Genomic DNA, 114,017 nt, shown 5'->3' with positions numbered 1-114,017 from the left:
TCATCGAGCTTGGCGAGCTTCTTGAACGTATCGATCTTCTCGAATTCGAGTTCTCTCAGGATCGTCAGCTTTGCTTCATTCTTGTCCATCCCTCGCCGAGGCTCATCAAAATCGATTTTCTTGATGCGCAACTCGATCTCGCTGTCTCGGTTTTGGCCGTTGTTAAAATCAGTGAAACCTAGCGAGATGACACAGTGGCCGTCCATGCCGGAAAGGCTGAACCTGAACCTGGCATCCAGGCGGTGGATGAGCAGGCAAGGGCGGTACTTGGGGTTGCTCAGAAACTCCGAGTCCTCAAGGCTAGTGCCTCGTAGATCCAGGCCGCGAATCCGCTCCTGCATCCATTCGAGCGCTTCAGGCAGCGTGTGCTCTTCGTCCGGCACAAGTCCAATATCGACCACTTCCTCGAAGGACACCGTGGCGTACTTGCTGTACCGGGTCAGCCCCAACAGGTAGTCAAATCGATTGACGTTGGTGAAGTCGCAGAAGCGAATCTGGCGCACCTTGGCCTTCTCTGTGATCTGTCCTTGAGCCTTGAAGTGTTTGATCAAGTGTTGCGTGACAGCCCGGTTCGTCTGCTTGGTTTCGGGGGCCGTGTGGGTGCTGATCACGATCAGCTCGTCCTTGGAGGTGTTTTTCTGAATTTCGATGGACGCCGTAAACCGCTTGCGCGAGTCTGCCCAGCTTTTCGAGCGGTCGAGGCGTTCGATCTCAAAATCCATGCGGATCGCGTCCAAGCTACCTGGCACTGGGTAGAAATTCGGTGCATTGAGCACTTTGAAGTTCTCGAAATCCAGATCGAGGATTCTGTTGATGTTGATGTCTTCAGGAATGCTGCTGATCAGCGTTTCGGTGCCGGCCCATTCAATGATCTGCGTCGTGGTCTTGGGGTTATCTTCCTTTGCCGTATACAGCTGCTGCAGCTCCACAAACTCTGTGGGTTTGATCAGTGACAAGGTCAGGGCAGGGATGGTTTGTTCCTTGTCCTGCTGCGAGGTGAAGACGCCGCGTAAGCGCAGCAGGTTCTTCAGGTCGCCTTTGGACACGAACGGCTGGACAAGATAGGCCCTGAGGCTCTCACCCTGAGGCAGGATCGCGTTTTCGCTTTCCATACGCATTACGAGATGCTCCTGAAGTCTGAGCGATAGCTAACCACTTCCACCAGATCGGCAAAGCGCTTATCGGCGATTGATGCCTTGGCCACAGCGGCCTGCCTACTGTGTTGGCTGAATGTGTAATCCGGGAATGCGATCAAGACTTGCTGGGGAAAATCCATAGCGACGGAGCTTAGGTAGCCGATCAGCCTGCGCAGGTTATGTTCGCTGAACTCGTCATCACTGCACACGGCGAGTTTCTTCTTCCCGTCGTGATCGATGAAGAAAGGAATGATCCCACTCGTGAGGTACTCGGCAGGCAGGACGTCTCCAGTCGCCACGCGTTGTGAAGGATCGACATTTTTGCCGGTGGAGGGGTACAGGAATTTCACATTCGCCGCACCGAAGGTGGTGCGCACATAGGAGATAGCTTCGAAAAGGAAACTGGCGCGTCGGTTGTCTACCACGTAAATCGTGCCGTAGTTGAATGCATCGATCCCTTTGCAGTTAGCGACCTCGGCCACCACGTCGTGGTCTTTTGCATCCTTGTCGTTGATCCAGAACAGCACGCCTGAGACCACCTCTGCGGTGATCCCTGTATGCCCAGCGTTGAGCTGCTTTTTCTGGGGCGAGCGCTTGAAGCATTCGACAGCCATGGCCAGGTCAGTGAAGTGACTCTTAAACGTGCTCGTTGGCGAGCTAGGGTAGGCGTGGGTCGAGAACTTCGAGGAAATGCACAGGTGCTTCAGCACGCCATCCTCCAGAGGAGAGCGGCCCGTGTAGACGTAGTCAATGCCGTGGGAAGAACGTTCGGAGCTGGATGTCTGGTGAGCAGCGGGTCGTATGCACCCCACATCAATCCCCCTGATCGCTGCTTTCCACCCGATCAATTTCAAGAACGAAAAGACGATGTCTTCCCCGTGCTCCCCAATACTCTTCGACCACTCTCCCACTAGCGGGCTCCTTAACTGATTTTCAAAAGTGCGCAGCGAGGCCTGCCTTCTGGCCAGCCAATGGATCTGTATCGTGTCGAGAATACTCTATCGAGAAAATGCTGTTGGGCAAGCAATTTATGCGAAAATCGCTGCAGGCCCCGTAACTAAAGGGCTGCGTTCTGTGTGTTAAGGTTTTTTACAAAGCGTTAAAAATACACTCAATGTGTAGAGTTCCACTTAAAGTGGATAAATTACACGTTTCGGGAACAGGAACTCTGTTTTTATCAGGGTTAACAAACAGTATTGCTGTTATTTTCACAATTCGTGTAAATGCCTAGGTGTTCAGTCCACTTAGTGTGGATGGAAACTTTCGGTCTGCTTTCGCATTCATTGCCAGCGCTGTGCAACCCTACGCTGGCAGGATACTGAGTGGGAGCCTGGGGGTGGTGCGCACATCACGCTATTTTCACATCTCAGGTCTTAATCTGACCTGGCTCATTTACGTATCTCCCGGCCCGCCTCCTTCGCGGGCTTTTTTTTTGCCTCTGATGTCGCTTCACATGGAATCGCCCGCAGGGTGTTTGTACCAGCTCAAGCACTGCGCTTTACCAGGACGCTTCACAGTTTCAGAGGCGCGACTGCGATCCTCTGTTTGATTGCGTTGGCGAGGCATCACACGTGTGCCGTTCTCAGATTGCACATCAATCCAGTGAAGGGAAAACTGGTGGCTAGGCCACCAGGTCAAGCGTGCTAGGCGGGGTCGATCTCTGCCACCTTGCTTTGCTGATACGCTGCCTCGTTGATATCCAAGATGCCGGAGATGAAGACCGAGTGCTCAGAGGTGGGGTGCGTGTACTTGTTGTAGGTAAAATGTCGCGCCAGGTTAGTGAGCTGCGGTGGTTGAGAGAGGTATTTTACGAACTCTGCAGCGGTAGGTCGTTCACCCTCCCAGAGCTGATGGAGGACTTTTTTCTCTATACGCTTCCCATCTTGATAAGCCGAGGCCGTGATGGCTTTATCTTTGAAGAATTTGCTGAATGCCGAGTAGTCAGTGTTGTACACACCGTTCAGAGCCGGGCTCGAATAGGTGAGCGAGTTCAGGATGACAGGGACAATGGTCAGATCAGCCAGTTTGCGTCCAAACAAGGACTGCACTACGTCAGGGCGAGCGTTAAGCCCCGCCTCCAATCGCTTAATCTGTTCTACAGTATCGCCTACGAAGTTGGCGTACCGGCGAGCCGAGACTGCATGGTTCCCTGACAACGTCCTGTTTTTGCATTCAATCAGGAATAGCGTGTCATCCAGCAGCAGCAGGGCGTCATATTCGTAAGGCGCACCTTCGTAGCTGAAATCGGTGGTTTTGCAGTTATGACCGCATCCCTTCAGGAATTCGACGACTTTCTTCTCGAAGCCCTTGCCTTTCTGGTCGAACTGCGTCTCCAGTGAGGACAAGCGAGAGAGGATTACAGTAGGCAGGTTCGAAGCTTTGAATGCCTCTGTCAGCACTACAAATTTGTCACCCTGGTAACGGATCAGTGGAGAGTCGTAGAGATCCCGGCTGTTTCGACCGAACGTGAGATGATCAATCAATGTCGGAATGCGGGATTCTGGGATGTCGTAATCGCGGAAATGCTGTTCCAGCTCAGCCAGTCCGTACGTAGCCAGAGGCGTTTCTTCTGCTTTCAAACCAATGATCAGGTGCAGGGAGGCGTATCCTCGTAACCACTCGCGCATGGTCAAGCCGTGGTACAACGTCTTGTCGGAGATGATGTCGAAAGACAGATACTCCAACAGCGCTGTCAAGGTGATGGCTTCCTCTATCGAGATGAAGCGGTAGTCCGACAAGCGTGGAATCTTCTCACCTTCACGCATGACTGCTTTGTGAAGATTAGTGCCGAGCATCAAGGTTGCGGTGCTGTTGTACAACCAAGCGTGCATCCTGCGGTTGGCCAGGAAGTCCAGCTTTTCCTCCAGCGACGGCTCACGGTGGAAGACTAATCGTTCCGTGAACTTGGTGTAAAAGCTGTCGGGGAAGGCGCCCTCAGGAACTCCTGCCTCCTCCATGGTTTTGATTTCGCCCCCAAACGATAACGTTCGATGTGCGATGTCCTCTAGAGAGCTCCACGATTGAGCGTACATCTCGACTGAGCCGGCCTTGAAGGTATGCTCGTCCGTGACGACGACGCGCTCAGGGCCAATCACTTTCTCGTTCACATACCAGCGGTGTTGATGCGCAAGCATTTTGAGCGTAAGCGTCAGGCTGGTGATGATTGTCGAAAGCGCAGCGTCAACATTGACGTCTTGACCCTCTGGCCCTTTGATGATCATCATCTCGGGGATCGAAGTGATGGGGTGTTTGAGCGTCTCCTCAAGCGCCAGTGTGGCAGACGCCTGGAGGTCTTTAAGTTGTGCAGAGGCTCGCTCAATGTGGCTCCAGAACTGTATTTCCTTCGAGTGTTCTGAAATTGCACATTGCGGTAGGGAATCACGAATTTGATCGAAGCATCGTTCGATCTTTGCGATTTCTTCGAGCACTTCGTTGGCGTAAGTCAACGCTTCTGCGTGCTCTGCCAGCTCCGGAGCCTGTAGCAGCGCGGTATAAAATTTGTCGCGTTTCGTACGGTTACCGTGGATCTGGAAGGAAGTGCTTTTATCTCCCGCAAAAGCGAGCTGTAGTGCGAAAGCCCAAGTCACATCATGAGTGTCAATGTGCTTCACCGCGCTTAGCGCTTCTGTCAGATCCAATTGTTGGAGGGCTTCCAGGAAGCGTTGGTTGTGATCCGTTGCGTCGTTGCTCATGCTACATCCTGTATGTAGTGGTGTTTAGAGCGAAACAGAGCTTCGCACTGATTAATGACCAATGTGATTCTCCGTCCACGCTGAAGGTATCGACTCGACGATCCAAAAATTGAAGGCCAATGGCCATCTAAAGGCTGCGACGCTGCGCATGGACTTAAGCTTGGCCACGCCCCAGGCGCATACGACGGGCAAGCGCTGGCGAGCAGCGGCGTAGAGAATCGCTGTCCCTTCAACTGAAGCCTCTAGGTGCAGGCAATCTGCTGCGTTGGTTCTGAAAAATCCCACCGTTGCGTTCACCTTTCCCAGAAGCCTTTTTGAATCAGCATCGAGCCCTCGCGATTCACTGGGCCTCCGTGAATGTAGGCACGGGAGAGGCCTTGGTTGAATGTCTCGCAACCGATTTCAATCTGAACGCACCCACTGCAGGAGTTGCCTGCATCCGTGCACACGGGATCGAATGCGCAGTTGAAGGTGAACATGCTGGCGTCGTCAAACCATGTCTGCAGGTAGTGCTGGAATAGTGTCAGGAGCCCACCAGCGGTGTAATTCTGAACAGAAGACACGTACAGGATTACCGACAGATCCATAGGGATCAGGTACTCCTGGATGCTTTTGGAGTCGTACCCAGTATGACGGCGCGCGGTCAGCATGAGCGCATGGCTGATGGTGTGTAGCAGATTGAAAGGGGCGCCTTCTTCAGGATTCCGAGCTGGAATTTCCCTAGCCGCCTTGCCAGGGAGCATGGACAAAACGTGGTAATGGCTGAGGAGGAGGGCATGGCTGCGTACTTTGTCAGCAAAGACCTCTTCGCCAGGTGACTCCAAATAAGCAGAGTCGACGCACCAACGTAGCACCTTGCGAGGATCCAACCGTACCCATAATGCTTCGGTCTTTGCAGACATTGCATAGATTGAGGTCTTGCCTTTCATGGCCTCGTCGACACGATCAGCAAATGCGTTGAGCATCACGGGTGGGGTACCGGGGTTTACCGATGGCGAGCTTTTCTCGCGTGTGTAGCCCAACGTGGCCAAGACCACACGCAAGTCTGGGATGTGGGTGACCGAGTCGATGCCGTATCGCTCCTGGACGCTCTGCCACTGTGTTGCCAGTAGATCCCTTTGCACGCTGTCGCTGGTCTCGGCGATCTCCTGAGTGATGGTTCGACCTTGTACATCATGAGGCAGGAATACGGCCTCCAGGGTGCGCCTGTTGGTGACAAGGTCAATGATCCTGCCGGGGTCTGAGATGAATGTGCGAGCGGCACTGAAGCATCCTGACGACGCCGCGAGCTGCGACTCGATGATGGCGGCCTGCTTGCGAGTCGAATTGAGCAGTTCAGCCAAGAAGTCATCATCTGCGGCCCGCTGTTCATATTTGGCGATGCTAAGCCGCTTTCTCTCTAGCTCAGCACGCAGTGCTGCCTGCTCTTCGGCATCACCCACATTCGCAGACAGGAGCAGCTCCAGTTTCTGCTGCAGCTCACGTCCCGACATCCTTTTCAGTAGCGCAAGCGTGATCCCTTCGGATACGTCTTGGGCAACCCCTTCAGGCCCTTCAGCGCCGCCTTGCAAGCTCTGCAAGAGACTTGCAATCAGCTTTCCAAGCTCCTCGCTCAGTGCAATGTATTGGGTGCTCTGTGCGTAAAAGGACTCTCCGCTCGTGAGCGGTGTACCACGTTTTTGAATTTCATCCTGGTACTGATCACTGCAGGCCGGGCACTTGTCTTGAGTTGACCCTGAAAGCTTGTTACCCGACTCCACGTCAAAGAACGAGGAGTGGAAGAACGAGCCACCGTCGCGGTAGCCGATATTGGGCGTGCGGCGCGCGGCAGGATGAATGTGAATGGGCTTGGCCAGGCCGCACCGATGAACAGACACGTACGGAACCTGGATCATTTCTCCTGAGCAACCTGGGCGCTTGCATGCAATAAAGCTTCTGCCGTTGCGCGCCTTGATCCGAGCCTGCATCTTCGCCAGTGTTCGGTCTTCGGGTTCTCGCGAATCGTAAAAGTCCAGCACTTTGCATTTTCTGCACGTCAGGATCAGAGGAGCAGGTGAGACCGAAATTTCAGATGGGGACTGAATCTCCAGACGTTTTTTTTCGGCAGCAGTCATAAATGTGGGGTCGATTGAGCCACCCGCCTGCTCCCAGTCGATGACGAAGTTCAAGACAGCCTCACGCAACTGTTCTTTGTCGACCCCGTCCAGGGCTGATCCGCTGTTGATGACCCCCATCACACGACCGTAAGCCTGATTTCGAAGCCGCGTGTAGGCACCCGGCAGGAAGGCTTCCCTGAAGAGCCGGCTTCGGCTGACGTACTCCTTATCCATTGCTATTCCCTCACCTGGCCAGAGCCATGAATACTTGGTCTGCCGCAGGGTCGACCGGCTTTATCAGAATCTGGTTTTCGATGTCTCGGAATGAGCGAAACGGAGCAAACCCGAAAATATCGCCCAGAGCATCGCTCAGCTTCTGATCATTCTTACTCCCGGGCCAGCGCGCCAGTTCATAGAGAGCGTTGTCTACGCGAGCGATCAGGGCGGCGTTGAAACCTGCAATGACCCGTGAATCGAATTTGCTGTTCAAGGCAGCCGGAATGCGCAGAGCGTTGACCACCACTGTCTTGATCTGCTCAGCTGCCGTCTTGCCAAGCTCACTGCGCAAGAGTGCAACCAGGTGGGTTACCTGATGGTTCACTTCAGCACCCCATGGCTGTTGAGGCGCCCAGTTCAGAATCACCGCAGACAGAATCCCGGGGAGCGTGCGATCGATGATGTTCGGGGCAAATCGGTTGATCGGCACCGAGTCCACGAGTCGATCAAGGAACGTGTGGTAGTCGCCGAAGTTCATGAAAACGCCGGACTCAAAGAGCTGATGTGACGACAGCACGCAAAGCACGATGCCTGGGTGAACTCGGCCACTTCGTGCAGACGCCTGAATGTATTCCGCTGTCGATTTCGGCCAACCGGCGACAATCATGAAATTCAATTCCGCGATGTCGACACCGTGAGATACAACGCTTGTGGCGATGATGTGCCGGCAGGTGTCGTCTGCGTCTTTGCTTTCGACATGGCGGATGGCGTCGAGGATCATGTCCAGGCGTGTCTCCCCATCCAGTAAACGGGCTTTACGCTCGGTATCAGTACGAGAATTGAGTTCCTCCATGTAGCGCTGGATTTCGCTGATGCTTCGTTTGCTGTTGGCGTACACCAAGTCAGTGTTCAAGTTTTTTTCGATGTAGTGCAGGGCGTCCAGCGCTTGGTCACTGCCAATGCCTATGGCTTGGAGAAGTTGTCCATCCGCGTTGGCTAGCTTGTTTCGCCAGTCATCTACCTGATCCAGAAAGCGGGAGCTTGCCTCCGCGACCGCCTTCATGGCGATTCTGCTGCGACCGATTGGGAGAATGCCCGTAAACCATCGGCGAATCAGCGCTGAACCTGTTTCGGCATCCTTCGCTTTGCGGGCGTAGAACGACTCTCCCTGGTTCACGCCAGGTGCTGGAAATCGAATTGCGTTGCGCAGGTACAGGTGATGAATGTGGTCTTCGAAGTCCTTGATCGTTGCGGTTGCCGAAAGCACTTTAGGCGCACGACCACCATGGCTGATCTGCAGCGCGTTCAGCAGTGTCTCGTAATGAGCATCGAAATTACCTAACGACTCCCGCAGCAAGTGGAGTTCGTCTTGCACCAGAAATGAGAAGCCTGGGTCTTTCATGAGGCCGAGCGGCACCACTCTGAGGGTGCTCGTACGGGTATTATTGCCGCACTCGACCGCTTCCCATTTGTCACTTTGCTTGCCGATGCGGCGGTGCTCGCATTTGGACTTTTGAGAGAACCCATGCTCTGTGCAGAAGTAGCGGGCTCCACCAAAGAAATTGACGAAGCGATGGTTGTGGCCGATCACGGCCAGCTTGTCGACGGTGCCAACCAGCACAGATGGGAGATAGCGATAGCATTCTTCGTCTGAGACGTAGATTCCGATTTCGCCCTTGATCCCCTCCCCATGCTCGCCAGGGTCGGCTTCGCAGTTAGACCAGCACTCAGTGTTGTTGCATACATGCTTTATGCGGGCACGAGCCATATCCGTGACGATGCCGATCGATCCGGCGGTGCCGCAATATGGGCAGTCGGAGATGAACTGATACGACTTGAGGCGCTCATCACTCAGCGACGGCAAAAAGCCTTTGTATACGTCTTCCCCATACGTGCTGCTGATGCGATTGGGTGTGCCTTCCCCTGTGTAATAGCCAACGGTGAGCGGCCAGCCACCGAGCCGTTCGCGATGACGGATCTTGTTGGTCTGGGCCAATACATAAGAGAGGCGTTGGAACTGCTGCACCGACAGCATACGCAAGGGGAAACGGAGCCAAGCCGTTGTCCCGTGGTCGCGTCCTTTCAGTCGACTGTAGAGCAGGGCCATGCTGATGATGCCCAAATACGCCTCAGTCTTGCCGCCGCCGGTGGCGAACCAGAGCACGTCTGCCGTTTCCATGCTCCCTCTAAGGTCATCCAGAGGCGCGTGGCGTTCGTAGACGGATCGAACCTGTGTCAGAATGAATCCCAGCTGGAACAGGTGCCAACCGGTAAACTTCTTGCCTTGGATCTTGATAGCAGCAGCCATCGCTTCGTTCATCCACTGGAAGCATTGGCGTAGGTCGTCATGTTGACGCAGAAGGTCAACGCCATCGCTTATCCGTGCTGTTTCCTGACGGAAAGCTTCACGGTCTGCCAATGCAACATCCCGGTCAGCCATCAGGCCAGCCGACTCCAGCGCACTGATACGCTGCGCCCACTCGCCCAGGTACCGCTCCTGAGCTTTTAGAAAACTGTCGCACAGCAGCAGGGGGTCTTTCGCAAGCAATTCATAGCTGGGGGCATATTCCATTTTCATGTCAGCAGGCGATGGCGCTTCAACGCGAGGCTGAGCAAACGTGGGCATCCCATCTGTCATGAATTGGTTCTTGTCGACTTCAAGCACTGCACAACTGATCCCATAGCCGGGAAGGCCATCATCATCCCGGTATCTGTACTCCTCGGGCTGCAGACGATGTGGAACCTTGTGACTTTGACCGGCGATGAGCTTCAGCACTAAGCGGGCATCCAGGAGGTAGGGGGAATCAACCCCAAATGCCTGGGCATGCTCGGTGGTCGTCTGATTCTCCAAGAAAACTTCCAGCAAGAAACTACCGGCGGCACTGGTTCCAAATGCTGAAGGGGTAGGGCGAAGGCGACCTCTGAGGTTGACCCCATAGTTCAGGATCGCGGTTCGGTCGCTGATGATTTGCTCATGAACCGTACGGTTCAGGCCCAACTGGTCAACCAGGGCTGTCTCGCTCCAGTCGAAATTGAAGCGCGCCTTGCCGTTGACGTTCGTGCGGCAACGGCGCATGACTCTTGGGTCGCTCAACCATCGCTGTTGTTCATCGGCAAGCGTGGCCGATAGGTCAGCTTTAGCTGAGACCCATTCGTTGGGTCTCGCCGGATCCAGTTCCAGGGTGATCGATGTGAAACTGACGGTGTAACGCTTGAACGCAACGGCCAGGCTCTGACCTTTCTTGGGTGAGCCTTCCTCCAGGACGAGGTTTTCCTCCATGCTTCGCAGGTCAGGAATGTAGCGATGGACGACGTCGAATTGGCCGCCCAGCTCACATTTGATAGCCCCTTCTGAATCCGGTGAGACCAGCAACACGATGCCAATCGAGTTAGGTGGCTGCGGCCCGGTATAGTTAGGGTCAGGCGCTGGGCCTAGGCAGCCCACCAGACTCAGGCGACTTGGCTCGATGCCGTCATACAGCTTGCCGTCAGGCGGTAATACGTCCACGTTTTTATCGCTAAGTCGCAGGCGCATCTCTTGCAGAAAAGCTGCCGTCAAGCCCATCTTCTGCCGATAAGTGAGATCCATCGCTCATCCTTAAGATTGAGTGGTTTCCAGGTGTTTACCGGCGTGATGAATCACGAGCAGCTTTTCATCAGCATCCCATTCAAAATGAATGCGCAGGGTGCGTACCGGGTCACGAGCATTGCCCAGGCAAAAATGCTTGTTCATGTCGGCGGGCTTTCCTTTGTACCTGCGATCGTCCGCATACATTCCCATCGTTACGGGGGACATCGTCGGTTTGAAATCGATGAGCTCCTGCTTGAAGTTTTTCAGCACATCGTTAAGCCGGATTGCTCTGTCGTTGTAGTGGTCGTAAAGCTGCGTAGCCATCAGCGACAAGCACTTTCTAAACCTTGTGTGATTCCGGTAGACCGAGTCGCGCATGGATTTGACTGCTGGCTTGGTCAAGCAGATGCGTCCCGGATGGGCTTTAACAATGTCGTTTGCAATGTAGATCAGCCCCTCATCTTTTGACGCGACAACCTGAGCGGTGGGCAGGCGTATGGACGACACCGTGGCAATTTCGATCATGTCGTCAAAGGCAGTGCCATCGACCTTCAACTGCCCGATTTCAACGGTGGTTGCGCCCTTGCCGCGCTCCAGAATTGCCTTGCGAAGCTCTTTGCCAATTTTTTGGTGAGCGACACGTAACTGCTCGATGCCATTGCTCACGTACACCGACGCCTTATCAGGTTGTTTGGTGCCGGAGAGTCGGGCAAAGACTGTGACCGCCGTACGATGACGTGGGCCGTAAACCTTGTGTCGGAACCAACTGGCTACGGTGGCATCGCCTACCGTAACGCCTTCCTTTCGTAGATGGACTTGAACCTGCGAGACCGACATGCGAGCGCATACGCTATCGACCATTGTCTTCCAACGGCCTGCGGCACGAAGAAACTGCTGCAAACCTTCCGATACAGCCACCATTTCGAAAAGCGTTTCCTGGGTGGCGATTCGCTCGTCCGTGTGTTTGAGCAGAATGATCTGATCCCCTTCGGCCAGATCATCTGGCTGAGTGGGGTGGATTTCCTCTTCCCGCAGCACAAGCACCGGGCGAGTCTTGTTCCAGGGGATTTCTGCATCTGCCCCCTCCACGGATATCCACACCAGGTCTGGAGCCAATGCCTCTCCACCCTGCACAGAGGCCTTGGGCTCTGCGGGTTGTTCTACCAACAAGTCGAACCAGTTCTCGTACTCCATCTCGAGTGGTATCGCCACGTGGCGTACGCGAGGCGGGTATTGACTGCAATCAGGGGAGTAGATTGGCTCAAGTGCCGGTGGCTGTGATTGGGTTTCGAGATCTTCGCATCGACGATCACTCCAGCCTAATTGCCACTGTGTGAGCTTGTCGCCGTGTCTGCAGCTCTCAGCCCCGTGCTTGATCCACCAAAGCTGAAGCATGCGCTGCAGGTAAGGTTTCTCGTATTCATAGGCGGGGATGATCAGCCGCTGACAGGGCGTGGCAAGCCAGTGCTGCCGACTAGGCCACAGCATCCCTGTGATGATTACGTCCGCAACGGGGCCTGCGTACTGCCGGTAAGCCCTAACGCCATCCATGGCACTGATCTGGATCGTCCCACTCCATCCCTCATCCAGCTCGATATCAAGCCAGTCCTGCAGGGCGCTTACCTCATGTGAGCTACCGCACAATACCAATGTGGCCCGCTGCTCAGCGTACGAAGCCTGCAGATGCTTCAGCAACCACGCCGCCTTGCCCGTGGTGGATTCCAGAAAGAGTTGATGCACGCCTGACATCTGGGTAATGAGGTTGCGTGAACTCACATCGGATTGGGCGAAGAGGGTGCTCCCTTGCCCGGCGATCTCCAGCCATCTTTCCAGGCAGCGAATGGGATAAAGGCCCGGGCGTGTTGACGCTTGCAAAGTGGTTTCCAGATAACGCAGGGGGACGGGCAACTCGTTGAAGCAGCGGAAGACTTTGCCGATCACAGCCAGGCGCTCTTTCAGCACAGAGTCTTGCCGTTCAAGTTCTCGCCTAACCCCAAAGAAACGATCAGCAATCTGTCCCAGCTCTGCGTTGGCTCTAGCGTCCTGAATCACCGTCAACGCAAAATGGCATCCAGGTTCGGCAATAGGGTAAAGCAAATGCTTGTCGCCTAACCTCATGAGCCACAAGTGGCTGCGCGAGCCATTCGCACGCATTTTTTCCAAGGACTCACTGTCCCCCAGGGACAGCAGGGTGATTCGGGGAATCTGCGGGAAGCTCTCCTCCAGCGCACTGTCCACAGCAGCAGCGTTGTCATTGCCTCCTCGGGTACCGTCAATGACGAAGACAAACGGTTTGCTGCCTTTGCCTATTACCTCGGTCAGATCCATCACCCCGGACGAGCCATCTACGACGAGGGTTTGAGACGTAGATGCCTTGGTGCGCTTGAGATCCGAGGATCTCAAAACGCGCGCACGCAACTCGGCAACCCGAGAAATGTCGTGGAAACCGGCACGAGGACGTGAGATGAACACGACGTCTGGCGATTGCTCCATATTCTCGGGATTGAGCCAGGGCGAGCGAATACCGCCTTGTAAGGCGTCCATACGGATGCGATGGAGGTACACCATCAGTCGGGTGAGCGCTTCACCGCCCAATACCGGGAGGGCGATTGCCATGGAGCGGCCATACTTGAGTGCTCTGCCAGCCATGGCGAAACTTGCGCATTCGGCGCGATCTGGTGCGCCGAGATGAATGACGCCCCAATAGTTGGAATCGGGGTTGAGCAGGTCACTGGCTGGGACAGAGCCCCAGGCATCTTTCATGGCGTGAACCCAGCCTTCTTGGCTTGCGATTGGTTCGGACATGATCAGGCCCTGGCTTCCTGCGGGGATTTGATGAGAAGCGCAGCTTTGATGCTCTCTGGAACACAATAGAGACTCTTTTTCGAGCTACTTTTGCAGGGCACGATCAAGCGCAGGCGCGATAGCCAGTGACGTGCTTGCTGCGGGTTGACGTGCTCGTAGGACTCCATGAGTTGAAGTTCAAGGTCGTCTTCGTCGAAACGCTCCTCTTCGCACAGACCGCTCAGGACAGGCTTGGCCCACTCGACTGCATAGACCCCCGCCTTGTGCAGAAACTCTTCCATGCTCTTGGGCTTGGCATTGAGCAAGGAGTTGTAGGCCTGTCCGAACGAGCTGATCCGCACTACGTCCGGTTTTTTTTGCTTGGCCGTCAACAATTTGTCCAGCGAGAAGTACCAGCCCTGGCTGTATTTTTCCAGGGTCGCCACGGAGGTGGAGGTGTTCTCAAGCTCTAGCTTGTTGAGCAGGTGCGCCAGGGCCGTTGTCTTCCACACGTCCAGCGCGATGAAAGGCTGTTGTGAGTCTCGTCCGGCGGTCAGCTCTGGTTGCGACTCCCATTGCCAGAGTGCGCGGGGTGTCATCAGAAACACGAGCCGTACTCGATTGCGCTTGGCATTGCTGTGCAGCCTTGCCTCATGTGCAACATCGAGCAAATCGAGCGTATTGGTCAGCGGGCGATCACCCGTCAGCTCCACAAACAGCATGATGTGCTTGTGAGCGGACTGGACGTTTAGCACGCCCTCATGCAAGAGCTTCTTGAAGTCGCTGGGCGACCCCAGCTCCGTGTCCTTTTTCTGGAAGGCATGATAACGACCATAGTTATTGTTGTTGATGGCGGGTTCTTCCTCGCCGATCGCCAGCAACGACTCTTCCATCCACTGCGGGTTCAAGCCCAGGGCCTCAGAGCCTGTGATGACGCCTACCGAGTAGTTCGAGGAGCGTGCCTCGATCGCTCCGGCCAGTGGCCTCTCTCGTGCATCCTCACTGATGAGCAGCTTCTCATCGCGCAGAGTGAGCGGAGAGGGACGGGTGGCGTTTTCTGGATACGCGTGGGCAGAAAGGGGGTCGTTTTCGTGAATCGCGTCGACGGCTGCGAAGAGCTTATCTGCAATCTTCTGAGGCCCACCCACGAGGTTCATGATGTTGGCGTTACGCAGGGCGTATTCCTTGCCACCTTCTGCGCGCCGCATGTGCTGCAGAACACCCAGGCCGCAAAGCTCATCCAGGAATGCCTCAAACTGTGCTTCGGTCATGGGCTCGAACAATTGAGGAGCCCACTCTTCCACGATCGATTTTGCCCGGCTCGGCGAGAAGCTGCTCGTGCTCTGTGCGATCAGGCTGTAGGCGATCAGCTTGTACCGAAGGTCAAGGTTAAGGGTGATGTCGAAGCGGTCGCAAATCAGCTGACGGATGAGCGGATCCTTGCGAATCTGCTCAATGTCGTCCGCAGTGATGGTGGTGGAGCCAACCCGTCGGTCGTGTCGAGCACTGAGCGTCTGGATCAGCTCATGACACATGATGTGAATCAACCCGGGGTGGCGGTTTGTTTCAACTAGGATCCGGTTCATCAACAAGGGGGAGTCAAACTCGTACCCCAGGTGGCCAAGGGGCTCGCGGATCAGTTGCAAGGCTTCAGCCGGGCTCATGATCGAGACCTGGATCGCACTGCCGAGTTGATGCAGCGGATAGTTCGGGGCATCCGCGAACCGGCGAACGTTCTCAAGGCCTGCGATCACAACTTTGAAGCGGCCATTGCTGTTGTTAACCAGGCCACTCAGTTCGCGGAAAATCCGGAATCCGTTGGCGGCATCAAGACCAAGGATGGGGTCGATTTCGTCAAGGCACACCATCAGAGAGTCGGGGTTATCCTTGCGGAAATAGTCCGACAGCGCAGTCACCATGCCCGCTGTGTCAAGCCCATACGAAGCCTTGATCAACCCGCTTGTAACGGCGTCGCCATAGATCTTGCCCCAGACATGCTTGCGATGCTTGTCCAGCTCATCGCCGGACAGGTTGGCGCGGTCGAGGTTGCCATCCATTTGGTGCAAGAATGCGTGGCGATGTTGCTCCGGGTTGTGGAAGCAACGTTGCGTCTCGTTCAGAAGGGTGGTCTTACCCAGTTGGCGGCCACCAAAGATCATGGCCGCCCCGTTGCGCATGGTGATGAGCGACTTGATATCGCTCTGCCGACCGTAACGCATTTCTGGTGGCGCAGGTTGCATCTGGTTTCCCGTGTACGGGTTACTGAATGTCCACGGCAAACTCAACTGCAAGAAGGTCTTCAGACGGAATTGATCCGGTACTCCAAGGCCGGCGAGCATGGCGAGGAGAACTGGGTCGACATGCAGCAAGGTATGCTTCTGCTGCTTGGAGAATTTTGCCAGCCCATTGCGCTCCTCGTTGGAAAGCTCGCGTCCGGAGAGGAGTATCGTGCGGTCATACAGGAAGTGGGTTTGCTCTGTGACCAGCGTTCGAAGCTCTTCAATCGTCCAGTCCGTGGTTGCAAGCAGGATGTTGACGGATTGCGCTTCTGACTTCTGGTTGAAGAACACGATTCCGCGTCCAGTGTCGCGGGGTTTGACGGTCATGGTCAGGTGGGAGATCCTGCCGTGAGACGTAAATCCAGTGCGTCGTGGTGTGTCGCTGGTAAATGCAGGATGAATAGCTTCCAAACCAATGGCGTAGAAGATCCTCACCAGCTCTTCATACGTCGACTTGTCCAGCGCTTTGACGCGACGGCGCAGGCCGACCAGATCCTCCAAGGCTGACTTGAAGTAGGAAGGCAGCGACTCCAAGGACAGCCCGTCAATGTGCTCGCTGGCGAGGTGGCGAACGACTTCTCGCTTGTTTCGGCTATCAGCGAGCACAGTGTGCAGCTTGGGTTCGAGTGTCAGGAAGCGCTTTAGCAGCTCAGTTCCACTTTCGGTATCGATCTCCAAGGCGGATCCCGATTCCAATGAATACTTGAGATGGCCAAGCATCTCTTCTGCCACGGTAGTGTCGTGTGTGCTCAATGCCGAGCGGATCTGAGCTAACCAAGCAGCAGGTACCCAATCGACGCCTCGGTCGACTATCGCTTGCTTGGTCAAAGTTTCCAGCGATCGCTCAAGCTCTTCCCTTTTGGAGCTGAACTTGGCAACGATGCTGGATTGCAGCTCATCAAGGCTGGCGTGGATCTCGCTCAGGTCGTCCAGCATCCGAAGATTCTTCAGCTGATCTTGGAGGTGTTCGAGTTCACCAGTGAGTTGGTAATGACGCTCATCATCAATCAGGGAGGCGATGTTGGCGTCATCCAGCAAGCCGCGCATTTCCACGCTGCGACTGTTGCACTGATAGACCTCTTCAGAGAACAAGCGCTTGATCGCCTTGATGTTGTCTGTCACTGGCCCTTTGTTTTCGTCCTGATGGTTCAGGGTCAGGAGCAGGGCGTGCCGGAAATTTTTGCGCTCCAATGCCTGCTCAGCGAGCGTCAGGCTGTCGATTCCGTTTTCGAGCAAGCTTGTTAAGGCGGCAAGTTGGTGCTGCTCGTCCTCATCCTTTGATATTGCCAGCCACTCTGTTGGCCATTGAAGCCAGCCATTGACTCGCGAAATATCCCACACGGTATCGTCGTGCCGCTCCGCCACTTTGGTGATGCGATCAAGTGTACTGATGGCGATTTTCAAGCCGGCGTGATGTTCCAGCTCTGCTGTGCGAGCAGCGCGCTCTGTCAGGTGGTTGGCGGCTGCACTGAGCATTGTGAGGAGGCGCGGGGCGAATTTGCTCACCTCACTGCTGCGTCGACCTTGTAGGCTGTGACCTTCTACCCAGAGGTCGGCAATCCCCACGATTTCATCCATGGATCGCAGGAACCAATTCCGAGCGTTACCTTCGATCTGCGGGACGGAATTGCTCTCGTTCATTACCTTGTGAATCTCAGATGACATGAGGCGATTTTGCTCTTCCTTCTCACGATAGAAGTCAGCAAACGCCCGCACTTCATCTACTCGACTGGCGTCGTCTCGGGTGATGCTTTGGTAGGTCAGCTCGAAGTCATCGCGTGCCAGGCACTCTTTCATTGCCTTGCGCGCAGGAGCCCAGCCAGTCTGCTTGTTCAGAATACGGTCATGCCATTCCACCAGACGCCCCGCCAGCTTGCTGCGCGCCTCTTTGTCATGGCTCGTAGGTTGCTCACGCAACGTGTCCAGGTCGAGACGTGTATTGTGGCTGGCGAAGTTCACCACTTCCTCGATCAGCTTCGCGGTCGCGCCGTCGAAGTAGTGGAGGACGGAAGACAGCAAGCGCGGTGCGTTGGTCATCGTGCCGCAGAACAATGTCGGCTGCAGCGTGGCGGCGAACACCAGGTAGGGCGCGACACGTCCACCCCGGCGTCGATCCATCCAGCTCTCGATAATTTCTGAGGAAAGCTGGTTCATGCTTTGCTGAACCCGGGTGACGGTTGCAGAATCGCCGCGCCACACGTGCATGCCCTGATAGGCTGCCTGAACCAGTGGAAGCGACAGCAAATCTCCTGCGTGACCTATTCGCCCGGCCACCTCTAGCGTCTTGCTCGCCAGCGGAAGTTGACCCTGCTTGATCCAGAGCAGAGCAATGTTTTCTACTGCGATAGCCGGCAGGACATCAATCGTCTGTTGGCATTGCTCCAGTCTTTCGCGGGCTTTCTCAGGGGAGTTCAAGAATTCAGAGACGTTGACCTCTTCATCTGCCGATTCAGCAGGGGGCGTGTCTGACTGCTCAACCTGGATTGAGTCGTCGTTCATGGTGCCGACTACTACGTCAGATTGCTGATCTTCAACCTCTGTAACAGCAGTGAGCTCAGGCTCAAGTGATGCGTCGATTTCAGGGGCGAGGTTGTAATCCGCAGCAGATTCTTCAATGGGTTCAGGTTCAGCGGGGCTGTCGAGCTCTACGTGGTTAGTCGGTTGCGATTCCTCAGGCAGGTAGGGTGGAGTGTCTGAATATTCACCCTCCATCACGTCAGCAACGGCTTCGACCTCACCGGTCGATACTTCATCCTGTTCAAGGCTCGCCTCAGTGCCATGACCTACGGGGTGTTGAACAATTCCTTCATGGGGGGAAGTCGGCCTTGACCACGCCTGGATCGCCGCCTTCGCGGAAGGATGATAGGTCGTGACAGTCAGGAGGGCTTCATGGCCGTCAGTGGCAAGGGTATCAATGTGGTAACCGGGTGGCAGCAGCAGCTGGCAGCCTTCATGTTCCACCTCTTGAAGCTCTTTGTTGCTCCTTACGCGTGATTCCTCAGTAGCGGTGATACTGTTGCGCAGCTCAGTCTTTTCACGGAAATTGGCAACGCTCAGCTTCTCGCCGAGGTCGACTAGCTTACTGTCGATTTGGCTGCGAAGCGCCACTGCTTCCACGAGCCGGCTCTTGACGCTCAGCGACTCGGCTTCCCGCTTCTCGGTCAAATCGCCAAGGAGCGTTTCAGGAACCTCTTCTTGCAAGCGCTCATTGAAGTATTCCAACCAGGCCGTTTTGAACGCTATGAGAAACTCTTCATCATCGAAAATCTGCAAGGACAGATCGCGCCCGATGCCTGTCAGGACGTCGACGCATTCGGTGAGAATTTTGCGAACCGCTTCCTCGCTGAGAAAGTACTCCTGCTTCAGCCGAGGTAGATTCGACGTGATCAGCATCTCAATCTGTTCGGCATACTGCAGGTTGCCGGCATCGTCTTTCGCTTGTTGAGCGAGCTGAAAAAGTTCGCTGTAGAGGTCGAAGAGACTAAGCGGCTTGGTAGGCGTTTCAGAAGAAGCCAGCGGCTCAGGGGTGGCCTCTGTGGCGGGCTCATCCACTTGATCAGACGTCCTCGCTATGCGCTCAATGTCCAGCATGACGGAGTAGTGCTTCATTAGGCCCGGCTGGCGTGTCACGAATACCCCTAGCAGCTCGTTGCCAAATGGCGTGGCGGCAGCATAGGCGGCCTCAGCTAGCTGCTGTTTCTCGCTATCGCCCAGGGACTCCCACTCCTCCAGCTGATCCAGCAGTACGCCTACCAATCCGGCCAAAGGTTTGAAGTATTCTCGGCGCTTGAGGTAATCACGTTTTTCGCTTTCCAGGCTTTTGGCCGATTCCACCCAATCGAGCCGCTTGGAGAGCATGGTCTCAAGCGCCTCTTGATCCTCTTGGGAAAGTGCGTTGAAACGTTGCGTCACCGCACCTGTGGGGTCAAGCCATGTTGGGTCAAACGTGCTGAATATGACGCTTTCCCAGCTGCGCACACCAGTCACCCTCTTCATTTTCTTGAGCGACATCAAATGAAGGTTGTGGAGGTCGTTCAGCAGCAGCTTGAAGCGACCTGAGGACGTCTTCTGAAAATCGCTCAAGCGAGAGCCAGGCTTTAATTTTGACTCCAGTCGGCGGATGGCACGGCTAATGCCTATCATTTTTTCGAGCACTGAGACGTCTGGTTTCCCCGTCTGAGGGTTCAGCATGGTCTGATCAGGAAACCCGGTGCCTTCAGCTGAGAACTGCTCAATCAGTGTGTTATTGACTTCAAAGGCTGCAATCAGATTCGGCATTTGATTTCCATATCAGAAAGGGAAGTGGTAGACAACTCTAACGCAGGCGCCAGGTCGATTACCGAGGCCACAGAGAGGCGGGCTGCCAGTGATTAGTGTGCAGAATAATGGCTCAAAGCTACTACACGTTGAACATCTCCGCTAGCCATCTTCCTGGCTACTCGTCGAGAAACTACTGGCATTTGCAAGATATTTGTAAGCTTGCATGACTAGAGCGATTCGTCGCCCTGCGTCTACCCAACTTTGGTCGAAAGCCATGCTTGAATCGCCCCTGGTTTCGTAGACACCTCCAAGCCTCATAATGAGGCCCAAATAGGAGGTGCCATGAGTCGTCAGCGTTACCCCGAAGAATTCAAGATCGAAGCGGTCAAGCAAGTGACCGAGAAAGGCAAGCCTGTCGCCGATGTTGCCCAGCGCCTGGGCATGTCCGTTCACAGCCTCTACGCCTGGATCAAGCTCTACAGCAAACCCCAGGAGCAGCGTCAGCAGGACGATGATCAGCAAGCCGAGCTGCGTCAGCTTCGCGCTGAACTCAAGCGCGTGACTGAAGAGCGAGACATCTTAAAAATGGCCGCCGCGTACTTTGCCAAGGAGTGCGGCTGAAGTACGCCTTCATCAAGAAGCACTCGACTGATTACCCGGTGCGGTGCCTTTGCCAAACCCTCAAGGTGCATCCCAGCGGCTACTACGCCTGGCTGGCCGAGCCTCAATCTGCCCGAGCAAAAGAAGATCACCGTCTGCTTGGCTTGATCAAACATGCTTGGCTGGAAAGCGGAGGTGTGTACGGCTACCTCTATCAGTTGGCAGATACTACCAGGCCGCCACCGCTGAACATCGCAGGAAAGAAAAGGCTGCGGATCCTGAAAGGTATTCGTGAGAGGGTCATACCATCTGCTCCCCTGGCTGCTGGCACTGGTCTACCAGTGCCGTGCGTCAGCTACGAAGCGTTCCAGACTTACGTCAACTGTCCGTTGCAGTACCACTACCGGCATGAGTTAACCCTGACTGCCGAGCAGGAGATTGATGTTTCAATCCGAGCGCGCTGGGCGGTTACAGACATGCTCTATGAGTTCGTGAAGAACGGTGCTGTAGCTCAATCTGCGTTCCAGTCGGCCTGGAAAACGCGACTGCTACCTCCGAAGGCCGACGACCCCCAGCTCTACCAGGACGCTGTCATTGCGGCAAAACGCGGCCTCGCACTGGTAAAGTCGATTAGAGGAGACTTGGTGGAAGGGTTTGTCGCTGAGGTCGGTGGGTTGCAGATCGAGCTGCCGTGGATGCTGTCGGCAGGAAGTGAGCTGCACTGGCTCCGGGCGCATGAGGGTCAGTCAGGAACAATGAAGCAACTCAAGCCCATGATGGTGAGCCTGAACCACCTGGGTATTCGCAGCGCCACGATCCATTCGCTGATCACCGACAGAAGCATCACTGATGGCGCCTCCCGGGGCTTGGATTGGACGACGGTCTACAAAATGGCCGCACGCTTCGTTGCAGGTGATCGATCCCATAACAGAGGAAAGGGTTGCAGCCGCTGTGCTTACCTAAGCGTCTGCGACAAAACGCCGTAGTCTCAGTATTTCCCTAATCGCTGCGCGTTTCGCATGATGATGTGAGGGTGTGTGAAGTCACTCACAGGCATGAAATTGACGATTCTACTTCAAGGTCTATCGGGGTGATTGAACATATTATATTGGTGACGTAGAGCGCATTTTTGAAAAAGTCTGCAAAGAAGTAAATCGTGAAGCCGCAGCGCGTAGCGATTTTGTCGTTGATATGAGTATCCCTAGGGATGGTGATAAGCCGGCGAAGTTTTATAGCGTCATGCAAGACCTGGAGCAACATCTTCTCAAGCGGTACAAGGGTTATTATGTTTCGGTGAAGCCGTCTCAGTGTGGTAATTCCACTGAAGTCTATGTTTCGCACTTAAAATAAATTTTTTGATCTGCGTCGCCTGGCCATGCGCGACTTCTGTGTAGGCGTCAAGTCAGTGCTGATGCTGATGCTGGCTGGTGAATAATATTTCTTAAATTAAGGAAGATAAGTGATGAGTTCCAGTGAGGTGGCCAATGAGACAATATTGCACACCCTTGTTAGGGTGTATTCAGCGCAGATCGAGGAGCTAAAGCGTGAGTCCAGTGGGATGACTTATTTTGCGCATTTTTTTAGCCCTGATCTGGAAGCGGTTGGGGCGAAGGGGGAGAAAATAAGTGATGCTCAAGCTGATGACTACTGTAAGGTTTATCTTTTGGGAGTTCTTGAGCGATGCCATATCACGAGTATTGCTTCCCTGGCAAGAACTAATGGCTGGTTGGCTTCTTCGGTTTCAGAGCTGGAAAACAGGAACTTACTCGGCTTCTCCGCATCCTTGCGAGGCTTGCTGGAGGCGACAGCTGATACCCATGACGCTGCAGCTGTCATGACCGAGCATCTTTATAATCTGTTCCCTTTCATCTATCTGAGACTGCAAGGGAATAACACTGCCCCAAGTGTAATTCTACAGCTGTTGGAAGATAAGCTGATACATTACAGCTATGCACACTGGCAAGCCAAACGTTCTGAAACTTTGCCGGAGCATACCAATAAGCTGAATTCTGAGTATATTGATGCTATCGAGAAAAGTGGTGCTGCCGGCGCAAAGGATCTCTATAGAGTGCTTTGTGACCTTACTCATCCAGCCGCGCCTTCCGTGAGCTGTTTCCTGAAAGAGACTGAGCGTGAAATTACTTTGGATTTCTCTCAGGTAAAACGAATTATCAATGAAATCATTTCCGATTATGAGGAAACGATTAAGTCGCTGGTAAGTAATACGGTGAACTCGGCACTTGTTTCGTTGGTAGTACTTAGGAAGCTTGGTTACGATGTGCCGGCGCCTAACCCGAGCAGTTTTGCAGGCGTGGGTGGAGTAGCTAAAATATTTAGCTGTATTGATGCGTTTCTGCTCAAGGCTAGCAATGAAGGATTCGTATTCTCCAATGATATGTGGCATCACAAGCTCTGAATGCCTTAGCACTGACCATCCTGACGGTAGTCAGTGCTGGCCAATGAGGGCAAGGGTGCACTGCTCAGCGAGAAGGAGTCAGCGGCGACGAGTTAGGCGGGTTTGCTATAGAGGCTGCCTCGACTGGTTGCTCAACCTGAGAGGGTTACTGATGTGGCGCAACAAGAAGCCCAACCTTGAGTGTCGTGTGGCGCATCTGAAGGGTCAGTTGCAGCTAACATTGGGGCTTGATAACCCCAACTGAAATCGACGAACGAAAGCCCGCCTAGTGCGGGCTTCGTCGTTTTTGGAGCAGGTGAAATCAAGGCCCGGAGCGTCCCTGCCCAATCGCCAGGATCTGGGCCAGTACTCTAATCCGCTCATGCTCATGCGATGCGCCGTGTTAAGTGGCTGCCGGGTCACTCAATTTTGGATGAGCTCAGCCGAAAAAGTGCTGAGTTGTCTGAGTCAATAAGGAAGCACATGAAGCGAGTCGAACGGGATTTCATCACGTTGTTTAATTGTCTCTGGTACCGAGACTTCCCGGTATCTGAGGCGCATGCTATAGCGGGACGTGCCGACTGGACGATCCATCTGGGCCTAGTCGTGCGGCAGTGTGCCACCCTGCTCGGCGCTCGAGCCCTGTTTGAGCAAGGGGGGCGTACAGATGCGGTAATTCGCTACAGCGACACTGACACGCTTTCGTTTGTGGAGTGGGAGTGGAAGCGAGCCCACACCGATATCAATGAGTTTTCCAAGCTGCTTCAAAAGAGCGATGGCGCCGTTTTCCAGACCTTCATTGGCTACAGCAGGGTTGCCGATCTCAAGATGACGACAGATCAGATCTGCGAGCACTGGCAGACTGCAAGCAAGCCGCTGATAGCATTCTTGATCACCTATGAGATGGTCGGGAAAAACCGGCGTTTCAAGGAGCTGCAGACCTACATGTTTGCCAAAGGCAAGTACAAAAAAATCCGCTCCCAGCCTGCCTTGCCTTGGGAAGTAAATCGAGTGAAGGCAAATAATGAGGCGGAGGTCGCCGCGTGATCGAACAGCGCGACTGATGCGGCGGTAAGGGGCACAGAAACCAAGCGACGCGTGTGCCCTATTTGGCTATTGGATTTTCCTTGTATCTCAAAGGTGACGGAGGAGTGGTAGGGATGGGAAGGGAAAGCAGTCTAAGCGGTGTCGAGCCGTCCCCGAGAGATCACCAAATGAGGGATTGCAAGCGAAGCGCGTCGGCGTGACGGATGGAAGCCCGAAGGGTCGAGACGTCGGCGTACGACGAGGGCTCGATTCACGACAGCCGGGTCTGGTAGGGCACGCCCTCATCGCTCTACAGGGCTTTCAACATCCGATCCAGGGTCTGATGTTCCCACGTTGCTAGCAGAGTAACCGGATCAGTACAATCACCTAGATCGAAATCCCAGCGCTTCCCCTCCGGGCTCACGCACCGCTAGCAGTAATCCAGTTCATCACAGTCGTTAGTAGATCGTGATCCGCCATCCCTCTACATCGACTTCGAAATGACAGGTGTACAGCTGCTCCCAGGACTGGGTGCCAATCTTGATCATAGTCCGGCGTCCGAGCACGACCTCTCGCAGCACCTGGCACACTTCGCGGGCCGTCAGCGCGCTTGGGAGAGTGTCACCGTAGTCGTCTAAATTCATACCAGCTCTCCTGGCACATCCGATCGTCTCGAAGGCCATGCGGCCAGCTTGGTCTTGCTCTGAGGGGGAACTACCGATCCGCCTAGATACTGTTGATATATACAGATACTGTTGATACATCCAGTTCTTCTCGCTAAGATCACCACCAGAACATTAGTACTACTCGGCGTAACGAGCGTTATGACGAAGCCAGACCAGACTGGCCGTGATCGTTGACGGATGAAGGTCTCCAATCTAGTCAATAACCCGAATGGGTTGAAGTGCCGGTACTGTTGGGTTCCTTCAGCGGAATATCTACTGCATTGCCAAAGGCTTAGGAGTTAGTTTGGATATACCAATCCCCTTTAATTTTGTTTCAAAAGTTGCTTCTTGGGTTTGGGAACGAGTGACCAGGGGGCTGCTATATGAGACGTATGCTAGATCCCACGAGCGATGGAGCTCAAACCACAGATTGGGCTCGCATTGGGACGCTTTAGGTGAACACTTAGAATACTCAGTCAATTTGGCACAGCCAACCTATCCTGAATCACGCGTGGGGAAGCTTGCGCTACGTGCAACGGGGGAGACTGTGGCAGGAGTGGAGCTCTTCTTCGAAGCTCGAGGCCTGGGGATTAAGTATCAGCAACGAATATCTCTTTGCAACGTTGACGACACACCGATGATTTGCAATCTTACAAACATTCCCATGATGCAATATGTAGACTCTCCAGGTGATTGCATTAGCTTCACAGTGGAAGACTTCAGGTTTCTCCAGTGCGAGGTGAAACTTAGTTCAGGTGAAAAGTTGAGGGCATTTGACTCAGTACGATCCTATCTCACACACAGCTGGTTATTGAGTGATGATTGGTCGTACCGCTGGGGATATTGGTGGAATTGTAATTCAATAAAGTTTGCGAAGCATGAGCTGAGCACCTACTGGCGTTGGGGGTTCGGCCTTCCGAGGGTTAGAGTATATACTCCACGCACGACCTCCCCATATCGCAAGTCACTAATGCAAGCACTGCTACAAGGATTTGGATGGTTGATGGGGTCAGCCCCCCTAGTAACCGTCCAGTTTTGGTTTGCCATCTGGTCTGGATTGTTTGTTATGGATAAGGATGATCGTTTGTGTTGGAGGTGGAGTACCAAGCAGAACGGTGATGCGGAAGGATAGTAGAAAGAAACTTTTAGTCTGATCATCGATCGCGCCCACCACACTTTAGGCAAGGCGCGGTCAAAAGGGTCGCGCTTTCCGCGAAGCGGGCTGGTTGCTGCTTCTCCGACCGGGCTTACCGCTCGGCAAAGATCCTCATACAACGTCTGGTGGGACTTGGTTGTCAGTAAGGTATCAGCCCATGGAATCTGCGCTATGCATCCAACAACACCAGACGGTCGCTACTTCGTAGTCCAAAGGTCAGCTCTGGCGCTGCAGCAACCCCGTGCTGCCTGATGAGGAGCGTCAGCACTAGGTGCACGACTTGATGCCACTCGAGCAGCGGTGGACTTGGCGAAAGTGGCACTAGGGGAGAGGGGCCCGGTCTGGTGGAGAGACGGTACTCCGGACTACAACCGCTACAAAGCAATCCATACCCCGTACGCTGCCTGGTATCACTCTCTGAAAGGTACGGGTTGAATCGACCCTGAGGGTATCAGGTAGAGAAGCCTTGTTGCGCTCAGAGGCTGCCTCATCGTGAGAGCAAAACTCAGGCTGCTGGAAAAACTAGGCCGAGTTCGGCCAATGCTTTCAGGCCGTGAGTGTCCACGACTCGAGCGAGATCCGCAGGTGTCCAGGTCGAAATCTCTTGCCTGAAAATCTCGCTCGAGCGAAAAGGCATCGTCGACATGGCATCGAGCATTCCAACTCTTGAGTTTTGATAGCGATCGACGTCGTCTAGCTGCAGAAAATAGCAGTCGGCGTACTCGGAGAAGACCAGCTTAGCTGAGGCACGGAGGCGCAGGTGCTCGCGCAGCAACTGGAGGGCAAAGCCCGACCCGCGTACTGCTTCAATAGCGGCAATCAGGCGATCTGGGCACAATGGCAGGTCATGCGGAGCTACTTGCTTAGGGAGTTCACTCATGGATGATACGCACCGCGATCAATTTCGTTCACCTGGCTCATGATTGCCCCTGTCCTTACTGTTTTCGCTGTCTAACGAGTGGAGCAATCTTGTGCTCTCTTGCGGCCTACAGGGTACACGGGATTCTGCTACATCGCCTATCCCCGGAGGGGCTAAGGGGCACGACAGGGTTGAGCATCATTGCGCTTTCAGTGCGAGCCTGACCTTTGGAGAAGTGGGGTGTACCGTAATAGGCTCTACTGACTAGCAAGCTAAAGGCCCGGGAATGAAGAGAACACTGCTGGGCATGGCGGAAGCAGGGGAGCCACTACTGAAGCAAGCGCTGGAGGCTATCAGAGCGTACAACGAGGCGGCGGCCCAGGGCCGATCCGAAGCTGAGATTGAGCGCCTTCGCATCGAGGCCGATCACTTGTTCCAGACCGTGGTCGACTACCAACTGCACAAAGCTGGTACCTTGGGTGAGTCGGTACATTAGATTGATGTGTGCCATCGCCAGGCCGCTCATCCGTAGGGAGGCTGATTTCGGGGCTGCCCTCAATGAGATCTCACCTACACGGTAGAGCCCGAAGCCGATACCGCAGGCGCTGATGTATTCGAGGCTATGATTCAGCTGATGATAAAGTCCCTTGGAAACTCCAATATGGTGAAGGATCTCAACAGCGTTTTGCCTCCTAATCATCAGATGTACAACGATGCCGTGGAGGCTATGGAACGGTATCACCAGGCACAAGCCGACGGTGTCGACGGGGCGGAGCTCGAGCGCCTGCGGCTTTTGGCTGAGCATAGGTTTCAGGCCGTTACTGACTATCAGCTGCAAGCATTTGGCGTCCCATCCGAGACCAGCCATTAGCTGATAAACGCCATACCACTTGACCCAGTGGCGCCGCTTGGAAGGGCAGACCGTTCTAGCGGTCTCGAGTGATTATGGAGCGGTCATCAAGATAGGGATCGCGGGCGGAGCGCTCCGGCGTGGCGGATGGAGGCCCGAGGGGCCGAGATGTCGCAAGGCGATGGCTCGGTTCACGACAGCCTGGCCCGGTAGGGCACGCCCTCAACGCTCTACAAGGCTTTCAACATCCGCTCTTGGGTCTGATGCTCCCATGTAGATAGAAGAGCAACCGGATCTGTCCGATTACCAGGATCGAACTCCCAGCAGTCCCCCTCCGGACTCACACACCGCTCGCAGTAGTCCACCCCATCACAGTCGTTGTAGATCGTGATTCGCCATCCCTCTACGTCGACTTCGAAATGACAGGCGTATGACTGTTCCCAAGACTGGCTACCGACCTTGGTCATTGTCCGTCGCTCGAACACCACCTCTCGCAACACCTGGCAGAGTTCCCGGGCCGTCAGCGCGCCTGGGGAAGTGCCACCGCAGTCGTCTAGAGTCATACGCATCTTCCTTCGCTCATCCGATCAAGGATATTACCTTTCTCATAGAGGAGCGACGTAACGGCTTCAATCGACGAAAGCTTGGATGAAGCCCGCATCATTGAACGGGCTCTCCTACGTATCAAAGCCATCGGCTTAGCCAAGGGTGTAGACGAAGTCACGTTCCGGTATGGCCTTGCTACTGGCTACATCGCAGCAGCCCTAGATTGTGGAACCTTGAGCAACGATCAGTGGGAGCGGCTTCTGATCCGTGCAGAAGAGACCCAGGAATCACACCCGCGCTCGAACGGTAGCTCGGGGAGGTTTGACTGATAGGCTGAATTTCCTGCGGAGTACAAATGTACTCTTTTGTTCTACAGCCAATTATTAGACAGACCCCTAGACAGAATGCTGAAGGCCGGGCGCCTTGGTTCGTGCGACTTGAGTGCGCTCTCACAGAAGGGAAAATCCTGCAGTCCCTAGCGTGTGTTGCTTGTCTGTGATGTATTAGCCGTGAGATTCGCAATATGCATCCAACCACACCAGACGGTCGCTATTTCGTAGTCAAAGGCCAGCTCTGGCGCTGTAGCAATCCCGCGCTGTCTGATGAAGAGCGTCAGCACCTCGTGCATTATCTGATGCAGGCACGGCGAGCCGTGAAAGAAGCGAAGGCTTCGAATGATGCGGAGCAGCTTCGCAATGCACGAGTAAAGGTCAACGCAGCTAAAGTGGCCTTAGGTGAGAGAGGCCCTGTCTGGTGGGACGACGGCAGCCCGGACTACAACCGCATGAAGGCAATCGACACGCCCTATGCTGACTGGTACGCCACTCTGCGCGACCCTGCGTGAAGCTCAATCGAACTCGTCCTTTCCCACAGGGGTTACGTGTCGCTGTAAAATCCTGCGACCCAATGTGCTGGTCAAAATTGTCTACGGTGCATGACGCATTTTAAGGAGCAACACCTAGTGTTCAGGACGTTGATGGAGTTGATCCATGTGGTGATCTTGGCTTTCACTGTGCTGGTGCTCGTTTTTGTAGCGTGCGCGATCCTGAGCCTCGCAATTCTGCTCGTACTCGGCATCGACGACAGGTTTGTAAACCCCGTTGTGACTTACATTACATTCCCAGAGGCTGTTGTCATCAGTGGCTATTTACTTCTCCGCTGCAGGAGGCAAATCACCGACATCATTCAGTCTATTTCACCGTGGTGACGTAGGAATGCGTGGGGTAAACGAGTGATTTGGTTTCTGGGCGACGTACATGGGCGCTTTGATCATGTCATCAGGTTGGTGAAGCTCCATCGCCCCGAGGCAGTGGTCTTCCTGGGTGACCTCGAATGCAGCTTACCCCTGGACATGATCCTGCGCCCGATCCTCGACATCACTGAGATCTCGTTCATTCACGGCAACCATGACAGCGATCGTCCAGCCTATTGGCACAATTTGCAAGGCAACAGCCTCGCTGATCGCAGCCTGCATGGCCGGGTAGTGGAGATTGCTGGCCATCGTATAGCGGGGCTGGGTGGCACCTTCGAGTCGCAAGTCTGGCTACCAGGTAGCTCTGATACCGGCATCCAGAACTATGGGGACTTCCTCGAACGCCTGGCGCTCAGACCTCAGCACGAAGACATCGTAGCGACGAAGAAGCAGCACGCGCTTTCTGCAATCTACCCGAACGACTACTTCTCGCTGGCTATGGAGAAGACGGACATCCTAGTCTGTCACGAGGCTCCCAGTTGCCACCCTCACGGCTATTCGGAGATCGATGAACTGGCCCAGGCAATGGGCGCAAAAATGGTCGTGCATGGACATCATCATGATTGCCTAGATTACAGGTCTGACTGGCCGAAGCTTGGTTTTGAGGCTCATGGCGTAGCGTTCAGATCCATCATGGCCATCGACGGCTCGGTCATCTGCTAAGGCTTGGTGTCTGCACGGTGCGGCAAGCTACTTGGTCATAGCCATCGGCGTTTCGGGCTCGAAGAGACCGGCTGCATCATCCCGAAGCCTTCTATCCTGAGCTTGTAGGGTAGGGGGTAACCAGTTGCGTCAGGTGATCGTCGCCGAGCGGGGTGAGTGCATGAAGGTCGGTGAGTTGATTCAGTTACTACAAGCGTTCGATCCTGAAATGAAAGTGCTGATGACACGCTCGGATACGGGCCTGGAGGACGTTGTCGCGTGCTATGACGACCTAGTTTGCCAAGGGCGGGTTGCCGGTTATGACCAGCTCGATGAGTACGTTTTCTTAAAGGGTGCTGACGCATCCACTGCTGAAAAAGTGATCGTGATCGACATGTGTGAGCCTCTGGAGGACTGTTCGAAAAAGCAATGAGTTCTGCAGTAGCGATCAATCTGAAGCTTGAAGCACGCCAGTGACCTCCCCCGCGGATCTCATCGGGCAGCCATTTAGCCGTTAGGATTGACGCCTGTCGTTCAATTCTCGCTCCCAGATATTGCCAAGTCATCGATCGTGGCTGTCATCGCTCGAATGACGCCGATACATCAGAGTGGCGTATTGACATCAATGATGAGGCTTTGGCCTACTCGCACCATCTACATGGTCTATATGGTGCCGAGGTAGAGTGAAAGCAAGCGCTTTCCATAGCTACCTCCTGCTCACTGGACGATCTCAAATGCTAGGAAGGGAGTCTTCGCATGTTCCTGAACGACTTGGAAGTGTTTTTGAGCACGCATCTTGGTGAGTACAGGGTCGCACGGCACATAATACTTGACGATGATTGAAGGAAGTAAGTGCCTGACACTGTGTTTCCGCCCTCCCGAAAATACGGGATGGGCGCTTTAATAAAAAACCTCGCTTGGAGATCAAAGCCCCCAAATCAAGGAGGTCAGCCGGGGAAGAAGATCGTACAACCGCCACTAGTGGACTAGGGGTTGTGCAGGAGCCATTTGGAATGCAACTCATCCCAGGCACTAGCTAACGGTGGCGATAGGCGTTCTGCATTTTCACAAAACAGCGCCTTTTCGTTTGCTGATAAAGCTTCCCACTCTCCCTCTTCGAAGGGTTCCTCTGGCTCATCTGGATATAAATGCCCTGCCGCCATTAGTAGCAACCAGCCACCGAGGTCATAGTAGTGCCCCCTTAGCTCAAGTCGATTAGCTGCTAGTCCCTCATAAAAACAGCTATAAATTTCCTCGTTAATAGTGCCCTCCAGAGGCCTTTCGAAATTTTCGCTCGAAATGACTCTCCTCAGTAACATGACATACACTGAACATATCGGTTCACTGATATTTATGGTGTAGTCATCTGAATTGAAACTCATAAAATTTTGCTTTCCATGGTAGTGGGTGCCATCAACTTTTTAATGTTTTAACTAGCAAAAAAATCTACCCCCGATCACGCATTCTCACCCTTTTAACAGATTTGCTCCGTTCTTGATCATGAGAGTGGTAATAAACGTTTTGAGTAGTGCTCAAATTGCTATGTCGTAGGTCGAGCTGAAGATCTTTTGCACTACGAAGCGGAGCATCGAACGTAGCAGAGGTGTGGCGAAGCCAGTGTGCAGATGCAGCTTTCAAGCTATGCATTTCATGAGGCTGACGCCCCTCGTCCCGCATACTGTTCACTGCGTTATCGAACACAGCTTGGAGGAGGGCGCGTACCTGTCGACCGGATAGACCAGAGCGCCCTCGCAACGTGGACAGCAGTGGCGTCTTCTCGTCCCATTGCGGGAGCAAAGGCAATCCTAGGAACCGGCGGTAGCGCTTCAAATATTGCTCGATGTACTCATCGCGCATCGCAATCTTGCCGACCTTGTTGCCCTTGCCAACGACGTGATACCACCAGTTGCCTTCAGCGTCTTGTCGAAAATTTCCCATGACAGGCGTCCAATTCGGGCGGCCCACAACATCTGACACTCGCAGGTACATGGCAAAAAGCGTCGCGAGAATGAAGAGCGTTCTTTCATGACGCTCTGGATCTGCAAGGGCCATCTTTTCAGCGGTTTCTATCACGTAGTCCCATTGAAGTGGAGTCAATGCTCTGTGTGCTCCCTCATCTTGAGGCGTACCAGCGTTCGCGCCCTTTTTCTTGATCAATCTGAAGGGATTGCCAGCCACTGCGCCTTCTTCTACGAGATATTCGAAAAAGCGAGTGCTGATGGAATACACCTGGTTGATGGTGCCCTGAGAGGCCGTGTACTGCAGATCAACCGGGTCGTCTGGTTCGCCATCAGCGTGCTTCATGGCCTTGGATTTCTTCATGCTGAAGGGTCGCCATTTGGCATTAGGCATCGTTGGCTCGCCCCAGGTAGATTCCGAATGGTCATCGCTGACGAAGCGTCCGCGCACGACCGGCCCAATCCAATCCACCGGCGGGTTTCGGCAAAACTGAAGGTAGTCCTCGGCGTCGCGGCGCTTAAGCTCACGTAGCGGTTTACCCTTGACTATCAACGCCCACAGGAGTAACCGCTCCACGTGCGTGCGATAGGATGTGAAGGTCAAGCTATTCCCAGAATAGGCGCGAAGGAAGTTCCGAGCTATCAGGTAGCCTTGGGGAGCTTCGACTGACGGCTCAAAACTCTCTATGTAAGCGTGTACGCAGGCCATTGTGGGTTCGCACAAGCTGAAGTCTTGATCGATGAAGCTCTCGTAAGATTCAAAGATCGGTTTTGGCAGGTTAGGCATTTGATGGCTTACCGATCGATTTAAGGCGGATCACAAACTTCCAGTTTTGGGAGTAACTGGAAGTTGCGGGGTCAAATTTCGCATCCTTTCTCTCCTATTGTGTTTTTGACATGAATGAAGTTCTGATGGTAGCGGCTGATTTTCATAAGCGCAACTGCAATCCGACAAACAATCGATCACGCCTCGTCATTGACAGGAATATTAAAGTGAACTATCGCGCGCACCTGCGCGCAGTAACTAAGATCAAATAATACACATATATTGACAAGCTTTTCGGCATGGCCAAAGGCTCGACGAGAGCCTGTGAATTTCTCGGAATAAAACGATTTTCCACGAGCGAGCCTAATGTCTCGTAAATATTTAACATTTGTTCGAACCGTTTGTTTTCAAGGGCTTAGGCAACCCCATGGAAAGGCTGCACCAGGAATGACTCATCAAATAGCGTCGAAGCCTTTTAGGCTGCAACCGAAACGAGCGAAGCTGTTTTTCCGCCAAGACATACCTGTAACCAGGGTCTAAACCAGCAGTTGTGCGGGCTGCGTCAGTCCGGAACTAGGTTTGCGGCAGTAAAACAATACCAATAAAAAGAAGGGCAAATCCGGGATTGTATCTCGAATTCCTTACATCTAAGGTTGCTCAGGAATGTCTCATAGATACGTTACATAGCGCCCATTACCCCGAATTTGCTGGACGAAACGCGTAGAGACCGTGCTCCATGAGATGCAGCTAGTCTCATCATTGATTTACCTCAAGAACGCAATTCCCGGAAGCAGGGCTAATCCACTGCAGGCCTTGAATTTAGCGGGCTGCGTGTCATGAATCGACTCATTCTGGGTCTCATGATTAATTTACATCTCAGGGGCGCTATAGCGGCACTACACGCCTTGGAAGCCGCGCAGAGCAAGGGATTCGGCCAAAGCAGCGCACGTGTCTCATCAATTAGCGATTGGCGCACTTGGAATTCCGACCGGGGATTGGTGGAAGTGGACAGACAAATAAACGCTTATGACGCAGCATCAAATTTAACATAATATGCATTATGCGCACCTTCGTATGGAGCTGCCGGGGCCGAGGGTGGACAGATTTGAAGCCAGGCTCACGATGGCTCAGGCTCCTTTCCCGCTTTGGGCTGGAAATCAGCCGGCGTCATTCCATAGCAAACGATGAACAAATCGCGGCAGCCTTGCTCGCGGTACCACATCACAACGCGCTCAATCATCTGGCCCAAAATGTAGACTAGCGTGTCGTCATATCCGCCCGGCGAGCTTGCTTCGTACGGATAGCGAGCGCTTGTGAAAACGTTCCGATAACGCTTGATCCATTCTTCCTCCTGGTCGAATCGAAGTCGCGAACGGATATCAGCAGGCACCGCGTAAAAAAGCGTGAGCAGATCGTGCTTGTCAGCTCGATTCCGATCAGCTGCAACCTTGCCAATACGCTTGTGACGCTCAGGAAATTTTGACCATGTCGATTGACGATGTGCGCCAGCAGATTTTCCATATTTATCAATTGGTTAAGTTCATGCTTTGCAAGCCCATCGCTCAGAATTGCGGGAGGTATTTTGATCATTGTGTGCCTAAATGATGAGAAGTGGCCAAGTCTAGACACAGCATGCGGATTTTCACTGGGCGTGCCGGTCTTCCATCAGAAAATGATCGGATCTTAAAAATGATCGACACCCTAACAAGGCTCCAGACCAGAAGTGCCCACACCGCTTGCCACTGAGGTAACACACCTACCAGCGCCACCCTAAGCGCAATACCGTCCAGAAAATAGCGCGTACAGGGCGACAACGCCCATTCGGGTCAGGCGTTCGCGCAGGAGGAGCCGAATGAGGTCTAATTGAAGTCAGTCCGTATCAGTAAAAAATGATCATCATTTTTACACTTATTCGCGGCATACAGTGTTACGCCTGCTTGCTAGGTCTCCGAGACTGCTTACAGGAGACCAAATACGACCTCGTTTATCGCTCACTGATGAATGAGCCGAAAGGTATAGAGTTGGTGCGCGCCAGGATTGCTTTACAGGAGGTGCATCTCGGGGCAATCTCGCAGCTATTCTCCAGTTTCGGAGGTGCCTCCTGAGCAGTGAAGCCCTCGCCTTTGTAGGAGGTTTCAAGGACAAATCCAATAATTACTCAACTAAATATTCATTTAGTTGAGTAATCATGAAAGTGCTTGTGGTTGCACTCCGACCTACTCCGCTAAGTGATCATCATTTTTAAATTATCACACGCGCATGTGCCATCCCCTGATGGGTTGCGGCTTCAGTCGTCGGTTGCTGATCATTTTTAACTTTAAAATGATCGCGACACTATCGAGTGTTGTGCTGCAAATTAGGTTGCTGAGGGGGGGTCGAGTAAATGATCATTTTTAAACACTTCCGGAAAGCTGCGGCTGATCCGTGTAGGCCCTGCTCGCAGCCGGGAAGGCGGTTATGTTTTTAAAAGTGATCATTTCAATTGTCGTTTAATGATCTAGGACGGAGGGGGTATGTTTGAGAAAGTGGCTTGGGAGTGAAGCTTCGAAGAAGCTTCATTATATGAGCATGTGCTCGGCTTGATTTCAAGAGCCCTGCCAGCGGATCTGACGGATGGTGCCAGGGATGGGAGGCCCTAATTCCATCGCTAAATCGCGAGCTGTCCGTCAATATATCAATAATTATCTATCGACTCCGGTGCAAATATTCTCCCGTGTTTCGAGTGAAGGGGTTGTGAACTGCGTTGAGTTATGTTTACTTAAGCATCTGTATTGTTTTTTCATGAGGCTTTATATGGTTCGCTGTGGACAGTTGGCTGGAGCGTTAAAGAGGAGCGTAAGCCTTCCATTTCCGATAAGTGCCAGAACCGGAAATGGTCAGTGACATGAAGACAGCTCCATTTGCACTGTTGCCATTGTTCAGTACCCACCGGTGGTTTATCGAATCTTCCACTGAGACTGATGATGAGGTCGCACTCACGGTTCATCGGTATCTGAGCGAATTCCCTGCCCAAGCAGATGCCCAGGCAGGCTATGGCGCAGTACGAGGCTTTCTGCAGTCCTACACAAGCAATGAAGCAACATTCAACTCGTATCGTACTCATGCGGAGCGGCTTTTGTTATGGTCGCTGCTGATTTGTCAGCGTCCGCTGCTTGAGTTACGACGTTCGGACGCCGAGGCTTTCCTAGAGTTCTGTATGAATCCCCCGGAGGTCTGGGTTGGTCAAGTAGTAAGAAATCGCTACCTTCGCGGGCATGCGGTCGACGGCGGATCTTTGATCCCGAACCCTGCCTGGCGTCCCTTCGCTACAACCACCAAGGGTGGCTATTACAACCTGACAGCCGGCAGCATCGCCCAAGTGTTCTCGGTCTGTAACAGCTTCTTTGAATACGCCATCGATGAAGGGATATGTGCTGTCGTAAATCCATTTCGAGCAATCAAGCAGAAATCCAAATTCAAGGGTCGCTCTGCCCAAGTAAAGACGACACGCGCGCTTACTCCCTTGCAATGGGAATACGTGCTCGAGGCCGCTGAAGTCATGGCGGATTCGGATCCAGTGCGGCATGAGCGCACTCTGTTCATCGCTTCCACCTTGTTTTCTATGTACCTCCGGGTTTCCGATATCTGCGGGAGAGATAATTGGGAGCCTTCTATGGGGGATTTTCGCTTAGATCACGACGGAAATTGGTGGTTTCACGCGGTTGGCAAGGGTAATAAAATCGGAAAAATCGCAGTCCGGACGGACTATGTCGAATGCTACCTTAAACGGTACAGGCAGTTTTTGGGGTTAAACCCCCTACCCTTTCCTAACGAAACCACTCCACTGTTGATGACGCTTGACGGAAAAGCCGGCCTGTCGACTAGGATGGTTCGTATCATCATGCGCGCAGTCTTTGATACTGCGATTAGCCGTATGGTCACAGAGGGTCGTCATGAAGGTGAGATCCAAAATCTGCGTGTGGCTTCTACGCATTGGTTGCGCCATACCGCAGCAACATTCGATGCGCCTTTCCGTGATCCCAAGGATTTGCAAGCCGATCTCCGACACAGCAGCCTTTCGACTACTCAGAATGTCTATTACAGCAGTCAGGATGATCAGCGCGCTTACTCCATAAAGAAGCTTGGTATGAAGGATCGCGGCTGATTCCTGTGATAACTTTCCAAGGAAGAGAAAATGAACAACATTCCATTCCCTTGTTTCTTCGGGATTGAAGAAATCCTGCAATTGGATGCCGAGAGCCTAGAATATGAGTCTCCATATGTTCTCTCTCAGCTTCAGGCCTGCGCAGCCGAAGCACGGCCTTTAGAAAGCTATGCTTGGGTTAAGAGTTTCCTACAGGCCAATGCGGTAGCTACCCGGTATACCGTTTATCGTGCAGCGGCTGAGAGGTTGTTGTTGTGGTGTTTGCTGGTCGTAGAGAAACCAGTAACGGAGCTTGATGAAATTGATATTCGTTGCTTTATGGATTTTTGTTTGTGCCCACCAGATCATTGGATTGCACAAAGCCCCGAAAAGCGTCTAATGCGCGCCTCGGCTAAACGAAGCTCTAGGGCCATGGTTGTGAATCCGGCTTGGAGACCCTTTAGGCCGAGCCTGAGCACGTCGCAGATTGAGGGCGACCAAGTAAAAATTACGGGCTCGTCGATACTTGCTGGAGTAATGACAGTGATCAACCAATTCTACTTGCACCTAGCCGGAGAAGACGTTCTTGATAAAAACCCAGCACATGAGCTTCACCGGTCAAGACAATATGCACCTTTGTACGCCGTACATGAAGGGAAAAGGTGCTTTAATGCATCTGAGTGGCGGGAGTTCGTTGCAGTGGCTGAGGCAATGGCTGAAGCGGATCCAGGTTTTGAGCGAAAGCTATTCATGATTATTACAGTTTATTATCTGCAATTGCAGCCAAGCGAGATTGAACAGTTCGGCAAGGTCATTCTTATGAAGTCTTTGTGCAGGAAAGATGATGGCACCTACAGGCTGGATGTTCCGCATTTTCCTGCATTGAAGCATGTTATGATACCATCAGAATATGTTGAGCGATGGGTTGCGCGGTTTCGAACTTATCTGGGAACGCATATGACACCCCTTGGCCTCGATCCGACACCACTAATTTCTACTCAGAGCGGCCGCGGTGGTATTAGCAGTAGGCATGCGAACCTCATTTTCAAATCCATTTGCAATCAGGTAGTGATGAATCTGGAAAATCTGGGCGTTGAGGTTCCGGATGACTCTCCTTTTCGAAATGCTTCTCTGCTGTGGCTGCGTGAGACTTCGTTGATGCGTTTGGCAGAATTTTTGCCATTTGATCACTTTCGCCTGATGGTTCGCGGATCCACGAGTGATAACGTATTCGCTCGGTATTATGCGTGGCACCCCAAATACCGAGCTCGCTGAGATATGGGTGTATTCTCCAAGCTCTGGACTTTATTTTTTCCTGATCGTAGGTCAGAAGCCGAGATAACACGTGAGCGTCAATTCATCGAGGCTGTTAACAGCCTCAAGACCCTCAGAACGACTGACCGCGGCGGTATGTCGATTGATCTCGAGGAGATTCGCGACCAGGTTTTAGAGAGTCGTGAGGCCTTGAAGTATCTCGTAGATCCAGCCAATAGAAAGGTTAAAGAGGTACCGCCCGGTGATTGACTCGATCTTGGTCACGAACTTTTGATCAAGATCCCCTGCCCTGCGTTGATCTGAGATGGCGTGCCCCGATGGGGACGGCTGTCGTAAACAGCGCCACCGGCTAGCGCCGGCGTCCCTGCCCGCTGGGATTCCATGCTCACGCCTCCGGCCGGAGGCCTGCGCGCTCCGCTTGCCATCGAGTACCTGAGCGCTAGGACAAGGCGTCCAGCGCTCATGATTGCACCTCGGATTGTCAGCCGCGGATTTTGTAGCCTTGGCGCTTCAGCGTTTCAAAGAGACAGTGGCGTTCGTAAATTTCAAGCGTTTGCCCGCTTGCCTCAAGCAGTTTCTCCATAATCCAGGCTGCGTCATCTTTCGAAAATGAATAGCTAGAGCATTCGAACTCCATTTCAACACCACCAGGTCTGACTGTCTGGATAGAGACTCCTGCATAGCCCTCGGGAAACGGCATGAGTGCGGTGCTAGCTTTACTGAAGGGGATCTCACCGGTTGCGTTCAAATGCCAGTCCAGGAACAGTCTGTATTCCCGCTTCAGTAGTGGCTCATCTTCTCTGACCACTGCCGTAGTCGGCTCTGCACTGGACTGCTCCACGATGGCGATCGCTTCGGCAAGGTAGAAAGCCAACTCATAGGCGACTGCTAAGCTGAATTCAAGGCCATGAGAGTCAAACTGGAGCCTTACACCGCCCTCGCCCACGCCCGTGATCGTACACTCCCAGTGATTATTAGAATCACTTTCGCGCCAGCAGCGAATTTGACGTTGAAATCTCTGAGTGGCTGGCGCGGTATTGATATTCAAACTCATTAAATCCTCAGTTTAGACAGTGGGTCTATCACCATAAACGGATGATTTTCTGAGAACTTGAGTTGTATTGAGAAATTTTTCGTGCCCTTTCAGAGGTGCCTATGCTGTATATGATTTTTTCGTAGCTGTACATATGTGCAGATATCACGCCCCTCCCCTGTTGTGTTATCTTCCCGTCATCGATTCAGGCCGCGGAAATGTTTGAAAAGAAATGCCCCGTGGTCTGCACATCCCTCTACTTCAGTTAAAGACATTAAATGGCCCTATCAAACGCAGTATTTCAGCGACTCAGCGGCGCCGATGAGTCGGGCAGTATTCAAATGCCCAAGAAGCAATTGGACGCATCGCTACAGATGTTTCAGATCGACATGCTCGCGTCCAACCTGGAGGCCTACTCAGTTGATCCCGCACGGGCTCGTGCCAAGTATCCGTGGGCGACTCGGTTTGCCATGGGACATCCCCTGGCTCCCTGGCAACGGCCTTCAGTTTGGACTGAGGAGCAGCAGGTTCGGTTTATCACTTCAATCTGGATGGGTTCAGATCTTGGGTCTTACCTGGTGAACGGTTGGTATGAGTTTGCTGATGGTGGCGCCTATGCGCTGAACAGCGAGGTTTTGCTAGATGGCCAGCAGAGGCTCACAGCCCTGGAAGGCTATCTGCTTGGCAGGTTTGGCGTGCCCGATGCGGATGGGTGTGTGCGGTATTGGGCGGAGGTCGGTGACAAGGAGCGTAAGCGTTTCTTGGCGATGCCTTTTGCTCAAGCCCGGGTGCATTCTGGTGATGAGGCTGCGTTACGTAAGGTTTACGATCTTCGAGCCTTCGGTGGAACTCCACATACTGAAGATCAGCGGGCATCTGCTTGATTAAATGATTAGCGTGCCCCCCCTGGGGTCGGCTGTCGTAAACCGCGCCACCGGCTTCCGCCGGCGTCGCGGCCCGCTGGGCTTCCATCCTCACGCCTCCGGCCGGAGGCCTGCGCGCTCCGCTTGCCTCCGCAGATGCCCTGACATGACAGTGTAAGGGCGCCCTCTTCCGGCTAGATCCAGTCTTCTTCAATGTATGTTTGCATGCTCGTCACCAGTGGATCCATGGGTACGGCTTCAAGCTAACCCACCATGCCTGCGGAATCAAACTTAGCTCAGTCCCTGTGGAGAGCTTGCCGATGGGTCTCGAGATGCCTCATCTCCTTCTCCCACTCATCAACGAATTTTTCCAGGTCATGCAGGTATGGGCCTGCGGCTAACCGTGTTGAGCCGACGCTCGCTTGGGCGAATCGCTCGCGCCATGGTGATGGAATGGTCAACTCATCTACGATCCTACGGCCTGAGGTGTGAGCAGACGTAGTGACCTGGTCGAGAAGATGCTTGCAGGAAAGAGCGACATCATCCAAATCTTGCTCAACTGCGTGCATTTCCTGGAGGAGAACTATCGCTTTGGGATCGCCAGACTGGAATGCGGAGAGAGCCCAAAGCAACCGCCGTAGTTGACGCTCGCCTTCTACGACATCGGCCAAGGTTTCACCCCTCCTCGCTCAGGCCGGCTTCCACCTGATTGGCCTTGATGGCTTTGGCTGCTGCCTGTCCTCCCCGCTTGGTAAGGTCGATGCCGATGACCTTTATGTCCTCAGCGCCAGGATATCTAGAGGCGATACTCAACCAGTGTTCCTGCAAGGCTGCTACCAAGCCGTCAAACCCGACTCGATCACCCTTTGGGGTTTCCCATTTGGTTTGATCATCTCGGCTGACAAGCAAAAAGATTCCGCAGCTCGACCTGTCATCGCGAAGGTAATCCCCGCATAACTGATTCTCAAGGCGCTCGAAATGTTGCGGCCCGCTCCAGTTCTGCGAGAGCTTCAGTTCGACCGGTACGGGAGCATCGAACTGGGTGTTCAGGAACCTGTAGTCAGGTCGCTTGTCGTCCGCGAGCTGCTCCTCCTGGACTACGCTGTAGCGGCCTGCAGCGCGCTCTCTACACCAGTCACCAATGTATTTGCGAACCGAGGTTTCTTGACTTGAAGGCAACAGAAGCTCTGCCCAGCTTGAGTCACTCTCTTCCAGCACGTGCTTCAAATCCAGTAAGCGATCGATAGCGAGATTCCAAAGCTCTCGGTGAGTGGTAGGACTGCTTTCCAACGAGTTATGGAAATCGATGACTTTCTCTGGTGGCCAAGGCGGCGTTTGAGAGTCTGCCGTGGCTTTCTGCTGCGCGTAGAAAGCACTCCAGGGGCGAAGGCTCTCTGAAGGATGCGCTTGAGCAATTTCCTCTAAAGCTAGAAATGCTTCCTTACCAGGCGTTTCTCGAATGAAGGCAAGTAATCCATCACGTGCATTCTGGGCGTCGTCCCTCAGGCCTGGCGAGTAGACGCCTGTTCCTGCACGCTGGATGTCATCCGCGATACGTACGTACTCGTTAACGAGCAGATACAGCGCTTTGGCGTGCCCTACTGTCTTGTAGTTTTGCCGGCAACGGTGTGCATTGTGGCCACCAACAATGCCAATTAGGCAGAGCATCGCAAATTGAGCTTTGGCGTCATCTGAAGGCAGCGAGTCGAGACGAGCCGCCAGTGCCGGGATACCTTCAGCGGGTTTCGATCCAATCCACAGTGCAAACCAAGACGGCGCGATATCCAGATCGCTCTCTGCGATAGCACGCTCGCTGGCGAGCTCAGCCAGTGCCTGATCACTGATGGGGAACTCCACTACGACGCTCATGACGAGTTGAAGGGATTCCAGGGTTTTCACAGGTTGAGCCAGCCGAGTCAAGAGCGGGGCTGATAGTGCTTCATACAGCCATTCACCACCGTAGCGCAGCCTGCGTAGGACATGGTTGCCATGGTTGCCACCTGAATCCGAGCATGGCTGACTCAGCTCGTAACAGATCTCTCGTTCTACGATTTCTAGAACAGATTGCGGCCAGTGCTTGAACAACGTAGGGAGCCACTCTGGGAAGCCATTCAATTCAAGGAGTGCATAACGAACGGCATACTCAGCATCCCTGCAAGACATTTGGAGGAAACTGGACGACTCTTCCTTGGCTTCTATAGCAAGCCCCGTCAACCCAAAAATCACCTGGTATGGAGTCGTATTCGCCGGCGCGCCTTCAGATGGAAGCCGTGGGCAATAGCCCCTCCAGAAATTAATCGCCCCTACACGAAACGCTTGAGCGACCGGCATTCCGAACTCGAGAGCGAGTGACTGCCAGTTGCCGCTGCTCCATGTGCTTGAGGATGACGTACCATCACGCATCTCCTCGAGTAGATAGGCTTGACAGCGAGTCATCACACCCGGCTCGGGACTGTTGATGTGCGCGACATCGGCGGCAAGACCCTCACGCCACTCGCGACGTCGATTCGCTTCTTCATACTCGCGCTGAGCCGCTTCTTCTTTCCACTGGGCTTGCTGTATCTCCCATGCCTCGACCTGACGCGCCGGAGGATTCAACATGAGTTCCAGCTTGTCGCTGAGCTCGGAGTCACATTCAGTGGCCTTTCGAAGCTGAATCTCCCACTCAGCCGGCCTGCCATGCTGCTTGTAGATTTCAACGCCCATACTCATCGCCATGTGACGATCTTGAAAATCGGCGAGGCTAACAATCTGGGCGCAGGCGAGGCTGAAATTCTCCCTGTTCAACGTCCAAAATGGCCGGAATCCGATCAGTTGCCATACGTTGATTACGGCTTCGTTGCGATGCACACGCCCCTTTCGGGCAATCTCAACGTCATACCAGAAGAGTTTGTAGTCGAGTTCAGGCCAAGTGGGCACGGCTGCTCTGAGGTTCTCGCCTAGCTCACGAATGTCCCTCTCATCGTAGACATGAGCTAGAGCGAGCTTGCTCAAGATTGCTAGGGCGGCTTCATCGAGCGCGAACGGATCGCGCTCATGGATCAGCCGGAGCACACATTGACCAGCAATTTCGGCAAGCCAGATGTACCTTTTCGAGATGGCGATGAAACCGTGATCTTTGGTAGGCGGCTTGGCCAGAAGTGCTCCAAGTCCAAAGATAAGGGTAGGGAGATACTCCAGCGGCAAATCTACTGCCAAGTTCGAAAGGTTAATCGCCAGGCTGTCCCTACCGCTATAGCGTTCCTTCTTCGCGGCTCGCTCGATCGCTGCAAGTAGCCAGCGAATTGATTCTTCGTCCGGCGGCAAGGCTTCTACATGTACAAGCTCAGCCAACCACTCTCGATTGACCTCCTCGTCACAGGCCAACAACCCTTGGCGTAGGTCATCGACGTCCTGGGGCGTGCCCAAATCGATGACGGCACGTATTGCTGCCAAACGTGTGTGCTTGTGTTGTGCAGTGAGAGCGAATTGCTTAGCTTCTGCGAGCGCTCCCACCACCTCCCCTTGCCAAACCATGCGTAGCAGGAACCAGGTAATATCGTCGTTTGTGCTGTAGAGCGCCAGCAGGTCTTTTATATCTCCGGTGAGGTCATGGTGAGCGAATCGCTGTACAGCAGAATAGTCAGTCATCGACCAGCTATGGGCCGGCTGCGCCAAGTGCTCGCAAGTTTTACGCAACACGTTCCGGCGAGTCGTTAATGGGAGCTGGCCTGGATCACCACCCTCGAAGAATACCTCTGGAGCAACCTCCTCCAACCGTGCACAAATGCGATCATCCAAAAGCGCCAGCCAAGGCAGGACTGGACGCAGCGAGGGATTAATTACCTGCAGTCCGTATTGAGTGCGGAAGAAAAGATTCTCGATCTTGACACGAGAGGCCGAACCGCGGATCAGCTCGTGAAGCCACTCAGCCGTTAGGTATTCTCGGACTGTGCGATGGTGAAAACGAACCGTTCCATATATGCCAGGCTCGAAAATCGGCCGGCTTAGCAGTGTCCCTGCGTCTGCGTCATTCCAATCCTTGAGGACAGAACGAACCGGGATGCCCTTTTTATTGGCATCGCCATCCGGTACGCGGACAGCAGACATCTGACCCAGTGTTGTCGCGGCGGCTATGAGGCAGACACCTTCGCGGAGTCTCTCTGGGGCGATAGGTTTGATCTCAGCGCGATTTTGGTCATGCTCTTCTAGGCGACGGTCGATGCTGCTTCTCATCAGCTCAAGGCGAGAACCTATACGGAGATGAGCGTGCCAATAGCCGACGAGCTCCAGGAAATCCAGTGGGCGCGTCGTCAACGACCACGCATCCCTCCGGTCAAGTTCAGCGCGGAAGCTTTCACCATCTGTGACACCGGTGGCCGCGAGGAACCGGTCGACCTGCTCTCCATGAATATCATCCAGCGTCACTACAAGGAACGACCCACCTGACTCTGTCTCTGTTGGAACCGTGTGCGCTTCATCTTCAGGTACGTCAGCAGTACTAGCAGGCGCTTGCTTAGCTATGGGCGCAAAGGCAAACGTCGACTCACAGATCGCTAGATCTGTCCTGGCGCGCCACGCTGTGCTGCGCCCGGTAATGAGTAGGTGCGCCTTGGCGCCAAGGCGTTGCGTCAAGCGGCCGATTTTGCGGATCGCTTTCTCAAAGTCTCTAGGATCTTTTAACCGAGCCTCGTCTACTGAATCCATGAACAGCCAGCCTTCCGCACCGGAGTCTAACCAGCTTTCGAATTCCTCGAAGCTGCCTTCTTCGATTGCGTCTTCCATATCCGGGTAGACGTTTTCGATCCGCAGGAAAAAGGCCGTTTTTCCCAGGCTACGGAGCTGGCGGGTGACGTTCCGGATTTCAGCGGTTTTGCCCGATCCCGCCTCAGAGAGCAGTATGACTCGTTGATGTTGAAGCAAGTCTGCCCAGCGAAGTTCTCCGCTCCTGCTAAGCCGACTGCTCAGATCTACATCGTCTGAAGCGTCTGAATCGAATGGGATCTTGGAAAAAGTACGGTCAAGGTCGATGAAGGCGTCCAGGGGCCGCGTCATAGCTAGTCTCAAGCAGGTCAGTTGCAGACCCGACTTGGGCTGCAGAGGCTCTGTTATCCTACCTGAAACGTAGCTGTGATCGGTGGGTTCTACCTACAAACGCAGCGCGAACTCTTTGAGCGCCAGCCTGCACGACGCAACTCCATGTGTCGTGCGCGCCTTGAGCCTTGCTACCGCCTCTGCCAAAGACTGCAGCGGTCATGTTCTGACAGCGGCTTATAGTCTGGTCAGCGGCCGTCCAGTCCGATCAGTCGTGGCCTAACATCACTTATCAGTACTTGCTGAAACGAGCTGAGAGCGTCGCAGCCTCCATGTCGACCCAAGCTTCCGGGTTTGAGGTTGACTGCACCATCATCCATGTCTCCGATTTATGTGTTCCACCCAGCCCACCGAGAAGCGCCAGCATCCTTAGGGATGATTGTTCTGCTAAAGGAGACACAGCTAAGGCATCAATGCCTCATTACGTCTTGCCGCGGTAATACACCGCCCCTTAATGATTTCGTGGGGCCGTCCCTCCGAGCGCACCCAGCTGATAGTCTGTCACCGCTTGGAACTGTTGCTCGGCAATCATCCGTAAGCGCTCCAACTCCACACCAGTGACGCCCCCGGATTGAGCCTTATGGTACCGCTTCAAAGCCTCGACGGCCTCGGTGTACATCGGATCGTCCGGCATCAACACTTTGCTGAGATCCTTCCGCTTCATTGTCATTTCGCTCACGCAGGGATAGGCAGACTGGAGTCGATGACCACGACTTGACGCTTATCGGCGGCAGGATCATCGGCTTCCCCAGGTAACCAGCTCAGCGACTCGTAGCCCATGATTTGCCCTTCGCGCACAACATCCTGGTAACACGCGATAGCGTCCTCTAACGCTGAACAGTCAGATCGCGGAATCAAAACTGGTAGGTCGGGATCATACTTGCGGAGCTCTTCAATCAAATCGCCTACGTTCACATTTTGTCCTCGAGTAGCGGCCCTTAAGCGAGCAGTGGCGGCGTCATTCAAAGGTATACGCATGAGAGCGCTCTTTTCCAGCCGTGGTAGGCTGGAAGCTGAAAACGTAGCCACCTATCGAAATATCCAAAGCCGAGACTGAAGCATGACGCTCAAAGCCTCCTTCGCCAGCGTACTACGCGCACTGCGCAGCAAGCGTAATATCACCCAGCGGGACTTTGCTGACACGACAAGCCGCACCTACCTGTCAAAGCTTGAGCTGGGTAAATCAAGCATCACGCTCGACAAGCTCGATCAGGTGAGCCGACGCCTGGAGCTTAGTCCAATTACCCTCCTCACCCTGACACTCAGCGAGGATACCGGTAAGCCTCCTTCTGAGCTGATCTCCAAGCTGCAGTTAGAGATCGAAGATTTGCAGCGGAAGGATGGCTTGCCCGGCCTTCGAGTGATCCCAGAGATTGGTCACCAAATGCGTCACGTGCCCCGTAGAGCCAGGAGCGGTCATGAGTCGAACTGCATGCAAGCAGAGCTCGCCTTCGCGGATTGATCGTCCGTATAGCCATAAGGCATGCGGAAAAAGCGCTCCGCCTTTAAGTCAAGGTGTAACGCTTAAGGCTCGCCCCTGCGGGGACAGCTGTCGTGAACCGCACCCTGGCTTCGCCAGGTTCCGGCCCTATCGGGCTTCCATCTTCTCGCCTCTGGCCCATCGTGGGCCTGCGCGCTCCGCTTGCCATTTCGCAAATCAGTGCTGTGTCTGACCCAGACTGCCGGCCTTGAGCAATTGATAGTCGATGACGGTCTGGTACAGGTGGTCAGCCTCCAAGCGGAGGCGAGCCACCTCATCAGCTGGTCGTCCTTCATCAACGGCCTTCTGGTGGGCTCGGATGGCTTCGAGGGCTTGCTGTAAGAGGGGCTCTCCGGCCTCTGCCATTCCCAGGATCGTCCTCTTCATTTTCAGCGTCCATCCTGCCGGATGGCACGGGGTATATCCAGGTACTCCATCTCGGCCTTCCAGGTCATAACGAATCTCTCAAGGTCGCGGAAACAGTGCCCGGCAGCCAGGTGCGCAAAGTCAACGCTTGCTGCCACGCGATTTCCAGGCCGCGCATTTGGCAATTAATCAGCACGTCTCGCCCCCCCCCCTCCGTTACCAACATCAGCTTACATGCCCATGTCATCATCGAGGCGATCTCCCCTCAGCTCTCTCGTGAGCTTCGTTACCGGCAGTCGGGCCAAAAGTCCATCAGCCAGTTCACTGGCGTGGCGTGAGTACAGAGTCACCGTCCCTGATACCGCCTGACGAAGGGGGACGAACGCGCCTACTCTGGTCTGGGCAATATTCAAGATATTCAGTACATGAGTGCTCAACGTAGCCGTGGACAAATGATCCACAGCCGTTCGCTGCGGAAACTCGAGGGCACCCCACAGCTCAACGACAATCTGAAGCAGTTGCTCAGGGCCGAAGTGGTTCAGGGCAATTTCCCATAGCAGGCCTTCCTGTGCGAGGGTTAGGCGATTTCTAGGCATGACGGAGATTCAAATGTGAGGCTCTTTCTGGACTGCGAATTCACTCAGCTCACCGCACAGGCGAAGCTGATCTCTCTGGCTCTTGTTGGCCAGGATGGCACGGAATTCTACGTGGAAGTGATGGACGCTTGGCGAGAAGAGGACTGCAGCGAGTTCGTGAAAGAGATCGTGCTGCCACAGCTCTGGGGTGGTGAGTATGCCGTGCCGATCATTGAGGCTAGGGCAGCGCTGCTCACCTTCTTAGCATCCTTCGAGGTTGAACTCGAGATCGTTACCGATGCCCCCGAGTACGATTGGGAGCTGTTTTGCGAGCTCGCTTACGACGCTGGTCGCTGGCCTCAAAATGTCCGAAATCGTCCGACAGATGCGACCACATTGGCTCCGACAAACGATGGGGCAAAGCTACCTCACCACGCTCTTCTCGATGCCAGGATCATTGCCGGAATGTTCACATCATGATGAGCCGCTGGATAGTCAGGTGCTCCTTGCGCATTTACACCCTGTGAAAACTCGTTTGCATTCGACGTAACCAGCCGCTTGCACTCCAACTGACCAGTCGCAAGTATGACTGTGGGCGAAAGCAGCCAGCCACGATTGGCAACTAACGACCCATAGCGGCCCTTCATCGAAGTCATGATTTGGCCAATAGCGGTCAATCGAAATGGTCATCTACAGCTTCCGCTTATGAGGACTCGGCCACGATCCACATCGAAAACCTTTCCCCGGCTTGCGCTTTGGCCCTATATTGATGTGGATTGCTGCATAAAATTGACACTCAAGGTATTTTAATGATTTTAAATACTCCAACATCCGAGGATTTTTTTAAAACAGGCAAGGAGCTGCTGTCGTTTGCCTGGGATATTGTTGCGAAGCTTCTAGTCAGCTTGAATGAGGCGGAACAATATGGAATTGATCCTTCTGAGGTTTCCGAAGAATACTGGAGCCTTTCTCAAAGACACCTAACAACGGCGCTTACGATTACTCAACAAGGCGTTGAGTTAGCAATAAAAGGTCGGATATGCGCCATTTCTCCGTACATACTAATCTCTGACTCACCATCAAAATGGCCATCACCATACAGTGGCTCGCTAGATTTCAGCATTTTCCGAACAATTGATGCGCAAGACTTAATTAAGGTGCACGATACTTTTTCAGATACGCCATTTGAAGGAGAATTTGTGGATGCCTTCAATAACCTGAGAGAAAAACGCAACACGATAATGCATTCTGTAAGTAAGTCATTGGAGGTCACATTCAATGATGTCCTGAGCACGCTATTGTTTATGCATAAAACCCTATTCCCTAATGACTCCTGGGCACGGCTAAGATTTGATGCATTAAAAAATTCGCCATCTACAGAGCTGGGCAGCAGCGAATTTATTACAAACGAAGCCTGTTTGGAGCTGTTTTACGTTATTGAGTCACTGCAGCCAGCACAAGTTAAAGAATACTTCAAGATCGACAAGAAAAAAAGGGCGTATTATTGCCCCCACTGCCACGATGAAGCAAGCCGTGACTATGGGGATTATGAGCCAAAGCTTGCCCGACTTACTACGCCTCAGGCCACCTGCAATATTCTTTATTGTCCGGTATGTGATGATGAGTACGAAGTAGAAAGAACTGACTGCACAAAAGAGTATGTTGGAGATTGCCCTGGAAACGTCATGAGCAGTTATGGATCGTGTATGACGTGTGGGCATTAGCCGATGGCGGCAGTCATTTTTCGACACCTGGCTCAGCCAGAAGCAAGACTTGCGCTGAAGATAGGCCGATATCCGCCTATCGCCATCGTCAGCTTTGGTGCGATATCAGCCTCTGCCGACAGGTAGGAGTCGGCCAGAAGCGGAGACTCTAAGGTGTCTTTACGCTTGCAGACGGCTCAAGCGCCGACCCGCTGAAACTGGCATAGTTAAGAGTGCTCGTAGGCCCTCTTATAGGATCCTGGGCCCTGCCTACAATGTGGCAGGGCCAGATCTCCGCAATTATAGAAGCTCATGCAGCCCTCAGAAAATTGGACTACTTGCCCAAAATGCGCATTCCAACTATGGAACAATTTTGTTGGCGAGAGATTTATATAGTTCCACAAAAGCAGAAAAGTGTGAGTGCTGTGCCTGAATCGAGTGCTGACCGAAGTGACGGGCTACTGGGGTTTCTAAAAGATCACCTGCTCCGTAGCCCTGCTTCAAGCGTCCATTGGCTGGTTGAAGAAAGTATAAGGCAGTATTTTTAAAATCTGCACGGCATTTTTCGGATGAATGTGCCACCCGATTTCTTATAGATGAGGCATGCCCCTAAAGCACTGATTTTGATTTTACATCACCGAACCCGTGCGAATTGAAAAGGAAATCAGCTTGATTAGTGACCCAGCTTGGGTCAGTCACCTTTAAGTAATCCTTTCTAGGATTGAACTTGGCGTTATTTGATAGTACTTGATATGCATGTTCGAGGTTCAGAGCCCTCCCATGTTTCGGTGTGGGCTGATAGCCTGCTCCAGTCTTCGCACCTGCAACGTAGCGAACCAGTACCATCTCAAGGAACTCCTCCCAAGAGGCGACCCCCCCCATAAAGGCAAGCTCCACTATTTGTCGAATATACTTAGGATGTATTCCTGCCGCACCTGCGGGGTTGTTCCACCCTTGAACTGCCTGATCTTAGTAACTAGGTCTTCTGCCGCTTGAATCTCTTTAAAAAAAGTAGTTTTGACGTGATCTACTTCAGGTGGGCGTCCGGCCATTGATTTTAATCCAAGATGTCAATGAGCCATTCACGTTATCCGGGCTTCAAAACATTGTCTAGGGTTCGCCTTTAAAATAATGCAAGAAGGGGCTATGGAGTTATGAATATGCCCACGACATGAAGCTGTCGTAGCGGGGGGAGAAACCATCTCACCAACGACTGCTACTGGCCGTTAGCTGCCGCCCACGAAGGGCAGCTTTGGGTCGTTAGCAGTCAATCGTGAATTACTGCTTGCGCCTCTTAGCCATGTGGGCGATTGGTCGTAACGATTGCAAGTGGCTGGTCACGTACATGGCAAATTTCCACCCCTTGCATGCAGGGTATCGGCCTGATGCGGGCCATCTGTTAATGACCTTTCTCTGTGGGCCCGCCTAGGGCGTGCAACTGGTAGTCGGTGACCGCCCGGAAGCGATGCTCGGCCATCAGCTTAAGCCGCTCCAGCTCCGCGCTCCAACTACCCCTTCAGCCTGGGCTTGGTGGTACAGCTTGAGTGCTTCCACAGCCTCGGTGTACAGCGGGTGGTCAGGCATGAGTACCTTGCTCAGATCTCTTTTCACGATCTATCCCTTTCGCCATAGCGATCCCACACGACGCGATGCCATCAAGGAGTGTGTTTAGCCTACCACTGCTGATCAGCCTGGACGGAGTGGGCGTACATCAATGCTTCGTCGGCGAGTTCCAACATATCAGCCAAGGTTCCTGAGTCTACGGCATGCGTATCACGTAGCGCATATGCGTGATGCACAAGCTCCCGGTGATGTTTCTTCGGCGATTGGAGCAGTGCCTGGGTGTCGTTGAGCAGCTGCCGCCACTCTTGGATCGACATTACGGGCAGATTGGTGCCTGTCATGGCAGTATTCTCTATTGCTGTATGGGCATACAGTATTCGGGAAATGCCTGGCTGCATAGGTACTGCGGACGAAATGCGTCGCCGATGGTCACAGATCAGTCGCTGGTACGAGGTACGTTTTCGCTGTGGGTGGCGATAGCTCGCCCTGATGAATTACCTGACAGCATCACCAAAGAAAAAGCCCCCGTAAGGGGGCTTTAGCAATCCATCGGTGGAGCGTGTTACTGGGCGAGCCAGCCTTCCACCACATCAGAGCCGTACTCGGCTTTCCATTCCTTGAGCAGCTTGTGATTGCCGCCCTTGGTCTTGATGATTTCGCCGTTGTGCGGATTCTTGTACTGCTTTACCTGGCGGGCACGACGTGGGGCTTTCTCTGCAACAGCAGGAGCGGCGGCGCGACGGCTAGCCTGGGGATCCAGGATGTTGATGATGTCACGCAGGCTGTACCCGTATTTGCTCAAAAGATCGCGCAGTTTGGTCTCAAATTCGATCTCCGATTGCAGCTCGGCGGAGCCTTTCATCGCTTCCAGTTCGGCCAGTTGTGCGGCCAATGTTTGCTCGAGCTTACGGAATTCTGCAAGACGGGACATAAGTGCTTCCTCAAATACCGGATGAAATTAGTCGGTTACTGTAAACCATTTTCAGCTCGCCCTACTTAAATTTTGAGTATGCACTGCCATTCTTGTTCAATTTCTAAGCAGTGGCGTTCAAGTACACGCGCCTGAATCAGCAATGCGAATAGTAGAGCCTGCCGGCGCCATGAAATAACTGCGTACCTCCCGGGGAGCATAAATGCTTGCCTCGCCGACACCGCCGCATGAACCAAGATCGATAATTTCGGGTCAGTCTGTAACGGGAGATTGCAACTGGTGGGGTGCAGCGAATGGTTTCATTTGATCTACAAAGGATGCTCATTGGCGAGTTTCCGCTGACCTTCCTCTTTGAGGTCGCTCTTCGCGTTTCAGCGGCGTTTCTAGCCGTGTTCTTCTTTCTCAAATTCAGTGGTCGACGCGGAATCAGGCAGCTGTCCCGTTTCGAGCTCGTGGTGATCCTCACCTTGGGCTCAGCCGCAGGCGATGTTACCTTTTACGAAGATGTACCCCTCCTCCCGGTCGCATTGGTTTTCCTCACGCTTTTGCTGCTCTATCGTGGAACCGTCTACATGATGAGACGCAGCAGAACATGCGAGGCCTGGATCGATGGATTACCCATCACCGTCGTAAAGGACGGCATGTACGAGATCCATTCCCTGCGAAATTTGAACATCTCGTCGAACGAGCTCTTCATGGAGCTGCGCCAACAAGGCGTGGAGCATCTCGGCCAGGTTCGACTGGGCCTATTGGAAACTGATGGCGATCTTAGTTTGTATTTCTATGGGCCAGATGACACCCGGCCAGGGTTATCAGTGCTGCCAGTCGAACATCGTCCAGAGTACCTAGCGCCGCCGAACGCTGGCCTACATTGCTGCGTCAGCTGCGGCTTCCCAGTCTTCCATGAGCCTCAGGATTCAGTCGTCTGTGAACGCTGCGGACATAACGTCTGGTCACCTGCACTGGATACCTTACGCAACCGCTAGACCACATTTTCGCCCTTGCTCTCCCACACGACGCCGTCCCACCCGGGCGGGTTTTTAGCCTACCAATGCTGATCAGCTTGGACGGAGTGGGCGTACATCAGTGCTTCGTCCACGAGCTCCAACATATCGGCCAGGGTTCCTGAGTCCACGGCATGCATATCACGTAATGCATATGCTTGGTGCAGAAGCTCTCTGTGATGTTTCTTAGGTGCAAGGAGCAGGGCCTCGGTGTCGTTGAGCAGCTGCCGCCACTCTTGGATCGACATTACCGGCAGATTGGTGCCTGTCATGGCGGTATTCTCTATTGCTGTATAGGCATACAGTATTCGGAAAATGCCTGGCTGCATAGGCAGTGCGGACGAAATGCGCCTGCGATGGGAGTCAAGGTTGGCCGAAATTGAGCAGGGCTTGCCCAGCATCCCACAAGGCCTGGTTTAGGCTTACACAGTTTGGGTTTACGCAAGCGGTACGCGAGAGCCCTCGCCCGATACTATTCACGTCCTTTTCACATGCTATGTGGGAACGTTAGCTATCCCTACGTGTGATAGAAGCTCCCTTGCCCGTCTAGCAGCGGGCTTTCTTTTGCCCGCAATTCTTCATCGACTCGGGCCATTCGTCCGTTTGGCTGTCTGCTTCATCGATCAAGGCTGTCCACTAAGGACACCAGCCAGAGCCTTTCTCATGCGACAGCTATTTCAAACGATAACCCTTCCCCTCGCCTGCACTCTTCTGTGGGCTTGCTCTGCTCACGAAACTAAGTCTCCTGTAGAAACTCCAGGTCGGCCAGAGTCGGCGAAAACCCAGTTGCTGGAAGCCGGCGCCGCGACGCTGCAGTCCAAGCCGCCCATTGAGGCCATCAATGCCTACCTGGATGGCTTTCACTTCTACAACGGGCATCCGGACGTGCAGATGGAAGCGCATCACTACTGCTCCATCGTCAACGAGGATGTCATTCAGTGTGTGATATTCGACGGCAATACCAAGAGCTCGAATATCATGGGCGTCGAGTACATCATCGACGAGAAGCTTTTTGCCAGGTTGCCACCCAAAGAGAAGGCGATGTGGCACAGCCATGGTTACGAGGTCTCCTCTGGGCAGCTGATCGCTCCAGGCATTCCTTCTCCTGCTGAGCATGCTCTGATGGAGCGCCTGGCGCATACCTATGGGAAGACATGGCACACCTGGCACACCGATCAAGACAAAGCGCTACCTGTAGGTGTGCCGCAGTTGATGATGGGTTTTACCGCAGATGGCCAGACTGACCCGGCGATGGTCGAACAGCGCAATCGGCGCCTGGGTGTGGATGCTGCAAAAAACAAAGCTGAGCGGGCTGACATTCGTATTCCTGATGCTGATCCTCAGGCGGATGGCTGGCAGCACGGTAATGTCATTCAAATCACCGATCCAACCGGTGCCCATGTACATCGCTCTTCAACAGCTACACCATCCACTACAAATAGCCGATCCAGCCAATAGCCGCCTGCATCAGCTCTGCGTGGATGGGGCCTCGGGCGTGTCCCCCTTGCGGGGGAACGGCTGTCGTGTACCGCGCCCTGGCGCAGCCAGGGTCACGGCCCTACCGGGCTTCCATCCTCACGCCTACGCCCCTCCATGGGCTTCGCGCTCCGCTTGCGGGGTCAAGTCGGAACAATTTTCATCGTGCGATATCCTGCTTGTAGCGTTCCGCGTATACCTGCATGACCATGAAAACGACGTTCGGGATCATCATGATGGTGATCATCCCCCAAAATCCGACTATCCCCCAGCCATGTAAGGCAGCGCCCAAAGCGATACCCAGCATTGAGAGCAGTACCTGCAACCCCCCGACCTTCCTTTGTCCCTTCATTCGAGTTCCTTGAGTTGACTCGTACATCATTTTTTTCGGTTACAGCCTACATATCGACCCAAGCGCAACAGCTAATCGCGGGTTAGGCCAAATGGGATTCACTTGCTGAGAAATGTCAGAGCGGTGCGGGCAAACTTCTCCGGCTGGTCAAGCATTACGAAGTGAAAACTGCCGTCAATGCGCTTTAACCGGATGTCGCGTGCTGAGGTATAGGCCTGATGGAACATCGCATCCACGCTGGATGAAGGCACGCCATACATTGGGTCATATGCGTACACGACCTCCACCGGCACGGTGATGCGGCTGAGTTCAGGTCGCAAATCGGTGACCATCAATTCATAGACAGCATCGGCCACCGTTCTGCGATCCGAGCGGATACTGTCAGCGACCAAACCTGGCCTAAACGCTTCATTTTTAACAAGCCGAGCGATGGATGCAGTTTGCATGGCTTCGTTTTGCTCAGCAGATGCAGCCATTAGCGAATCACGCATCACAGCAGCAGGCGCTGTAGCAGTTTCGGTGGTGGCCGAAGGGTCGACTAACAAGCTGTAAAAGGGAAGCGCATCAACGATCAGCAATCGGCCCACCTGATCGGGATGGCGAGCTCCAAGCATCAAAGCTGCCTCTCCTCCCAGAGAGTGACCGATGATCACCGGTGCTTGGATCCGCTGAGAGTGGATGTAGTCAGCGATCTCTTCGACCGCAGGAGCAATGACTTTCCCCTTGGTTTCGGATACGGCAGGCGACCCGGCGAAACCTGCCAGCTCAACCAGGTGAAGGCGATAGCTTTGCCTTAATTTGGGGACTAGGTCATCCCATACCTTTCGAGACGATGCCAGGCCTGGGATCAATACGACGTCCTTGCCGGAACCTTCAACCTGCACAGAAATTCGCTGCAGGCTGGAATGCTCTGCTGGCTGGGACGATAGGCCTGCTGATGCCATTACCGGCCCTGTCATCAACGAAAGCGTGGTTCCAACCATCGCCATGATTCTTCCAACGCGCATCAGACCCGCCCTTCTACGCAAAGCACTGCAAATTTTGCAGAACAATCACCTTTGAAAATAGTCGGCGTCATAGTCTCTCCTTGACCGTTGGCAAACGGACAGTATAAGGGCTTCAAAGCGCGGTGAAACCAGTAATCCGAGGTTCAGCTTGAGCCAAGGGGTGAAAAAAGTAGGCGTCCGCCCAACGCACCTTGCGTGAGCTGGGTCGGAATCCACTGACAGGTAGCAGCCCGTCCTTAGTGGCCTCGTTGCAGCACCGGCACCCTAGCGCGCCTGCGCTGCTTGTTGACGGGAATACGTTGCAGCACACTAAGCCTCCATCGTAAGGAGACGACCACGCATGAAGGATACGCCTAGCATCCCCCTGATTATCCTCGATGTTCAGGATGCTATCGATCAACCTGTTTGGAATGGTAAAAGCCACCCTGGCTATTTGTCAGTTATCCAACGCCTTCTTCGGCACTGGCGATCCAGTGGCTGGCCTGTCCTTCATGTGAAGCATGATGAAGAAAATCCCACCTCCAGCTATTACGTTCATGGCCCTTGGAATGGGATCAAGAAAGAAGTGGCACCGGTAGAGGGCGAGATTGTCATTATCAAGCATGAGAACTGCGCATTCATAGGAACCCAATTGGATGCCATTCTCAAAAATATGCAAGTAAAACGCATTGTTTTGACGGGCGTTGTGGTTCACAACAGCATGGATGCCACTATCCGGGCCGGGAAAGCGCTTGGGTACGAAATTATTCTTCCTGCGGATGCCACGACTGCTGTACCCGTAACCGGGCCGCAAGGAACGTGTTGGGACGCCTTAACCGTTTATGAGCTGGCCTTGGCCATACTGGGCACTGAATATGCCCAAGTCATGTCATCAGAGGATGTGCTCGCTCAGCTCCGCCTATGAAGCAGCGTCAGGCCTCCACTGATGCGGTAGCAAGCGCCCGACTTCACTGGCCCGCTGCGTCGGCAGCCGCATCAGAACGTCCTTTGAACAAGTTGTCCCCCAGACGGGACTCCAGTTGACGCACTGAGTAACTAACCGCTGACTGTGTAACACGAAGCTTGGCCGCCGCACGGGTAAAATGTCTTTCCTGCGCCACTGCTAGAAATACGACGAGGTCGCTGAATTTGTCGCGGGCCATTGAAGCCGGCTAATGCAGATCCCAAAATTGTGGACTCTCTGCGATGTTCGTCAACTTCAAGGCACCGTCGTCGCTAGACTGCACAGAAGCGTAGCGCCTGACACAGTGTTGTCGAGAATGCACCAATTGGGTGGATGGATAGCGCTGTACAAGCCCGGCGCATCCTGCACCGGGCATCAGCCATCATTTTTCGAGTGTTGCCGCCTGGTTGCCACCTTCTTCAGCAATTGCAGAAAGCTTATCGTCCGCTGCTTTTTCCTCGGCCAAGGTATCGCCCAGCAATGACACTGCTTCCTTCATTCCCAGGTGCTTGGCCATGGCGATCAGCGTTCCGTAGCTGGCGATCTCGTAGTGCTCCACCTTCTGGCAAGCCCCGATCAACGCTGCATCGAGCACCGCGCCTTTTTCGATTTCATCGAGTAGCTCCTTGCTCTCCTCGACCAGCCCTTCCATCGCAACGCACTTCATCCGCTTGAGCTTCAAGCCTGCCGACTCCACCAGTTGGTCGATGCGCTCGATCTGACCCTGGGTTTCGGCCAGGTGGGACGTGAAGGCGTCGGCCAACAATGGATTGGTGGCGGCCCTGGCCAACCGAGGCAGCGCCTTGGTGATCTGCTTTTCTGCGCTATACACGTCAGACAGTTCGTGGATAAACAGGTCTTCAACAGTTTTCCGTGCAGCCATTGGTTATCTCCTAGACGGTAGTGATCAGTGCAGGGTGTTACTCAGAAAAGTTTCTGGCCGCTCGACTTCCGGCGCATCGCCGGGAAGGTCGTTCGGTAGAAGCGAGCCGACTCCGAAGGTCATTACGGCCATGCGTACACGGAGAGCTCGACAGGCCAAGCGGGACTCAGCTTCAAATTCGGCCAACGCTTGACTCATGAGGTGCTCAACGCCAACCAGGCGATGTGGCGAGGCTTTCTTGCGCAGAGTGTTCATGAAGCCTCCGGCAGCTCAGTCTTTGCCATTGATCAAGCCGGAGCCAAGATCCGCTCCGGTGACCGGGTTGGTGGTTGGATCGGACATCGTCCGAAGCTTCATCGCCTCGACCGTTTCAGCCTCGGCAGGAGTCAGCGTCACCGAAGCGGTGCCATCTCCCCCATCAACAGCTGCGGATGGATTTTCCACGTACTCCCACTCGCTGCCCTCGTTCCAAGGGCCGCGCACATTGGGCTCACCGGACATGTTGAAATACTTGTTGGTGAACTCCGGCATGCCGGGGAGCTTGCCTTGGGGGAAGTTCGGCTGAATGGCGTGAAGCGCCTTCTCAAAGGAAAGCTGATGGGCGATCTCTCGCGTCATGAGGAAGCCCAGCGCCTCTTTCACGCCTGGGTCATCAGTCACGTTCATCAGACGCTCGTAGACGATCTTGGCCCGCGCTTCAGCGGCGATGTTCGAACGAAAATCTGCTGTTGGCTCGCCTATGGTATCGACATAGGCAGCGCTCCAAGGGACGCCAGCCGAATTGGTGAGCGGAGCGCCGGCACCGTACAAGATGCTGGTGATATGGGAGTCGTTGCCCGCACCATTGATCGCTCGATACAACTCACCCTCCTCTTCTACGCCCTCTGCAAGGCGACCTTTGGCCCCTTTGTTGAGCATGACGATGATGGAGCCGACGATCTCCAGGTGACTGAGCTCCTCGGTCGCGATGTCCATGAGCAGGTCTTTACGCCCCGGATCGTCTTCCGCCAACGCTTGAGTGAAATAACGGCTAGCAGCCGCCAGTTCACCTTGAGCACCACCGAATTGTTCGAGCAACAGGTTCGCCAGACCTGGATTGGGCTGCGCTACTCGCACGGTATATTGCAAGCGCTTGTTATGGATAAACATGGCTATCTCCTCGCGGCTAGTCGAACGCCCATAATTATTTGTGAACGTCGTCTATGGCTGGGAGTGAGCTCCGTCTTACATCGTGCTAACCAACGCTCAACATTCAGGACGGGCGGCCACGCAGAAATAGTTCAAAGTGATTTTCCATGCAAATAAAAATAAATAGACTCCAATAGTTAGTGCGCAACACCATTCATCGTCTGAAACGAACAGTTCCTAAAGGACGGTTTCCCAATAATTCCCTCACAAAGGATATTTGACCATGGCGACTCCAACCGAGAACTTACTGGATTGGCTGCGTGATGCTCACGCAATGGAACAGCAAGCTGAGACAATGCTGAAGGGGCAAGCAGAGCGACTTGAGCACTATCCCAAACTTCGCGAGCGAATTGTTCAGCACATTGCAGAAACCGAAGGACAGCAGCGTCGGCTAGTGGAGTGCATCGAGCGCCTTGGCGGAAGCACATCGAAACTGAAAGACATGGCCGGCAAACTCATGGCGTTTGGCCAAGCTGTTGGCGGCATGGCGATGAGCGACGAAGTGGTCAAGGGCGCCATGGCTGGCTACGTGTTCGAGAATGTAGAGATCGCTTCCTACACGGTGCTCGTAGAAGCGGCTACATTCGCGGGCGACGAGCTGACGGCAGATGCGTGCCGTTCGATCCTGAAAGAAGAGATCGCCATGGCGAAATGGCTGGGTGAGCATTTGCCAGAAATCACACAAGCCTTCCTTTCTCGTTCTGCAACTCCGGATGTTGAAGCGAAACGCTGATTTCGAAAAGGCCGTATCGCGTTGATACGGCTCATTACTTTCCGTTGGGCCTCCAATCGATATGAAAGACTTTTCCGATATCAACTGCTGCCATTCCCGCCTTAAAGGGCCGCTATGGAAGACGTTGAGCTTTAGCGTCTTACACTTCTCGATAGCCTTTACCGTCGCCTACCTACTCACCGGCTCTGTATTGACGGGCGGACTGATTGCGATCATTGAGCCGGCTTGTAATACCGTTGCCTTTTATTTCCACGAAAAGGTGTGGCAACGTCTTCAGAGCTAATAATTAACAACTTTACTGCGCGGATCACTGGCAATCCTTCTGGCCCGTCCTACACCCCAGGCCAGTGCACGGGTCATCGATTCTCCTGGCCTAGCATCAAATGCTTCTTCGTGGAGTGGCATCCCAGTGGCCGCATAGACGCCGATAAAAACCTGGGTAGCCCCGGTTCGCGACAATCTCGTCTGTACGTCAATAACCGTTCCGTTGTCCAGTGTCTCATCATGGCTACGATGGGGAAGCACAGGGTCAGCCCACTTCCAGAAAACATCACCACGTATTCGCATGTCAGCCATCCTATGACTTTAGTATCATTTAGACATCACCTGACCTTAGCGGAGCAGCCCATCAACGCGAGCGCCAATTTCCGACAACGACGCTTTTCGGACAGCCGGTAACGGTCGCCCAACTCTTCAACGTGCCATCGAGCTCCGAGCGGAAGTCGTAATGCAGCCGTGTGGCGTCATGCTTCTGGACGCAGAATTGTAAGGCCTGAATCTTCCTGCTCGACTGCTTACGATTTCCAGACGGCTCCGGTGACGCGTCGAAATCTCGCATCCGGTTGTATTTCTCAAGGCTGGAGACATGGTTAGTGGATGGCGCATCGGGCTCGATGACGGCCTTGCCCAAAATCACCTCAACGAGCGTGGCCAGGGTTTTACGCTGAGCCTTGGCTTCAGCACTGAGGATCTGTACGGCCATGGTTTCACGCAGATCTGGGAGTGCTTCGCCAGCCTCCAATGCCTCCGCTTCTGTAAGCACTTGTACCTGCGAAAGCGCCTCAGGATGTGAGGCAGCGAACACCATGTATGCCAACATCGTGTCGTCCATCGCCACGCCCCTCGTTTAATCGGCCTGGCTCTTGTGGCACGGGCTCAGATCGTTCTGATACCGGTGTGGTCAGGAATGTTCAGCTTGAAATGTGGGCGTCGCGAATGAGTTTTAAGTACCACCGGACTTGTTCGGCTGAACTTTGCCATCTGTCATGGCTTCCCCTGCATACCTATCACGGAAAAACGCCTGCAGGAGCTGACCTTATGAGAGCACTGACCTACCACGGAGCACACGACGTCAGGGTCGATAACGTTCCAGATCCCATCATCGAGCAAGAAGACGACATCATCCTCAGGGTCACCGCCACAGCCATTTGCGGCTCCGACTTGCATCTCTACCGAGGCAAAATCCCAGAAACCGAAGCCGGCGATATCTTCGGCCATGAGTTCATGGGCATCGTCGAGGACACCGGGAATGCAGTCACTAATCTCCAGATCGGCGACCGCGTGGTGATTCCCTTTGTGATCGCTTGCGGCAGCTGCTTCTTCTGTCAGCACGATCTGTTCGCTGCCTGCGAAACCACCAACACAGGTCGTGGCTCGATCATCAACAAGAAGGGCATTCCACCGGGCGCCGCTTTGTTCGGATACAGCCATCTCTATGGCGGTATCCCTGGCGGCCAAGCGGACTACGTCAGGGTGCCCAAGGGCAACGTCGGCCCGTTCAAAGTGCCCACCGCGCTGGCCGACGACAAGGTGCTGTTCCTCTCGGACATCCTGCCGACCGCTTGGCAGGCGGTCATCAATGCCGAAATAGGCCAAGGGTCATCGGTGGCGATCTACGGCGCCGGGCCGGTGGGCTTGCTGAGCGCCGCCTGTGCGCGAATGCTCGGCGCTCAGACCATCTTCATGGTCGACGACAACGATTATCGCCTGGCCTACGCACGAGAGGCCTACGGGGTCATACCGATCAACTTCGAGCAAGACGACGATCCCGCCGACAGCATCATCCGCCAGACGCCAGGCATGCGCGGCGTCGATGCGGTGATCGATGCGGTCGGTTTCGAGGCGAAAGGCAGCACTGCCGAAACGGTGATGACGGCGCTGAAGATCGAAGGCAGCAGTGGCAAGGCGCTGCGCCAGAGCATTGCTGCGGTGCGACGCGGTGGGATTGTCAGCGTTCCAGGTGTGTACGCCGGCTTCATCCACGCCTTCATGTTCGGCGATGCCTTCGACAAGGGGCTCACCTTCAAAATGGGCCAGACCCATGTGCAGAAATACTTGCCTGAACGTCTTGAACACATCGAAGCAGGTCGCCTGCAACCAGAGCTGATCGTCACCCACCGCCTGGCCCTCGAAGAAGCGGCCATGGGCTACAAGATGTTCGATCAGAAGCAGGACAACTGCCGCAAGGTCATCCTCGTGCCAGGCGCGGCAGCAGGCACCTTGGGCCCTGACTACGTGTAAGGAGGCAAGCACATGAACGGTCTCGCCAGCTACTTCTGGATTGCCGTGGCGGCAATCCTCTTGCTCATCGATCTATGGGCCATCGTCAGCGTATTCAGAAGCGACAAGTCAGATGCAGTGAAAGCGGCCTGGGCCCTGCTGATCGTCGCGCTACCGCTGGTTGGCCTGGGTATCTGGGGCGTTGCTGGCCCGCGCGGTATCAAGCGAGGTACCGGGCCCACTTCCGACGAGCACAGCAAAGGCTGACATCTCCGAGCTCCACTTACAGGGGTTTCAACATGATCGATCAAGCGACAGGCATGAAATCAGGCGAACGCTATCGCGTGGAAAACGTGGAGCGCGCTCATCAGTTTCCAGGCTTCTTTCAAGACGGGAAGTATTATCTCGGCCCTGAACTTCTCACCGCCGTGGGCTGGCTCGAAGGTACGCGCTTCATCTACGACAGCCTGGATGCCGAAGGTGAGCCCGTATTTCCAAACCGGGAGGCAGGCACGGTGGAAGGGCTGACGTTGACCCTGATCGATGGCACCTCTCTTGAGCTCTCGCGGATCGAGGCCAGCGAAACCGTTGCCCCCCTTGACCTCAGCGCCTCGGGTGCGCAACGAGAAGCGCCTGTCCGTGGCGCTCCGCTCAAAGGGCCTCTGCGCGGCAAGGTCGTGGTCATCACCGGCGCATCCAGCGGCATAGGCCGAGCCGCCGCGCATGCCTTTGCGTGCAAAGGTGCTCGCCTGGTACTCGCCGCACGCGATGAAGAGGCGTTGTTCGACGTGCTGGATGAATGCACCGATTGCGGTACGGATGCCATAGCGATCACGACCGACGTTACCCACAGCGACCAAGTTCAAGCGCTTGCCGTTCAGGCCGCAGACTTTGGACATGGACGGATCGATATCTGGGTCAACAATGCCGGGGTCGGCGCGGTCGGCAATTTCGAAGAAACGCCGTTGGAGGCGCACGAGCAGGTCATCCAGACTGACCTGATCGGTTACCTGCTAGGTGCCTACGTCGCCCTTCCCTTCTTCAAGGCACAGGGCAGCGGCATTCTGATCAACACGCTGTCGCTGGGCAGCTGGGTGGCCCAGCCCTACGCCGCCGCTTATTCGGCGAGCAAATTCGGCTTACGTGGACTGACCGAGGCATTGCGAGGCGAGCTGACTGAATATCCCAACATCCATGTCTGCGATATCTATCCAGCAGTCATGGACACACCTGGCTTCCGAGACGGTGGCAACTACACCGGACATACGCTGACACCGCCAGGCCCCGTATACGATCCCGAGATGGTGGCAAAGGCTATGGTGGCCTGCGCAATCTTGCCTCGTGCTCACACCACGGTTGGCGCTGCGGCGCGCCTCGCGCATTTGGCCAGCTACCTGATACCAGGCCTGCCTCTGTTGTCAGGAAGGCTGACGCGCTGGGGGATAAATCGCAGCCCCATAGCCGAAGCATCATCAGGCAACCTCTTTGATCCTCCAAGTGGCCGGAGGGGTATCGACGGAGGCTGGAGAAAGCCGAAAGACAAAACGCCGCTGCTGATCGGCGCAGCGGCGCTGGGAATCCTTGTAGGTTTTACACTCACACATTCACGACGCAGGGATAGCTAGAGGAGGTCTGCGTACCGAGAATGAGCATGGTTTCATTGCGAGATCACGTTCGATCCCTACTTTGCTGACGAGCTCGTGGGATTAACCGGGCGATAGTCCTCCCCTGCTACCGCTCTCAAGTAAGCAGCGTCAGCCTCCAGACGAAGATCGCGCCATTCCTGCCAGCAGATAATCCCTCGACGATCCATCTCATCGGCCTGGCGAAGCAATTCGTCATGATATTCGTCTGGCGAATCCATTCGGAAGGCCCTGCTTTTCAGCACGCGGTACCAGTCTGCCAGACAGTTGAGCTTCAGCAATTGGGCGGCAGAGAGGTTTTTCTCGAACGTTCGCATCAGGAGGCCTCACACGCTGATGGAGGGTTGAGTCACGAAGATTCCAGAGGTTCAGTAAAGCGGTGTCAGCGGCGTCGATGTGTCCAGAAGGTCGCCCCGTTATGGTTCCGCTCACGGATGGGTATGGACGGCACTGACTCAAGTTGGAGTGAATTTCTTGAACGCTGGCGATGTCGTAGTGATGGCGCGCTGCTACGTCTTGCTGGAAGAAAGCAAGCAGACCTGGATGTCCCTCCCTTCCTGCAGCCGCATGTCCGAGTACCCATATGAAAGAGCTGCTTTCCGCTGCGAAGATAATTCGCCCAACTGTTCTCATCGTTGAGGACGAACCCATGATTCGAGAGCTTTTGACCCTGTACCTGGAAGAATGGGGGGCCATGGTGACAGCGGTGGCGACTGCCGATGACGGCAATGAGGCGTTGAGGAAGCAAAATTGGACGCTGCTGATAACGGATGTGCAAACGCCTGGTTCACTCAATGGGGTCGATCTTGCCTGGATGGCAAGCCAGCAAAAACCTCAGACGCGCATCATTGTCATGAGCGGATACTACGAATTTGCAGGGAGAGTGTTGCCGCCAGGTGCCCGGTTCCTTCCTAAGCCGTGGCCAATAACCCAGCTCCAGGAACTGCTCTGCGCTCAGCTTAACCACGCCGGCGGAGGCTGAAAATTCGGCGTCTGCAGACGGGATGCGAGCTTGATCCTTCCCAAACGTTCGCGAACAAAGCTTAAGGACGCCACACACGCCTGCACCAGTTCTTTCGCGCAACCCGTCGGCCTCGGCAAGAACCCACGGAGTAAACACCCCACGCCCCGACGTCCGAGTTGAACACAGACTTTCCTGTGTGACGACATGAGGTGAAAGATCATGGCTAACAACCAAACCAATCGTGGCCATCAAGGTGGTACTGCTCAGAACAATCCTGGCAATTTTGCCAATGATCGCGAGAAAGCGTCGGAGGCAGGTCGCAAAGGCGGGCAGAGTTCAGGCGGCAATTTTGCCAACGACCGTGAGCGCGCCTCAGAGGCAGGCCGTAAAGGCGGTCAAAACAGCCACGGCGGCGGGCGCGGTAGCGAAAACCGGTAACTTGAAATGAGGCTGGCCGGGGTGCCTGGCACTCTGGCCACTTTTTGAGAAAATGAAAGCGGTCTTAAGGAGACAGCGAAATGGGCAACAAGGGTTTGCTTCTCGCTCGAAGACGACCACCAACAAGCACCAGCGCCAATGACGCTGCCGCTAGCAATAGGCTCACCCCTAGCATCTGGCTAGTGAGGTTATGAAACCCTGAAACCGCAGCGCCGATTATGGCTAACATTCCTGAAAGCCCAGCGTAGCCTACCGCAGTCATCAGCCATCCCCAGTTACGCATCCCCTACTCCTCCAATGATGATTCCAGGTCTCGAATCAGCCTGATTACGACTATACGCATTTGGCTAAGTGCCATCGGTGTGCGCAGGCGCGCCTAGAGTTTGAAGCGTACATGGATACAACTTTTACTATCCTGCCGATCAACCACCACTGCCGCGCTACCGTAGCCGGAATAGCTTTTGACCAATCGCATGCCAAGCCCCGTACCTGTCGGCTTAGGATAATTATCAGGAAAGCCGTCGCCCTCATCCCTGACGGTGAGCTGAGCATGATCGCCGGCATGCTTGACGATCACTTCTATGGATCCTTTGCCGTACTTAAGGGAGTTGGTGATCAACTCAGAGATCACTAACCCCAAGGGAGCCATTCTTTCAGGTGGCAGGACGAAGTCGTCAGCCTCCAACAGAATTTGCCGGTCGGCCAAAGCCTTGCCCAGATCACCCAACAGGGCACTTAGGTAATCGCGAGCGCGTACTTCTTGGTCTTCGGCGGCCTGGTATAGTCTCTCGTGAACACTGGCAATGGTCACCACTCGCCCTGCGGCAGTTTCGAGCTGCAACTTAACAGCCGCATCTGGCGTGAGATTGGCTTGAAGTAACAGCAGGGTGTTTACAAGGTGGAGGCTATTTTTGACGCGATGATGGATTTCTTCGAGATAAAGGTCGCTTCGATTTTGCCTGCTGTTCTGCGCCTCAATGAGAGAGAGCAGCTGAGCTTCGTACTGGTGCCGTTCAGTGATATCCCGTGATACCGCTATGATCCGTTCGACCTGACCATCCGTGCCCATGATTGGCGCCACAGTCACGTCCCACCATTTGGGTTCATCGGGAGCGATTGGGCAGTACGATTCGAACCTCATGGTTTCGCCAGCGCTAACTTTAGCTACCGCCTCCCAAACAAGTGATCGCGACTCCTCAGGCCACAAGTCATACCATCGCTGACCTTTAACACTGGTCAGTTGGGTATCCAGGAATTTCAGCCCGGCTTCATTCATGAACTCGATCTCGCCGCTCGGGGCCAGGATATCCACCCAGTCAGGGCTTGCGTTCAGAATGGTCTCGGAATAAGGGTCGGGAACTGGAACATCCACGCCTGCAGATATTCTTTCGACAGCCATGGAAATGACGTTCGAGATGCCTTCCAGAAATACCAGATCGCTCTCTACGAAATCGTCCCCGTTGCTGCTGTCGGCTTCCAGTACACCAAACGGGCTGAGCACACCCCGGATCGGGACATTGATGGCCCGCTCGATTCCATATTTTTTGAGCAGTTCCGGCGTTCGAAAGCGATTTTCCATACCCAAATGATTCGAGAGTACGGGCCTATAGGTGGCCAATGCATAGCCTGCGGGACTAGCCACATCGCCGCCCACGGTTGCCCGCCCGATGTCAGAAGCATCCCAGCCAACGCCATGGGTCAGAACAAACCCTTCCCCGTCCTCTGCTGGCTGGAGCACCTTGGAAAAACGAGTGCACATTCCTTCAGCGACTACTTCACATGCACGGGTCAGCAACAGATCCAAGTCCGCAGCCTTCAGGGACATTACGCCAAACTCGACCACGAGCTCATGTTGGCGGTGCAAGCGCGTATGAGTCTTTTTCAAGGCCGCTCGGATTGTTTCGTCCACTGGTAGCTGCTGCATAGTCTTCCCTTCCGGATTAACGGGAAACGCCCAGAATCCTTTCAGGGCGTACAGGCGGTTCGCTTACCGCTTTCCTACCATAGCCGCTAATCCATGACGGCGCCTAGCGCACCACTCATCGCCCAGTAGCAACGGCGTAGAGGCCCAGAGCCCTAATGCATATGACCCGCGAGCAAACCCTACATGCCGAAAACCATCCTCATTGTGGAAGACGACGACCTCCTAAGAGACCTAACTGCCGAGAGCCTCTCGTCACTCTACGCCGTTGCTATGACGTGCTGCGCAAATGCTGACGAGGCGTTGCATTACCTTTGCAATAAGGAAGTCCCTAGCTTGGTGATGACCGATATCCATATGCCTGGAAGCATGGACGGTTTAGGCCTTGCACACGAGATTTGGCGTCGATGGCCTACCCTGCCAGTGATTCTGACTTCGGGCGACGCAATAATCGACACCGGTTTGCTGCCTGCTCGGACAGCATTTCTCCCCAAACCTTGGGAGATTTCTGATCTCGCCTCGCTGATCAACAAATTAGTAACGCTCCCGCCGCAAGTTGAAACCTGATCCAAAGAACACTGCCTATCCCTTCCATGCTTCGTATTTGGCTAGCAGCGGTTGAACGCTCAACCCATGCAGCAGAATGCTCAACGCCACCACGGACAGCACCAGGTTGATGCTTTGCGCGGCCAAGGTGGGAAGCAGCCCATGATTGAGGGCATAGAACAGGTAGTAGAAGCTGCCGATACCTCGGATGCCAAACCACCCTAAAAGTCCACGCTGGCGGATATCCAGCATTCCTCGAGCCGGGAACAGCAGGATGCTGATGGGGCGAATGACAAAAAACAAAGCACCGGCAACAAGCACTGCCCGCCAGTCCCAATGCTCAATGAGCACTACCCCGAGCAGGGTCACCAGAAATACTTCCATTGCCCGTTCGATCAGGCTACCGAACGCCAACATGTCACCCAACATGATCCCCGCTGCTACCTGCGAGTCGTCGAGCCCTTTCAGATCGCCTTTGACTGCTAGCTCCGGTGCCACGTGCTGGTGACCTACCACAGGCTGTACCAAATGTTCAGCAGCCGGCGCTTCAGGGCTATTGGCGGTCTGCACCTCCGCCTGACGTAAACCAAGTCCCGCAGCGAACACCGCGAGGAACCCATAAGCCTGTATCGACTCGGCGCTCACGTATGCCAACGCAATCAGGGCAAGGGCCAGATAGTCATTGGGCGAGACGGTGCTGTCGTCGTTGCGCAGACGCAAGAACAGCGTGAGCTTGCCCAGGCCGCGCCCCATCCAGTAGCCAAGCACTAGACCTGCGGTTACTGCCCACAGCATGTCCTTGAGCAACCAGTCACTGAACCAAGTCTGGCCATTGTCCTGTTGCAGGAACAGTCCAAGCATGACGAAGGGAAACGCCACGCCGTCGTTGAGCCCTGCCTCACCCGACAAGCTGAAACGGACAAGATCATCGTCCCGGGCATCAACCACCTGCACCAGGGTTGCGAGCACGGGGTCAGTGGGTGCGAGGATCGCTCCGATCAGTAGCGAGACGCCCCACCCCAAGTTCAGGCCGTAGTGCAGCACCAGCGTTACCCCACCGATGCAGAGCAACATCACCGGCCCGGCTAGAAAAAAGGCGCTGCACCAACGGCGGTTGTGCAAGGGCAGGCGCAATTTCAAACCACTGAAGAACAGCGAAAACAACACCGCGACTTCTGTGAGGTGCTCCATCCACTCGCTCGACTTGCTCACGTCCAGTTGAAGAAAACCCAGCCCCGATGTCCCCAGGACTATGCCCAGGGCAAGGCACACTACAGACGAGGTCACAGGGATCCAGCGTAGGTAGGAGGATGAGAGTGCGAGCAGCAGCAAGACTGCGCCCAGCATGGCGAACCAGACGATGAAGGTCATCTGTGCAGAAGCCTTGGGAAAGTTTTCGAGTATTTTTTTGACTTTCCGGCAGGCCACGTCGTTCCGCTGCGCTTGGTGGGCTCACCCAATACCTCGGTGAAATGTAAAAAAAGATTTCAGCGCTCCACTGCGGTCAAACCCTATAGATCGCAGTGGAGATTACGTCATGAAATTCGCCCAGTTCTGCCAATGGCTCGCCAACCACGCCGGTAAGCCGAGCACCTTCTTGATCGCCGTGGTGTTGATTGCCATTTGGGCGGCCTCTGGGCCCTGGTTTCACTACAATGATACCTGGCAACTTATCGTCAACACGTCGACCACCATCATCACATTTCTGATGGTTTTCCTGATCCAGAACACCCAGAACCGGGATAACGACATCATCCACGTGAAGCTCGACGAACTGATTCGCGCTACGAAATCTGCGGAGCAGTCGGTATTGGATCTCGAAGCGCTCGATAACCGGGAAATCCATAAACTTCGCAAGCAATATCAGGCGATGGGCAGCGAATGTGATCCCCAACATCAGGCGCCTGCTGAGCATCAGACGGACGATGTGGCTCGGGATAACCTACAGCGCTAGAGACCTTGTTGGTGGCCCAGCAGAAGAGTTGAAGGTACGTCTGCAGGGGGAAGCGCTTGGTCAATAGCTTGAGCGAGCTCCTCTATCGACCACGGCTTGAAGAGGTAGGTAACAGGTGGTGTGACCTGAGAAGCATCCAGCTGATAGCCCGAGGTCAGAATGGCGGGTAGCCCAGGCCACCTTTCGTGTGCCATGGAGATGAATTCCATACCTTTGATGCTTCCCGGAACACCGTGATCGACAACGATCAACGAGCAGTCGCTCTTGAGTCCCATCAAGTGAATCAAAGCATCTTCTGAGTTATCGAACGCATCGCAGGTGGCGCCCAACTCGATCAGGATTTCCACCAGAAGGGCTTGAAGCGTTGGATCATCCTCTACGACAACTACTGTCTTCCCTGACAGCGACAAACCCTCAATGTCGAGCTTCATCACCCTCTCCAGTACGTAATCCAATGGTCGAGTGTTTCACTCTTCCGGACATGCGTCGATGGGGGCTAAAGGCCACCAAACTCAATGGCCTTACAACTTCGTCAAATGGGACAAGCCTTCACGCATGAAAATCTCCACGGTCTTTGGGCCTACGCCCTCTAAACTCAGTAGCCAGCGCTTAAATCCCTCAGCATCTGACCCCTCCTGCAGTGCCTCAAGTTGGGCAACCAGTTCCACTTCTACCTTGTTGCCAAGATCATGCAGTCGTCGGGCAGTGGATTCATCGTAGCGCGCATAGCCGGCCTGGCCGAGGAGTTTGACCAGCGTGGAATGAGAAGTCTGGGCAAGCTTAATCGGCGTATCCAGGCCCTGCTGATCGACAAGCGTCCGGTACGCCTGCACTGCTACGGTGGCGCGGATGCGCTTCCCCATGAGAAAGCTGGCCAACAACCATCTGAACACGCCAAGGGCATCCGTGACCTCAATGTCGAGGTCACAGGCAGTTATAGTCTTCAACCTTTGCTACGGCGCGGGTCAGCTGAACGTGGATAGGTGCGTTCCTCCTCGAGAGTGCCGTCCGCTTTGTGGATCTTCACGGACGCCGTCTTATCCTCGAAGACATCTGCAAGGACACTGACAAGCTCCTGCTTCGTGGCGGCTCGTTTTGAGGCTCGCTCAGCACCGACTTTCTTCAATTCCCAGCCATCCGAAGTCGGGCTGAGGTGATAACTATCCATCAGCTGGTTCTCCTCTCTAAAGGGATTGGCCATCGTCCTGAAGGTCTTCTTCAGGCTCAGCCGCATCCGTGGCATCAGCGTCATTCAGTGGCGGCGACGTGGGCTTTTCCGGATCGTTAATGAAAGGCACGTCGCTTGGGCCTTTTTCTTCAGAGCCTTCGGTTTTAGGCTGCATGGCAACACCTCCAGGCACGTTGATGGAATACCGGTCTCAGGCCCCTTAGGTAGCACCTGAGAATTTGCCGACATCGATAGGTTGCGGAACGAATTCGGGGCCCTCTCCAGCCAGCCTCCACTTCACCTTGGCAATGCCATACCGCTCAGCCATCGGGCGACTGACCAGTTTGATGTTCTGCTGACTGAAACGCGGAATGATGCCCACGCCGGCATCACAGCTGGCCCAGTGCCATGCGGCGCCGTTGTCCATTTTCTCCAGACGGATAATGAATGTCCGAGGCTCACTGTGAAGCTCGTACTCAATTACATAGAGTTGCTGTCCGATCACCAGAATTCCCTCCCTAGTCATGCGTTATTGAGCAAACCAAGGAAGAAATAATTCCATCGAAATGGCAGGTGGTAAGCCACTGCGCATAGTCGACGCGCCGGGGCTATGTGTCCTGACTACCTGTAAGAAATTCGAACAAGGTCTCAGCGCAGGCCGTAATCCCCTCCAGAAGCACCATTTCGAAGCCATGGGTATTCTCGGTGGGTATCGCAATGCAACCAGCCCGGGCATCGATCCCGGCGCTCATCACCGCGCTTGCATCGGATGCAAAATCGACGAGCAATGCCGACTGGGGCTTAAAACCGGCCTTTAGGCCAGCGGCGATCAGGCCCTGCACCACGGTGCGGCTGTAGTATCCCTTCTGGTCGCCGGTATTGATGATCGGATTGGCCGAAAGCTCCGTGCCATATTCCTCAAGTACAGGGCCGACCTCGACAGCGATTGTGGTGTCGCCGGGCAGCCGGGAAGCTGCGTACATGGCGCCGGCATTCGACTCTTCCTCCAGCGTCGTAAGCACGAACCAAACGTCTTGCTTCAGTTTCTCTCGCCGTTCACTCAGTAGCTTCGCACAGAGAATGACAGCGCTCAGCGGAGCTCGGTCGTCGAGGAAGTGAGCGGCAATACAGTCATGTACCTTGAAGGGCTTACGCCAGTGCTGACTCAGCACGACTCGAGTACCAGGCCGAACGCCAAGCTTCTGGAGCTCTGACTTGCTCTTGCGCGTGACGATATAGACATCTTTCCACTGAACATTTCCTGCCAACACGTCTCTTCCATTCGAAGTACGACCGCTGTTGTGCATTGAACCGTAGGACAAAACACCCGGCAGGATGTGTTCATCGCCCAGGATATCGACAGGGCACACGCCGAAGCTTATCGGTTGCGCCCCCCCTAGAGCGAGCACCTCCAGGGTGCCGTTCTCCAGCACATTTTTGACGATCATCGCGATCTCATCGAGATGGGCCATAACGCGTATGGCTGCCTCTGGGCTACCAGCGCGGCCCCCACGAATTACCCCCACCACATTGCCAGCAGGGTCGATGTGCGTGTCATCACAGAATAGGCGCAGCTCGCGCAGACAAATGGCCCGTACTTCATCTTCTTGTCCGCCCGGCCCTCGGGCGTTGAGGAGCTCGGTCAGTAATGCCTCAGTCTTCAAAATGTTACCCCCATGTTCGCACGCAGACGTGTTCAGGCCAGCTGGATGTAAACCGAGTAGCTACCCAGTAACACCCAGAACACCAGAAAGATCCACGGCGTCCGTAGCGAGAACAGCAATGACTTTCGATGCCCTGCACGCGAGGTTTCCGCCTCACAGAAAAGCGGCGGCTCGTCGTAAGCCAACCCCATCAACGGCTCGCTGCGCAGTAGGTGGCTCTGTTTGAGCTGCCAGTGATCGATGATGTTGTAGGCCGCCCGAATGCCAGGCCAGGCGTTGAGCGAGCTCAGTACCCCGAGCAAGGCGAGGAAAGCGGGCACGATCAGTGTGAACATCTCGCCCCATCCTTGATTGAGGTTCCCCATGGAGGAAACGAAGGCGATGACCAGGAATGACTGAGCCGCCAGGTAGGCATCCGTGCGGTTGGCCAGGATGCTGGTTTCGTACTGGATCTCACGCCGGTAAAAATCCAGACGCTCCTTAGGAGAGCCAAACATCCTGGCATTGTGCTCGCTGATCTCGTGCTCAGGGGTCGTTGGGGTAATGATTCGAGGCACTCGCTACTCCGGATATTGGGCTCCGAGCGAAGAGATGAGACTGGAGCTGAGTCCGGTAGAACAGGCGATGGGGCATGGAATTCAATTGGATTGATATCCCGCACCGCTCGTCGTACCAACCGCAGATTGAAACCAACACGAGGAGGCAGGGCCTTTCGAACCGGTATGAACGTTCTCAACTGCAGGAGCTTCTACCATGCGAGACTTCCCTACCCCGCCCTTCCCTTCGCAGCCTCAAAATGTCCCTGGCTCACAGCGCAAGATGGAGCCCTACCCGGATTGTGGTGAGCAGTCGTATACCGGCCACAATCGCCTCGAAGGCAAGGTTGCACTCATCACCGGAGCAGACAGCGGCATCGGGCGGGCAGTGGCGATTGCCTATGCCCGTGAAGGCGCCGACGTCGCCATCGCTTATCTGAATGAGCATGAAGACGCGCAAGAAACCGCGCGCTGGGTTGAGTCCGCAGGCCGTCAATGCCTGCTGTTGCCCGGAGACCTGGCGCAGAAACAGCACTGCTACGACATCGTCGAAAAGACCGTTAGCCAGTTCGGGCGTATCGACATCCTGGTCAACAACGCGGCGTTCCAGATGTCCCACGAAACCCTGGAGGAAATCGACGATGACGAATGGGTGAAGACTTTCGATACCAACATCACCGCCATCTTCCGTATTTGCCAGGCGGCCCTGCCTTCCATGCCCAAGGGCAGTTCGATTATCAATACGAGCTCGGTCAATTCCGACGATCCATCCCCCAGCCTGCTGGCTTATGCCACGACCAAGGGGGCCATTGCCAACTTCACTGCTGGCCTGGCTCAGTTGCTAGGCAAGAAAGGTATTCGGGTCAACAGCGTTGCGCCAGGGCCTATCTGGACGCCTCTAATTCCTTCCACCATGCCAGAGGAAGCGGTTACACACTTTGGTTCCAAAACACCATTGGGTCGTCCCGGACAACCGGTGGAGGTCGCTCCGATCTACGTGCTGCTGGGCTCCGACGAAGCCAGTTACATCAGTGGCTCACGTTACGCAGTGACTGGCGGCAAACCGATCCTCTAGTGAAAAGAGGCTCGCCGTGCTGGCGAGCCTGACTCTCTTTTTGCGTGGCAGTTTCAGCGTTTGTGCTGATCGTGATCACGGGCCGTTTTTTGCGCTGTCGAGTCATGTGATGTGCCGGTGGATCCATCCGGACGATGAGCATCGTTATCTCGCTCCTCTTCCCCATGCGGCCTTGTCTGCGCACCTTCTTTTTGGCTGACGCTCACTTTCTTCATGTTGCTCTCCTCCCATTGCCTTTGAACAAGGGAAGCCAATCTACGGGGCAAAGTTCAGGTCAGTGACACTTCAGGAGATGGGCGGGCAACACGGGCGATGAACCAATTACCCCAGGCTCGCGTCCACCGCAAAACAAGCGAGTCGATTCTGGAATGGAAAACGACCCTGTACTGTCCGCCCTCGGCTATCTCAAAAACAACAAACTGATTTTGAGCACAGCAGAATCGTGCACTGCAGGCTGCCTTGTGGCGTTGTTGGCGGCGGTACCGGGTACCGGAAAGGTGCTGGAAAGCGGCTATGTCGTCTACTCACCCAGCGCCAAGAAGCGGCTGCTGGGGGTCAGCGCCGAAACCATCGAACGATACGGCCTGACCAGCGAAGCAGTAGCTTGGGAAATGGCCTTGGGCGCCTTGAGGGACAGCGATGCGAATGTGGTGATCGCCACCACCGGTATAGCCGGGCCGGCGCCCGAATCCGGGATACCACCGGGGACGATGTGCTTTGCGTGGGCCTTCGCCGGCGAGCCAATTGCCGTTTTCACGCGCACTCAACGCTTCTTCGGCGAGCGGCCTGAAGTCATGCGCCAAGGTGCCCTGTTCGGGTTGACCCGGCTTTCCCACTATCACCAGCGCTGGCTACGCGGTGAGCGCGCCTGAGGGGGTGATCATGTCGGAAGATGAACTGCTATCCAGGCGTCATCCTGTTAAAGAAGACATGCCGATGCAGCAGCGTGTTTGGCGCTTCGAGCGCGTGGGGTGGTACGTGCTCGTGGCCATCGTATTGCTTGCCTTGGCAGGCCTGTTCGGTAATGGCCCATTGAGCGATGCGGAGGTGGTGAGCCCGAATGGACGGGTACGGGTTGAGTACCAGCGCCTCAGCCGAAGCGGCACGACGGACAGCCTTTTCATCACCGTTCAGGGTATCCCTGGTCAGCCGGTGGAGGTGCAACTCGAGGGATCATTGCTCCGTGACGCCAGTATCGAGACGTTGCAACCGGAGCCACAACAGTCGATGTCGCATGGCCAGGCCATGCTGTTCCAATTGGGTACTAAGCAAGATGGGGTCGCCACCTTGTACTTGACCCTTCGAAATGAGCACGTAGGCACTCTAGAGGGCAGCGTCAGGGCTGGCCCTGAAAGCGCCGTTCACTTCTCCACATTCCTTTACCCCTAGGAGTGCGTCATGGATTCGATCCTCCGCGCAGCCGGGATGTACGTCGCACTTATGCTGCTGTTTCGCGTAGCCGGACGGCGCTCACTGGCCGACCTGACGACCTTTGACTTCGTCTTGTTGCTGATCATTGGGGAAGCCACCCAGCAGGCACTTCTGGGCGAGGATTTTTCATTCACCAATGCCATGCTGGTAATTGCCACGCTGATCGTTTTGGACGTCGGCCTTTCACTCGCGAAGCTCAACTCCAAGTCCTTGGCCAGGTTTCTGGATGGGCACGCTACCCTGGTTGTTGAAAATGGGCGCTTCCTGCATCACCGCATGCGTCGCGCACGACTCACGGAGGACGATATCCTTGAGTCAGCGCGGGACAGCCAAGGCATCGAGAACATTGAGCAGGTAAAGTTCGCTATCGTCGAACGCAATGGAAAGATTTCGATCATTCCTGCCGAATAAGGCACGGAGCTCCACCTCTCAGGCCTTTTAGAGTGCAAATATCGCCTGGCTATGGTCGATGGTAGGGATGGGCATCAGTTCGCGCCGGGATACCAGCCAGGCCCGCATCCGCTCGGTATCAAAAATCTGACCCTCTTCCATCATCACCAGAATGAGCGCTTGGGACATTCGGTAACAGCCGCATTTAGAACAGCGTCGCTCTTCCCATCCACCGGTGCATTCGACGGACTCAGCTTGCCCAGCGCAAATCAGACAACTCATGTAAGCCCCCTTTTGTTCTTGTTCCTTGCAGGGTAATGCGAGGGCACAAAGCTCCCTTGTGTCCCGCTTTACATGAGATATTCATGCCAATCCTAAATTCCCTCTATTTGCGCAACGCTCACATAAGACGAACCAGACGCCAGATAGCCATGTCGGAATCAGAACACATGATCTCGAAGGCACACCGATGGAAAGAGAACCGGTAGAAGCTCAACAGGGTGCACCTGAGCGAGATGAGGGTGGCTGGTTGCCCCTGGAGCAGTATGGTGCACTCGGGGATGGGCGTTCCGTGGCACTGATTGGTCTGGACGGTTCCATCGACTGGTGGTGTGTGCCGCACATGGATTCACCTCCCCTGTTCGACAAGCTGCTGGCTCCGCAAACAGGAGGCTACTTTTCCATTACCCCCAACGAGCCGTTCGTTGCTGAGCGGCGCTACCTGCCAGGCAGCAACGTCCTCGAGACACTCTTCATCACCCACGAGGGTCGTGCGCGGCTGACCGAGTCCTTGAACAGTGGCCCCGCTGGGCGTTTACCTTGGGCCGAACTTGCCAGGCGCCTCGAATGTGTCGAGGGTACGGTCGATTTCGAGTTAGCCATCGACTTCGGAACCCAAGCCGACACGGTAAGCCCCTACGTGGCGCCGAATGACAATGCCTGCGTTTTTCATGCGGGCCGAATACTCGGCATGTTCCTGCACGACCATCAGGTGCACATCGAACGCAAGGATGACATGGGCGTGCGTGCTGTCCTTAGCCTTGCAGCAGGACAACGCTCAGTGGTCGCAATCATCGCAGGACGAGATGAGCCCCTGGTGGTGCCCCCATTGGCCTTGATCGATGAACGCATCGACGGCTCGCACAGTGAGTGGTGCCAATGGTCGAAGGGGCTGGTCTACGACGGCCCGTACCAAAACCATGTAGTCCGTAATGCGCTGGCCCTCAAGCTTCTGTTGTCCTCTCCAAGTGGCTCGATCATGGCGGCAGCGACCTCATCCCTTCCCGAGCGGATTGGTGGCAGCAAAAACTACGATTACCGCTTCGCCTGGATACGCGACGCCAGCTACACCATCGAAGCGTTTCTGGGCATCGGCGCACAGCCGGAAGCCAAGGCTGCCTTCACCTGGTTGCTGCGCCGCCTGAGTGAACATGGGCCACGGGTGTTTTATACCTTGGACGGGGCCATTGGTGATTGCGTGCGCCAGGTTGATCTCCCTGGTTACAAAAACTCGCCTCCAGTCGTTGGCAACGACGCGCGCGACCAGCTGCAGCATGGCGTGTTCGGCGACATTTTCGAAACCGCCCGTTGCTTCATCGACAGCGGCAACATTCTTGATTCCCCGAGCGCCATGCTCCTCTCAGGCCTTGCCGACCAGTGCGCCGACTGTTGACGTCAGCAGGACGCCGGTATCTGGGAGTTGCCGGAAAAGCAGCACTACACGATGTCCAAGATCAGTTGCTGGCAAGCCTTGAGCCGGGCCATCGAACTGGCAGATGGCGGCCACCTTCCCACCACCTGCCGGGAACGCTGGGATCGCGAGCGCCAGCGCATCCAGGCATGGATCGAGGCGCACTGCTGGAGCGAGGAGCGCCAAGCCTACCTGTTCTATCCAGACAGCGACCGGCTGGACGCCTCACTGGCACTGGCGGTCAGGTTCGGTTACCCCAGCAAACAACGTATGCGCAGCACACTGCAAGCCATTGACCATGATCTGGGGGCGGGCGCTTTCCATTATCGCTACACCGATGCACAGGAAGAGGAAGGTTGCTTCCTGGCCTGCACATTCTGGTTGATCGAAGCCTCGGCAATCCTCGGCCAGCAAGAACATGCCGTAGCCGCCTATGCAGATGCTTTGCAAGGGCTATCACACGGGGTAGGCATCTACTCGGAGATGATCGATCCGCAGACTGGACAGTATCTGGGCAACCTTCCTCAGGGCTTGACTCACCTGGCAGCCCTCAAAGCCGCAATGGCTATTGGAGGTTGCCATCCTGAACGATGACGCCAGCCATCATCTGCGTTGAACCGTCTCGCTTAGCGGCTACTCAACCAGAGGCAAGTTCTTACATCCAATCCGTGATGAGGTAACGCCATGAACGCTATCGACTTACTGATTCAAGACCACAAGTTGGTAAAGAAGCTGCTCGAAGAGCTGTCGACCACCACCGAGCGAGCAGTGAAAAAACGGGCCGATCTACTCCACAGGATCGAGCAGGAGCTGCAGATTCACACCGCGCTCGAAGAAGAAATTCTATATCCGGCCATCAAGGAAGCGGGTGGCAAGGAAGAAGCGAAAATGTACTACGAGGCCAAGGAAGAACACCGGACTGTTGACTCCCTCGTCCTACCCGACCTGCTGCATACCGAAACCGGCACCGTCGAATTCGCCGGGAGAGTCAAGGTCATGAAAGAGCTGTTGGAGCATCACATCGAGGAAGAAGAAGGCGAGCTCTTCCCCACCGCGAAGAAGCTGCTCAGCAAGGATATCCTCGAGGAGCTTGGGCAAACCATGGAAATGCAGAAAAAGATGCTCAAGGGCGAGCGCCGAGCCGCTTAGTGGAGCCATCACCTGCCAGCTCTCTGGAAGCTGGCAGGTGATTAGCTTCAGATACCCATCATCATTTGGAAGGTTTCATGGAATATTGGATTGGGTTACTTGAATGGCCTGCCATGGTGATGACCGTGCTGGCAGCCTGGTGCATCGGTTCGCGCCGTCCGGGTAGAAGAAAGATTGGATTCTGCTGTTTCATCGCAAGCAACGTGCTGTGGGCTGTGTGGGGCTGGCAAGCACAAGCCTGGGCTCTGATCATCTTACAGTTCTGCCTCTGCGCGATGAATCTGCGAGGGTGGCGGAAGAACACGCAACTGGAAATTGCCGGGTGATAACGCCCTGACAAGCCGGTGAAGGGTTGCTTTAAAACATGCAGGTTGCCCTTCTCACCAAGCTTCCGTCCCTGGAAGCAGTGAGAGCGGATCACGCAGCAGGCTTGAGCACCACTTTCGTCCAGCCATCATCCCGCGCATCGAAGTGCTTGTAGGCATCTGGGCCTTCGGCCAATTTCAAACGATGGGAAATGATATGCGAGGGCTTGGCGCGCCCATGATGGATAAGCTCTGCCAGGCGGCGATTGTAGGCCTTTACATTCGCCTGACCTGTCCGGATCTGTTGGCCCTTGAACCAGAACGCACCGAAGTCGAAGGCCATCTTGCCCTCCTTCGCCAGTTCGTTTTTCGCTCCAGGATCTTCTGGCACAAACACCCCAACCACGCCGATGCCGCCAGTGGCCTTGGTTGAAGCGACCAAGTTGTTCATGGTGAGGTAGTTCGCTTCATGGCCATGCTTGTCGCAGCACTGGTAACCGACGCACTCACAGCCCCGGTCGGTGCCTTTGCCGTGGGTAAGGTTCATGATCTCTTCCACTGCTCTTTGCTCGACTGCGTTGATGGGAGTTGCCCCAAGCTGCGCGGCAAGCTGTAGGCGATCCGGCTGGTTGTCGATGACGAAAACCTGGGACGCGCCTTTGATGATTGCCGAATGCGCCGCCATCAGGCCAACAGGCCCTGCGCCGTAAATCGCAATGCTCTCACCAGGAAGCAGTCCGGCCAGCTCAGTTGCATGCCAACCAGTAGGGAAAATATCCGAGAGCATGACGTAGTCATCTTCTCGTTCCTGGGCGTCCTCAGGCAGCACCAGGCAGTTGAAATCCGCATACGGAACGCGGAGCAGTTCCGCCTGACCGCCTTGGTAGGGCCCCATCTCAGCAAAGCCGTAAGCGGCGCCGGCAGAACCGGGATTGGCTGTCAGGCAGAATCCCGTGAGCCCTTTTTCGCAGTTCTCACAGAACCCGCAGCCGATGTTGAATGGCAGGCAGACGCGATCACCAATTTTGACCCGGTCGACTCCGGCGCCCACCTCAATCACTTCGCCGAGGTTTTCATGGCCAAAAACTCGACCTGTCTCGAAAGACGTGCGGCCTTCGTACATGTGCAGGTCAGAACCGCAGATGTTGGTCGTGGTGATACGCACCAGTACGTCGGTGGGCTTCTCGATTTTTGCGTCAGAAACATCCTTGACCGCGACGTCACGTGGGCCGTTGTACACGATGGCTTTCATGTTGAACTCCCAAAGTCAGGGGCGACGGAAAAGCGCCCTACTCTGTTCAGGTGAATCCAACGTCAGTACGTTCATCGTGTTGATTGTAGAGGCAGACCGGTGGCGCTAAATGCTGTCGCTCCCACCGGAACAGGGATCGCGTGAGCTATGAGGTTGGAAGCGAGACTCTGAATACAGTGCCAGATTGCACACTGGATTTGACATCGATGGAGCCACCATCATCTATAGCATTGCTGATAGTAAATGTCCGCGCTAGATCTCATACGTTATATTGCTCAAGGTCTCGATGAGGCCTAGGGAATCTCCGAACAAGTCTTCAGTTATGCGAGAATCCCCGCAACACCTGATCCGAGCCGCCCATGAGCCAGATGAGCTTTTCCGACTTTGAGTACGCCGGCAAGCGCAAGCAAACCCGCCGAGAGCGCTTCCTCGCCGAAATGGATCAAGTGGTGCCCTGGGCAGGCCTGCTGGAGCTGATCGAACCGTTCTACCCCAAGGCCGGCGGCGGTAGAAAACCCTATCCTCTGGAAACCATGCTGCGCATCCATCTGTTGCAGAACTGGTTCTCCCTGAGCGACCCGGCCATGGAGGAAGCGCTCTACGAAATCACGCCCATGCGCCAGTTCGCACGCCTGACGCTGAGCGCGCCAATCCCCGAAGACACCACGATCATGAACTTCCGGCACTTGCTGGAGAAGCATCAGCTCGCACCGGCAATCCTTGCGGTCATCAATGGTTATCTGCAGGAAAAAGGCCTGTCGCTGCGCCAAGGCACCATCGTCGATGCCACCATTATTCATGCCCCCAGCTCGACCAAAAATAAAGAAGGCAAGCGTGATCCCGAGATGCACCAGACCAAGAAAGGCGGTCAGTATTTCTTCGGGATGAAGGCGCACATCGGTGCCGATGTCGAGTCCGGCCTGGTGCATCACGTCCATGGCACCGCTGCCAATGTGGCCGATGTCACGCAGGTGGCTGAACTGCTGCATGGCGAAGAAAACGCCGTGTATGCAGATGCCGGTTACACCGGTGTCGAAAGGCGCGAAGAGCATGAAAATCGGGGGGTGATCTGGCAGATTGCAGCGCGTCGCAGCACCTATTCCAAGCTGAACCAGCGCAGCGTACTGTACAAAGCCAAGCGCAAGATCGAGTTCTGCAAGGCTCAGACACGGGCCAAGGTCGAGCATCCGTTTCGCGTGATCAAGCGGCAGTTTGGTTACGTGAAAATACGTTTTCGTGGGCTGATGAAAAACACTGCTCAGTTGACCACGCTGTTCGCCCTGGCAAACCTGTGGAGGGTTCGAAAACAGCTCATGGGTATGGGTGAGGTTCGCGTTTAACACGGAGAACCGGTCGAAAAAGCTCTCCGTACATGATTTTTCGGTCACTTTTCGTCCAATGACGCTGTAGGTGCCTGGAAAATTGCAACTTGCCGCGGCTGCACGACAAGTTGATCGGAGCATCCCTAGGGGTGGGGCGGCAATTCCACCCCCTCTCTTGCTGGGCTTGCCCAGTTTACTGCTCAGCAGTACAGCGGCTCTGGAGTTCATTAGCCGCTTTTTTCTGTGTTCGCTTCGCGCTGCATCAATCGAGCAATCGCGTGATCAATTACAGAACATCATCCATAGCTCATCTACCCGTGTAGTGAGGCTTTGGCTCATCATTTCCCGGCGCATATCCCATGACGAGTCGACCGGGACGCTCGCCAGACGCATCGTCACCCTACCCATCATCCATTCACCGCATCAATTACGCCCATGAGCTTTTTGCTCGCGGCGAGGCTACGAACAGGTCACCCGTTATTTCGTTCGGATGGTTCAGGTCGAGCAACAACACTCGCGCCTTACTGGCTCGAAGCATTGCCAGCAGGTTCGTGCCTGGCCGATACCCGTCGACGCGAGACGCAGCGCTGTAGCTTGACCAGACGAAGTGCCTAGGTCTAAACTAAGTCTGTACCTCACCTGCTTGCGAGTAAGCTAAAACGGTATTTTTACACGTTGTGCAGCTACGCCACCTAATATGGCACTTCCCTATTCAGGCTGACAGCACGCTTAAATACTCGTCATGCTCCATCGAGCAATCTGTCGGCTGCCTGACTTAGGAAGCTACGCCATGTCTGACAAAAAAAACCCTGATGTAATTGACGCTGCAGTCGAGTTTTTACGTGAGTATTACCGTGCTCGTGGAGAAGACATTCGGCCAGCCCATGCCCATGCTGCGGTTTCTCATTACCTCGGCTACAACAGCAAGATCGCCCTCAAAAGCGATTCGTTCTTCGACTCGACCGACGTTGACCTGCTCAACTACAACGAAACGGGTATCCAGAAGCTTGTCGAATGCGTCCCCCGCATGAAGCCAAATCCACTGCAGCGTCTCGACCTCGAACGTGTTGGCCGAGTCATCTATGCGGGCTTGGCGCCGGCATGCGAGTGCTGCAACGAAAAATCGATTGACATCACCCCCCTTGGTTACGAGGAACGGGAACCTGATGGTTGGGTCTGCCAGGACTGCGCGTCCAGGTATGAAGAAGACTACGCATTCTGCAGGTTCTGTGGGGAAGACTACATCTACCGCGCAGCCGACATTAATCACCGTGGGGAATGCCCGGAACATAACGGTGAGTCTGTCTATGACGAGGAAGAAGAGGAGGACATGGATTCCCTCGCAGAGTACCTCCAAAACCACTGAGTAGCTCGGCTGTAGATAGGGCCCCGGAAGGCTTAGGTCACCGGGGCCTTTACGTATCCAGCTTCAATCCAACCTCTGCAACTATGAGCATTGCACTGAAGTCGGTTATCAAGGAATTAGCGAGACGACCAGGTCTCGACAGTGTCGCTACCGTACTCGGCTTTCCATTCTTTCAGCAGCTTATGATTGCCGCCTTTGGTTTCAATGATCTCCCCGTTATGCGGGTTCTTGTACTGCTTTACTTGGCGGGCGCGGCGCGGAGCCTTTTCAGTAATGGCCGGAGCAGCACGTCGGCTCGCCTGCGGATCCAGCACGTTGATGACGTGACGCAGATTGAAGCCGTATTCGGCGAGCAGGTCACGCAGTTTGGTCTCAAACTCGATTTCTTTCTGCAGCTCAGAGCTGCCCTTGAGCGCTTCGAGCTCAGCTAGTTGGGCGGCGAGTTGTTGCTCGAGTTGACGGAACTCAGCTAGGCGAGACATAGGTAATCCTTGATGCGATTAGTAGGAAACAGACTGACATACTAAACTATCAATGGCTATTTTGTTTGCCTCCACATAGCGCTTGCCCGCCGAGAAGCTCATCCATGGCAACGAATGCCGCCCACCGATTCGAGTCGATCTCTCCCGTAAAGATCTCGCTGAAGGCAGCCTTGTGATGGTAAGCACTGCAGCATTCCGTAAGTCCAGCATTAATCGAGAGCTCTGCTCGCCGGGGGGGGTATCCCATGCCGTCAATCGCGTACAGGTTAGCTCGGGTAGCAGCTGGGAATGGGGTGTGCGGTGTTTCGCTATACCCTGTTTCCGCCCACGACATCGTAGCCGGCCATGCCCTTATTATCGGCGCCAACGGAGTTCTTGTTAATGAGCAAGGCGCACCCATCAGGTTTCAAACCGAGGCAGAAATGCATCGGGTATCTAACCGGTGTTTTGGTGGAGCTCCACGTGCTTGTGCTGACCTTGTGAGGCGAGATTGGGAAAGGGTGTTCGCGAAGGATGCTGATCAATGACCAGCAACGATAATTGAGCGTGCCCCTACCGGGGACGGCTGTCGTAAATCGAGCCCAACAGGGCTCGGCCCGGTGGGCTTCCATCCTCACACCTCCGCCATCCTGGCTGCGCGCTCCGCTTGCTCATGAAGTGCGTAAATCTACGCAAAGTGCGCTAGCCCTTTCGATCCCGAGCCGCTCTGTGACGCTCAAGGTGGGTCATTTCCTGTTGCCACTTTGAAAGGAACTTCAGCCAGTCGTGCAGATAGCCGCCCTCAGCTACACGGGTTGAACCGTAGCTTGCACACAAGAAGCGCTCACGCCACGGCTCCGGTATAGCGTCGTCCCGCACGATGGATGTCCCAATCGGATGGGGCTCAGCAGTCACCTGATTGGAGATCTCTTCAACGCTGAGAATTCGCAGTGACCCGAGTGAAGGTCGCTCCTGCTGATCTATCTCATCCAACACCCTCAAAACGCATAGTGCTCTTGGATCACCAGGGTCTAGGTGAGCCAATATCCATAATGCTCTCCGACGGCGGTTTTCAAGGAAGTGGAGCGAATCATCACTGGCCATGGCTTCATTTCTTAGTGAGGCTTGCGACCGAGCCCGCCTTCATCGGCAAGCATCCGCTCGACGAATTCGATGGACATCTCCAGCTCGCCCTCGGCTTCCTTCAAGACCGACTCGAGAGATGGGTGAGCAGCGGAAGCGCGGAGCTTTGCAATTAGTTCCAAGAGCTCTCGGCCTTGGGCCATGGGCATTTGTATGCTGCAGTACACGGTGTCCTTCGCGTCTCGACTCATAAGTGCCTCCATCAGAATTTGTCTTGCCCGGGCGCGCCCTCGCGGGCCGGCTGGCGTGAACCGAGCCACCTTTCGGCGTCTCGGCCCTTCGGGCTTTCATCCTCGCGCCTGCGCGCTCTGCTTGCCTCGCATCCATGTCAGCATATCAGCTTCAGGAGTTCGACCTGGGCGATTGCTCTCTAAGAAATCGCCCTTAAAATTGGGCACTCCCATTTTAAGGGCATGCTCTTAACATACTGATTTAAATTGATATTTCTTAGAATTTTCCTCTCGCTTCCTTGACCACTCCAGCGTCATGGTCTTCATTTCTTGTTACCCCCAGGAGAGAAATAGCCATGAGATCAGCACCTCTTTTCTACCCGGAAAGGTGGTGAGCTTGCCGATGAGTTCCTCCCTGACGAAGAAGGTGTTTTTCAGCTTGCTGGCATCGCCGCGCTCGTAGTCAAAGGGCACTCATTCATCATCACTAGGTACGGGAAACCCCACCTGTTCATGGACGCACCCGAGCAGTGCAACAAGCCTCAGACTTAGGGGAGAGCCAATGATGATCAAAGAGTCGACCCTCGCAGCCGTTGCGGTCAGCGTAGTTTGCGACCGTTGCGGCCAGACTTGTCCTTCTGATGACGGTCATCCACAGCACGCCGTGCTGAGCGCGGCGTGGAAATCAGGCTTGAATCGCCCCTGGTTTCGTAGACACCTCCAAGCCTCATAATGAGGCCCAAATAGGAGGTGCCATGAGTCGTCAGCGTTACCCTGAAGAATTCAAGATCGAAGCGGTCAAGCAAGTGACCGAGAAAGGCAAGCCTGTCGCTGAGGTCGCCCAGCGCCTGGGCATGTCCGTGCACAGCCTTTACGCCTGGATCAAGGTCTACAGCAAGCCCCAAGAGCAGCGTCAGCAAGACAATGATCAGCAGGCTGAACTGCGCAAGCTGCGCGCTGAACTCAAGCGCGTGACGGAAGAGCGAGACATCTTAAAGAAGGCCGCCGCGTACTTTGCCAAGGAGTGCGGCTGAAGTACGCCTTCATCAAGAAGCACTCGACGGATTACCCGGTGCGGCGTCTTTGCCAAACCCTCAAGGTGCATCCCAGCGGCTACTACGCTTGGTTGGCGGAGCCTCAATCTGCCCGAGCAAAAGAAGATCATCGTCTGCTTGGTTTGATCAAACATGCTTGGCTCGAAAGCGGAGGTGTGTACGGCTATCGCAAAATTCATGGTGACCTGCGTGAGCTGGGAGAGACATGCGGGCGAAATCGAGTCGGTCGTTTGATGCAAGCAGAGGGGTTGCGTTCGCAAACGGGTTATCGCCGTCGTCCTGGGTTTTATGGCGGAAAACCAACCGTGGCCTCGCCCAACCACCTTGCCCGGCAGTTCAAGGTCAGCGAGCCGAACAAGGTCTGGGTGACCGATATCACTTACATCCGCACCTATGAAGGATGGCTTTATCTGGCGGTAGTGCTGGATCTCTTCTCACGCCAAGTAATTGGTTGGTCAATGAAGCCAAGGATGTGCAGCGACCTTGCTATCGACGCGATGCTGATGGCCGTTTGGCGACGCAAACCCAAAACGTCGACACAGCAGTGCTATGCAGCTGTCTCCAGTAGAGTATGAGAAACGCTATTTCCTGAGCTTGGAGAGTGTCTAGGAAACCAGGGGCGATTCACTGCAGTCCTTGGCCGACAACAAAGTCTGGCTGTCCACCCCGGTCTCCTTCAATGATCCGTTTGACTGCGCCATCAACCTCGACCGCAGCAAGCTGGCAGAGTCCGTAGCCCACGCGGTCGAAAAAGCCACACAAAATGCTGAGGTGGAGGACTCACTTAAGGTGCCGAGCGAGGAGGACGAGCTTGCCTATGAGCGGCTTCGCGACGGACTCGGCTCGCTCATGCAGAACATTGGTGTGTTCTGCCTCAGCGAGGCACCCGATGAAATTCTGATGTGGTCTCACTACGCCGAGAACCACAAGGGCTTCTGCATCGAGTACAAAATCGATGAGACCTCCCCGCTGACGACCATGGCCAGACCGGTGAAGTACACCGATGTATACCCGTCACTGTCCGTGAAGAACCTGCATGCCGGCGCCACGGAGGCTTTTCTGGAGGCCTGCCTGTTCACCAAGGCCAAGCAATGGAGCTACGAGAAGGAATGGCGAGCAATCATGGATGTTGGCGGGAAGCTTTATCAAGCTCCAGCCCCCGTCTCCGCCATCATCTTCGGCGCGCGTATGCCTGAGGCCGATAAGCGAGATGTCTACGAGATTCTTCGCCTTACACCCGGAATCGAATTCCGGGAAGCGTTCCTCCTTGATAGCTTCTTTGGACTCGGTTTCCGTCCGTACGTAACTGAAGACAACCGATAAGGTCGTTCAGGGCTAGGGGAGCTGGAAGCTTTGGCCTTGCTCATACCCCGCTCTATTTGCAGTACACCGTCCAGAGCTCATCAACTCGCGTGGTAAAGCTCTGGCTCATCATCTCCCGGCGCATCCAGCTGGGATCGACATGTACGCTCGCCAACCGCATTGTCCCCTACCCCACCTAGCACTCAACGCATCAAGCACGCCCATGAGTTTTGTACTCGCTACCGGCTGGGCAACTGCAAAAAGGTCACCGGTGATCTCGTTCCGCTGACTCAGGTCGAGCAGCAATACCTCTCCTTGCTGTAGCGGAAGCCCTCCCGGTAAACCAGCTCTACCCCCTCCTATGCAGCCTTTGTCAGCAAACGCGTGTCGTCCGTAGCGTATGGCAGGTCGACGAGGATTCCGTTGGCATACTTGGCCTCATTTGGGTTGAACTGGCCCGTGCGGATACTCACCCGTAGCCGCTTGCAGAGTGACTGCTGGGCACGAAGCTTCTCGGCAGCCCTGGACGTATAGGTAGCCACTGCTTCTTTGATCGGAGCCAGCTCGGTCATCCTAGCGCTCTCGTTTGAGTCCACGATGAGATGAATAAGCCCGCACCGGTCTCCGGCGCGGGCTTTTACTTTCCGGGCCTTGGACAGTATCTGACCCGAAAGTACGTCCTTGTGAACTGATGACAGCGTCTTGGCTTTGATTGTGATAGCACTACAAAAAAAGCCCGCCTAAAGGCGGGCTTAAAACGAAGGGGGTAATTCAGCTGGCATCATTGCCAACGTTGATGGCTCAGACCTTCAGCTCATCAAGGACGCTCAGCACAGCTTCGTGTGCGATGCTGATGATGCGATCCACTTCCTGTTCGGTCGTGACAAGAGGAGGAGCAAAGCCCAGGATTTCACCGTGAGGCATAGCACGAGCGATCAAGTTGCGATCACGGGCTGCTTTCGAGATCCGTGCACCAACCTTGAGGGCTGGGTCGAAACGCTTCTTGGTGGCCGGATCCGCTACGAACTCAATGGCGGCCATCATGCCCACACCACGCACTTCGCCGACGATTGGCAGCGAGGAGAAGGTCTCCTGCATCGACTTTTGGAAATACTGGCCAACCTTGTCGACGTGCGCTGGAATGTTCTCACCCTCGACGATGTCGAGCACAGCGTTTGCTGCCGCGACACCGATAGGGTGGCCCGAGTAGGTGTAGCCGTGGGAGAAGGCACCAACGCGATCAGCGCCTTCCTCCATCACCTTGTACACCTTCTCACCAACAATCGAAGCCGACAGCGGTGCGTAGGCAGAAGTCAGGCCTTTAGCTACGGTGATCAGATCAGGCTCGATACCGTACTTGTCGCAGCCGAACATGGCACCAGTACGGCCAAAGCCGGTGATCACTTCGTCAGCGATCAGCAGGATGTCGTACTTTTTCAATACAGGCTGAACAGCAGCCCAGTAGCCTTCTGGCGGAGGGGTAATACCACCGGTTCCGAGCACAGGCTCAGCAATGAATGCGCCGATGGTGTCTGGGCCTTCACGCAGGATGAGCTCTTCGAGTTCACGTGCACGGCGGGCAGAGAATTCCAGCTCAGTCTCACCTGGCTCGGCGCCCCAGTAGTAGTGAGGAGCACCAGTACGCAGGATGCCTGCAATCGGCAGATCCATGTGGTCATGGTAGAACGACATGCCGGTCATGGAACCAGAAACTACGGAGCAACCGTGGTAGCCGCGCTCACGAGCAATGATCTTCTTCTTGTTCGGCTTACCGCGCAGGTTGTTGTAGTACCAGACCAGTTTGGCTTGGGTCTCGTTGGCATCCGAACCGGACATGCCGTAGAAGACCTTGCTCATTTTGCCCGGAGCCATCTTCACCAGGCGGTCAGACAGGCGAGCGAGCTCTTCCGTGGTGTGCGCAGCATAGGTGTGGTAGTACGCCAGCTTGTGGGCTTGCTTGGAGATCGCCTCGGCGACTTCGGTACGGCCATAGCCGACGTTCATGCAGTACAGGCCAGCGAAGCCATCGATGTACTCACGCCCAGTCGCGTCAGTGATAGTGATCCCTTTCGCGGTTTCGATGATTGTTGGATCACCTGCCTTGCCAGAGGCAAAGTCTTTCAGCTGGGTGAACGGGTGGAGCACTGCACCGCGATCTTGTTGGGAGATCAAATCTTGCTTTTGCTTATCCATTTTTCAATCCTCTTGTGATTTTTACAGACCGCCGATGCAGACGTATTTCAGTTCCATGTACTCAGCCAAACCGTGCTTCGAGCCTTCACGGCCCAAGCCCGATTGCTTCCAGCCGCCAAACGGGATTGGTGCGCCGGTGAACTTCGGAGTGTTGAGTGCGACCATGCCGTACTCGAGTCGGTCAGATACTCGGCAGGCACGACGAAGGTCGTTGGTGTACACGTAGGCAGCGAGGCCGAACTCGGTGTTGTTGGCCCTGGTCACTACTTCATCTTCGGAATCGAAGGGCAGGATTGCCGCCACGGGGCCGAAGGTCTCTTCGAAAGCGATGTCCATTTTGTCCGTGACGTCAGCCAGAACAGTCGGAAGGACGAAGCTGCTACCCAAGTGATTGTCGATACCGCCGCAGGTGAGTTTTGCACCCAGCGAGAGAGCATTCGAAATCTGCTCTCGGCACTTGTTGGCAACCGTTACCCTAGTCATTGGGCCGATATCGACGCCCTCTTCAAGGCCATGGCCAACGCGTAACTTCTCGGTGGCCTTGGTGAATTCCTCTACGAATTGACCGTAGATGTTGCGATGCACATAGATGCGATTCGCGCCCAGGCAATCTTGACCTGAGGTTGCGAACTTGGCGCCAATGCAGCCTTCGACAGCCTCAGCAATCGAGGCATCATCGAAGACAATGAACGGAGCATGGCCACCCAGTTCAAGGGATACTTTCTTGACCGTATCCGCAGACTGACGCAGCAGAATCCGACCAACCTCTGTGGAACCGGTGAAACTGAACGCACGGACTGCGGAGGCGGCCAAGAGACGAGCCGACATCTTCGGTGCATCCCCGGTCAGCACCTGGAACACACCACCAGGAATACCAGCTTCTTCAGCCAACCGGGCGAGAGCCAGGGCAGACAGCGGAGTTTCAGGCGCCGGCTTGACGATCATCGGGCATCCAGCCGCCAGTGCAGCAGCAGCCTTGCGGGTGATCATGGCGCTGGGGAAGTTCCAGGGCGTGATGGCCACGGTTACACCAATCGGCTGCAGCTTAGTGACCAACTGGCTGTTCGGGAGATGACTTGGAATTGTCTCGCCGTAGCAACGCTCACCTTCTGCCGCAAACCACTCGACAAAGTTCGCGCCGTAATTGATCTCTCCGCGTGATTCGCTGAGCGGCTTACCTTGCTCGCAGGTCATGATGACCGCCAAATCTTCTTGGTTCTCACGCATCAGTGCTGCCCATTTACGAAGGACTGCACCACGCTGTGTCGGCAAGGTGTTCCGCCAACCATCGAAGGCACGCGAAGCGGCTTCGACGGCCAGATCTACCCAGGACTCGTCGCAATGGGCTACCTGCGCGATCACCTGGTCATTAGCTGGATCAGTGACGTCGAGCGAGCCCTCGCCAGTAACCCAGCGCCCATCAATGTAAGCCCGAGTTTCAAGCAGGTCATTTCGACGAAGCTTATTGAGGGCGGAGGGCGCAAGATCTTTCATTTTTATATGCCTCGAAGAGATAAAGCTGATGTTCGATGAGGATCATTCTATGTCTGGCTTGACGCTGGAAATATGAGTAATCCAGCCCGTGTGCGCAGTAATACTGTGATGTTTTCACAGTTGCGCAGCTTTCCTGCGTCATTTATCAGAGATGCGATTTCAGGTCTGTAGGTGCATAAGAAATGATTGGAACAAAACCAATTAGGTGTAGAAAAACAAAAAAGGCTGCACTTGGCAGCCTTGTTGAAGGGGCAGATGTTTAAGAGATTTTCTCAGCCAGAACTGCGATTGTGTCACCGCACTGCACAAGCCCCGGGAAGTGACGGCAGGCAAGAAGGCCGTCACGTTGGGCCTTGTATTCGGTAGGTGCCACACCTGTTCTTGTGACGTCGTACACTCGAGCAATCACATCGCCTTTGGAGACCTGATCGCCCAGATTGAAGCAGTATTCAATGAGCCCGGCATGCTCGCTTGCAATGAAGCAATTGTCGTCAGGCATATCCAAGAAGATGCTGTCCTGTGCAATATCAAGATCACCCATGACCGCCCCTGCATGAACCAGGAAATTTCGTACCCCGCGCTCTGCAATTTTAATAGTGGTGGAGCTGGCTGTACCCCCACCACCAAGCTCGGTAGTCACAAAGATTTTACCGGCTTCTTCGACAGCCGTATCAAACATGCCCACGCTATCGATTTCCAGCATTTTCATGCTGTAGGGAGCCGCGAAAGCATCCATTGCCCGTTCGCCTTTCTGCTGTTGCAGCTTGTCCGGCAGAATATGAACAGCGGCAAATGGAATGAAGTCCAGAGTCTTGCCGCCAGAGTGGATATCAAGGACGTAATCCGCCAATGGCAACAAGTGTCGCTGGATATAATCAGCAATTTTTTCCGTAACTGTCCCGTCAGCCTTACCTGGGAAGGTACGATTCAGATTCCCGCGATCAATCGGAGAGGTTCTGGAGGCGTTTTTAAAAGCAGGATAGTTCATGAAGGGCAAAATAATGATTCGCCCTCTGACTGTTTCGATGTCCAGTTGATTGGCCAGCTTGGTGAGTGCAATCGGGCCTTCATACTCGTCTCCATGATTGCCGCCAGTGAGGAGCACAGTCGGGCCGATCCCGTTTTTCATGACGGTGATAGGAATCATGATCGCACCCCACGCAGAGTCATCACGTGAGTAAGGCAGCTTCAAGAACCCGTGCGACACCCCTTGTTGGTCGAAATCGATAGTTGGCTTGATGGGACTAGGTTTCATTGCATATTCCTTATTTGTTTGTCGTTCAAGTAGGCTAAGGCTCAGCGCAGCGGCTATGACTCGACCCAACAGGTGTAACCAGTGCGTAGGGGTGGTGCACTACTAGCATTGGCATTTAGCTTTGTTGGCTGACGTATCTGATGTACACTCAGCTAACGCAACTGACACATTTTCATCAAGTATTAGTAGGGGTGAGAAACTCATGGAGCTTGATAGGATTGACTTACGAATTTTAAGTGCCTTGCAAGTCAACAATAGGCTCACCTCTGAAGAGCTTGGTGATTTGGTCGGTTTATCTTCCACGGCCTGCCAGCGCAGGCTTAAGCGCCTGCGCAGTGAAGGGGTCATCGAGAGCGACATCTCCATCATCAACCCTAAAGCGGTTGGAAGGCATGTCACCATGCTGGTGCTGGTCACTTTGGAACGAGAGCGCTCAGACATTATCGATAAGTTCAAGCAGGCCATTAAAAATACTCCTGAGGTCATGAGCGGATCCTATGTCACGGGTGATGCTGACTTTGTACTCCTCGTAACCTCAAAGGATATGGAGGACTACGAGAACTTCACCCGAAGGTTCTTCTACGAAAACAATGACATCAAGAGTTTCAAAACAATGGTCGTGATGGATCGGGTAAAGGCCGGATTCACACTTCCAATTGATGATGCTTAGCACCTCTTGGCTCATCAGGAGGGCTACTCCTGAAGAGCTAGCAGAAATCCTTAATTTGCCTCTCTAACGGCGCTCAGAAAACTGCGGGTACGCTCTTCCTGGGGGGTCTCGAACAGTTGGCCTGGAGCACCTTGTTCATGAATTCGACCCTTGTAGAAGAAGCAAACGCGATCCGCAAACTCCCGAGCAAAGCCCATTTGGTGAGTAACCATAAGCATGGTCAGCTTATGCTCGCTTCCAAGTCGACGGATGACGTTAAGGACTTCACCGCAGAGTTCCGGGTCGAGCGCCGAGGTGACCTCGTCGAAAAGCATGACCTTTGGTCTCATGGCTAGGGCCCGTGCTATCGCGACCCGCTGCTGCTGGCCACCAGACAGTTGCGAAGGGTAATGATCGAGCTTGGCACCCAGTCCAACCATTTCCAGCAACTGCACGGCGCGATCCCTGGCTTCGGCTGGTTTTACACCCAGGACATGGACGGGGGCCTCAGTGACATTTTGCAGCGCAGTACGGTGGGGAAAGAGGTTGAACCCTTGGAATACCATTCCTATTTTGCCCCGGACAGCACGCACGTGCTTCGCGTCGGCTGGAACCAGCTTTCCATTCCTTCCTTGCATGTGAGTCAGCGACTCGCCTTCGACCAGAATGCTCCCCTCATCGATTCCCTCAAGGGTCATCAGCACTCGGAGCAACGTCGATTTACCTGATCCGCTGGGGCCAATGATGGCGACTTTTTCGCCTGCCGAAACATCCAGTTCCAGGCCGTCCAAAACAGTGAAGTTGCCATATCGCTTAGTTACGCTGCGGAAGCTAACCATGGGCTTGCCGATGGCCGGGGACGAAATGGCGCCTGAACTGACACCTGTCAAAATTTCGCTTGGAGCTATCTGAATGTTGGAAACTGGAGAGGTGGTCATTATTTTTGCTCCAAGCGCGCTTCAACGCGGCGTACCAAATAAGCCAGAACAATACTCAGAACAAGGAAGAACACGCCTACCATGGTGATGGGCTCAAGATATCGGAACGTCTCAGAGCCGATGTTCTTTGCTTGCTGCATGATCTCAACGACAGTGATAGCTGAAAGCACAGGTGTATCTTTCAGCATCGCAACCAGGTAGTTGCCAACCGGTGGCAAAATCGGACGGAGAGCTTGGGGTAAAATGATGTTTCGATAGGCAAGCGAAGGACTCATGTTGAGTGCTGTCACTGCTTCCCATTGGCCTCGCGGAACCGCATCAAGGCCGCTTCGATATACCTCTGCCAGATAGCAGGCGTAGTGTAGACCAATGCCTAGCACGCCTACTTGCATTGCTGTCAGGCTAACGCCGTAGTTAGGCAGAACGTAATAAAGAAAATAAACTTGGATCAGTAAAGGTGTACTGCGGATAAATTCGATCACCCCACCTATTGGCCAAGAGATCCATATTCTTGCGCTGCGTCTGCCAATGGCGAGGAACAGTCCAAGAACGATAGCGATTGCAAAGCCCAGCAACGTGACGCCGATTGTGTTAAGAGCTGCCCGGAACAATTCGGGCAAGAGCTGTATTGCATAGTTCCAGTCGAAGAAATTCATCACAGGCTCCCTTGGACACGACCACGGGCCAGATGTCGCTCTAAACGCCGCATTGCCAAGTTAATCGCTTGGGCCATTACGAAGTACATGAGCAGCGCTAGGGCGAAGACCTTGAGAGTCTCGAATGTAGCCTGATCGAGTTGGCGCGCCCTGAAGCTCAAATCTGCAAGCGTTATAAGGGAAACAAGGGATGTGTTTTTCAACAGCTCGATCAGCAGATTAGTTCCAGGCCCCATCGCTGCGAGCAGGGCTTGCGGCAAAATGATGCGACGAAAGCGTGTGAATGGGCCAAAGTTAAGTGCTGTGCAAGCTTCATATTGACCTTTAGCTACCGAATTAATCGCGCCGCGCATTATCTCTGCACCATAAGCGCCAATATGTAGCCCAAGGCCAACGATTGCGACGGTGTAGGGGCTCAGCTCGAGATTGAATGGAGGAAGCGGAAGGACGAAGAAGAGCCAGAACAATTGAACGAGCAGCGACGTACCCCGAAAGATCTCAATGTAGACGACGCAAAACCAGCGGAGCGGTCTCCATGTCGACATTTTGCCGAGTGCCGCCAGGGTCGCTGCAACGATGGCCAGGAGAGATCCGAAGAAGGTGATCTGCAGGGTAACCCATGCGCCCTGGAGCATAAGTGGTAGTAAATCTGCCATTTGACTCTACCTCACGTTAAATCAGCCAAAGGCGCGGCAGTGGGTTTGACGCGCCGATTTGGATGCAGTGTTACTGCCCGCAGAGCTCCGCAGCTGTTTTCGTAGTGAGGTTGCTCTTGTCGAATCCGAATGGCGCCACTGTTTTCAGGTGTTCTTCACTACCGAGCCATTTCTTGAGCTGGGCATTGACCTGGTCACGAAGCTCCTTGTCTTCCGGTCTGAAGGCCAAGGCACCGTAGCCGATATGGGAAGGGTCATCTTTGAAGTCGGTCATGGCCTCTACCGAATCACCGCCTTTGGCCGCGAGCCCTTTCATCGTGAGCTGTGTGCCTACAGCAGCATCTGCCCGCTTGGCACGAACTGCCTGCAGCTGAGCCGTGGTATCTGGAACCTGGAGGATTTGTTCGTCTTTCACGCCAGAGTCACGGGCGTACTGGAGCTCCACGGTGCCCGCCATAATGGCCAGCTTCACTTCTGGGTTCTTTGCGACATCTTCGTAGCTGAACAGCTCCTTGGGATTGCCTTTCGGCACCAGGAGCGCGTCAGGGAGCTGGTAGTGAGGGTCGGTGAACAAGACCTGCTTGCAGCGGGCTGGAGTGATGTACATGCCGGCTGCGATAGCATCGAAACGACCAGCTCGCAGGCCAGGAATCAGCGATCCCCATTCGGTGAGTACACCATTGACGTCCTTGATCCCCAACTGCTTGAAAATCGCGGTGGCGATTTCAGGCGACTCGCCCGTGACTTTTCCATCGGTTCCGGTATAGGCGAAAGGCGTTTCGTTGGCATAGCCAATCCGAACACTGCCCTGCTCTTTGAGAGAGTCGAGGGTTGTAGCTGCGTGTGCGGATACGGCGATGCTCGCAATGGCACACGCCAGGGTCAGGCGTTGAGCGACTGCGGAAAGCGAAGTGACCAAGTTCATCAAAAATCTCCCTCTATTGTAATTGGCCCGCGTGGCGCGGAGTTTTGGGCAGATAGAAGATCACGCTGCAGCGCCGCTATTTTTGGAATTGATAGCGGTAGCTTGAAGAAGACCCAAGCCTTCCTCGGAAGCGTGAGATGAGCATACAAAAGGCTTTCCGTGACGAGCATTGCACTAGGACAATTGATCTCAACATGTTGTAACGTCCATGCTGTAGGCCGTGGCTTAGGAGCAAGCATAGCGATGATGGAAAAATGGCGGGAAGCGGTTGAGCACGCCCGTGGCGGCGAGTCCAAGTACAAGATTCTTGTCCAAGCGATCAGCTCGGACATCGAGCAGCATAAGCTGGCGGATGATCAGCGCCTGCCACCTCAACGGCAGGTTGCCGATGCCTTGGGGATCAGTGTCCAAACCGTGACAAACGCCTACAAGGAACTCGAGCGCCAAGGGCTAGTAAGGTGCGAAGTGGGTCGCGGGAGTTTCGTTTCTCGGCGAATGAGTGACCGTGTAGCAAGCTACATTCTCGATGCTCCCGAGCGCGCACTCGTCGATCTATCCACCGCCCGAATCATTCACACCCCAGAGCATGACAGGTACTGGCGAGAAACATGCGCCGAGCTTGCTAATGAGGTCGATCAAAGCTGGATCCGACTGTGCCGACCTGTAGCGGGCTTCGATGCTCATCGTGATGCCGCCTGTCATTGGCTTGGGCGTCTTGGCTTGCCAGGGCTGGCTCGAGAAGATGTGTTGATCACAAATGGGGCGGCCCACGGGCTATTCCTGGCGCTGGCCTCCCTTGCAGGCCCTGATGACCTGGTGCTCTGTGAAGGCATGACCGATCACGGTGTCATTGGGAACTCTCAAGTCCTCGGCTTCAATCTGAAAGGCCTAGACACTGATCGTGACGGGATTGATCCCGAGCACTTTGAGGACATCTGCAGCAACGAGCGCGTTACGGCCCTGGTATGCACGCCGAACCTTAATAACCCGACCAGCGCGTTGATGCCCAATAGCCGCAGGAAAGAGATAGCCTCCATCGCTCGTCGCTTCGGTGTCCACATTATTGAGGATGACGTCTACGGCCCCCTGCTTAACCAATACGAAGGCCCTCCAATCAGCTCATATGCCCCCGAGCTCTCGTTTTACTGCACCAGCATGACGAAGTCAGTTCTGACTGGGCTACGAATCGGGTTCCTCAAAGTACCTAAACGACTGGCGCTGCGAACAGAAAGCATCCTTCGCGTGACGAGCTGGATGGCAGCCCCCATGCTTGCCGAGGTTGCCGCACGGTGGATTATGGATGGGAGGGCCGACACATTGATCCAATTGCAGCGAAGGCTCCTAGAGACACGCCAGAAGCTGGTAGCAGACGAGATGGGGCGCTACCTCTATTGCCATCGCCCTCATTCGTTAAACGCTTGGCTGAATGTGCCAGCACATTGGGATGTTTCCAGCCTGGTGCGCGCACTACGACAACAGCATATTGCGGTTACGTCACCGGAGCCGTTCACCGTTCGGGGGGTGACCCCAGCACGCGGCATCCGGCTTTGCATCGGCGCTGAAACGAGTGAAAGCGAGCTATCCCAGGCCCTGAAAACCATGCGGATGACTTTTGAACAATACCCAGGAGTCCATGACTTCTGACCGTTTGACACAAATCTGAAAAAACGCCACCGGATTGCCCTAGTACATTCATTATGACAATCAGCGGCTCGTAGACTCTAAAAAAACAATCGTTCGGTGGTCTACCATGCCGGCAGTGACAGTTCGAGAGGCCCTCATCGCCCGGGATCGCATTAAGCACCTGGTGCGCGAAACGCGAATGGAGCTCTCTCCAAGCCTCTCCGACTTCATGAAAGTGCCCGTGTACCTCAAGCTGGAATGCCACCAGGCGACTGGTAGCTTCAAGCTGAGAGGGGCCACGAACGCGATTGCGGGCCTTACCTCTCAACAGCGTGCTCTGGGAGTAGTAACCGCTTCAACGGGCAATCATGGTCGTGCCCTTTCCTATGCCGCAGCTGCCGCCGGCGTTCGCGCTACCGTGTGCCTTTCAAGGCTTGTCCCATCCAACAAGGTGGCTGCGATTCGTGCGCTGGGCGCCGCCGTGCAGGTGGTTGGTAACTCTCAAGACGATGCTCAGTTCGAAGCTGCCCGTCTTGCTCAAGAAGAGGGCCTTACCTTCATCCCTCCTTTCGATCACCAGGACGTAATTGCAGGCCAAGCCACTTTGGGTCTGGAGATCGCTGAGCAACTCCCTTCCGTTTCGCAGGTACTCATACCGCTTTCGGGTGGAGGACTTTTCTCCGGCGTGTCCTTGGCGCTCAAAGCACTACTTCCTCAGGTGAAAACCCATGGTGTGAGCATGAGGCTTGGCGCAGCAATGGCACAGAGCCTCGAGGCTGGAAAGCCCGTGAATGTTGAGGAAGTAGCCACGCTGGCCGACTCGCTCGGTGGCGGAATTGGTCTGCGAAACCAATACACATTTGAACTCACCCGTCGATTCATCGACCGAGTGATTTTGCTCAATGAAGACTCAATCGCGGATGCGATGCTCCATGCCTACTTAGAAGAACGGCTCGTCATTGAGGGAGCGGGAGCGGTAGGTATCGCAGCTCTGCTTACCAGGCAGGTTGAAGCTCAAGGGCCAATCGTGATCGTCGTGAGCGGTGGGAATGTCGACATGGCTCAACACCAACGCATCATCCTGGAAGCTGTGCGCGACCGCCGCCCAGCACGTGCTTAAAGAGGTGCCATGTGAGCGAAGTCCTTCTGCTTAACCAACGCGAAATCCGTGAGTGCGTAACGCTCGATACAGACAGTATCGATGTAGTGGAAAACGCATTTGCATCGCTGGCCAGAGGCAAAGTGGTCATGCCGCCAATCCTCCGGTTAGACATCTCCGAGCACAATGGCGAGGTGGACGTCAAAACCGCTTACCTGCCAGACCTTGAGAATTTCGCTATCAAGGTCAGTCCAGGCTTCTTCAACAATCCTGGTCTAGGCCTACCAAGTCTGAACGGCATGATGATGCTGCTCTCTGGACGCACTGGACTTCTCCAGGCGCTCCTACTCGACAACGGATACCTCACTGCCGTTAGGACAGCAGCTGCTGGGGCTGTGGCTGCACGTTGGCTCGCCCGCCAGGACAGTGAAGAGGTTGCCCTTCTTGGTGCAGGAGAACAGGCCGAGCTTCAACTCAAAGCGCTCCTTCTTGTGCGGGATATCAAGCGAGTTCGGGTATGGGCTAGGAGTTCCGCAAAAGCGCAGCAACTGGCCTTGCAGCTATCGAGCCTCTACGGCCTGGAAGCCACTGCCGCAGAGTCGGTCGATGAAGCAATGTCGAGCGCTGACATTGCAGTCACCTGCACGCCAAGCAATCAACCAATTTTACATCGCAGGCACTTGCGGCCCGGTCTCCATATCACGGCTATGGGGGCAGACACTGAACACAAAAACGAGGTTGCTCCTGAGGTAGTAGCAGCAGTCGATCACTACGTTGCGGATCGAGTCAGCCAGACGGCAACACTTGGAGAACTCCATCACGCGATCAACGCTGGTGTTGCACAAGACCTTCGTGTGTACGCCGAACTGGGTCAGGTGATCCTTGGAGATCGCGTCGGAAGGTTGACTCCAACCGACGTAACTCTTTGCGATCTCACCGGCACAGGCGTTCAGGACACAGCGATTGCGAACCTGGCTTTTTCCAGAGCAATCAGCACAGGCAAAGGCTTGCTCTACAACAACTGAATCACCAGGCAACACAATAAAACCATACCCCAATCATGAGGGATCGATCATGTCTGAAATTGTTGTGAACCTTCCGTTTACACGGGAGGAGTACGCCCAGCGTATCGCCAAAGTCCGTGCAGAAATGCAGGCTAGGAACATTGAGCTGCTGCTGGTTACTGACCCTTCGAACATGGCTTGGCTGACCGGCTACGACGGTTGGTCGTTCTACGTCCACCAGTGCGTACTGCTGGCCATGGAAGGTGAGCCTGTTTGGTATGGCCGCAACCAAGACGCTAACGGCGCTCGACGTACTGTCTTCATGAAGCAAGACAACATTGTCGGCTACCCCGATATCTACGTTCAGTCGACTGAACGGCACCCAATGGACTACCTCTGCAAAGAGGTGATCCAGGCGCGTGGCTGGGATTCGCTCACTATCGGCGTTGAGCTGGACAACTACTACTTCAGCGCTGCTGCATACCTGGCACTGCAGCAGCATCTGCCCAAGGCCAAGTTCGTCAACGCGAACGCGCTCGTAAACTGGCAGCGTGCGGTGAAGTCCCAGCAAGAAATTTCCTACATGCGTGTGGCTGCTCGAATCGTCGAAAAGATGCATGACCGCATCTTGGAACGCATTGAGCCCGGCATGCGGAAGAACGAGCTGGTTGCTGACATCTATGCCAGTGGCATTCTCGGTGTCGATGGCTATGGCGGGGACTACCCGGCCATCGTGCCGCTGCTTCCTACCGGAGCAGACGCTAGCGCCCCACACCTGACCTGGGATGACTCTCCATTCAAGGTCGGCGCCGGCACCTTCTTCGAAATCGCCGGCTGCTACAAGCGCTATCACTGCCCGCTGTCCCGAACTGTTTACCTGGGCAAGCCACCGCAGCATTTCATCGACGGCGAGAAAGCAGTCGTCGAAGGTATCGCTGCCGGCCTCGAGGCCGCCAAGCCTGGCAACACCACTGGTGATATCGCACGTGCCTTCTTCGGCGTGCTTGAGAAGTTCGATATCCACAAGGACAGCCGTTGCGGTTACCCAATCGGTATCAGCTATCCACCAGATTGGGGCGAGCGCACCATGAGCCTGCGCCCGAGCGACAACAGCGTGCTCAAACCTGGTATGACCTTCCACTTCATGCCTGGCCTATGGATGGATGATTGGGGGCTCGAGATTACCGAGAGCATCCTGATCACTGATACTGGGGTCGAGACGTTCTGCTCGACTCCTCGCAAGCTTTTCGTCAAGGACTGACGAAAAGTTTGCAAGTCGCTGGAGTTATAGTGCCACGGCTATCTTCAGCGACAATGTGATGGTGCCTTAAAGCACCATCACTCCAGCCACTCCTTTGTTTTACAAAATAAGCACGCAGCCTTGAAGAGGTTGAAAGTTGATTGTTCCCCAGGGAGCGAGTCAACCTGTGCCTAACGCCTGAAACTTATCAAGGACGACGCTGAATAGAAGTAATACCCCAGACTGGGCTGGTGGCGTAGACCTCCTGCTCAAGCGCTAAAAGACAGATAACAAAAAAAGGTGACAACATGCCCTACAGCGACTTCTTGCATAACTGCCAACTATTATCGAAATCAAAAATCGGCTTCGCGATAAAGCGCAGATCAGCAGTTGGTCATTTGGCCATGTGCATTCAAGCCTGACTAGCCAGTTCGTCTTACCTAAGAAAAGTGGTAAATTATGTCTATTAGTACGCATCCAGCTTCAACCATTTCTTCGAGCACAATAAAAAGCTTGAACATGAGCATGCCTCGCAAAGCCGTGGTCGCAGCTGCATTAGGCAACGCGACGGAATGGTTCGATTACGGAATCTATGCTTACGGGCTCACCTTCATCTCAGCCGCCTTGTTTCCTGGCTCTCAATCTGAAGCCCTTTACTTCGGCCTGGCAACATTCGCTATCTCGTTCCTCATTCGACCACTTGGCGGTATGTTTTGGGGGCCGCTAGGTGACCGAATTGGCCGCAAGCGTGTGCTGGCCATGACTGTCCTAATGATGTCTGTAGCAACATTTATTATTGGCATCCTGCCTACTTATCAATCGGTAGGCTGGATAGCACCTGTAGCGCTTATCGCGCTGAGGCTCATCCAAGGTTTCTCAACTGGCGGTGAGTACGGTGGAGCAGCTACTTTTCTAGCGGAATACGCGCCTGACAAGCGGCGAGGTTTTTACGGTAGCTTCCTGGAGTTTGGCTCCCTCGCAGGTTTTTCACTCGGCGCTTTGGTGACCTTGAGCGTATCGGTCGTCATTGGAGATGCCGCCATGTACGAGTGGGGGTGGCGCGTTCCATTCCTGATCGCAGCTCCTCTGGGCGTCATCGCGGTCTATTTGCGCACCAGGATCGAAGACACCCCTGTGTTTCTAGAGCTCGAAAAGAAGATGGCAAGCGAGCCTGTTCGACCGAAGACTTCTATTGCTGAAATTTTTGGGAAATACAAAAAGGCAGCATTGTCGCTAGGGGTTTTGGTAGCAGCACTGAACATAACTTATTATATCCTGCTGGCATACATGCCGACCTACATGCACAAGGAAGTTGGGGCGAGCGAGAACATGTCATTGCTTGCGCCTCTGGTTGGAATGTTGGCCATGATGATGTTCATACCATTTGCGGGGCGAATCTCAGATGTGGTCGGCTTCAAAAAAATGTGGTTCTTCTCGCTTATAGGTCTTTTCATTTTAGCGATTCCAATGTTCAAGCTCATGTCTACAGGGCTGACGGGGTCAATGATAGGATTTGCAGTGCTAGGAGCGTTTTTTGTCCCTCAGCTTGCCACCATTTCCGCTATGTTCCCGGCAATGTTTCCAACCCAAATCCGGTATGCGGCGCTGGCCATCGTTTACAACATTTCGGCATCTATTTTTGGCGGAACAACACCACTGGTATGCGATCAATTTATTAAATTCCTCGGTTCACCTGACGCACCTGCCTACTACATCATGGTTGCATCAGCACTTGGGATTATTGCGTTGTTCTTTGTGATCGAGACTAAAGGTTGCTCGATTCGCGGGGATGGAATACCTGGGGCAAAATAACCTAATAGGCAGATGGTATAGAGCCTGGGTGCTAATCAGCACCCAGGCTGTTGCGAAGCTCCATTCCTCCGGGCAAGCCGACCGGCTACGTCGATATAAGCAGCAGCGCTCCACCCTTCCTTTTTATTCTTATCTCACCTCTTGGCATCTGGCCCTGATAACAGTGTCTTCGCTATCTCTTGCCCTTAATCAAAGCTGTGCGGTAAAGCGCAGTTTACCAACGGAAAAAGCTCAAGGCGCGCAGGGATTAAACGTTATTGCCCTCTCTTTCGCGTCATAACGCAGTATTTCATCAATCATATAGTTGCCGGCAACATAATCCACTGGGGGCGGCAAAATACATCCGAAAGATTGCTTGTGATTTTCAGTGATTCTAAGCGTTTTAGCTGAGCTACGTTATTTATTCAGCGAAATTCACTTTTGGCATCTGGTTACACTGGCCGCATCGCGCACTGCGAGAAGAACAAAGAATTTTAAATTACGAGGTGCCTGGAATGCGTGTACTGATACTTGGTAGCGGCGTCGTCGGAACTGTCAGTGCCTACTACCTCGCTCGAGAAGGGTTTGAAGTCGTCGTGGTAGATCGCCAAGACGGCCCCGCGATGGAAACAAGCTTCGCAAACGCAGGGCAGGTTTCTCCGGGGTATGCCTCACCTTGGGCAGCCCCTGGAGTGCCATTGAAGGCCATTAGATGGATGCTTCAGCAACACGCACCTTTAGCGATCAAGCCAACGTCTAGCCTGGATCAGTATCGTTGGATGATCCAGATGTTGCGTAACTGTAATCCGGCAAGCTATGCAGTCAACAAAGAACGGATGGTTCGAATTTCCGAATATAGCCGAGACTGCCTGGATGAACTCAGGGCTGAGACTGGTATATCTTACGAGGCTCGCCAACTCGGAACTACGCAACTGTTCCGCACTCAAGCTCAAGTAGATAATGCTGCTAAGGACATAGCTATCCTGAAACAGTCAGGCGTGCCTTTCGAGTTACTTGATCGCGACGGAATTGCTAAAGCTGAGCCGGCGCTCGCAAGTGTTCGCGATAAGCTAGCAGGGGCTCTTCGCTTGCCAAATGATCAGACCGGTGACTGCCAAATGTTCACGCGGAAGTTGGCAAAGATGGCCGAAGAGCTTGGCGTGGAGTTTCGTTTTGGATGTAATATTGACCGCCTCGAATGCTCTGGAGATACTATTTCCGGCGTATGGATCGACGGAAAACTCGAAGTAGCCGACCAATATGTGCTGGCGCTGGGAAGTTACAGCCCCCATATGTTAAAGCCGCTGGGCATCCAAGCACCTATCTACCCGCTGAAGGGATACTCCCTTACGATTCCCATCACCGATGCAAGTATGGCCCCCTCATCAACCATTCTTGATGAAACCTACAAGGTCGCTATCACACGCTTCGATGATCGAATCCGTGTTGGTGGCATGGCTGAAATAGCGGGCTTCGATCTGTCACTGAACGCTCGCCGCCGAGACACGCTTGAGCTTGTTGTAGGCGACCTTTATCCAAAAGGTGGGGATCTCACCAAAGCTACGTTTTGGACAGGGCTACGCCCAGCAACGCCTGACGGTACTCCGATTGTAGGTAAAACAAAATACCGCAACCTGTTCCTCAATACCGGCCACGGGACTCTAGGCTGGACGATGTCTTGCGGCTCAGGTCGATTGCTGGCCGATTTGATGGCAGGAAAAAAGCCAAAGATCAGCGCCAAAGGCCTTGATATCTCCCGTTACTCCAACCAAAAGGAAGCCCATAATCATGGCAATCCAGCGACTGCACTCTAATAAGCGCCTGAGCAACACCGTTATTCACAATGGCATCGTCTATCTCGCAGGCCAGTTGGCGAACAACCACGATGCCGACATTCGCACTCAAACTGCCGAGACCCTGGCGAACATTGACAGGCTTCTTGAGGAGGCCGGTAGTCACAAGTCGAAAATCCTCACAGTGACTATCTATCTGAACGACATCACCACCGACTTCGCTGCCATGAACGAGGTTTGGGAAGAGTGGGTCGCGGAAGGTCAGGCTCCTGCGCGAGCCTGTGTTGAGGCGGCTATGTTCAAGCCAAGCCTGCTCGTTGAGATGTCCGTAGTAGCAGCAATCGCCTGACGCTTAAAAGCGCACCCGGCAGGCGCCTATCCAGCCTGGTAACAGGTCAGAGGCGCTCGCCGGGCACCGCTAAATCGATCCAGGAACAAACTCATGAACCACGTGCTTGCCGACATTAAAGAGTTTCAACAAGAGCTCATCGCTATCAGGCGCGACATCCACAAACATCCCGAAACCGCTTTCGAAGAACATCGCACCTCACAGCTGATCGCCGACCGGCTCACTCAGTGGGGCTTGGAGATTCACCGTGGACTGGCAAAAACCGGGGTCGTTGGAACGCTCGTTGGACGCTCGCCAGGAATCACCATCGGCCTGCGTGCCGATCTCGATGCACTCAACATCGAGGAGCACTCCCTGCGTGACCACAAATCAATTCACGAAGGGAAAATGCATGCGTGCGGGCATGATGGCCACACTGCAATGCTCCTAGGGGCGGCACGCTACTTTTCTCTAAATCGAGATTTTCCAGGCATCATCCATTTCATCTTCCAACCTGCCGAGGAGGGCCAGGGGGGCGGACGAGTGATGATAGAAGAAGGCCTATTCAAGCTTTTCCCCTGCGATATGGTGTTCGGCATGCATAACATGCCTGGCATTGCTGCTGGCGACTTTGCGATCTGCCCAGGCCCCATAATGGCTGCCAGCGACACATGGACGGTTACCTTCTCAGGTTCAGGTGGCCATGGCTCTATGCCGCACCTGGCCACCGATGCAACGCTCGCAGGAGCGAACTTCATCACCGGCATCCAGTCGATCATCTCTCGCAATGTGGCTCCATCCGACTCTGCCGTGCTCAGCGTCGGATACGTGCACGGCGGCCACTACAACTCAGCGAACGTGATTCCATCGTCGGTTGTTGTCCGAGGTACTGCTCGAAGCTTTTTGCCAGAAACCCGTGACCTGCTTGAGAGACGTATGACCGAGATCTCTCAGGCATGTGCAGCAGCGAACGGGTGCGAAGTCGAATTCGAATACCTGCGGCGATATCCGCCCGTGATCAATGCAGCAGTCCAAACCGAGCTGGCTGTCAGCGCGGCAGGCCTAACTGTTGGCGAGGGGCGTGTGAACACTGAACTTAAGCCACTGACCGCAGGCGAGGATTTTTCCTTCATGCTTCATGAGGTGCCAGGGGCCTACATTTTGATCGGGAATGGCCGAGATGATGGGTACGCTGCCAACATTCACACGCCTGAATTTGACTTCAACGACTCGATTCTGGCAACCGGCTCGGCCTACTGGGTCAACCTGGTCAAGGTTGCTAATTGCTAGCAGTTCATCACATGTCTTGAAGCCAGGATTTAGTCCTCGGTTGGTGAAGCTGGTGTTTCCAAGATCCTTTGGTAAAAACCCAGATCCAGCCACTGACCGAACTTGAAAGCAGCCTGCTTGATCACCCCAGCCTCAACGAAGCCGAGCCGTTCATGCAGTATGATGCTGCCTCGGTTGGTGGTATCGATCCCTCCTATCATCGTGTGAACGTCACGTGCGATAGCCTCGTCTATGAGTTTCTGCATTAGAAGCTTCCCTAGCCCTTTGCCACGGGATTCATGGTGGATGTAGACCGAGTGCTCGACGCTGTATTTGGAGGCGGGCCAGGCGCGGAACGTCCCATAACTGGCGAAACCGAGAAGCTTCCCGGCATCGTCTTCAACGCCAACCACCGGGAAGTCGTTCCGTCGCTTTACCTCAAACCACCCGATCATGGATTCGGCAGTCCTATGCTTGTAATCGTACAGGGCCGTGGAGGTCAAAATCGCGTGGTTGAAAATCTCCAGTATCGCGGCTGAATGCCGCTCTTCGGTACAACGCACCAGGTTGTTCATATGCTCTCCAGTAATCCACTATATGATACGATTCGTATCGTATAGGTGATTTCCGCAAAAGAGAAGACATGAAGACGATTGATCAGATCATCGCAAAACAGCTCTCATCGCTCCGTCAGGAACAGCGCCTGAGCTTGGCCGAGCTTGGCGAGAAGGCAGGCGTGAGCAAGGCCATGATCTCGAAAATCGAACGACTTGAAAGCAGTCCAACAGCTGCAGTTCTGGGTCGACTGGCAGCGGGCTTAGGGGTTTCGCTGACCGAGCTACTCACAGAGGAAACTGCGCTTCCTTACTCAATTCTGCGACGTCAGGCAGACCAGCCAACCTGGCAGGACAGCCAAAGCGGCTACATCCACAGGCAGGTCGCGGAACGGAAGGATTCTAGCAGTAGCGAGCTCATCGAAATCGACCTGCCACCGGCTACTCGAGTCGATTACCCTCAATGGCACAGCAATCCCTACCATCAGCGAGTTTGGTTGCTCGAGGGAGCGCTAGAGGTGCTGTACGGTGACGACAGATATTCGATGCAGCCTGGTGATGTGCTTGAATTTGCGGTCGATAGGTCAGTGAGCTACATCGCTGACCAGGACGAAGGCTGCCGCTACCTACTGAACCTTTTGTATCAATGAACTCAGGCTACTCCAGCCACACTGACGTGAGCTCCAGCGCCAACCCACGACCTTCGTAAATTGCTCGCATGGTCACTACTGGCTCCCATAGTACCCACGAGCAATATGGGGCGATACTTTAGCCACTTGGCCCAGTCTTCCGATCAGCGATCCGACTTTGTGTAAGGAATTTCCTCCTATGCTCCACTCCATCAAGGCCGGTCGCTATCAGGCCACGTTTTCTCGAAGTGCTTGCGCCTGGTTGATGGTCGATGGCATAGGCGTGGAGCAGTGGGTCGCCCAGCACTTGGATTACGAACAGGCGGCAACGCTTGGGCTGTCGCTGATTTGGCTGCTCGATGAGGATGAAGAAAAGCTAGCGAAGCGCCGATTCATTCCAGGTGAAGACGGCACCTCGACACTTGTGTCACTACTGGTTTGCTCGGACGACATGGATTTCGACTGCACGGTGCTCATGGTTGAGCAGGTCGTAGCCGATGGCGTCGTCACCTGGGCACGGTTCGGGATGAGTGTCTCGGGCGGGCTTGAGGTAGGAGCGCAAACGAGATGGATGACAGGCTTCCAACCTGTGTCTTTTGCCGTTTCTGACTTCCAGCAAGCGCTGCAGGACTTCGAAACGATCCTTGTCACTCCGACCACCTGACTTGATCTTTGGCTCGTCAATAGACGGGAGACGAAGCTACATCACGCTTGGAATTTCTCAGTATCCAGCTTACCAATACAGCGGCGCTGCTTTCCCAGTGGTCACTCCCACTGATCATTCGCGCTTCGTACTTGGGAGAACGCTTCATTTACGGTAAACCGTCCAGAGCTCGTCGATACGCGTTGAGAAGCCTTGACTCATCATCTCCCGGCGCATGCCCCAGCTAGGATCGACTGGCACACTCGCCAACCGCATCGTTCCCCTACCCCACCGGCCATTCACCGCGTCAAGCACGCCCATAAGCCTCTCACTGGCGACTGGCTGTGCAACCGCAAACAGATCACCTGTGATCTCGTTACGCTGGCTGAGGTCGAGCAGAAGGACTTCAGCCTTGCTGTAGCGGTAGCCCTCCCGGTAAACCCTCTCTACCCCCTCCTGCGCAGCCTTTGTCAGCAAGCGCGTGTCATCCGTTGGGTACGGCAGTTCGACAAGAACGCCGTTGGCATACTTCGCCTCATCGGGATTGAACATGCCGGTGCGGATGCTCACGCGTAGACGCTTGCAGAGCGACTGCTGCGCACGAAGCTTCTCGGCAGCCCTAGACGTGTAGGTCGCCATTGCCTCCTTGATAGGGGCCAGCTCAGTGAGCCGGGTACCGAACATACGACTGCAGCAAATTTCTTTCTTGGGGGGATCGGGCTCGTCTAGCTCCAGGCAGGTGGTACCACCAAGCTCGCGTACAGTCTTCTCCAGCACAACGCTGAACTGCTTTCTGAGCGACCAGGCGTCGGCATGTGCAAGCTCCCACGCAGTACGGATATCCATAGCCGCCAAGTGAGCGGAGAGACGACGGCCAATGCCCCAAACATCTCCTGCATCGCATTTCTTGAGCACCCAGTTCCGCTTCACCTCATCGCGTAGGTCGACCACTCCACCGGTGTGGTTCTGCCATTTCTTGGCAGCGTGGTTTGCCAGCTTGGCCAGGGTCTTCGTAGAGGCAATGCCAACACCTACCGGGATGCCTGTGCGCCGATAAACTTCAGCTCGGATCTGCCGGCCCAAGCGCTCGAGATCGCCGGGCATGCCCGTGAGCTCGGCGAACGCCTCGTCGATGCTGTAGACCTCTGCCGCCGGCACCATGGACTCAATGACGGTCATTACCCGCTCACTCATGTCGCCATATAGCTCGTAGTTCGACGAGCATGCGACGATGCCGTGCTTACAGAGCTTGTCCTTGATCTGGAAATACGGCTCGCCCATTTTGATCCAGGGCTTCGCGTCTGCCGACCTGGCGATCACGCAACCATCGTTGTTGCTGAGCACGACAACAGGCTTGGAACGAAGGTCGAAGCGGAACACACGCTCACAGCTCGCGTAGAAGCTGTTGCAGTCGATGAGGGCAAAGACCCGCTCAGGCTTTGTCATGGCTTCGCACGCTGTAGGTCACCACACCCCACACCTGCAGCTCTTCCCCTTCGAGAAGGTAACGAGATGGGTAGCGCGGGTTCTCGGACTTGAGCACCACCTGGCTGCCATCTCGAGCCAGGCGTTTGCAGAGCGGTTCGCAGTTCACTGCGGCGATGACAATGTGGCCTGGCTCCGCCTCGATGGAGCGATCCACAATCACGAGGTCGCCAGGGTAGATGCCGGCACCGATCATCGAGTCGCCCTCTACACGCACCAGATAAATGTGCGGAGCCCGGACGTCGAGCAACTCATCAAGCGAGATGCGCTTTTCCAAGTGGTCGGCTGCGGGGGATGGAAAGCCCGCAGGGACATGGAAGGAAAAAAGCGGAAGCTTCGCTCCGCTGGGTTCGAGGGGGCCGAGAATCGTGACCATGAAGAAAATGCCTATACTGTATGTTTGTACAGTTAAGCGCTTTTTCATCACTTGGTCAACGCAGCCCGGAAAAGCTGACGGTGGCAAGATCACGAATGACCTCTAACGACCCATTCGCGGAAGGCAGCTAACGGCCAGGAGCGGACGGTGGACTCTGTGATGGCAAATTGTTAACGTCAACCGCAACGAGCATCTGCCTCGTAGTAGTTAGGTGCTTATGGAGTCCGTCCTATAGGCTCTCGGCTACTTCAGACTTTGGCTGTACTAGGAGGATTGATGAGTTGCTTACCGAGTCACGGCAGAGTCTCCTGCTCGCGTTGCTATAGTGATATTGCGCCACAATTCGATGTATCTAAGCGCGCGGAGGGAGATTGGCGAATTACAGCAAACCCTCTGGCATGGGGTAGCACTAAGCCCGAGGTTGTTGTACTTGGCTTTTCCAAGGGCCCAACTCAGACTGGAGCACTCGCCTCTAAACCTCACGACGAGATTGCGTACAAGGGCAATCGCCTCAACGTGGGCAAAATTCTGGCTCACGTCGGGCTCATCCCCACCGACGAGTCCGATATGCTGAAGAAACATGTAGATCGTCTTATCGCGGATAAGTCCGGGCGCTTTCATTTCGCTTCACTCATTCGTTGCACTGTAGAGCGCTATGACCATAAGTCTGCGTCTTGGAAAGGATCAGGTGGCGGCATGCTGGACAAGTTCATTGGTACCCCGTTCGGCACATCGGTCGCGACTAACTGCACAACTACCTTTCTCCGTGACCTGCCGGAAGAGACTCGGCTCATTGTCATGTTTGGCTTGGGCACGGGCCTGAACTATGTCGCGTCCGCTTACGATCTATTTCGCCGCGCTCGCCCTGGCGCTTGGAAAATGATCAACTCAGTTGCCTACACGGACGGAAGAATCACAGTGGTTCATGTTGAGCATTTTGCTGCCCAAGGCGCTTTGATTCCTAATTGGCTAGGGGAAAAAGCTCACCTCAGAAGCAACCTTGGCCTCCTCTCAAAAGCGGCGATCGAAGCATCAGGAGTCGGTATTTAACAATTCATCCAAGCCGGAGGTCATAAGCCAGGTTAGTCCAACTGGCATTACTTCTAATGGGCTCTCGTGCTCATTCTTACTCAGCTATATCCCATTGAAAAAATCAGGTTGGGGAGTACGCATGACCGATGAACCAGCGTTTGAGGGTGTTCATTTTCAGGAAATCCTCACAAAAGAGCCGCTGAAAGAAGCAACTTTCCTTTGTCAAGGCTCTAGCAGCATGTTGTTTGAGCGTGGCGACAGACTTTATCGCCTTACTCTCGAAGGATGCGGACACAACTTTCTCGCCCAGCAGTCGGCTGAAGGCAACCGTAATGTTGTCGAGATCATTCACGATTACGGCGCAGTCGGCCCCTCTGACTCTTCACTCCCAGGAAGCGCTAGTGAGTTCTATTGGCTGGCCCAAGTGGAGAGGTTGACGAGCGTAGATGAGACCAGTGAACCTTTACTTGCCGGCATATTGTCGGGGTTGCTCGACGAAAATGATGATTTACCTGCCAATTGCGCGCTTTCTGAACAATGCTGGGCCTTAGCTGACGAGTATCCAGATTTAGCAGGAGTTTTGATAACTCTCGCTAAGTCGGCTGAGTTTGCGGAGCGCCATGAAGGTAACGTCGATGCCAAGCTTGACAACATTATGAGACGACCCGCTACTGGGGATCTGGTCTGGACTGATCCACTTGGTGGGTGCCTTTATGAGCCATAAATCAAAAGAGGGGGCAGTTGCTGAACATCATCCAGTTTACTGGTGCCGCGAAGACCCGAGTCCACAGTAACCGCTACTGGCCGACAACTACCAGTAGCGCACTTGCGGCGTAGGATATCGCGTAATTACTTCTGTCGAGACTGGAGCTAACGCCTGATGAGTGATTCATTGCAAACGACTGTGATCTGCCAGGATCCAGGCGACGGCAGCAGGGACGTCATCATCGATCTCCCGCCGGCCATCCTTGCGCCAATGGACGTCGGTCTTGGTGACTCTTTGAGCATCGAGCTGGTCGATGGATCGATAGTGCTAAAGCCAATCCGAGGCACCGACTCGAAATCCTGAGACTGCTTTCGACCCAATATAGATAGTCCGCCCCAGCAGATTGCGCGCCCATCGAGCGCGCAGGTCAACAGTTACTCACGCGCCTTGCCAGTGGCGACACTATGCAAGGTGCGACTGCATTCAATCTGTAGTCTGTTCCACGACGGCATCGGCAACGGGTGCAGGGACAGGTGCTTTTGACTTCGCACGATTTCGTCGGTCTTGGCTGCGTTGCCGCAAAGCCTGCTGCTTCGCGTACATCGCCTGGGCAGCAGTCACGATGCCGGCTGCCTGTCCACTCAAGTCCAAGCGCGGCGCATTCTCCACCATGCTTGCCCAATATCGAGCTCCTCTGCACCAGGTAGAGATGGCAAGCTTGAGCTGCTCGCGGGTTATCCCGAGCAGCTCCAGGTGTTGTTCGGCATCTTTGAGAATGCCCTCTTTGAGCGGAACCTTGGGGGCCGGATTGACAGGGAACGCCAATGGAAAATGCTTCTGCAGTGGCCAGATCGCTTCCACCGCCGGATCCTGCACACGAGGCTTGGCCTGCGGGGCGGATTTGCGTTTAAGGTGTGTAGTGCTATCGGCCTTTGCCTGCTCATTTTCAGCACGCAGGCGGTCACGTAGCCCAGCTAGTTGTTCAAAACCCATCGTTCAATTCACTGCTTCGAGGTTGATTGCGTGTCGCAAGGATATTCCATTCAGCGCTTGGGAGCAGCTGAAACAGGATAAATCGCCGCTGGCTCAGTGGATTTGAGCCTGTGCATTACACCGAACCTCAGCAGCTCGATCTAGTCGCGACATCTTCCAGCCAGCCAATGGCAACCATCAACAATCGGCCACATTCTGTACGTCCGCTTCTGCTCGATTGCTATCTCTCGCGAATGACTGCACGGGTCGATAGCGATCAGTCGCGAATGGTTGCTATCGACCCATTGCTGTCCTTTGCAAAAGGCAGCTAACGGTTATAAGCAGTCATCGCGTCTCTGGGAACGCCGGGGTAACTCACCTTGGAATTTGAGTGCTACTTCGAGTGCTCCCGCAGCCACTGCTCTCGGTGTCGCAGCTTACGCTGCATCTGTTGTTCGGGTAGATCGTATGCTCTGAGGTGGGCAACACGAGTTTCAATCCGATTATTCAGTTCGGTGCGAAGCGCCTGCACACCATACCCGTTTTCGGCATCTCGGATGAAATATGTCCGCTCTTCTTCGAGTGAGACCGCAGAGGTGCGCAACCTGGCAAGCTCACAGGCCAAATCGTCCTGGTCACTTTTCAGGGCCTTTAAGGTCTTACCTGACTCTCTCAGATCGAAAAATTCAGTCCGATCCCGCTTGGTATCTACGATGCGCTGCTTGGTCTGGCCAAATTTCTCACCCATTTGCTCTAGTGCCTTATTCAAGGCATAGATATCACTGTTGGCCTCGTCGATTTCCTCTTTCACCCGCTTGATCTTCTTGATTACGACATCCCGGTCGTTCTTGGCGCTTTGCAATGAATTTTGGCTAATCCCGAAGATCGAGTATTTTGGAATCTCTCGATTTTTTTTCCCCAGCAAAACCCGACTCCGGTTAGCTTGCGCATACCAGCTGTTAATTTCGTCCTGAAGCTCGTGACGTTTTTTATACAGATCTTTTTTCTCCTCGTGCAACTCCTCGATGCTGTCGTACTCGGATGATTTCTTTTCCCTTGTCAGTTGCATTTCACCGCGTAGCCGATCTTTTTCTGCGTACAGGGCCTCGAGTTCAGCGCGATAGTCGCGCTGAAAAAGGCTCACCAGACGCTTGGCATCAGTGACTTTGGGTTGCAGTGCTGCGACCGCACCTTCCAGCCGATCACGATCAGCATTGAACTTTGCAGCCGCCTCATCTTGAACGCGCTTCAGTCGCTCGGCTAGATCCGCCTCCATCACTTGTGTAGGGAATTGATCGTAGGCCTCCGTGACATAGCGGTAGCGCTCTAATTCCTCGAAACGCGGCCAGTCAAGGTGAATGCGAAAATCGCGACTAATTGAGGAAAGCCATTTAAGCATTGAGGGAAAACCACCTTCACCGAGTACGCTGGAGAGATTATTGCGATCATTATCTACCTTCTAGTATGTGCAACGAAAGTGAAGAGCGTGGCTGGATGCCTGCGGCTTGAGCTTGGGGATATTGCTTAAGCGCCTCCACCGGGTCGGTTTACATGGGATGGTCAGGGGGGAGCATCTCTCTGATGTCTATCAAATCCACCACCCCGATGTTACCGGTGGCGCCGACGGTTCGCTGGCTATCTACAGCGTCCAGGAAGACAAAGCCTTCATCGCTGGAATTGCCACGTCGATTGGCTAGGCCGAATGCTTGAGCGAGCAGCTCCAAGAGCTTGAGCAGCGTAAAGTGACTCTCAAGACGACAGTGAACAGTAACAAGCTCATCGAGACACAGGTTCTGGCTGCTGAGTTGGAGTCGGTGGTGAAACTGGTCAATTCAATGTGGCAAGACGTTCGCGAAGGTGTTGAGGAGCAGCAACGGCTGTTTAAAGCTCTGCATGGGCTGAGCCTTGCGACTGGTGAGCGTCGGGGCGCCAAGCTCGACGAG

Annotated in this window: 106 protein-coding genes and 7 pseudogenes (2 of these 113 only partly in view); 55 read left to right on the top strand and 58 right to left on the bottom strand. The window is 54.5% G+C overall.

All coding sequences use genetic code 11. The features are described 5' to 3' along the window. From FPB55_RS12935 to FPB55_RS12905, 7 genes are all read right to left on the bottom strand, one after another. A protein-coding gene (locus FPB55_RS12935; RefSeq protein ID WP_144188312.1) for a hypothetical protein crosses the window boundary here: on the bottom strand, positions 1–1,118 show its 5' portion. 10 nt of this gene lie to the left of the window's left edge; 1,118 of the gene's 1,128 nt are visible here — the first part of the coding sequence; its start codon is at positions 1,116–1,118; its stop codon lies off the left edge, out of view. Then, on the bottom strand, positions 1,118–1,846 hold the full coding sequence (locus FPB55_RS12930) for a hypothetical protein (RefSeq protein ID WP_144188310.1): 729 nt from the start codon (positions 1,844–1,846) through the stop codon (positions 1,118–1,120). Before FPB55_RS12930 ends, FPB55_RS12935 begins: the two co-directional genes overlap by 1 nt. 933 nt (positions 1,847–2,779) lie before the next feature. Next, positions 2,780–4,828 (bottom strand): hypothetical protein, encoded by a 2,049-nt coding sequence (locus tag FPB55_RS12925; protein WP_144188309.1) that lies wholly within the window; start codon positions 4,826–4,828, stop codon positions 2,780–2,782. A 293-nt stretch (positions 4,829–5,121) separates the two neighbouring features. Continuing rightward, positions 5,122–7,158 (bottom strand): hypothetical protein, encoded by a 2,037-nt coding sequence (locus FPB55_RS12920; protein WP_144188307.1) that lies wholly within the window; start codon positions 7,156–7,158, stop codon positions 5,122–5,124. Positions 7,159–7,168: 10 nt separating this feature from the next. Next, positions 7,169–10,729 carry a DEAD/DEAH box helicase family protein gene (locus FPB55_RS12915; RefSeq protein ID WP_238706636.1) on the bottom strand — a complete coding sequence of 1,187 codons (3,561 nt, stop codon included), beginning with the start codon at positions 10,727–10,729 and terminating at the stop codon, positions 7,169–7,171. Positions 10,730–10,738: 9 nt separating this feature from the next. Further along, on the bottom strand, positions 10,739–13,516 hold the full coding sequence (locus FPB55_RS12910) for a hypothetical protein (protein WP_144188305.1): 2,778 nt from the start codon (positions 13,514–13,516) through the stop codon (positions 10,739–10,741). Between the two features lie 2 nt (positions 13,517–13,518). Next, the gene (locus FPB55_RS12905) at positions 13,519–20,052 is read right to left on the bottom strand and encodes a hypothetical protein (protein ID WP_238706635.1); all 6,534 of its coding nucleotides are present in this window, start codon (positions 20,050–20,052) and stop codon (positions 13,519–13,521) included. A gap of 324 nt (positions 20,053–20,376) precedes the next feature. Between FPB55_RS12905 and FPB55_RS26310 the strand changes: the two are divergent. The 3 genes and pseudogenes from FPB55_RS26310 to FPB55_RS12890 form a co-directional block, all read left to right on the top strand. Further along, a pseudogene (locus FPB55_RS26310) lies at positions 20,377–20,843 on the top strand (transposase); the annotation flags it as partial. Between the two features lie 1,253 nt (positions 20,844–22,096). Continuing rightward, positions 22,097–23,050: a hypothetical protein gene (locus FPB55_RS12895; RefSeq protein ID WP_144188301.1), complete on the top strand. Its 954-nt coding sequence runs from the start codon at positions 22,097–22,099 to the stop codon at positions 23,048–23,050. Between the two features lie 462 nt (positions 23,051–23,512). Continuing rightward, a complete protein-coding gene (locus FPB55_RS12890; RefSeq protein WP_178097504.1) occupies positions 23,513–24,076 on the top strand; it encodes a hypothetical protein in 564 nt (187 codons plus the stop codon). A gap of 437 nt (positions 24,077–24,513) precedes the next feature. Here the strand turns inward: FPB55_RS12890 and FPB55_RS26910 are convergent, their stop codons facing one another. Beyond that, on the bottom strand, positions 24,514–24,699 hold the full coding sequence (locus tag FPB55_RS26910; RefSeq protein WP_336848750.1) for a hypothetical protein: 186 nt from the start codon (positions 24,697–24,699) through the stop codon (positions 24,514–24,516). A 1,348-nt stretch (positions 24,700–26,047) separates the two neighbouring features. Between FPB55_RS26910 and FPB55_RS26670 the strand changes: the two are divergent. Next, positions 26,048–26,311 (top strand): annotated as a pseudogene (locus FPB55_RS26670) (hypothetical protein). Positions 26,312–26,381: 70 nt separating this feature from the next. On the opposite strand, the gene FPB55_RS12875 reads toward FPB55_RS26670, so the two are convergent. Beyond that, entirely contained in the window at positions 26,382–26,756 is a 375-nt protein-coding gene (locus tag FPB55_RS12875) for a hypothetical protein (RefSeq protein WP_144188299.1), read from the bottom strand. A 265-nt stretch (positions 26,757–27,021) separates the two neighbouring features. Here FPB55_RS12875 and FPB55_RS26665 point away from each other — a divergent pair, with 265 nt between their 5' ends. The 6 genes from FPB55_RS26665 to FPB55_RS12835 all read left to right on the top strand — a co-directional run bounded on the left by FPB55_RS26665 (position 27,022) and on the right by FPB55_RS12835 (position 30,458). Further along, a complete protein-coding gene (locus FPB55_RS26665; protein ID WP_144188297.1) occupies positions 27,022–27,231 on the top strand; it encodes a hypothetical protein in 210 nt (69 codons plus the stop codon). A gap of 165 nt (positions 27,232–27,396) precedes the next feature. After that, positions 27,397–27,606 (top strand): hypothetical protein, encoded by a 210-nt coding sequence (locus FPB55_RS26660; protein WP_144189621.1) that lies wholly within the window; start codon positions 27,397–27,399, stop codon positions 27,604–27,606. Positions 27,607–28,654: 1,048 nt separating this feature from the next. After that, on the top strand, positions 28,655–28,975 hold the full coding sequence (locus tag FPB55_RS12850) for a hypothetical protein (protein ID WP_144188291.1): 321 nt from the start codon (positions 28,655–28,657) through the stop codon (positions 28,973–28,975). A 132-nt stretch (positions 28,976–29,107) separates the two neighbouring features. Continuing rightward, complete coding sequence (locus FPB55_RS12845) at positions 29,108–29,338, top strand: hypothetical protein (RefSeq protein WP_238706634.1); 231 nt, start codon at positions 29,108–29,110, stop codon at positions 29,336–29,338. 24 nt (positions 29,339–29,362) lie between these two features. Further along, a complete protein-coding gene (locus FPB55_RS12840) occupies positions 29,363–30,046 on the top strand; it encodes a metallophosphoesterase (protein ID WP_144188288.1) in 684 nt (227 codons plus the stop codon). A gap of 124 nt (positions 30,047–30,170) precedes the next feature. After that, a complete protein-coding gene (locus FPB55_RS12835) occupies positions 30,171–30,458 on the top strand; it encodes a hypothetical protein (protein ID WP_144188286.1) in 288 nt (95 codons plus the stop codon). A gap of 553 nt (positions 30,459–31,011) precedes the next feature. Here the strand turns inward: FPB55_RS12835 and FPB55_RS12830 are convergent. Together FPB55_RS12830 and FPB55_RS12825 are read right to left on the bottom strand one after the other, a co-directional pair. After that, a complete protein-coding gene (locus FPB55_RS12830; RefSeq protein ID WP_144188284.1) occupies positions 31,012–31,407 on the bottom strand; it encodes a hypothetical protein in 396 nt (131 codons plus the stop codon). Between the two features lie 64 nt (positions 31,408–31,471). Further along, on the bottom strand, positions 31,472–32,770 hold the full coding sequence (locus FPB55_RS12825) for a site-specific integrase (RefSeq protein WP_144188282.1): 1,299 nt from the start codon (positions 32,768–32,770) through the stop codon (positions 31,472–31,474). Between the two features lie 2,863 nt (positions 32,771–35,633). On the opposite strand from FPB55_RS12825, the gene FPB55_RS12815 reads away from it, so the two are divergent. Both FPB55_RS12815 and FPB55_RS12810 read left to right on the top strand, forming a co-directional pair. After that, entirely contained in the window at positions 35,634–36,893 is a 1,260-nt protein-coding gene (locus FPB55_RS12815; RefSeq protein ID WP_029887767.1) for an integrase, read from the top strand. A gap of 30 nt (positions 36,894–36,923) precedes the next feature. Then, a complete protein-coding gene (locus FPB55_RS12810) occupies positions 36,924–38,147 on the top strand; it encodes a hypothetical protein (protein ID WP_041505975.1) in 1,224 nt (407 codons plus the stop codon). A 481-nt stretch (positions 38,148–38,628) separates the two neighbouring features. Here the strand turns inward: FPB55_RS12810 and FPB55_RS12800 are convergent, their stop codons facing one another. Further along, the gene (locus FPB55_RS12800) at positions 38,629–39,201 is read right to left on the bottom strand and encodes a hypothetical protein (RefSeq protein WP_041505973.1); all 573 of its coding nucleotides are present in this window, start codon (positions 39,199–39,201) and stop codon (positions 38,629–38,631) included. Positions 39,202–39,458: 257 nt separating this feature from the next. On the opposite strand from FPB55_RS12800, the gene FPB55_RS12795 reads away from it, so the two are divergent. Next, positions 39,459–40,064 carry a DUF262 domain-containing protein gene (locus tag FPB55_RS12795; protein ID WP_029887770.1) on the top strand — a complete coding sequence of 202 codons (606 nt, stop codon included), beginning with the start codon at positions 39,459–39,461 and terminating at the stop codon, positions 40,062–40,064. Between the two features lie 654 nt (positions 40,065–40,718). On the opposite strand, the gene FPB55_RS12785 is transcribed toward FPB55_RS12795, so the two are convergent. The 3 genes from FPB55_RS12785 to FPB55_RS12775 form a co-directional block, all read right to left on the bottom strand. Beyond that, positions 40,719–45,077: a hypothetical protein gene (locus FPB55_RS12785; protein ID WP_041505972.1), complete on the bottom strand. Its 4,359-nt coding sequence runs from the start codon at positions 45,075–45,077 to the stop codon at positions 40,719–40,721. A gap of 490 nt (positions 45,078–45,567) precedes the next feature. Then, positions 45,568–45,780 carry a hypothetical protein gene (locus FPB55_RS26650; RefSeq protein ID WP_104148482.1) on the bottom strand — a complete coding sequence of 71 codons (213 nt, stop codon included), beginning with the start codon at positions 45,778–45,780 and terminating at the stop codon, positions 45,568–45,570. Between the two features lie 11 nt (positions 45,781–45,791). Beyond that, complete coding sequence (locus FPB55_RS12775) at positions 45,792–46,094, bottom strand: hypothetical protein (protein ID WP_041505971.1); 303 nt, start codon at positions 46,092–46,094, stop codon at positions 45,792–45,794. A gap of 82 nt (positions 46,095–46,176) precedes the next feature. Between FPB55_RS12775 and FPB55_RS12770 the strand changes: the two genes are divergently transcribed. After that, positions 46,177–46,578, top strand: a complete 402-nt coding sequence (locus FPB55_RS12770) for a helix-turn-helix transcriptional regulator (protein WP_029887775.1) — start codon at positions 46,177–46,179, stop codon at positions 46,576–46,578. A gap of 195 nt (positions 46,579–46,773) precedes the next feature. Here FPB55_RS12770 and FPB55_RS12765 read toward each other — a convergent pair whose 3' ends face one another. Continuing rightward, positions 46,774–46,983, bottom strand: a complete 210-nt coding sequence (locus FPB55_RS12765; RefSeq protein WP_029887776.1) for a hypothetical protein — start codon at positions 46,981–46,983, stop codon at positions 46,774–46,776. A gap of 590 nt (positions 46,984–47,573) precedes the next feature. Between FPB55_RS12765 and FPB55_RS12755 the strand changes: the two genes are divergently transcribed. Together FPB55_RS12755 and FPB55_RS12750 are read left to right on the top strand one after the other, a co-directional pair. Beyond that, complete coding sequence (locus FPB55_RS12755; protein WP_041505969.1) at positions 47,574–48,017, top strand: 3'-5' exoribonuclease; 444 nt, start codon at positions 47,574–47,576, stop codon at positions 48,015–48,017. 296 nt (positions 48,018–48,313) lie between these two features. Further along, entirely contained in the window at positions 48,314–49,261 is a 948-nt protein-coding gene (locus tag FPB55_RS12750; RefSeq protein ID WP_144188280.1) for a hypothetical protein, read from the top strand. 1,378 nt (positions 49,262–50,639) lie between these two features. Here FPB55_RS12750 and FPB55_RS26645 read toward each other — a convergent pair. From FPB55_RS26645 to FPB55_RS12735, 3 genes and pseudogenes are all read right to left on the bottom strand, one after another. Further along, positions 50,640–50,851 (bottom strand): annotated as a pseudogene (locus FPB55_RS26645) (hypothetical protein). 62 nt (positions 50,852–50,913) lie between these two features. After that, the gene (locus FPB55_RS12740) at positions 50,914–51,144 is read right to left on the bottom strand and encodes a hypothetical protein (RefSeq protein WP_041505968.1); all 231 of its coding nucleotides are present in this window, start codon (positions 51,142–51,144) and stop codon (positions 50,914–50,916) included. A gap of 221 nt (positions 51,145–51,365) precedes the next feature. Further along, complete coding sequence (locus tag FPB55_RS12735; protein WP_144188278.1) at positions 51,366–51,734, bottom strand: histone-like nucleoid-structuring protein, MvaT/MvaU family; 369 nt, start codon at positions 51,732–51,734, stop codon at positions 51,366–51,368. A gap of 293 nt (positions 51,735–52,027) precedes the next feature. Between FPB55_RS12735 and FPB55_RS12730 the strand changes: the two genes are divergently transcribed. Beyond that, entirely contained in the window at positions 52,028–52,720 is a 693-nt protein-coding gene (locus tag FPB55_RS12730) for a YetF domain-containing protein (RefSeq protein WP_041505966.1), read from the top strand. A gap of 59 nt (positions 52,721–52,779) precedes the next feature. Here the strand turns inward: FPB55_RS12730 and FPB55_RS26640 are convergent, their stop codons facing one another. Then, positions 52,780–53,139 (bottom strand): hypothetical protein, encoded by a 360-nt coding sequence (locus FPB55_RS26640; protein ID WP_223809589.1) that lies wholly within the window; start codon positions 53,137–53,139, stop codon positions 52,780–52,782. A gap of 262 nt (positions 53,140–53,401) precedes the next feature. Here FPB55_RS26640 and FPB55_RS12720 point away from each other — a divergent pair, with 262 nt between their 5' ends. Further along, complete coding sequence (locus tag FPB55_RS12720) at positions 53,402–54,196, top strand: OBAP family protein (protein ID WP_041505965.1); 795 nt, start codon at positions 53,402–53,404, stop codon at positions 54,194–54,196. Between the two features lie 178 nt (positions 54,197–54,374). On the opposite strand, the gene FPB55_RS12715 is transcribed toward FPB55_RS12720, so the two are convergent. Both FPB55_RS12715 and FPB55_RS12710 read right to left on the bottom strand, forming a co-directional pair. Next, the gene (locus tag FPB55_RS12715) at positions 54,375–54,566 is read right to left on the bottom strand and encodes a hypothetical protein (protein WP_029886727.1); all 192 of its coding nucleotides are present in this window, start codon (positions 54,564–54,566) and stop codon (positions 54,375–54,377) included. A 98-nt stretch (positions 54,567–54,664) separates the two neighbouring features. Further along, positions 54,665–55,573 (bottom strand): alpha/beta hydrolase, encoded by a 909-nt coding sequence (locus tag FPB55_RS12710; protein ID WP_029886728.1) that lies wholly within the window; start codon positions 55,571–55,573, stop codon positions 54,665–54,667. A gap of 340 nt (positions 55,574–55,913) precedes the next feature. Here FPB55_RS12710 and FPB55_RS12705 point away from each other — a divergent pair, with 340 nt between their 5' ends. Next, positions 55,914–56,477, top strand: coding sequence for an isochorismatase family protein (locus FPB55_RS12705; RefSeq protein WP_029886729.1), 564 nt, complete (start codon positions 55,914–55,916; stop codon positions 56,475–56,477). A gap of 43 nt (positions 56,478–56,520) precedes the next feature. Here FPB55_RS12705 and FPB55_RS12700 read toward each other — a convergent pair whose 3' ends face one another. The 4 genes from FPB55_RS12700 to FPB55_RS12685 form a co-directional block, all read right to left on the bottom strand. After that, a complete protein-coding gene (locus FPB55_RS12700; protein ID WP_080709236.1) occupies positions 56,521–56,715 on the bottom strand; it encodes a LysR family transcriptional regulator in 195 nt (64 codons plus the stop codon). A 183-nt stretch (positions 56,716–56,898) separates the two neighbouring features. After that, complete coding sequence (locus tag FPB55_RS12695; RefSeq protein ID WP_009681418.1) at positions 56,899–57,399, bottom strand: ferritin-like domain-containing protein; 501 nt, start codon at positions 57,397–57,399, stop codon at positions 56,899–56,901. Positions 57,400–57,423: 24 nt separating this feature from the next. Continuing rightward, complete coding sequence (locus tag FPB55_RS12690; protein WP_029886730.1) at positions 57,424–57,654, bottom strand: hypothetical protein; 231 nt, start codon at positions 57,652–57,654, stop codon at positions 57,424–57,426. A 15-nt stretch (positions 57,655–57,669) separates the two neighbouring features. Next, positions 57,670–58,548, bottom strand: a complete 879-nt coding sequence (locus FPB55_RS12685; RefSeq protein ID WP_029886731.1) for a manganese catalase family protein — start codon at positions 58,546–58,548, stop codon at positions 57,670–57,672. Between the two features lie 262 nt (positions 58,549–58,810). Between FPB55_RS12685 and FPB55_RS12680 the strand changes: the two genes are divergently transcribed. Next, the gene (locus tag FPB55_RS12680; protein WP_029886732.1) at positions 58,811–59,320 is read left to right on the top strand and encodes a DUF892 family protein; all 510 of its coding nucleotides are present in this window, start codon (positions 58,811–58,813) and stop codon (positions 59,318–59,320) included. A gap of 61 nt (positions 59,321–59,381) precedes the next feature. Further along, on the top strand, positions 59,382–59,603 hold the full coding sequence (locus FPB55_RS12675; RefSeq protein ID WP_080709237.1) for a DUF2061 domain-containing protein: 222 nt from the start codon (positions 59,382–59,384) through the stop codon (positions 59,601–59,603). On the opposite strand, the gene FPB55_RS26635 is transcribed toward FPB55_RS12675, so the two are convergent. Continuing rightward, positions 59,600–59,887, bottom strand: a complete 288-nt coding sequence (locus FPB55_RS26635) for a hypothetical protein (RefSeq protein ID WP_029886733.1) — start codon at positions 59,885–59,887, stop codon at positions 59,600–59,602. The two genes, FPB55_RS12675 and FPB55_RS26635, sit on opposite strands and share 4 nt — an antisense overlap. A gap of 61 nt (positions 59,888–59,948) precedes the next feature. Beyond that, positions 59,949–60,431 (bottom strand): DNA polymerase ligase N-terminal domain-containing protein, encoded by a 483-nt coding sequence (locus FPB55_RS26630; protein ID WP_029886734.1) that lies wholly within the window; start codon positions 60,429–60,431, stop codon positions 59,949–59,951. A gap of 206 nt (positions 60,432–60,637) precedes the next feature. Here FPB55_RS26630 and FPB55_RS12660 point away from each other — a divergent pair, with 206 nt between their 5' ends. Genes FPB55_RS12660 through FPB55_RS12650 form a run of 3 tightly spaced genes read left to right on the top strand, consistent with a single transcriptional unit; the run spans position 60,638 to position 63,444 of the window. Next, positions 60,638–61,840: a zinc-dependent alcohol dehydrogenase gene (locus tag FPB55_RS12660; RefSeq protein WP_029886735.1), complete on the top strand. Its 1,203-nt coding sequence runs from the start codon at positions 60,638–60,640 to the stop codon at positions 61,838–61,840. Positions 61,841–61,852: 12 nt separating this feature from the next. Further along, complete coding sequence (locus FPB55_RS12655; RefSeq protein WP_014859183.1) at positions 61,853–62,086, top strand: PLD nuclease N-terminal domain-containing protein; 234 nt, start codon at positions 61,853–61,855, stop codon at positions 62,084–62,086. A gap of 32 nt (positions 62,087–62,118) precedes the next feature. Further along, a complete protein-coding gene (locus FPB55_RS12650) occupies positions 62,119–63,444 on the top strand; it encodes an SDR family oxidoreductase (protein WP_016711376.1) in 1,326 nt (441 codons plus the stop codon). 56 nt (positions 63,445–63,500) lie between these two features. Here the strand turns inward: FPB55_RS12650 and FPB55_RS12645 are convergent, their stop codons facing one another. Continuing rightward, entirely contained in the window at positions 63,501–63,779 is a 279-nt protein-coding gene (locus FPB55_RS12645) for a hypothetical protein (RefSeq protein ID WP_004573953.1), read from the bottom strand. 266 nt (positions 63,780–64,045) lie between these two features. Between FPB55_RS12645 and FPB55_RS12640 the strand changes: the two genes are divergently transcribed. Together FPB55_RS12640 and FPB55_RS12635 are read left to right on the top strand one after the other, a co-directional pair. Then, positions 64,046–64,444: a response regulator gene (locus FPB55_RS12640; protein ID WP_004573952.1), complete on the top strand. Its 399-nt coding sequence runs from the start codon at positions 64,046–64,048 to the stop codon at positions 64,442–64,444. Between the two features lie 201 nt (positions 64,445–64,645). After that, positions 64,646–64,864 carry a general stress protein gene (locus tag FPB55_RS12635; RefSeq protein ID WP_004573951.1) on the top strand — a complete coding sequence of 73 codons (219 nt, stop codon included), beginning with the start codon at positions 64,646–64,648 and terminating at the stop codon, positions 64,862–64,864. Positions 64,865–65,240: 376 nt separating this feature from the next. Here the strand turns inward: FPB55_RS12635 and FPB55_RS12630 are convergent, their stop codons facing one another. After that, positions 65,241–66,788 (bottom strand): histidine kinase dimerization/phosphoacceptor domain -containing protein, encoded by a 1,548-nt coding sequence (locus tag FPB55_RS12630; protein WP_004573950.1) that lies wholly within the window; start codon positions 66,786–66,788, stop codon positions 65,241–65,243. Between the two features lie 183 nt (positions 66,789–66,971). On the opposite strand from FPB55_RS12630, the gene FPB55_RS12625 reads away from it, so the two are divergent. Then, positions 66,972–67,352 carry a response regulator gene (locus tag FPB55_RS12625; protein WP_004573949.1) on the top strand — a complete coding sequence of 127 codons (381 nt, stop codon included), beginning with the start codon at positions 66,972–66,974 and terminating at the stop codon, positions 67,350–67,352. 15 nt (positions 67,353–67,367) lie between these two features. Here FPB55_RS12625 and FPB55_RS12620 read toward each other — a convergent pair whose 3' ends face one another. Then, positions 67,368–68,702, bottom strand: a complete 1,335-nt coding sequence (locus FPB55_RS12620; RefSeq protein WP_004573948.1) for a cation:proton antiporter — start codon at positions 68,700–68,702, stop codon at positions 67,368–67,370. Positions 68,703–68,868: 166 nt separating this feature from the next. On the opposite strand from FPB55_RS12620, the gene FPB55_RS12615 reads away from it, so the two are divergent. Beyond that, complete coding sequence (locus FPB55_RS12615; protein WP_004573947.1) at positions 68,869–69,285, top strand: low affinity iron permease family protein; 417 nt, start codon at positions 68,869–68,871, stop codon at positions 69,283–69,285. On the opposite strand, the gene FPB55_RS12610 is transcribed toward FPB55_RS12615, so the two are convergent. From FPB55_RS12610 to FPB55_RS12585, 7 genes are all read right to left on the bottom strand, one after another. Beyond that, positions 69,282–69,716 carry a response regulator gene (locus FPB55_RS12610; protein WP_004573946.1) on the bottom strand — a complete coding sequence of 145 codons (435 nt, stop codon included), beginning with the start codon at positions 69,714–69,716 and terminating at the stop codon, positions 69,282–69,284. The two genes, FPB55_RS12615 and FPB55_RS12610, sit on opposite strands and share 4 nt — an antisense overlap. Before the next feature lie 90 nt (positions 69,717–69,806). Beyond that, positions 69,807–70,232: a hypothetical protein gene (locus FPB55_RS12605; protein WP_004573945.1), complete on the bottom strand. Its 426-nt coding sequence runs from the start codon at positions 70,230–70,232 to the stop codon at positions 69,807–69,809. Then, complete coding sequence (locus FPB55_RS12600; protein WP_004573944.1) at positions 70,229–70,453, bottom strand: DUF2188 domain-containing protein; 225 nt, start codon at positions 70,451–70,453, stop codon at positions 70,229–70,231. The genes FPB55_RS12605 and FPB55_RS12600 overlap by 4 nt, the downstream gene beginning before the upstream one ends. A 16-nt stretch (positions 70,454–70,469) precedes the next feature. Continuing rightward, positions 70,470–70,628, bottom strand: a complete 159-nt coding sequence (locus tag FPB55_RS26300; protein WP_004573942.1) for a hypothetical protein — start codon at positions 70,626–70,628, stop codon at positions 70,470–70,472. A 45-nt stretch (positions 70,629–70,673) separates the two neighbouring features. Beyond that, positions 70,674–70,958 (bottom strand): DUF6555 family protein, encoded by a 285-nt coding sequence (locus tag FPB55_RS12595; protein WP_029380192.1) that lies wholly within the window; start codon positions 70,956–70,958, stop codon positions 70,674–70,676. Positions 70,959–71,061: 103 nt separating this feature from the next. Next, positions 71,062–72,117: a peptidase M42 gene (locus tag FPB55_RS12590; RefSeq protein ID WP_016711381.1), complete on the bottom strand. Its 1,056-nt coding sequence runs from the start codon at positions 72,115–72,117 to the stop codon at positions 71,062–71,064. A gap of 32 nt (positions 72,118–72,149) precedes the next feature. Continuing rightward, positions 72,150–72,674, bottom strand: a complete 525-nt coding sequence (locus FPB55_RS12585) for a hypothetical protein (protein WP_016711382.1) — start codon at positions 72,672–72,674, stop codon at positions 72,150–72,152. A gap of 196 nt (positions 72,675–72,870) precedes the next feature. Between FPB55_RS12585 and FPB55_RS12580 the strand changes: the two genes are divergently transcribed. Continuing rightward, the gene (locus tag FPB55_RS12580) at positions 72,871–73,728 is read left to right on the top strand and encodes an SDR family oxidoreductase (protein ID WP_016711383.1); all 858 of its coding nucleotides are present in this window, start codon (positions 72,871–72,873) and stop codon (positions 73,726–73,728) included. A gap of 53 nt (positions 73,729–73,781) precedes the next feature. On the opposite strand, the gene FPB55_RS26295 is transcribed toward FPB55_RS12580, so the two are convergent. Then, the gene (locus FPB55_RS26295) at positions 73,782–73,943 is read right to left on the bottom strand and encodes a hypothetical protein (RefSeq protein WP_162998278.1); all 162 of its coding nucleotides are present in this window, start codon (positions 73,941–73,943) and stop codon (positions 73,782–73,784) included. 153 nt (positions 73,944–74,096) lie between these two features. Here FPB55_RS26295 and FPB55_RS12575 point away from each other — a divergent pair, with 153 nt between their 5' ends. From FPB55_RS12575 to FPB55_RS12565, 3 genes are read left to right on the top strand one after another with little or no spacing between them, the layout of a single operon-like run. Continuing rightward, the gene (locus tag FPB55_RS12575; protein WP_016711384.1) at positions 74,097–74,600 is read left to right on the top strand and encodes a CinA family protein; all 504 of its coding nucleotides are present in this window, start codon (positions 74,097–74,099) and stop codon (positions 74,598–74,600) included. A gap of 10 nt (positions 74,601–74,610) precedes the next feature. Next, positions 74,611–75,117 (top strand): hypothetical protein, encoded by a 507-nt coding sequence (locus FPB55_RS12570; RefSeq protein ID WP_029380193.1) that lies wholly within the window; start codon positions 74,611–74,613, stop codon positions 75,115–75,117. Between the two features lie 9 nt (positions 75,118–75,126). Further along, positions 75,127–75,570, top strand: a complete 444-nt coding sequence (locus FPB55_RS12565; RefSeq protein ID WP_016711386.1) for a YetF domain-containing protein — start codon at positions 75,127–75,129, stop codon at positions 75,568–75,570. Positions 75,571–75,597: 27 nt separating this feature from the next. On the opposite strand, the gene FPB55_RS26290 is transcribed toward FPB55_RS12565, so the two are convergent. Continuing rightward, on the bottom strand, positions 75,598–75,738 hold the full coding sequence (locus FPB55_RS26290) for a hypothetical protein (RefSeq protein WP_016711387.1): 141 nt from the start codon (positions 75,736–75,738) through the stop codon (positions 75,598–75,600). Between the two features lie 340 nt (positions 75,739–76,078). Between FPB55_RS26290 and FPB55_RS26905 the strand changes: the two are divergent. The 3 genes and pseudogenes from FPB55_RS26905 (at position 76,079) to FPB55_RS12550 (ending at position 78,714) form a co-directional block, all read left to right on the top strand. Beyond that, positions 76,079–77,833: pseudogene (locus tag FPB55_RS26905) on the top strand (glycoside hydrolase family 15 protein). A 90-nt stretch (positions 77,834–77,923) separates the two neighbouring features. After that, entirely contained in the window at positions 77,924–78,388 is a 465-nt protein-coding gene (locus FPB55_RS12555; protein ID WP_016711390.1) for a hemerythrin domain-containing protein, read from the top strand. A 77-nt stretch (positions 78,389–78,465) separates the two neighbouring features. Beyond that, positions 78,466–78,714 (top strand): hypothetical protein, encoded by a 249-nt coding sequence (locus tag FPB55_RS12550; protein WP_016711391.1) that lies wholly within the window; start codon positions 78,466–78,468, stop codon positions 78,712–78,714. Positions 78,715–78,805: 91 nt separating this feature from the next. On the opposite strand, the gene FPB55_RS12545 is transcribed toward FPB55_RS12550, so the two are convergent. Continuing rightward, a complete protein-coding gene (locus FPB55_RS12545) occupies positions 78,806–79,945 on the bottom strand; it encodes a glutathione-independent formaldehyde dehydrogenase (protein ID WP_016711392.1) in 1,140 nt (379 codons plus the stop codon). 359 nt (positions 79,946–80,304) lie between these two features. Between FPB55_RS12545 and FPB55_RS12540 the strand changes: the two genes are divergently transcribed. Beyond that, positions 80,305–81,285, top strand: coding sequence for an IS5-like element ISPa41 family transposase (locus FPB55_RS12540; RefSeq protein WP_003117291.1), 981 nt, complete (start codon positions 80,305–80,307; stop codon positions 81,283–81,285). Positions 81,286–81,549: 264 nt separating this feature from the next. Here FPB55_RS12540 and FPB55_RS26615 read toward each other — a convergent pair whose 3' ends face one another. Further along, complete coding sequence (locus FPB55_RS26615; protein WP_223625718.1) at positions 81,550–81,660, bottom strand: DUF4113 domain-containing protein; 111 nt, start codon at positions 81,658–81,660, stop codon at positions 81,550–81,552. Positions 81,661–82,057: 397 nt separating this feature from the next. Here FPB55_RS26615 and FPB55_RS12530 point away from each other — a divergent pair, with 397 nt between their 5' ends. Beyond that, positions 82,058–82,633 (top strand): hypothetical protein, encoded by a 576-nt coding sequence (locus FPB55_RS12530; protein WP_023048442.1) that lies wholly within the window; start codon positions 82,058–82,060, stop codon positions 82,631–82,633. A 116-nt stretch (positions 82,634–82,749) separates the two neighbouring features. Here the strand turns inward: FPB55_RS12530 and FPB55_RS12525 are convergent, their stop codons facing one another. Next, complete coding sequence (locus FPB55_RS12525; RefSeq protein WP_029886627.1) at positions 82,750–83,115, bottom strand: histone-like nucleoid-structuring protein, MvaT/MvaU family; 366 nt, start codon at positions 83,113–83,115, stop codon at positions 82,750–82,752. A gap of 139 nt (positions 83,116–83,254) precedes the next feature. Here FPB55_RS12525 and FPB55_RS26610 point away from each other — a divergent pair. Beyond that, positions 83,255–83,642: pseudogene (locus FPB55_RS26610) on the top strand (inositol monophosphatase); the annotation flags it as partial. A gap of 567 nt (positions 83,643–84,209) precedes the next feature. On the opposite strand, the gene FPB55_RS12515 reads toward FPB55_RS26610, so the two are convergent. Together FPB55_RS12515 and FPB55_RS26285 are read right to left on the bottom strand one after the other, a co-directional pair. Continuing rightward, positions 84,210–84,428 carry a hypothetical protein gene (locus tag FPB55_RS12515; RefSeq protein ID WP_023048444.1) on the bottom strand — a complete coding sequence of 73 codons (219 nt, stop codon included), beginning with the start codon at positions 84,426–84,428 and terminating at the stop codon, positions 84,210–84,212. Between the two features lie 312 nt (positions 84,429–84,740). After that, a complete protein-coding gene (locus FPB55_RS26285) occupies positions 84,741–84,881 on the bottom strand; it encodes a hypothetical protein (protein WP_023048445.1) in 141 nt (46 codons plus the stop codon). A 281-nt stretch (positions 84,882–85,162) separates the two neighbouring features. Between FPB55_RS26285 and FPB55_RS12510 the strand changes: the two are divergent. Together FPB55_RS12510 and FPB55_RS12505 are read left to right on the top strand one after the other, a co-directional pair. After that, positions 85,163–85,989, top strand: a pseudogene (locus FPB55_RS12510) (IS3 family transposase); the annotation flags it as partial. Between the two features lie 109 nt (positions 85,990–86,098). Then, positions 86,099–86,785 carry a DUF2971 domain-containing protein gene (locus FPB55_RS12505; protein ID WP_023048447.1) on the top strand — a complete coding sequence of 229 codons (687 nt, stop codon included), beginning with the start codon at positions 86,099–86,101 and terminating at the stop codon, positions 86,783–86,785. 52 nt (positions 86,786–86,837) lie between these two features. Here FPB55_RS12505 and FPB55_RS12500 read toward each other — a convergent pair. From FPB55_RS12500 to doeB, 4 genes and pseudogenes are all read right to left on the bottom strand, one after another. Further along, positions 86,838–87,339, bottom strand: a pseudogene (locus FPB55_RS12500) (DUF4113 domain-containing protein); the annotation flags it as partial. Positions 87,340–87,565: 226 nt separating this feature from the next. Continuing rightward, positions 87,566–88,957 carry an aspartate aminotransferase family protein gene (locus FPB55_RS12495; protein WP_010955129.1) on the bottom strand — a complete coding sequence of 464 codons (1,392 nt, stop codon included), beginning with the start codon at positions 88,955–88,957 and terminating at the stop codon, positions 87,566–87,568. Positions 88,958–88,978: 21 nt separating this feature from the next. Then, positions 88,979–90,451 carry an NAD-dependent succinate-semialdehyde dehydrogenase gene (locus tag FPB55_RS12490; protein ID WP_010955130.1) on the bottom strand — a complete coding sequence of 491 codons (1,473 nt, stop codon included), beginning with the start codon at positions 90,449–90,451 and terminating at the stop codon, positions 88,979–88,981. 259 nt (positions 90,452–90,710) lie between these two features. Beyond that, positions 90,711–91,706 (bottom strand): N(2)-acetyl-L-2,4-diaminobutanoate deacetylase DoeB, encoded by a 996-nt coding sequence (gene doeB / locus FPB55_RS12485; protein WP_010955131.1) that lies wholly within the window; start codon positions 91,704–91,706, stop codon positions 90,711–90,713. Positions 91,707–91,908: 202 nt separating this feature from the next. On the opposite strand from doeB, the gene FPB55_RS12480 reads away from it, so the two are divergent. Beyond that, entirely contained in the window at positions 91,909–92,376 is a 468-nt protein-coding gene (locus FPB55_RS12480) for an Lrp/AsnC family transcriptional regulator (RefSeq protein ID WP_010955132.1), read from the top strand. A gap of 50 nt (positions 92,377–92,426) precedes the next feature. Here FPB55_RS12480 and ehuA read toward each other — a convergent pair whose 3' ends face one another. From ehuA to ehuB, 4 genes are all read right to left on the bottom strand, one after another. Further along, positions 92,427–93,194: an ectoine/hydroxyectoine ABC transporter ATP-binding protein EhuA gene (ehuA, locus tag FPB55_RS12475; protein WP_010955133.1), complete on the bottom strand. Its 768-nt coding sequence runs from the start codon at positions 93,192–93,194 to the stop codon at positions 92,427–92,429. A 98-nt stretch (positions 93,195–93,292) separates the two neighbouring features. Further along, entirely contained in the window at positions 93,293–93,949 is a 657-nt protein-coding gene (gene ehuD, locus FPB55_RS12470; protein WP_023048450.1) for an ectoine/hydroxyectoine ABC transporter permease subunit EhuD, read from the bottom strand. Next, entirely contained in the window at positions 93,949–94,605 is a 657-nt protein-coding gene (gene ehuC / locus FPB55_RS12465) for an ectoine/hydroxyectoine ABC transporter permease subunit EhuC (protein ID WP_023048451.1), read from the bottom strand. The genes ehuD and ehuC overlap by 1 nt, the downstream gene beginning before the upstream one ends. A gap of 70 nt (positions 94,606–94,675) precedes the next feature. Beyond that, positions 94,676–95,530, bottom strand: a complete 855-nt coding sequence (gene ehuB / locus FPB55_RS12460; RefSeq protein WP_010955136.1) for an ectoine/hydroxyectoine ABC transporter substrate-binding protein EhuB — start codon at positions 95,528–95,530, stop codon at positions 94,676–94,678. A gap of 246 nt (positions 95,531–95,776) precedes the next feature. On the opposite strand from ehuB, the gene FPB55_RS12455 reads away from it, so the two are divergent. The 8 genes from FPB55_RS12455 to FPB55_RS12420 all read left to right on the top strand — a co-directional run bounded on the left by FPB55_RS12455 (position 95,777) and on the right by FPB55_RS12420 (position 105,698). Beyond that, entirely contained in the window at positions 95,777–97,174 is a 1,398-nt protein-coding gene (locus tag FPB55_RS12455) for a PLP-dependent aminotransferase family protein (protein WP_144189619.1), read from the top strand. A gap of 106 nt (positions 97,175–97,280) precedes the next feature. Continuing rightward, positions 97,281–98,273 carry a hydroxyectoine utilization dehydratase EutB gene (eutB, locus tag FPB55_RS12450; RefSeq protein WP_010955138.1) on the top strand — a complete coding sequence of 331 codons (993 nt, stop codon included), beginning with the start codon at positions 97,281–97,283 and terminating at the stop codon, positions 98,271–98,273. Positions 98,274–98,284: 11 nt separating this feature from the next. Further along, positions 98,285–99,277: an ectoine utilization protein EutC gene (eutC, locus tag FPB55_RS12445; protein ID WP_029886622.1), complete on the top strand. Its 993-nt coding sequence runs from the start codon at positions 98,285–98,287 to the stop codon at positions 99,275–99,277. 49 nt (positions 99,278–99,326) lie between these two features. Next, positions 99,327–100,517: an ectoine hydrolase DoeA gene (gene doeA / locus FPB55_RS12440; RefSeq protein WP_023048454.1), complete on the top strand. Its 1,191-nt coding sequence runs from the start codon at positions 99,327–99,329 to the stop codon at positions 100,515–100,517. Positions 100,518–101,015: 498 nt separating this feature from the next. Next, complete coding sequence (locus FPB55_RS12435; protein ID WP_104148364.1) at positions 101,016–102,308, top strand: MFS transporter; 1,293 nt, start codon at positions 101,016–101,018, stop codon at positions 102,306–102,308. A 494-nt stretch (positions 102,309–102,802) separates the two neighbouring features. Further along, on the top strand, positions 102,803–104,101 hold the full coding sequence (locus tag FPB55_RS12430; RefSeq protein WP_023048456.1) for a D-amino acid dehydrogenase: 1,299 nt from the start codon (positions 102,803–102,805) through the stop codon (positions 104,099–104,101). Next, positions 104,076–104,429, top strand: coding sequence for a RidA family protein (locus FPB55_RS12425; RefSeq protein ID WP_010955143.1), 354 nt, complete (start codon positions 104,076–104,078; stop codon positions 104,427–104,429). The genes FPB55_RS12430 and FPB55_RS12425 overlap by 26 nt, the downstream gene beginning before the upstream one ends. 93 nt (positions 104,430–104,522) lie before the next feature. After that, on the top strand, positions 104,523–105,698 hold the full coding sequence (locus FPB55_RS12420; RefSeq protein WP_023048457.1) for a M20 aminoacylase family protein: 1,176 nt from the start codon (positions 104,523–104,525) through the stop codon (positions 105,696–105,698). Positions 105,699–105,727: 29 nt separating this feature from the next. Here the strand turns inward: FPB55_RS12420 and FPB55_RS12415 are convergent, their stop codons facing one another. After that, a complete protein-coding gene (locus tag FPB55_RS12415; protein ID WP_023048458.1) occupies positions 105,728–106,252 on the bottom strand; it encodes a GNAT family N-acetyltransferase in 525 nt (174 codons plus the stop codon). 68 nt (positions 106,253–106,320) lie between these two features. Between FPB55_RS12415 and FPB55_RS12410 the strand changes: the two genes are divergently transcribed. Next, positions 106,321–106,881, top strand: a complete 561-nt coding sequence (locus FPB55_RS12410; RefSeq protein WP_029886620.1) for an XRE family transcriptional regulator — start codon at positions 106,321–106,323, stop codon at positions 106,879–106,881. A 178-nt stretch (positions 106,882–107,059) separates the two neighbouring features. After that, on the top strand, positions 107,060–107,524 hold the full coding sequence (locus FPB55_RS12405) for a hypothetical protein (protein WP_029886619.1): 465 nt from the start codon (positions 107,060–107,062) through the stop codon (positions 107,522–107,524). A gap of 144 nt (positions 107,525–107,668) precedes the next feature. Here FPB55_RS12405 and umuC read toward each other — a convergent pair whose 3' ends face one another. Continuing rightward, positions 107,669–108,949 (bottom strand): translesion error-prone DNA polymerase V subunit UmuC, encoded by a 1,281-nt coding sequence (gene umuC, locus FPB55_RS12400; protein ID WP_029886618.1) that lies wholly within the window; start codon positions 108,947–108,949, stop codon positions 107,669–107,671. Next, positions 108,936–109,364 carry a translesion error-prone DNA polymerase V autoproteolytic subunit gene (umuD, locus tag FPB55_RS12395; RefSeq protein ID WP_029886617.1) on the bottom strand — a complete coding sequence of 143 codons (429 nt, stop codon included), beginning with the start codon at positions 109,362–109,364 and terminating at the stop codon, positions 108,936–108,938. The genes umuC and umuD overlap by 14 nt, the downstream gene beginning before the upstream one ends. Before the next feature lie 567 nt (positions 109,365–109,931). On the opposite strand from umuD, the gene FPB55_RS12390 reads away from it, so the two are divergent. The 3 genes from FPB55_RS12390 (at position 109,932) to FPB55_RS12380 (ending at position 111,465) form a co-directional block, all read left to right on the top strand. After that, the gene (locus FPB55_RS12390; RefSeq protein ID WP_202981963.1) at positions 109,932–110,414 is read left to right on the top strand and encodes a hypothetical protein; all 483 of its coding nucleotides are present in this window, start codon (positions 109,932–109,934) and stop codon (positions 110,412–110,414) included. A 121-nt stretch (positions 110,415–110,535) separates the two neighbouring features. After that, positions 110,536–111,120, top strand: a complete 585-nt coding sequence (locus FPB55_RS12385; RefSeq protein ID WP_029886615.1) for a hypothetical protein — start codon at positions 110,536–110,538, stop codon at positions 111,118–111,120. Between the two features lie 156 nt (positions 111,121–111,276). Further along, positions 111,277–111,465, top strand: a complete 189-nt coding sequence (locus FPB55_RS12380; RefSeq protein WP_029886614.1) for an AbrB/MazE/SpoVT family DNA-binding domain-containing protein — start codon at positions 111,277–111,279, stop codon at positions 111,463–111,465. Between the two features lie 120 nt (positions 111,466–111,585). On the opposite strand, the gene FPB55_RS12375 is transcribed toward FPB55_RS12380, so the two are convergent. Next, positions 111,586–112,095 (bottom strand): ProQ/FinO family protein, encoded by a 510-nt coding sequence (locus FPB55_RS12375; RefSeq protein ID WP_054889896.1) that lies wholly within the window; start codon positions 112,093–112,095, stop codon positions 111,586–111,588. Between the two features lie 373 nt (positions 112,096–112,468). After that, positions 112,469–113,473, bottom strand: a complete 1,005-nt coding sequence (locus FPB55_RS12370; RefSeq protein WP_029886612.1) for a hypothetical protein — start codon at positions 113,471–113,473, stop codon at positions 112,469–112,471. Positions 113,474–113,780: 307 nt separating this feature from the next. Between FPB55_RS12370 and FPB55_RS12365 the strand changes: the two genes are divergently transcribed. Further along, positions 113,781–114,017, top strand: the 5' portion of a protein-coding gene (locus tag FPB55_RS12365; RefSeq protein WP_144188276.1) for a hypothetical protein. The gene runs 60 nt beyond the window's last position; the window shows 237 of its 297 coding nt (coding positions 1–237); its start codon is at positions 113,781–113,783; its stop codon lies off the right edge, out of view.

The organism is Pseudomonas sp. BJP69 (assembly GCF_007633355.1).
Taxonomy (GTDB): domain Bacteria; phylum Pseudomonadota; class Gammaproteobacteria; order Pseudomonadales; family Pseudomonadaceae; genus Aquipseudomonas; species Aquipseudomonas juntendi.
This window is presented reverse-complemented; position numbering and strand designations above follow the sequence as displayed.

Excerpts from the sequence above, each read along its gene's own strand:
- FPB55_RS12380 (WP_029886614.1), top strand. The coding sequence starts at position 111,277 with ATGAGTGATTCATTGCAAACGACTGTGATCTGCCAGGATCCAGGCGAC.
- FPB55_RS26630 (WP_029886734.1), bottom strand. The coding sequence starts at position 60,431 with ATGGACGACACGATGTTGGCATACATGGTGTTCGCTGCCTCACATCCT.
- FPB55_RS12640 (WP_004573952.1), top strand. The coding sequence starts at position 64,046 with ATGAAAGAGCTGCTTTCCGCTGCGAAGATAATTCGCCCAACTGTTCTC.
- FPB55_RS12600 (WP_004573944.1), bottom strand. The coding sequence starts at position 70,453 with ATGGATAGTTATCACCTCAGCCCGACTTCGGATGGCTGGGAATTGAAG.
- FPB55_RS12570 (WP_029380193.1), top strand. The coding sequence starts at position 74,611 with ATGTCGGAAGATGAACTGCTATCCAGGCGTCATCCTGTTAAAGAAGAC.
- FPB55_RS26295 (WP_162998278.1), bottom strand. The coding sequence starts at position 73,943 with ATGAAGAAAGTGAGCGTCAGCCAAAAAGAAGGTGCGCAGACAAGGCCG.
- FPB55_RS12530 (WP_023048442.1), top strand. The coding sequence starts at position 82,058 with ATGTCTGACAAAAAAAACCCTGATGTAATTGACGCTGCAGTCGAGTTT.
- FPB55_RS12545 (WP_016711392.1), bottom strand. The coding sequence starts at position 79,945 with ATGAAAGCCATCGTGTACAACGGCCCACGTGACGTCGCGGTCAAGGAT.
- FPB55_RS12525 (WP_029886627.1), bottom strand. The coding sequence starts at position 83,115 with ATGTCTCGCCTAGCTGAGTTCCGTCAACTCGAGCAACAACTCGCCGCC.
- FPB55_RS26640 (WP_223809589.1), bottom strand. The coding sequence starts at position 53,139 with ATGCTGGGCAAGCCCTGCTCAATTTCGGCCAACCTTGACTCCCATCGC.
- FPB55_RS12925 (WP_144188309.1), bottom strand. The coding sequence starts at position 4,828 with ATGAGCAACGACGCAACGGATCACAACCAACGCTTCCTGGAAGCCCTC.
- FPB55_RS12705 (WP_029886729.1), top strand. The coding sequence starts at position 55,914 with ATGAAGGATACGCCTAGCATCCCCCTGATTATCCTCGATGTTCAGGAT.
- FPB55_RS12785 (WP_041505972.1), bottom strand. The coding sequence starts at position 45,077 with ATGACGCGGCCCCTGGACGCCTTCATCGACCTTGACCGTACTTTTTCC.
- FPB55_RS12740 (WP_041505968.1), bottom strand. The coding sequence starts at position 51,144 with ATGACAGGCACCAATCTGCCCGTAATGTCGATCCAAGAGTGGCGGCAG.
- FPB55_RS12845 (WP_238706634.1), top strand. The coding sequence starts at position 29,108 with ATGGAGTTGATCCATGTGGTGATCTTGGCTTTCACTGTGCTGGTGCTC.
- FPB55_RS12415 (WP_023048458.1), bottom strand. The coding sequence starts at position 106,252 with ATGAACAACCTGGTGCGTTGTACCGAAGAGCGGCATTCAGCCGCGATA.
- umuD (WP_029886617.1), bottom strand. The coding sequence starts at position 109,364 with ATGGTCACGATTCTCGGCCCCCTCGAACCCAGCGGAGCGAAGCTTCCG.
- FPB55_RS12635 (WP_004573951.1), top strand. The coding sequence starts at position 64,646 with ATGGCTAACAACCAAACCAATCGTGGCCATCAAGGTGGTACTGCTCAG.
- FPB55_RS12830 (WP_144188284.1), bottom strand. The coding sequence starts at position 31,407 with ATGAGTTTCAATTCAGATGACTACACCATAAATATCAGTGAACCGATA.
- FPB55_RS12615 (WP_004573947.1), top strand. The coding sequence starts at position 68,869 with ATGAAATTCGCCCAGTTCTGCCAATGGCTCGCCAACCACGCCGGTAAG.
- FPB55_RS12575 (WP_016711384.1), top strand. The coding sequence starts at position 74,097 with ATGGAAAACGACCCTGTACTGTCCGCCCTCGGCTATCTCAAAAACAAC.
- doeB (WP_010955131.1), bottom strand. The coding sequence starts at position 91,706 with ATGAAACCTAGTCCCATCAAGCCAACTATCGATTTCGACCAACAAGGG.
- FPB55_RS12765 (WP_029887776.1), bottom strand. The coding sequence starts at position 46,983 with ATGAAGAGGACGATCCTGGGAATGGCAGAGGCCGGAGAGCCCCTCTTA.
- FPB55_RS12710 (WP_029886728.1), bottom strand. The coding sequence starts at position 55,573 with ATGCGCGTTGGAAGAATCATGGCGATGGTTGGAACCACGCTTTCGTTG.
- FPB55_RS12875 (WP_144188299.1), bottom strand. The coding sequence starts at position 26,756 with ATGAGTGAACTCCCTAAGCAAGTAGCTCCGCATGACCTGCCATTGTGC.
- FPB55_RS12385 (WP_029886615.1), top strand. The coding sequence starts at position 110,536 with ATGACCGATGAACCAGCGTTTGAGGGTGTTCATTTTCAGGAAATCCTC.
- FPB55_RS12775 (WP_041505971.1), bottom strand. The coding sequence starts at position 46,094 with ATGCGTATACCTTTGAATGACGCCGCCACTGCTCGCTTAAGGGCCGCT.
- FPB55_RS12420 (WP_023048457.1), top strand. The coding sequence starts at position 104,523 with ATGAACCACGTGCTTGCCGACATTAAAGAGTTTCAACAAGAGCTCATC.
- ehuC (WP_023048451.1), bottom strand. The coding sequence starts at position 94,605 with ATGGCAGATTTACTACCACTTATGCTCCAGGGCGCATGGGTTACCCTG.
- FPB55_RS12540 (WP_003117291.1), top strand. The coding sequence starts at position 80,305 with ATGAGCCAGATGAGCTTTTCCGACTTTGAGTACGCCGGCAAGCGCAAG.
- eutB (WP_010955138.1), top strand. The coding sequence starts at position 97,281 with ATGCCGGCAGTGACAGTTCGAGAGGCCCTCATCGCCCGGGATCGCATT.
- umuC (WP_029886618.1), bottom strand. The coding sequence starts at position 108,949 with ATGACAAAGCCTGAGCGGGTCTTTGCCCTCATCGACTGCAACAGCTTC.
- FPB55_RS12620 (WP_004573948.1), bottom strand. The coding sequence starts at position 68,702 with ATGACCTTCATCGTCTGGTTCGCCATGCTGGGCGCAGTCTTGCTGCTG.
- FPB55_RS12480 (WP_010955132.1), top strand. The coding sequence starts at position 91,909 with ATGGAGCTTGATAGGATTGACTTACGAATTTTAAGTGCCTTGCAAGTC.
- FPB55_RS12515 (WP_023048444.1), bottom strand. The coding sequence starts at position 84,428 with ATGAGTCGAGACGCGAAGGACACCGTGTACTGCAGCATACAAATGCCC.
- FPB55_RS12405 (WP_029886619.1), top strand. The coding sequence starts at position 107,060 with ATGCTCCACTCCATCAAGGCCGGTCGCTATCAGGCCACGTTTTCTCGA.
- FPB55_RS12795 (WP_029887770.1), top strand. The coding sequence starts at position 39,459 with ATGGCCCTATCAAACGCAGTATTTCAGCGACTCAGCGGCGCCGATGAG.
- FPB55_RS12715 (WP_029886727.1), bottom strand. The coding sequence starts at position 54,566 with ATGAAGGGACAAAGGAAGGTCGGGGGGTTGCAGGTACTGCTCTCAATG.
- FPB55_RS12425 (WP_010955143.1), top strand. The coding sequence starts at position 104,076 with ATGGCAATCCAGCGACTGCACTCTAATAAGCGCCTGAGCAACACCGTT.
- FPB55_RS12905 (WP_238706635.1), bottom strand. The coding sequence starts at position 20,052 with ATGCCGAATCTGATTGCAGCCTTTGAAGTCAATAACACACTGATTGAG.
- FPB55_RS12550 (WP_016711391.1), top strand. The coding sequence starts at position 78,466 with ATGGAATATTGGATTGGGTTACTTGAATGGCCTGCCATGGTGATGACC.
- FPB55_RS12910 (WP_144188305.1), bottom strand. The coding sequence starts at position 13,516 with ATGTCCGAACCAATCGCAAGCCAAGAAGGCTGGGTTCACGCCATGAAA.
- FPB55_RS12650 (WP_016711376.1), top strand. The coding sequence starts at position 62,119 with ATGATCGATCAAGCGACAGGCATGAAATCAGGCGAACGCTATCGCGTG.
- FPB55_RS12495 (WP_010955129.1), bottom strand. The coding sequence starts at position 88,957 with ATGGATAAGCAAAAGCAAGATTTGATCTCCCAACAAGATCGCGGTGCA.
- FPB55_RS12695 (WP_009681418.1), bottom strand. The coding sequence starts at position 57,399 with ATGGCTGCACGGAAAACTGTTGAAGACCTGTTTATCCACGAACTGTCT.
- FPB55_RS12685 (WP_029886731.1), bottom strand. The coding sequence starts at position 58,548 with ATGTTTATCCATAACAAGCGCTTGCAATATACCGTGCGAGTAGCGCAG.
- FPB55_RS12915 (WP_238706636.1), bottom strand. The coding sequence starts at position 10,729 with ATGGATCTCACTTATCGGCAGAAGATGGGCTTGACGGCAGCTTTTCTG.
- FPB55_RS12920 (WP_144188307.1), bottom strand. The coding sequence starts at position 7,158 with ATGGATAAGGAGTACGTCAGCCGAAGCCGGCTCTTCAGGGAAGCCTTC.
- FPB55_RS12610 (WP_004573946.1), bottom strand. The coding sequence starts at position 69,716 with ATGAAGCTCGACATTGAGGGTTTGTCGCTGTCAGGGAAGACAGTAGTT.
- FPB55_RS26300 (WP_004573942.1), bottom strand. The coding sequence starts at position 70,628 with ATGCAGCCTAAAACCGAAGGCTCTGAAGAAAAAGGCCCAAGCGACGTG.
- FPB55_RS12625 (WP_004573949.1), top strand. The coding sequence starts at position 66,972 with ATGCCGAAAACCATCCTCATTGTGGAAGACGACGACCTCCTAAGAGAC.
- FPB55_RS12435 (WP_104148364.1), top strand. The coding sequence starts at position 101,016 with ATGAGCATGCCTCGCAAAGCCGTGGTCGCAGCTGCATTAGGCAACGCG.
- FPB55_RS12390 (WP_202981963.1), top strand. The coding sequence starts at position 109,932 with ATGCTGAAGAAACATGTAGATCGTCTTATCGCGGATAAGTCCGGGCGC.
- FPB55_RS12410 (WP_029886620.1), top strand. The coding sequence starts at position 106,321 with ATGAAGACGATTGATCAGATCATCGCAAAACAGCTCTCATCGCTCCGT.
- FPB55_RS12815 (WP_029887767.1), top strand. The coding sequence starts at position 35,634 with ATGAAGACAGCTCCATTTGCACTGTTGCCATTGTTCAGTACCCACCGG.
- ehuB (WP_010955136.1), bottom strand. The coding sequence starts at position 95,530 with ATGAACTTGGTCACTTCGCTTTCCGCAGTCGCTCAACGCCTGACCCTG.
- FPB55_RS26635 (WP_029886733.1), bottom strand. The coding sequence starts at position 59,887 with ATGCGAATACGTGGTGATGTTTTCTGGAAGTGGGCTGACCCTGTGCTT.
- FPB55_RS26290 (WP_016711387.1), bottom strand. The coding sequence starts at position 75,738 with ATGTCCCAAGCGCTCATTCTGGTGATGATGGAAGAGGGTCAGATTTTT.
- FPB55_RS12800 (WP_041505973.1), bottom strand. The coding sequence starts at position 39,201 with ATGAGTTTGAATATCAATACCGCGCCAGCCACTCAGAGATTTCAACGT.
- FPB55_RS12720 (WP_041505965.1), top strand. The coding sequence starts at position 53,402 with ATGCGACAGCTATTTCAAACGATAACCCTTCCCCTCGCCTGCACTCTT.
- FPB55_RS26665 (WP_144188297.1), top strand. The coding sequence starts at position 27,022 with ATGAAGAGAACACTGCTGGGCATGGCGGAAGCAGGGGAGCCACTACTG.
- FPB55_RS12455 (WP_144189619.1), top strand. The coding sequence starts at position 95,777 with ATGGAAAAATGGCGGGAAGCGGTTGAGCACGCCCGTGGCGGCGAGTCC.
- FPB55_RS12490 (WP_010955130.1), bottom strand. The coding sequence starts at position 90,451 with ATGAAAGATCTTGCGCCCTCCGCCCTCAATAAGCTTCGTCGAAATGAC.
- FPB55_RS12675 (WP_080709237.1), top strand. The coding sequence starts at position 59,382 with ATGAAAGACTTTTCCGATATCAACTGCTGCCATTCCCGCCTTAAAGGG.
- FPB55_RS12770 (WP_029887775.1), top strand. The coding sequence starts at position 46,177 with ATGACGCTCAAAGCCTCCTTCGCCAGCGTACTACGCGCACTGCGCAGC.
- FPB55_RS12555 (WP_016711390.1), top strand. The coding sequence starts at position 77,924 with ATGAACGCTATCGACTTACTGATTCAAGACCACAAGTTGGTAAAGAAG.
- FPB55_RS12430 (WP_023048456.1), top strand. The coding sequence starts at position 102,803 with ATGCGTGTACTGATACTTGGTAGCGGCGTCGTCGGAACTGTCAGTGCC.
- FPB55_RS12700 (WP_080709236.1), bottom strand. The coding sequence starts at position 56,715 with ATGGCCCGCGACAAATTCAGCGACCTCGTCGTATTTCTAGCAGTGGCG.
- FPB55_RS12735 (WP_144188278.1), bottom strand. The coding sequence starts at position 51,734 with ATGTCCCGTCTTGCAGAATTCCGTAAGCTCGAGCAAACATTGGCCGCA.
- FPB55_RS12370 (WP_029886612.1), bottom strand. The coding sequence starts at position 113,473 with ATGCTTAAATGGCTTTCCTCAATTAGTCGCGATTTTCGCATTCACCTT.
- FPB55_RS12565 (WP_016711386.1), top strand. The coding sequence starts at position 75,127 with ATGGATTCGATCCTCCGCGCAGCCGGGATGTACGTCGCACTTATGCTG.
- FPB55_RS12730 (WP_041505966.1), top strand. The coding sequence starts at position 52,028 with ATGGTTTCATTTGATCTACAAAGGATGCTCATTGGCGAGTTTCCGCTG.
- FPB55_RS12645 (WP_004573953.1), bottom strand. The coding sequence starts at position 63,779 with ATGCGAACGTTCGAGAAAAACCTCTCTGCCGCCCAATTGCTGAAGCTC.
- FPB55_RS26615 (WP_223625718.1), bottom strand. The coding sequence starts at position 81,660 with ATGCGTCTGGCGAGCGTCCCGGTCGACTCGTCATGGGATATGCGCCGG.
- FPB55_RS12890 (WP_178097504.1), top strand. The coding sequence starts at position 23,513 with ATGAAGCGAGTCGAACGGGATTTCATCACGTTGTTTAATTGTCTCTGG.
- FPB55_RS26650 (WP_104148482.1), bottom strand. The coding sequence starts at position 45,780 with ATGAAGCGGAAGGATCTCAGCAAAGTGTTGATGCCGGACGATCCGATG.
- FPB55_RS12895 (WP_144188301.1), top strand. The coding sequence starts at position 22,097 with ATGAGTTCCAGTGAGGTGGCCAATGAGACAATATTGCACACCCTTGTT.
- FPB55_RS12660 (WP_029886735.1), top strand. The coding sequence starts at position 60,638 with ATGAGAGCACTGACCTACCACGGAGCACACGACGTCAGGGTCGATAAC.
- FPB55_RS12580 (WP_016711383.1), top strand. The coding sequence starts at position 72,871 with ATGCGAGACTTCCCTACCCCGCCCTTCCCTTCGCAGCCTCAAAATGTC.
- FPB55_RS12630 (WP_004573950.1), bottom strand. The coding sequence starts at position 66,788 with ATGCAGCAGCTACCAGTGGACGAAACAATCCGAGCGGCCTTGAAAAAG.
- FPB55_RS12655 (WP_014859183.1), top strand. The coding sequence starts at position 61,853 with ATGAACGGTCTCGCCAGCTACTTCTGGATTGCCGTGGCGGCAATCCTC.
- doeA (WP_023048454.1), top strand. The coding sequence starts at position 99,327 with ATGTCTGAAATTGTTGTGAACCTTCCGTTTACACGGGAGGAGTACGCC.
- FPB55_RS12375 (WP_054889896.1), bottom strand. The coding sequence starts at position 112,095 with ATGGGTTTTGAACAACTAGCTGGGCTACGTGACCGCCTGCGTGCTGAA.
- FPB55_RS12810 (WP_041505975.1), top strand. The coding sequence starts at position 36,924 with ATGAACAACATTCCATTCCCTTGTTTCTTCGGGATTGAAGAAATCCTG.
- FPB55_RS12680 (WP_029886732.1), top strand. The coding sequence starts at position 58,811 with ATGGCGACTCCAACCGAGAACTTACTGGATTGGCTGCGTGATGCTCAC.
- FPB55_RS26660 (WP_144189621.1), top strand. The coding sequence starts at position 27,397 with ATGGTGAAGGATCTCAACAGCGTTTTGCCTCCTAATCATCAGATGTAC.
- FPB55_RS12850 (WP_144188291.1), top strand. The coding sequence starts at position 28,655 with ATGCATCCAACCACACCAGACGGTCGCTATTTCGTAGTCAAAGGCCAG.
- FPB55_RS26910 (WP_336848750.1), bottom strand. The coding sequence starts at position 24,699 with ATGAATTTAGACGACTACGGTGACACTCTCCCAAGCGCGCTGACGGCC.
- FPB55_RS12690 (WP_029886730.1), bottom strand. The coding sequence starts at position 57,654 with ATGAACACTCTGCGCAAGAAAGCCTCGCCACATCGCCTGGTTGGCGTT.
- ehuA (WP_010955133.1), bottom strand. The coding sequence starts at position 93,194 with ATGGTTAGCTTCCGCAGCGTAACTAAGCGATATGGCAACTTCACTGTT.
- FPB55_RS12825 (WP_144188282.1), bottom strand. The coding sequence starts at position 32,770 with ATGCCTAACCTGCCAAAACCGATCTTTGAATCTTACGAGAGCTTCATC.
- ehuD (WP_023048450.1), bottom strand. The coding sequence starts at position 93,949 with ATGAATTTCTTCGACTGGAACTATGCAATACAGCTCTTGCCCGAATTG.